A 113719-nucleotide genomic window follows, 5' to 3' on the forward strand; every position below is an offset into this window, starting at 1 on the left:
CTGCCGCCGAGGTGGGCCTGCTCGGCACCGTCTACCTGTTCGGACAGATCGCGGGTGCTCTCATTTTCGGGCGTCTCTCCGACAAACTCGGTCGCAAAAAGCTCTTCATCTTGACTCTGGTGATCTACCTTGTCGCTAGCGGAGTTGCGGGCCTGTCGCCGAACATGTGGTTCCTGCTCGTCTTCCGCTTCTTCGCCGGTATGGGCATCGGCGGCGAGTACGCGGCCATCAACTCGGCGATCGACGAGCTGATCCCGTCGAAGTACCGGGGCCGCGTCGACATCGCGATCAACGGCACCTACTGGGGTGGTGCAGCCCTCGGCTCGGCCGCCAACCTGTTCCTGCTCAACCCCGACATCTTCACCGAGAACATCGGCTGGCGTATCGGATTCTTCATCGGCCCGGTGCTCGGGCTCGCGATCATCTACCTGCGTCGGCACATTCCAGAGAGCCCACGCTGGCTGATGACCCACGGGCGCGAGGAGGAGGCCGAGGCGACGGTCGACGACATAGAGAAGCGCGTGAAGTCGCAGGGGGGCGAGATCGATCCGGTCGACGAGAGCAAGGCGATCACGGTCACGAAGACCGAGAGAGTGCCGTTCAGAACGATCCTGCACGTGCTCTTCAAGCTCTATCCGAAGCGCACCCTGGTCGGCGCCACGATGATGGTCACCCAGTCGTTCCTCTACAACGCCATCTTCTTCACCTATGCGTTGGTTCTGCAGAACTTCTACGGAACCTCTCCGTCGTCGACGCAGTACTTCTTCTTTCCGTTCGCCATCGGCAATCTGCTCGGCCCGCTCCTGCTCGGACACCTCTTCGATGTCTGGGGCCGACGCAAGATGATCTTCCTCACGTACGGTGTCTCGGCGGCCGTGCTCGCGGCATCCGCTGTGTTGTTCAGCATGGACGTGCTGAACGCGACGACCCAGACCATCTTCTGGTGCGTGTCGTTCTTCTTCGCGTCGGCCGGCGCATCCAGCGCATATCTCACGGTCAGCGAGACCTTCCCACTCGAGATCCGCAGCCAGGCGATCTCGTACTTCTTCGCGCTCGGCCAGATCGCCGGCTCGGTCGCCCCGCTTCTCTACGGAATTCTGATCGGAGACGGAACCGACCGCGGCCCCCTCACCTTCGGTTACTTCCTGGGGGCCGCGATCATGCTCGTGGGCGGGTTGATCGCCCTGATCTTCGGGGTGGATGCCGAACGCAAGTCGCTCGAGACCGTCACGAGTCCGCTGTCGGCCGTGAAGAAATAGCGATCAGTACCGACTAGTTCTGGCTGGGCAGTGCCCAGTGCCCCTTCGGCACATAGGTGAACTCGAAGTAGTCGGTCCGGTACGAGCCAAGTTTGACCAACGAAATAATGAAGTCGACCAGTGCGCCGACTCCGAAAAGCCCGGCAGTCAGGAGGTAGAGGATGCCGAGGCCGATCTGGCCGCGCATGAACCGGTGAACTCCGATCCCGCTGAAAAAGAAGGTCAGCAGAATGTATGCGACCTTGCTGATGCGTCGGGTCGGCTGCGCCGCGAGGGGCGCCGTCACATTGACGGTGACATTGGCCGGTGTCGGGCGGGAAGTGTCGGACATTGAGTGTTCCTCTCGGTGGGCCACATACCCGTGGTCGGGCTGCATGCTCAGATGGTGCATCGTGAGCCTAGGGCACCTCAGGACTTACACAGGCGTCCGAGTCAAGGCGGCACTCCCCCCAGTGCGAGGGTCAGGTGTCATGACTCGGCGACGGAATTCTCATTGGCGATCAAAACGACCGCTGAGGAGCGTCGGAGCCTAGGCGAGCCAATGCTGCGGACGCCTGAGGGAGGGCGGTAAGACGGTTGTGGCGTCGCCCTGCGCGGCATCGACCTGTGGTTGTGTGAGAAACAGAGTCTCCGATAGGTCTGCTGCCTGGAGCCGTGCGTCGCGCAGATCTGCACCGAGCATGTCGACGCCCGCGAGGTCGCCGTGGCGAAGATCCGCGGCGATGAGGTACGCGCCGCGCAGATCGGCGCCGCACAGGCGAACCGATCGTAGGTCGCGACCGACCAGGTCTGCCGACGGGTGCAGATCGCTCGTGTGCTCGGCAGCGGCATAACCGCCGCGCGCCTCTTCACTCACCTCGATCAAGGTGCGCCGCACTTCTGAGCGAACACGTTCGACATCAGATGCGAGGATCTCTGGAACGCCGCCGTCGAGGATGCGCAGAATGCTGCCTCGGAGCTGCTCAACCGGCTCGGAAAGCTCCGAATCGGTGGTTCGCTCGGCCGCTTCGACCAGATACCAGAGCATCTCGTGCAGCTGCCTGACCACGGCGAATGTCCTGAACATGTCTGCGCTGGAATCGGGGCGTTCTTTCCAGCTTGTTCCGCCGAACAGGGTGTGAGAGACGTATTGGCCTGCGCCGAAGCAGTCGAATACGGTGCAGCCGCGAAAACCTCGTCGCCGCAAGGAATCGTGGATGGAGCAGGAGAACGCGTCGGTGAGATTCGAGCAGGGGGTGCCTGCCGGCTTATCGATAGGGAAATCGGCGGATCGTTGAAATCCAAAGGCTGTGCAGCACAGTGCGAAGCAGTCAGCGCAGTTCGCTCGCAGGGCCGCGCGGCCGTCGACAGGTACGTCGGAAGAATCGATGGAGGTCATCAGTGAAAGGTCTTTCTGGGGTGATTTCGGAAAGTGGCCGGGGTGCGGGGAACTCCGAAAGGAGCTCCCTCTGCGGCGCACGAAATCACCGCCCCTCGAGCGAGGAGCGAACGGGTGTCGCTGAAGGGCCTCTGGGTCACAGAGAGAAAGAAGGTTTCACTGACATCAGGGTAGCGCTGTGGCTGGTCAACCGTGGCGGCTGAGCAGGTCGAGCACGTCGTCGAAGCGACCCTCTCTCTCGGCGAATCGCAGGAAGCCGACGCGACTCACGAGAATCTCGCGCGCATCCGGCTGCGAAGCGAGGATCGACATGGTCTCGTCGAGGAACTCGTCGACGGGCATCGCGTTGGGATCGTCTTCTTGGCCCATCAGGCTCGTTGCGACCGCGGGCGGCGCGAGCTCGAGAACCTGGATGCTCGTGTCGGCCAGCTGCACGCGCAGGCTCTGCGAGAACGAATGGATGGCGGCCTTGGTCGCGCTGTAGCTGGGCGTGGCCGGCAGCGGCACGAAGGCGAGGCCGGAGGAGACGGTCATGATCGTGGCTGACGGGCGGGACGCCAGGTGCGGCACGAGGGCCGCGATGAGTCGGATCGGGCCGAGCAGGTTGGTTGCGATGGTGCGTTCGGCAGTCTCAAGGAAGTCGGCCGTGTGCAGATCTTCGGGCTCCATGATTCCGGCCATCAGAATCACGGTGTCGAGTCCGGGGTGCTCGGCGACGACCTGCTGCGTTGCCCGCTCGATGGAGGAGGCGTCGGCCGTGTCGATCTGCACTGCGCCGATTCCGGGGTTCTCCTCGACGATCCGGTCGAGGAGTTCCGTGCGGCGACCGCCGATGATCACGTGGTTGCCGGCAGCCTGAAAACGCAGCGCCAGGCCGAGCCCGAGCCCTGACGTGGCGCCGGGAATGAAAATGGTGTTTCCGGTGATGTTCATGGCTCGACTCAACACCGAACGCGGGCGGCGCAGAAGGGAGCGGTTGTCCATGGATTGTCAGTCCCTTGTTGCCACGGGGGTGTACCGCCACCATGGACACATGGACAGACCCGCACTCGCCGACTTTTTGAGGCGTCGCCGCGAGGCCCTGAAGCCGCGCGACGTCGGGCTGCTCGATGGATCACGTCGTCGAACTCCCGGCCTCAAGCGCGAGGAGGTCGCCCTGCTCGTGGGCATGTCGACCGACTACTACTCGAGGCTCGAGCAGCAGCGAGGCCCGCAGCCGTCGGAGCAGATGGTGGCCGCGATCGCCCGCGGGCTGCGACTGACTCCCGACGAGCGCGACCATCTGTTCCGGCTCACTGGGCACAACGCACCCCGTCGCGCTCTCGCGACGAAACACGTCTCGCCCGCGCTGATGCGGGTGCTCGATCGACTCGACGACACCCCGGCCCTCGTTCTCTCAGACCTCGCAGAGACTCTGGCGCAGAACGCGATGGCGACAGCATTGCTCGGCGACGAGACGCGGTTCAGCGGCCTGGCCGCAAGCGCGGTATACCGCTGGTTCACCGACCCCGAGGCGCGCGGCCGGTATCCCGAGCGCGACCACGAGCACCAGAGCCGCATCCAAGTCGCCGCGCTACGCGCATCCGTCTCGGCCTCGGGCGATTCCGAGCACGGCCGGGCGATCGTCTCCGAGCTGCTGGCGACAAGCGAGGAGTTCGCGGCGATCTGGGAGCTGCACGAGGTGCGCAATCGCTTCGACGATCACAAGACGCTGGTGCACCCGGAAATCGGCGAGATCGAGGTGGACTGCCAGGCGCTGTTCACCGAGAATCTGTCGCAGACACTGCTCGTGCTCACGGCGTCACCCGGAACCGAGGCTGCCGAGAAGCTGGCGCTCCTCCGGGTGGTGGGTAACCAGACCTTCGCCTAGCCTGGATGTATGGCCGCACGTTGTGGCCGCCGGACGAGGGCGCAGTACCCGGAACGCGACAAGACTGACCACCACTAAGGAGTGGAACAGTCATGTCTTGGATCGTCCTCGTCATCTCCGGAATCCTCGAAGCCGTGTGGGCCACAGCCCTCGGCAAGTCAGAGGGATTCACGCGGCTCTGGCCGAGCGTCATATTCGTCGGCGCGCTCGTCTTGAGCATGGCCGGCCTGGCGTATTCGATGCGCGACATCCCCGTGGGCACGTCGTATGCCGTGTGGGTCGGAATCGGCGCCGCCCTGACTGTGGGGTATGCGATGTTTTTCGGGGGAGAGGGAGTCTCTGTGGTGAAGCTGCTTCTCGTGCTCGGCATCGTGTCCTGCGTCGTCGGACTGAAGGTGCTGCACTGACGTCGATGGACCCGGCTACGCCGGCTCCTTGCTCAGCAAATACCGAGCGCGTTCAACGGCGATCACACCGCCAACGAGTACCCCACCGAGCCACAGCCATGATGCGAAGCTGGAGTCAGCGTTGACGACGTGGAGAATCGTCGCCGCGGCTGATGTCGGCCCCACGACGAGAAACGCTGCCCGATGACTCGATGTCCACGTCTGAGCGGTTCTGCTGACCCACGGCAGGTTATATCCGACGCGGCGCCAGCGCCTACCGACGCCGAGGGCAGCCAGGCTGATCACCGCGAACGTGACCAGGTAGGCGACGAGGAAGGGTGTCCCGGTCATGATCACTCCCCGAAGTTGTTCGGCCGATATCTGAGCCTACGGCAGGGTCCAGGCGCCGGCGCGAGTCGCATGCCCGCGTTCGACTGTTCGCACGTGCGGCAGTCTTGACTTATGCGCGACCATACCTTGAGGGTGAGAGCCGGGACCACCGGTGACGTGGATGCGGCACAATCCTTGATGGGCAGCGCACGTCGGTGGCTGCATGAACAGTCGATCGATCAGTGGCAGGATCGCGTTCCCGATTCGACGTTCGAGAAGGATGCCGAACGGGGACACTTTTTCGTCGTTGAAAGACATGGTGCTGTTATCGCCATGGTTACTGTGGCCGATGAGGACGATGAAACGTGGCCAGCGGACGACGTTCCCGCCTCGTACGTACATCGCCTCGCGGTCGATTCAACTCACCGCGGGGACAACCTCGGTGGCAGGTTGCTCAGCTGGGTGGAGGTGCGTGCGCAGGAAGCGGGCAAGCAGGTAGTGCGGCTTGACTGCGCAGCGGACAATCCGGGACTGCGACGATTCTACGAAGCACGCGGGTTCTCCCACGTCGGGGACTCCTCCGTTAGCGACCCGACTGGCGCACGCTCGCTGAAGATCAGCCTGTACGAGAAGCGGTTGGACGCTTAAGTTCCTTTGTCGCGACGCTCACCAGGGGCCGGTCGTCACCCACACGGCGACAACCGACAGCGCGGCGATGAAGACCCACGAACCGAGGCCCACGATCAAGGCCTTCCAGCCAGTGCGCGCCAGCTCGGCGAACCGGATGCCCGTGCCGAGCGCGAACAGGGCGGTAGCGAGAAGGGCCGTCTGTAGAACGTCGGCCACCTCGAGCGCCCCGGTGGGCAACGGAACGAGCGTGCGCACCAGAACCGCGGCGAGGAACCCGAGCACGAACAGGGGCACGATCGGGGGGCGCTTCGCCGGGCCTTCGTCGACGGCCGAGCCGGAAGAGAGCGGGGCGCGGCGACGCTCGACGGCGCCTACGATCGCCACCATCGGCGCGAGAGTGAGAACCCGAGTGAGCTTGACGACCACGGCGGCTGCCAGGGCCACTGGCCCGGCGATCTGGGCGGTGGCCACGACCTGGCCCACGTCGTGCACGCTGAGCCCGACCCAGGTTCCGAACTCCGTGGCGTCGAAGCCGAGGGGAATGCGGGCGAGTGGCAGCAGCACGATCGCTAGGGTGCCGCACAGAGTGACCAAGGCGACGGGAGTAGCGCTCTCCGAGTCTTTCGCACGTGTGACCGCACTCATCGCGCCCACTGCGGATGCGCCGCAGATCGAGAATCCCGCGGCGATGAGCAGCGGCTGGTAGCCGGGCAGGCCGAGCATCCGGCCGAGAAGAAGAGTGACGCCGAACGTGAGGATGACCACGAGAACGATGGCGATGATGGTGACCAGGCCGAGCCCGGCGATGTCGACGAGGCTCAGCTTGAGCCCGAGAAGCACGATGCCGATGCGCAGCAGGCGCCGGGCCGACAGCGAGAGCCCCGCCTTCAGCGGCCCGTCGAGCAGGGGGCGCAGCGCCGGAATCTGGGCGACGACCATGCCGAGGGCCACCGAGATCGTGAGCAGGGGGAGCGCGGGAAATGCGAGGTGCACCAAGAACGCGATTCCGGCGGCACCGGCGGCGACGAGCATGCCCGGTAGCCAGGCACGAGACGTTGACCGCGTCATCGCCAGGTCGGCAGCCAGTAGTGCAGAGAGAGCAGCCAGCCTGGGATCGATTGGGCTGTCCACACGGGATAGAAGAACGCCGTGACCGCCGAGCAGATGACCAGGAACGCGATGACCGCGCGCACGCCGCCCACCCGCATCCATCGGGGGTCTGTGCGTTTACCCAGCGCCAGGCCGATCACGAAGACCAGCCCGAGAATCAGATACGGCTCGAAGGCGATTGTGTAGAACTGGTAGATCGTGCGGTTCACGTAGAGCAGCCACGGCAGGTAACCGGCGACCATGCCCATGAGAATGAACCCGACGACCCACTCGCGTTTGCGGATCAAGCGGTAGACGAGATAGAGCAGCGCCGCGGTGCCCGCCCACCAGATGATGGGGTTGGCGATCGAGGTGATGTTCTCGTAGCAGGTGTCTGCCCCGCAGCTGCCCTGACCGTTGTCGAGGGTTTTGATGTACATCTGGGTGGGGCGAATGAGGAACAGCCACGAGAACGGGTTGGCCTGATAGGGGTGCGGTGTGTGCTCGTTGACGTGGTAGTTGTAGACCGCGGCTTCGAGGTGCCAGAAGTTCTGCGCCCAGTTCGGAACCCAGGCCAGAAGGCCCGTCCAGTGCTCGCCCGAGGTCTGCACCCACTGCCGGTACATTCCGCCCGAGGTGAGGAACCAGCCCGACCAGGTCGACAGGTAGACGACGATCGCGATCGGAACGGTGAGCAGGAAAGTGACCGGCCCCTGCTTGAGGATCGCCCCTGCCGCCCACATCCGCAGTCCTGCACGGCGACGAGCCAACGCATCCACAACGACGAGGTAGACGGCGAACGCGGCGAGAAAGTAGAGCCCAGACCACTTGACGCTCGACGACAGACCGAACAGGATGCCTGCGGCCAGCACCCACGGACGCCACCAGAGCGCGGGTCCCCACCGAGCAACCCGGCCGTGTTTCTCGGCCGACATGAGCTTCGCGTCGAGCCGCCTCGCATGCCATTCGCGATCCATCAGAACGGCGCCGACTCCGGCTAGGGCGATGAGCGCGAAGATGCCGTCGAGCAGCGCGACCCGGCTCATGACGATGGCGTGGCCGTCGATTGCGATGAGGAAACCCGCGACCGTGGCGAGGAAGGTGGAGCGGAACAGCTTCTTGGCAACGAGCGTGGTGAGAAGAACGAGGAGGATTCCGCAGACGGCGACCGAGATGCGCCAACCGACGCTCGAATCGGCGCCGAAGACGGCCAGGCCGAGCGCGATCACCCACTTGCCGAGGGGCGGATGAACGGCGAATGAGCCCTGCTGCAGGAACCCGTCTGTGTCGCCCGCGTTGAACGCCTCGTCGGCGTCGGCCGGCCACGTCGACTCGTAGCCGTTGCGCAGAGTCGTGTAGGCGTCTTTGACATAGAACGTCTCGTCGAACACCAGCGAGTGCGGATGCCCGAGGTTGACCAGACGCAGGATGGCGGCGAGCAGGGTGACGGCGATCGGGCCGCCCCACGCCCAGAGGCGCTGTCGGCCTGGCGTGGACAGCATGCGACCCCACCACTCGTCGAGTCGAGATCCGATCGGCTCAGGCTGCGCAGCCGCCTGCACGTGGGTCTGCGCCGCGAGCGTCTCGTCGACGTCGATCGGGGTGCGGGGCTCGGTCACCTGCACAATCGTAGGTGCCGCCGCCGACGCGGCCCAATCACGCATTGGGGACGCCGGGCTCGCGAAAGACCCAGAAGCGCATCCCGAGGTAGATTCCGGTCGCGACGACGACGATGGCGCCCAACTGCACGACGAGCGCATTCCACCCGATCAGCTCGACGAAGACAGCCAGGATCGTGACGTTCAGGGCGTAACCGGCGAGGTTGACTGCGACGAACCGCAGCACCGAACGTCGGGCGCTGCCAGAGTGCCGAAAGGTGAAGGACCGATTGGCCAGATAACTGACGACCATGCCGGTCGCGTACGTGATCGTGGCCGCGCCGATAGATGGCATTCCCGCCACGGTCAGGGCCACGAAGATGCCGTACGACAGCAGATTGTTCAGGCCTCCGATCGCGCCGAAGCGGAGTACGGGGCTGTGCCAGAGGGTATTCACGAGGGAGCGTACGTCTGTTTTCGTCATCCGCACCCTCCTCTCACCGCCGACCGATGCTACCCGACCGGGGTGCGAGGCCCCGCCGGTCGATACGCTGAGGCAATGATCATCCTCGCGGGCACGCCCATCGGCAATCTGAAGGATGCGTCGGTGCGGCTCGTCGAGACGCTCGAGGCCTGCGAGCTCATCGCCGCCGAAGACACCCGCGTCGCTATCAAGCTGCTGCGCGCCCTCAACCTCGAGAACCGACCGCGCCTCGTAGCCCTGCACGACCACAACGAGAGGGAGAAGGCGGCGGAGCTGGTGGAGTTCGCCCGCACAGCCGACCTCGTCGTGATGAGCGACGCCGGCATGCCGACCGTCTCCGATCCTGGCTTCCACCTCGTGGCCGCCGCCGTCGCCGCGGGTGTGGAGGTCACCGCGATCCCCGGGCCCTCGGCAGTGCTCATGGCGCTCGCGGTGTCGGGCCTGCCCACCGATCGCTTCACCTTCGAGGGCTTTCTGCCGCGCAAGCAGGGCGAGAGACTGCAGGTTCTGGGTGCGCTGGCGCGCGAACCTCGCACCATGGTGTTCTTCGAATCGCCCAATCGCATCGCCGCGTCTCTCGCTGACATCGCCACAGCCCTCGGCGCGGACCGCCGCGTGGCCGTTGCGCGGGAGCTTACGAAAATGTACGAGCAGGTGAAACGCGGCACGGCATCCGAATTGCTCGAATGGGCCGAGGCCGGGGTGAAGGGCGAGATCGTGATCGTCGTGGCCGGCGCCGAGCCGCTGGAGGTCGACCTGGCCACCGGGGTGACGCAGGTGCTCGAGCTGGTCGCCGACGGCACGAGGTTGAAAGACGCGTCGGCGGCGATCGCCGAGGCCACTGGGCTGTCGCGGCGAGACCTCTATGAAGCAGCGCTTGCGCAGCGCACGGGGCGTACGCCCGCGAACGAGCAGGCGCAGCTGCCGCTGCTCTAGGCCGTAACAGGGGAAGCGTGGGTGAGCCGCGCCTTTATGATGGGGAGCATGTCCGACGGCTCCTCGTTTTATATCACCACGCCTATTTTCTATGTGAACGACGTGCCCCACATCGGGCACGCCTACACAGAGGTGGCCGCCGACGTGCTCGCGCGCTGGCACCGCCAGGCGGGTGACGACACATGGTTCCTCACCGGAACCGACGAGCACGGTCAGAAGATCCTGCGCACGGCTACCGCCAACGGTGTCACGCCCAAGCAGTGGGCCGACCGCCTCGTCGAGAGCGCCTGGCAGCCCCTGCTCAAGACGATCGACATCTCGAACGACGACTTCATCCGCACGACAGATGAGCGCCACGAGGTCAACGTGCAGCTGTTCCTGCAGCGCCTCTTCGACGCCGGGTACATCTACACCGGAGAGTACGAGGGCTACTACTGCGTGGGCTGCGAGGAGTACAAGGCCGACAGCGACCTCGTCGACGGCACGGGTGAGTACGAGGGCCAGAAGGTCTGCGCGATCCACTCGAAGCCTGTCGAACTGCTCAAGGAGCGCAACTACTTCTTCAAGATGAGCGAGTTCAGCCAGCGGCTGCTCGACCTCTATGAAGAGAACCCGAATTTCATCCAGCCCGAGAGCGTGCGCAACGAGATCGTCTCGTTCGTTCGTCGGGGACTGACCGACCTGTCGATCTCGCGGCAGACGTTCGACTGGGGTGTCAAAGTTCCGTGGGACGAGTCCCACGTCGTCTACGTGTGGTTCGACGCGCTGCTCAACTACATCACCGCGGCCGGCTACGGCTATGACGACGAAGCCTTCGCGAGCCGCTGGCCCGCGACCCACATCGTCGGAAAAGACATCGCCCGCTTCCACGCCGTGATCTGGCCCGCGATGCTCATGGCCGCCGGGCTCGAGGTTCCGAAGCAGGTCTTCGGCCACGGCTGGCTGCTCGTCGGCGGCGAGAAGATGTCGAAGTCGAAGCTCACGGGCATCGCCCCGAATCAGATCACCGACACGTTCGGCTCCGACGCGTTCCGCTACTACTTCATGCGCGCCATCAACTTCGGTCAAGACGGCTCGTTCAGCTGGGAGGACCTGTCGGCCCGCTACCAGGCCGAGCTCGCCAACGGCTTCGGCAACCTCGCGTCTCGCGTGATCGCCATGGTCACCCGCTACTTCGACGGCGTCATTCCCGACGCGGGGGTTCTGGATGCGCCAGACCAGGCGATCCGCGACACCGAGGTGCGGGTGACGGCCGCCGCCGACGCGGCCATCTCGCGACTCGCCATCCACGAGGCCATCGCACAGGTCTGGCAGCTCGTCGACGAGCTGAACGGCTACATCACCCTGCAGGAGCCGTGGGCACTCTCGAAAGACCCGGCGAACCGCGAGCGGCTCGGCACCGTGCTGAACACGGCAGTGCGTGGAATCGGAACTCTCGCGGTTCTGCTCTCGCCCGTGCTTCCCGTGGCCACGAGCAAGCTCTGGACCGCCTTGAACGGAGCGGGCGCGGTCTCCGACCAGCCCATCCGGTCGGCGTTCGACTGGGCCGGAGGAACCACGGTCTCGGCACTCGAGCCGCTGTTCCCGCGCATCGAGACGAGCGAGACCGACGGGTCGGCTGCGTAGTCGTGCCTACTGACCACAGCTATCCGCCGCTGCCCGAGCCCCTCGTGGTGGGCGTCTACGACAATCACACGCACCTCGATCCGCCGCCGTCGAAGGGCTCAGGGGATGAAAACGAGGGGCCCGAGCGCGAGGTGCTCGACTATCTCGAGCAGCTCGACCGGGCGTCGAGTGTCGGCGTACGCGGGGTGGTGCAGGTCGGCGGCGATGTCGAGTCGAGCATCTGGGCGGCCGAGCAGGCCGCGCGCGAGCCGCGCATGCTGGCGGCCGTGGCCATCCACCCGAACGAGGCGCCGCGCTACGACGAGGCGGGTCAGCTCGATGAGGCCCTCGCCGTGATCGCGGAGCTGGCCACTCGCCCGCGGGTGCGAGCCATCGGAGAGACTGGACTCGACTTCTTCCGCACGCCGCAAGAGGGACGTGCTGCCCAGTTCAGGTCGTTCGAGGCGCATATCGAGATCGCCAAGGCGAACGGGCTCGCCCTCCAGATCCACGACCGCGACGCGCACGACGACGTCATCGAGACCCTCCTGCGGGTGGGGGCGCCGGAGCGCACGGTCTTCCACTGCTACTCGGGTGATGGCGCGATGGCTCGCATCTGTGCCGACAACGGCTGGTACATGTCGTTCGCCGGAACCGTGACGTTCAAAAACGCCGAGAACCTGCGCGACGCCCTCGAGATCGCTCCACGCCAGCTGCTGCTCGTCGAGACGGATGCGCCGTTCTTGACACCGACGCCGTTGCGCGGGCGGCCGAACGCTCCGTATCTGCTGCCGCACACGCTGCGTTTTATGGCGTCGCACCTCGGCACCGATGTGTCGATGCTCGCGGCTCAGATCACGTCGAACACCGAGCTCGTCTACGGCACCTGGGATTCAGAGCCGGTGACCGCCGAATGAGCGATCCTGGCGAGAGCAAGCTCCTCGGCCCCGCGGAGATCCGCGACCTGGCGGAACTGCTCGATCTGACACCCACGAAGAAGCTCGGTCAGAACTTCGTGATCGACGGCAACACCGTGCGCAGAATCGTGCGCGTGGCCGGAGTGCAGCCGGGCGAGACGGTCGTCGAGGTCGGACCTGGCCTCGGCTCGCTGACCCTGGGCATCCTCGAGACCGGAGCCTCGGTTGTCGCCGTCGAGATCGATAAGAGGCTCGCCGCCCAGCTGCCAGACACGGTTCGCGCGCTGCAGCCGAATGCCACACTGACGGTCGTGCGTGACGATGCCATGAGCATCCAGAGCCTGCCTGACGCGCCCGTGCGGCTCGTCGCGAATCTGCCCTACAACGTTTCCGTCCCCGTGCTGCTGCACTTTCTCGAGCATTTTCCATCGATCCAGTCGGGCGTCGTGATGGTTCAAGCCGAGGTCGGGCATCGGCTCGCCGCCGTTCCGGGATCGAAGATCTATGGCAGCCCGAGCGTGAAAGCGGCCTGGTACGGCGACTGGAAGACGAGCGGCAATGTGAGCCGCCAGGTGTTCTGGCCCGTGCCGAATGTCGACTCCGTACTCGTGTCGTTCCAGCGCCACGAGACCCTTCCCGACACCGAAGAAGTGCGCGTGCGTACCTTCGAGGTCGTCGACGCGGCGTTTCAACAGCGCCGCAAAATGCTGCGGCAGTCGCTCATTCCGGTCTTCGGTGACACGCAGCAGGCACAAGAGGTGCTCGAGCGCGCGGGTGTGGAGCCCACGATGCGCGGCGAAGCGCTGACGATGACCGACTTCCACCGGATCGGACGAGCCGCTCTCGGAGCCTGAGTGCACTGATCCCGAAGGAGACCCACGCATGGTTGCAGCATCCTCGAGCGATATTCGCCACATCATCGTCGACACCGACACCGGAATCGACGATGCACTCGCGCTGCTCTACCTGGCCGGCCGCGATGATGCGGAGATCTCGGCGATCACGAGCGTCTACGGAAACACCCCGGTCGAAGACGCGGTAGCGAACATCGCCCGGGTGCTGAAAATCGCTGGCCTCGAAGACACCCTCGTTGCGAAGGGCGCCGCTGGGCCAATCAACGCTGAGCCGCGGATCGCCGGTCATGTGCACGGACATGACGGTCTGGGGGATATCTACAGCGAGAAGCTCGTGCCACGCAATCTGTCGCCCCTGTCGTCGGCCGAACTGCTCGTCGAGCTGGCGCGGTCACGCCCCGGCTACTACGACCTGCTGCCGATCGGACCGCTCACGAACGTGGGACTCGCCCTCGAGATCGAGCCCCAGCTGCTCACGATGTTCCGCTCGACGGTGATCATGGGCGGCTCGGGGCCGTTCCCGCCGCTCGGCACCGTACAGATGGTCGACGCGAACATTCAGAACGACGCGATCGCTGCGGCGCGCGTCTTCGCTGCACCACGCACCGGTCTCGTGATGGTGGGTGTGAACGTGACCGCTGGCACGATCGTCGATGAGGCGGCCGTGCAGTCGCTGCACCGTGCCGGTACGGAGTGGGGCACGTTCTCGGCCGCCATCCTCGAGGCGTACATGGACTTCTATCAGTTCTCGTGGGGGCGCAGGGTGTCGCCCGCGCACGATGGACTAGCTGCCGCTCTGCTCGTTCAGCCCGAGTGGATCACCTCGTCGGTTAAGGGGCCCGTGAACATCACCACCGACGGCTTCGCCACCCGGGCACATCTCGTGCGCACCGACGAAGGCCTGCCTGTGAGCTGGCCGATCACGCCGGCACCTGACACGCAGGTCGTACTCGATGTCGACAGGCAGGCGTTCCTCGCAGACTTCGTCTCGGTGCTGGCAGGACTCGGCCGCGCATAGCCTGCGGTCGGATCGCCCCTCCGGTTGCATATAGGTTGATTGCATGGTCACTCAGAGGGCGCTGTCGACAGTGCACGTTCGGGCGCCGGGAAAGATCAACGTCTTCCTGAAGGTCGGGGCGGTGATGGATGATGGGTACCACGACGTGGCCACGGCCTATCAGGCCGTCTCGCTCTATGAAAACGTGCGCGCCACGATCTCCGACGACTTCTCTGTCTCGTTCGGAGGCAGCATCGACTGCTCGGGTCTCGAGGTGGACGGCACCAACCTCGCCATTCGTGCGGCACGTATGCTGGCGCGCAAGGCGGGTTACCGGGGTGGTGTGCACCTCGACATCGAGAAGAATGTGCCCATCGCCGGCGGTATGGGCGGCGGCTCCGCCGATGCGGCCGCGACTCTCGTGGCGTGCGACACGCTGTGGGGAACAGATCTGGGCCGCGACGAGCTCCTGGGCCTCGCCTCCCGCCTCGGAGCCGATGTTCCGTTCGCTCTCACCGGTGGAACAGCCATCGGCACAGGGCGCGGAGACCAGCTGAGCCCCGCTCTCGCCAAGGGGTCATTCCAGTGGGTTCTAGTGCTCGCCGACTTCGGATCGAGCACACCCGAGGTGTATCGCGAGCTCGATCGGCACCGCGATCGTCACGCCCAAGACATCTTTCCCGCGCAGACTCAGCCCACGGTCGACACCACCGTCTTGCAGGCACTGCGCTCGGGAGATTCGCTTGTGCTCGCCGACGCTCTCTACAACGACCTGCAAGCCCCCGCATTGCATCTGAACCCGGCGCTCACGGGCATCCTCGAACTCGGTGAAGCCAACGGTGCGCTCGCAGGAATAGTGTCGGGATCGGGCCCGACGGTCGCGTTTCTCGCAGAGAACCTCGACACGGCCCTCGAACTGCAGATCGCACTGAGTGCCGCCCGGCACCGAGTCGTGCGCGTCACCGGGCCTGTTCACGGCGCGCGCGTCGTATCGGACTAGACGTCGTGAGCACATCCACGGTTCTTTTTGCTCCAGGAGCGGGAGGAGACCCTGCTCGCTATTCCGTTCTCATCGATGCCATCCGCGACGCAGGTTTTTATGTCGTCGCCCCGCAGAGCGAACGCTTCGACCCGCGAACTGTCAGCACAGCGCAGTTGCAGGCGCGGGTAGGCGAGCTGCATCACGCTCTCGCAACGGAAGGCGACATCGAGTCTGGGGTGAGCGTCGTCGGACACTCGGTCGGCGCTTGGGCTGCGCTCTGCCTGGCAGGCGCCCAGCCGTGGGGCAAGGACGGCCAGCCCATCACAGTAGAAGCGAACGCGCGTGTGACCAGACTCGTGCTGTTAGCACCTACCGTCGGATGGTTCGCGGCCCCCGGCGCGCTCGATCACGTTCAGGCTCCGATGCATGTTCACGTCGGAGCGGCAGATACTGTCACACCGCCGGGCACAGCTTCGATACTTCGCTCAGCACCCGCCGAAATCACTATCGACGATTACGCGAACGTGGGTCACTACGACTTCATGAGCACGTTGCCGCCTCACATTTCGCCTACGCCAGGTCTCGATCATGCGGGCTTCCTCCGCGATCTGGCTCACACAATCACTGCGCAGCTGCGATGACTGAGGTCTACGACGCGGGGTAGCTGCTCAGCTCGAGGATGTCATGCCCTGCGAGAGCGGCTCGGCCTCCGAGGTCGTCGAGTGCGATGACCACGCCGATACCCGCCACGATCCAGCCGGCGCGCTCGGCGAGTTTCACGACGGCCGCCAGCGTGCCCCCGGTTGCAAGCAGGTCGTCGAGAATCACGACACGCGATCCTCGCGGCAGAACGTTCGGCTGCACCTCGAGAGTGGCCGTGCCGTATTCGAGCGCGTAGTCCTCGCTCAGCAGTTCGCCGGGAAGCTTGCCCGCCTTGCGCACCGAGACCATCCCCACGTTGCGCGCGTACGCCATGGCCGCGGCGATGCCGAACCCGCGTGCCTCGATGCCGAGCACCGCATCCACCGTGCCCCAATCGTGCGAGGCGAACGCGTCGACGACCGAGGCGAATGCCTCTCCGTTCGCGTACACGCTGGTCACGTCGCGGAACAGGATGCCCTCGCTCGGGAAATCCTGCACCGTGATCAGATGGGCATCGATGAGTTCGGCAGTCGTTTGAGCTGGCATACCTTCACGCTACCGGCGCTCAGACCCGCCGCATGACGAGGTGCACAGGCGAGGAGCGATAAGTTTGAGCGATGATCGACTCCTCACCCCTCGGCGACGACGCGCTCGCGCTGCTGCGCGACCTCATCCGCAGCGCGTGCGTGAACGACGGAACCTACGCGTCCGGTCAGGAAATTCGGAACACCGACGTCTTGAGGCGATTCTTCGAGGGTGTCGACGTGGATCCCGTCGTCGTCGAATCGGCGCCCGGTCGAGCGACGCTCGTCGTGCGCATCCCCGGCACCGACCCGCAGGCGCCGTCTCTCGCGCTGGTCGGGCACATCGACGTCGTGCCCGTGATGCACGGAGGCTGGAGCCATGACCCGTTCGCCGCAGACATCGTGGGCGACGAACTCTACGGTCGCGGCACCCTCGACATGCTCTATCTGACGGCCGCCTATGCGGTGGCCACGAGAGCTGCCGCATCCAAAGGTCGCGCTCTGCGTGGCGACCTCATATTCGTGGCGGTCGCCGACGAAGAGGGCGGCAGCCGTCTCGGCATCGAATGGCTCATGCAGCACCACCCCGAACTCATCGATGCCGACTACGTGCTTACCGAATCGGGCGGCGTCCCTGTCGGCGGCTCAGCGGGCGCGCCGCACTCCGTGACCGTGACCGTGGGGGAGAAGGGGCTGGCCCGACGACGACTGCTGATCCGCGGGATCCCCGGACACGGTTCTGCGCCGTGGGGCTCGTCGAATGCCGGTGTGATCGCGGCCGAGGCGGTGACCCGGCTCACGCGGTTCGCGCCCCGTGCCGTCATCGGCGACTACTGGCCGCGCTACGTCGAGGCTCTCGACCTCGACCCCGATGTGTCGAGGCGACTCACCTCCGTGGCAGAGATCCTGGGGGCGCTTCCGGCGCTCGGTGAACTCGCGGGCTACGCTCACGCGACGACACACACGACCATCTCGCCCAACGTGATCCGAGCGGGCGACGCGATCAACGTCATCCCGGGCGAGGCCAGTATCGACCTCGACATCAGGCAGCTGCCCGGGGTATCTCCCGAGGCCGTCGACGCGTACGTCATGGCCGCGCTCGGCGACCTGATGCAACACATCGAGATCGTGGATGTCGTCGGTGCGTCGTTCAGCCCGGCCAACGTCTCGCCGATGGATACGCCGCTCTTCGACGTGCTCGCCGAGGTCATCGACGAGGCGTATCCGGGGGCCGTGCCGCTGCCGATCATCGCGGCGGGAGGATCGGACGCCCGGTTCTATCGTGCTAAGGGCCGACAGGCCTATGGCTTCTCGGTGCTGTCGCGGCGATGGGACTACGGGCGCTTCCGTCACCTCATCCACGGCAACGACGAGCACATCGACCTCGAATCGGTCACGCTCACCGCTCGTGCCTTGGATTCGGTCGTGAGGCGTTTTCTGGGCTGACCGGCAGGACGGCCCTCGGATCGCGGGTAACCTCGACAGGTGGCCCATCTACTGGGAGCGGAATCGCTCCATCTCGAATATCCGACGCGCGTCATCTTCGACTCCGTGACCATCGGTCTCAACGAAGGCGACCGCGTGGGAATCGTCGGTCGCAACGGAGACGGCAAGTCGACCCTGCTCAGGCTGCTGGCGGGTCGCATCGAACCCGACGGCGGTCGCGTGACGCGCCGCAACGGAGTCACCCTCGCGATGCTCGACCAGTCCGACGACCTCGACGGCGACCTCACCGTGAAAGAGACGATCGTCGGCGATATCGACGAGCACGTCTGGGCCGGCGATCCGATCATCCGCGACGTGATCTCGGGCCTTGCCTCGGACATCCCGTGGGATGTGCTCGTCTCGAGCCTGTCGGGAGGCCAGCGCCGACGCATCGCGCTGGCGAAGCTGCTCATCGGCGACCACGACGTGATCTTCCTCGACGAGCCCACCAACCACCTCGACGTCGAGGGCATCGCCTGGCTCGCACAGCACCTGCGCAAGCGCTGGGCCACGAACTCCGGCGGGCTCATGGTCGTGACACACGACCGGTGGTTCCTCGACGAGATCTGCACGGCGACCTGGGAGGTGCACGATCGTCTGATCGAGCCCTTCGAGGGCGGCTACGCGGCCTACATCCTTCAGCGCGTCGAGCGCGATCGCATGGCGGCCACGAGCGAAGCCAAGCGCCAGAATCTCATGAAGAAAGAGCTGGCCTGGCTGCGCCGCGGTGCCCCGGCCCGCACGGCCAAGCCGAAGTTCCGCATCGACGCGGCCAACGCGCTGATCGAAGACGAGCCGCCCGTGCGCGACAAGGTCTCGCTCGCGGCGATGGCCATGCAGCGCCTCGGCAAAGACGTGGTCGACCTCGAGAACATCTCGGTCGAATACGACAACGGCAAGAAGGTTCTGAAAGACGTGACCTGGCGCATCGCGCCCGGCGAGCGCACCGGAATCCTGGGCGTCAACGGAGCCGGCAAGAGCACCCTGCTCAGCCTGGTCTCGGGAACCCTGCTGCCGACATCCGGCAAGGTCAAGCGCGGCAAGACCATTCGGGTGGCTACGCTCACGCAGCAGCTCTTCGAGCTCGAAGACATCTGGAACGACCGGGTCAGCGAGGTGATCGGTCGGCAGAAGAGCTCCTACGTCTCAGGCGGAAAAGAAATGACTCCCGGGCAGCTGCTCGAGCGGGTCGGCTTCACGAGTGCCCAGCTCTCGACCCCGGTGAAAGACCTCTCGGGTGGCCAGAAGCGACGGCTGCAGCTGCTGCTCATCATTCTCGATGAGCCGAATGTGCTGATCCTCGACGAGCCCACCAACGACCTCGACACCGACATGCTGGCGGCTATCGAAGATCTGCTCGACTCCTACGCGGGAACGCTGCTTGTCGTGAGTCACGACCGGTACCTGCTCGAGCGCGTCACCGACAACCAGTACGCCGTGATGAACGGCGGTTTCACGCACCTTCCCCGCGGCGTCGAGCAGTACCTCGAACTGCGTCTGGCGCAGCAGAAAGAGCAGGCGCGCATCGCCGCCGGAGGTTCTGCTGACGCGCCCGCCAAGAAGACCGGGCTTCAGGGCGCCGAGCTGCGGAACGCTCAGAAGGAGCTGGCCGCGGCCGGCCGCAAGATGGAGAAGCTGAGTACGCAGATCGCAGAAATGGACCTTGCGTTCGCCAAGCACGATCAGAGCGATTACGCCGGACTCGGTGAGATGCAGCAGAAAGTTCAGGCGCTGCGCGACCAGATGGACGCGGTCGAACTGCGCTGGCTCGAGCTGACGGAACTTCTCGAGGGCTGATCACTCGTAGGATTGTAGTCGTGTCTAAAGTCTTGAGCAGTCTTCCGGTCGGCGAGCGAGTCGGCATTGCATTCTCCGGCGGTCTCGATACCTCCGTCGCCGTCGCCTGGATGCGCGAGAAGGGTGCGGTTCCCTGCACCTACACCGCCGACATCGGGCAGTACGACGAGCCCGAGATCGACAAGGTGCCCGCCAGGGCTCTGGAGTACGGCGCCGAGATCGCGCGCATCGTCGACGCGAAGGCCGCACTGGTCGAGGAGGGCCTCGTGGCCCTCGCCTGTGGCGCGTTCCACATCCGCTCCGGCGGCAAGACCTACTTCAACACCACGCCGCTCGGCCGCGTCGCCACGGGCACGCTGCTCGTGCGCGCCATGAAGGAAGACGGCGTCGACATCTGGGGCGACGGCTCCACCTACAAGGGCAACGACATCGAGCGGTTCTACCGCTACGGCCTGCTGGCCAACCCGCGCCTGCGCATCTACAAGCCCTGGCTCGACTCGCAGTTCGTCGGCGAACTCGGTGGCCGCAAAGAGATGAGCGAGTGGCTCGTCGCCCGCGGCTTCCCCTACCGTGACTCGGCCGAGAAGGCCTACAGCACCGACGCCAACATCTGGGGCGCCACCCACGAGGCCAAAAAGCTCGAAGAGTTGAGCGCCGGCATCGAGATCGTCGAGCCCATCATGGGCGTCGCGTTCTGGCGCGACGATGTCGAGATCGCCTCCGAGGTCGTCACCGTGCGCTTCGAGGCGGGTCGCCCGGTCGCCATCAACGGCGTCGAGTTCTCTGACCCCGTCGCCCTCGTTCTCGAGGCGAACGCCATCGGTGGGCGCCACGGTCTCGGAATGAGCGACCAGATCGAGAACCGCATCATCGAGGCGAAGAGCCGCGGCATCTACGAGGCGCCGGGCATGGCGCTGCTGCACATCGCCTACGAGCGACTGCTCAACGCGGTGCACAACGAAGACACCATCGCGAACTACCACTCCGAGGGCCGCCGTCTCGGTCGCCTTATGTACGAGGGCCGCTGGCTCGACCCGCAGTCGCTCATGCTGCGCGAATCCATCGTGCGCTGGGTCGGCTCGGCCGTCACCGGCGAAGTCACGGTGCGCCTGCGTCGCGGAGACGACTACACGATCCTCGACACCACCGGCCCCAGCCTCAGCTACCACCCCGACAAGCTGTCGATGGAGCGCGTGGGCGACGCCGCATTCGGCCCCGACGACCGCATCGGGCAGCTCACCATGCGCAACCTCGACATCGCGGATTCGCGTGCGCGCCTCGAGCAGTACGCTGCGGCGGGTCTCGTCGGCGGCGCTACGGCCGAACTGGTCGGTCAGCTCGAACAGGGCGAGTCGAGTGAGATCTTCGACGCGGCCGAGGAATCGGTCGGCGACGAGGCGCTCGAGCGAGCAACAGACCTCGCCTCGGAGGGCGCGGCGTTCGACTCAGGAACCGACTAACTCGAGCGCGTGCTCGCTTCCCGCGAGTCGGACTTGCCGCCGAGAATCGCCAGGACTTCCTCAAAGTTTTCAAGCGCGCGGATTCCGACCTGCTCAGCTGCCTGAGTGCGCAGGGCGTCGAATGTGCGGGCGCCGATCGTCATCATTTCGCGTCCTCGAGCGGTGACGAGAAGTCGTTTGCGGCGAGCGTCGCCGGGGTCGTCCTGTCGGTCGAGGTAGTGGAGCTCTTCCAGGGCGGCGATGGTCTTTGCGGCCGCCTGCCTGGACACGCCCAGGCTTCTGCCGAGCTCGGAAGCGCTTTGAGCTCCATCATCGATGGCTTCCAGCGCGAATGCGTGGGTGGCCGTCACGCCCGGGTGCCCCTCGCGATCGAGTTCTGCCACGACCACGTCGACCATTGCGTCGAAAGTGCCCAGAAGAAGCCCGGCCAATTTCGCCCCAGATGATGTGTTCACAGTTCCAACTTATCCGTCTCGTGCTCTATTGACAACCAGGTTGTCAACTCAATAACATGTCAACCATGTTGTCAATTCGACGCATTTTTCGAAAGAAGGATTCCGATGAGCACATCTCCTACTCCTGCATCGATTGCGGGCATCGATCATCACTACGTCGACGTCAACGGCACCACGTTGCATTACGTCTCTGCTGGCGATGAGGGCTCTCCGATCCTGCTCGTCCACGGCTTCCCGGAGTCGTGGTGGGCTTTCCACAAGGTCATCCCGCTCCTGGCGGCTACGCATCGGGTCTTCGCCGTCGATCTGCGCGGTTTCGGCGACTCGGCTGTGGCGGCCGACGGGTTCACCAGTGCGACTGCTGCTGACGACCTCCACCAGCTCATCGCAGCACTGGGAGTCGGTCCCGTGCATCTCGCCGCACAGGACATCTCTGGTGGAGCCGCGTTTCGACTGGCCGCCATGCACCCCGACGACATCGTGAGTTTCACGGCGACCGAAATGGGATTGGCCGGCTTCGGTCTCGAGGGTCTTGCCGACGTCACACACGGCGGCTCATGGCACATCGGCGTTCTCGCGTCGCCGGGAATCGCAGAGATGCTTTTCGCCGGTCGCGAGGAACAGATCCTCGGTAGCTGGGCATTCCCCGCAATGACAGCCGTCGTCGATTCGATCACGAGCTATGATGTTGCGGAATTCGTGCGTACGTACGCGCGCGGAGGGGGTTGGCGTGGAGCGATCGGCCTGTATCAGTCGATGCTCGGCGAGGGTGGCGCCGTAAAAGCACTCGCCGAGTCCAGCCCGATCACGGTGCCCGCGCTGGCGATCGGGGGCTTCGGGGGGCCGTTCACCGCTGGGACCCTCAGCCACGTCGTGTCCGGCGAGGTGCAATCAGTTCAGCTCGACGGGGTCGGCCACTACGTCGCCCTGGAAGCCCCATCCGCCTTCGCCGACGCCATCCTCGCATTCACAGGCCGGGTCGACGCCTCCTAGCCACATTGCCTCAGGCCTTCCCTGTCCGGTTGTGCGAGAGCAGCCACGGCTCAGGGCGTGAGCGCGAACACCGTTTCGCAGCCCAGCGATTCGACGCTCGACGACGTGCCGTCGACGGGGAGTGCCGCCGCACACACCCGCACGAGGCCCTGCGCGGCGACCTCGGTTCCTCCGTTGAAACCGTGATCGAAGCCCGCTAGCGAATCGACCGTCAGGGCGCCGCGCGTCGTCGCGCCGGCCTGCAGTGTCGTCGCCTGGATGCGGCCCGCCGCATCCGTCACCGTGATTCGCACTGAGTTGGATGCCCGCAGCGAGCTCGGGTCGATCGCCCAGCCCTTGGCCACGATGCGGCCGCGCACGACCGAGACGTCGTCGAGTGCGCCCTGGGTGATCGAGCCGCGCGTCGGATCGCCGAACCACTCGGAATAGAACTTCCAGAAGTTCAGATTGCCGAAAGCGCCGCAGGGCGCGTCTGCATCGCCGGCGATGGCGGCCGCGTTGGGTTGGTAGGGCGTGTAGTAGTAGAGCGCCGCCGTCGCGATGTTCTTGAGCGTCACGTCGGCGCTGCCGCAGGATGCGTCGGGGTTGTAGGCGATCGGGCTCGGCTGGCCGATCGGTCGGCTCGTGAAGAACTCGGTCGTTCCGGGCGGGTTGGAATAGCGCTTGAGCTGCCAGGCAGCCCAGTACAGCTGGTTGTAGAAGCCCGAGTACTCCACGTCGCACGCTGCCGTGTCGGGGCACGCATAGCCCGTGGCGAATGAGAAGTCGCCGGCTGTCGGGGCGGGGTTGCGCACCAGGGACTGCTCCTTCTGTAACAGAACGAGCAGTGCCTTCTGGCTGATGCCGCAGGCGAGGCCGACTTTGGCGATGATCTCGGCACCCGTCTCCGACTCGCGACCGCCGTAGGCGCCGCACACATCGTCGCCCTCGCGCGTCACGGTCTTCTGGGTGTAGTCGGCCAGGCAGACCACACCTGGGGAGCACTCGGCAACCTGCTCGTCGAGAAACTCCTGCACCTCGTCGGCGTCGAGTGCGCCGCCGTCGTAGAAGAGTTCGTCGGAGATGATGAATCCGGGGTCGAAAACCGTGTCAGCCACGACCGTCACGGCGGTCGGGGCGATGGATGCGGCATCCGCCCGCGCGCTGGCCGGGTTCGTCGGGCCGGCCGCGGTCGTAACGAGGCCAAGACCGACGAGGGCCGCCGTGAGCACGACGAAACGACGAGAGATAAGACGAACCACCTAATCGAAGTCGACGCTGAGTTTGCGGAGCAGAGCGGCGATGCGCTCCTGGTCTGATGTGCTGAGTCGGCTGAGCAGCTCGCCCTCTGCGGTGACCAGCGCGGTTATCGCTCCGTCGACGCGGTCGCGACCCTCGTCGGTCATCGAGACGAGAATGCCCCGGCCGTCGTGCGGATCGGTGCGGCGCTCTACCAGGCCGCGCCGCGACATCCGATCGATGCGGTTGGTCATGGTGCCGGAGGAGACGAGTGTCTGTTCGAGCAGGGCTTTGGGGCTGAGCTGATGCGGCTCACCCGCTCGCCGGAGGGCGGAGAGTACGTCGAATTCCCACGACTCGAGCTCACTGGTGGCGAAGGCCGTGCGGCGCGTGCGTTCGAGGTGCCTCGACAATCGCCAGACTCGTGAGAGCACCTTGAGTGGAGCGAAGTCGAGATCGGGTCGCTCGCGCTCCCACGCGTCGACGATTCCGTCGACGGAATCTCGAGGAGTCGCATCGGGCACGCATCCATTATGTGGGGCGGGGGCCGTTATATGGGGCAGGGGCCGTCGGCAGGCTCCGTGTCTGGCAGAATTGGGGAATGCGTGTTTCACGGAGCGCGCGGTCCGCCTTGGTGTAATGGCAGCACGACAGCCTTTGGAGCTGTTAGGTCTAGGTTCGAGTCCTGGAGGCGGAGCCTTTGCTGTCCCGGTATATCTGCGATCAGAAGAGTACGAAGTGGAGATCGGTGTGGACGACGTCGTGCAGTGGTTGAGTGAGAACTGGGGATGGGTAGCGGCGATCGTCGTCGGCATCCTGGTCGTGGCGGCGGCGTTGAATCTCCTTCCCGACGCCCGCATCCCGACCAGCCCTGACTTTCCGACGAGCGGCGATGAAGCGCGCGATCTGGCGGTCGGAGCGATTCAGATCGTCACCTCGGAGGGCAAATGGAATGATCCGGAGTCCCACACCATCCGAGACTCCAAGGGTCTGCGCTCGAGGCTTGTATCGATGTGGGGGCTCACCGATCGCGAGAGCTGGCTCGAGACTCTCGAGGAGCTGCCGCAGCGTCGCACCGACTCGCTGCGCGATTCTCTGCTCGAGCTCAGAGCGGAGTTGGCGCGCACCAGCGGCCGGAGACCCTCTCAGCGCGAGTGGCTCGCTGCTGCCAAAGAGCGCGGAGCGTCGGGTCGCGACGTCAAGTCCGTGATCAATGCCGTGACCGAGATCGAGAAGAGCCTGAAGAAGAGCGCCTTGCGCACCGTTGTTCTTCCCGCGGGTGCGACCATCGAATCGGTGCGCGGATACGCGCAGGGGCAGCAGATCGCACTCGCGACCTGGGGCGTCGCGCTGGGCTTTGCGACGCGCGAAGACATTCGACCGGTCCTCCGTCAGGTCAGCGCTGAGGCTCGACGTGACTTCGGCTCCTGGGAGGAGTTCGGTCGCAGCTATCTGCTCGGTCGCGTTATGCGGCTGGTCGAGCAGGGCATGCCGGTCGAGAAGGCGATCGAGAAGAACGACGACGGAATCCGCGCCTACGGGCAGCTTTTCGACGCGAAGCGCGGCAACAGCGGGCCATGGAGCACCCTGCCCTGGTGATGCGCTCGTGGAGTCGCTTCATTCGGAGCCAGGGGCTCTCGGGAAGCGGCTTCCTGGCATTTGTCGGCGGGGCGGTCTTCGCGGCAGCTGTCGTGGCGGTGGCCTGGGTGGTCGTACCGCTTCTCCTTCCGTCGCAGGAGCTGCTGATTCGCGCCATCGGAGTGCCGCTTCTTCTCGCCGGACTTGTTCTGTCTCTCGCCCTGACGCTGAGGTCGATGCGCCGAGGCGTGCTTCTGCAATCGTGGGCGCGGCATCGCGGCCTGGGTTATGTGCATCAACATCGAGCGACGAGGAACAGCCCGTGGTCAGGCGCCCCGTTTCCGCGCACAGGAGGATACGTCGTTCGACACCATCTGATCGGCGACGGGTTCGAGAGCGCACGATTCCGCTCTGTTCCCGACGGGAGGGGGTACCACTCGGCCGGACTCGTCGATTCGTTCACTTTCGTGCGCTTCGACCTGCCGACCTTCGTTCCGCATCTCGTCGTCACCGGCAATCGGCGGTCCGTCCTCCGAGCTGCCGGACTGGCGATAGGGAGCGGGCGGAAGCTGGGCGGCAGTATCGAGTTCGATTCGGTCTTCACGCTGCATTGCCCGGCCGACTATGAGCGCGATGCTCTCTACATCTTCACGCCCGACCTGCTGGCGCTGTTGATCGACCACGCTCCGGGATGCGACCTCGAACTCGTCGACAACAGCGCCTATCTGTACTTTTCGCGTGAGCCGAAGATCTGGAACGAGCGTGTGGCCGACGATCTCCTGGCAGTCGTCGATCGCCTGCGCCGCAAGCTGGAGAGGCAGACCCGGAGCTATGCAGACGGCACCCGAGAGAGGGAGGTGGGTGCGGGCGCATCCTCTTCTTCCGCCTCCGCCGCCGCCTCCGGCGTTTCTCTCGGGGGTCTTCGGCTCGCGAGCAAGACGAGCACACGCGGTCGGGCCGTCGCGCTCGCCGTATGGATGCCGGGGTTCGCGGTGATAGCGGTCGTCGTGGCCCAGGCTCTCGGGTGGATCTCGTTGTAGTGCGCCGGTGGGCCTGTCGTCATGGTGAGGCCCCCTTTCCTGTCTCCTCCCTGTGATTCCGGTGCGATATCCCCCAGTCGGGGGTCATCTTGCGGCGCCCGATCTACCATCAGACGATCGTCTAATACCCGACGTGCGTGTTAAACGCATCGCACTCGTCACAGGAAGAAGATGCCTTGGAGATCTCTCGTCGGACCGCCCTGATCGGACTCGCCGCCGCCGCGCCGCTCGTCATGACGATGATGGAGCCGGAGATGGCGAGCGCAGCCACGACTCAACCGGATTCGCCCACGGGCGTGCTTGCCGTGCAGCAGTGGCTGAACGCGACATTCGGCGGCAAGGACGGGTGGGTCGCCGTCGCCGAGGACGGTGTCGCCGGTCAGGCCACTCTGGCGGGCCTGGTGCAGGGGCTGCAGGATCTGCTTGGGATCTCGCCGCTCGTGACAACGTTCGGACCCACGACGCTGCAGAAACTGGAGCAGCACGGCGACGTCGGCGGCGAGACCGGCGCCGACGCTCAGACGTGGTGTCGGCTCGTGCAGGGCGCGCTCATCTGCAGGGGGTTCTCCAGCGTCGCGCTCTCGGGTGGCTGGGACGAAGCGACACAGCAGGCCGTCGATGGCCTGAGGCAGGCGCTCGGCTCGGCGACGAGCGGAGCGACCGTGTCGCCGAATCTGGCGAGGGCGCTGCTCACCGTCTCCGCGATCTCCGTCGATGAGGATGGCCGAGACGACATCGTGGCTGTGCAGCGGTGGCTGAACGCTCAGTACGCGGAGCTCGCGGGAGCCACCTACTGCTCGACGAGCGGACTCTATGACACGAGCACGCGGACCTCGATCGTTCGTGCTGTGCATCTGGGCACAGGGCAAGATCCGGCGGGCGCAGATGGCGTATACGGGCCGGCGACTGCCCGTGCGTTGAAGAACACGGCGTCGAGCGTTGTGGCCGTGGGCTCACAGGGGTCATGGGTGCGGCTGGTGAAAGGCCTGCTCATTCTCGGCGGCTCCCGAGTTCCGTTCGATGACACCTTCTCCGCGAGTGATGCCGCTGTTCTCGTATCGTTCCAGCAGTTCCAGGCGCTGTCACCCGAGGATCAAACGGGGGTGTGTTGTTTCCCGACATGGGCCGCTCTGCTCGTGAGCTACGGAGACGCGGACCGTGTGGTGCCCGGCGCCGATCTGGCGCACAGGCTCGACGCTGGTGGGGCTCAGGCGCTCGCGGCAGCGGGTTACTCGACCATCGGGCGCTACCTGACGAACTCTTCAGCAAGCGGTGCGCTCGACAAAAAGATCACCATCGACGAGGTGTCGGCGATCTCCGGTGCTCAGCTTCGACTCTGGCCCATCTTCGAAGAGGGGGGAGACGACCTCTCGTGGTTCAGTCGAGCCCAGGGCGCCCTCGATGCGCACAGCGCGGTGGAGGCTGCCCGTGCACTGGGTGTGCCGAAGCAGACCACGATCTACTTCGCGGTCGATCTCGACGTGACGGCCGACGAGATCGCCTCGTCGGTCAGACCGTATTTCGAGGGCGTGGCGCAGGGTCTGAGCGACAGCGGCGATACGTACAAGGCCGGCGTCTACGGATCTCGGCTGGTGTGTTCTCGCATCAGCGGGGCGGGGCTCGCCCATTTCTCGTTCGTCGCCGGCATGTCGTCGGGCTGGGTCGGCAATGAGACCGAGCCGCTGCCCGAGAACTGGGCGTTCAATCAGATCCAGGGTCGACAGGTCACCTCGGCGGGCCAGGCCTTCGACATCGACGCCAATGTGCTGTCGGGACGAGACGGCGGCATCGGTCCCGAGGAGTGGGACCGCGTCGGATGAGCGCAGGAGGTGCGATGATCGAGCATGGCCGACCGACTGATGCTGCTCGACACCGCCTCGCTCTACTTTCGCGCGTTCTACGGCGTGCCCGATTCGATCAAGAGAAGTGACGGCACGCCGGTCAACGCGATCCGCGGTTTGCTCGACATGATCGCCCGGCTCACAACAGAGTTCGAGGCCACGCACCTCATCGCGTGCTGGGACGACGACTGGCGCCCCGGGTGGCGGGTCGATCTGCTTCCGAGCTACAAGGCTCAGCGGGTCGCCGAGACCGCCCCGAACGGTTCCGACATCGAAGAGGTGCCGGATGGCCTGACGGCGCAGATCCCGCTCATTCGCGAGGTTCTCGACCTGGCCGGAATTGCCATCGTCGGTGCGCCGGACCACGAAGCCGACGACGTGATCGGAACCTATGCCAGTCGAGCCGATCACGCTGTCGACGTCGTCACCGGAGACCGCGATCTGTTCCAGCTGGTCGATGACGCCCACGACGTGCGGGTGATCTATACGGCGCGCGGCATGAAGAACCTCGAACTCGTCACCGACGAGGTGATCGTGAGCAAGTACCGAGTGCTGCCCAGCCAGTACGTCGACTACGCCACGCTGCGCGGCGACGCCTCCGATGGCCTGCCCGGGGTGGCAGGAGTCGGCGAGAAGACCGCGGCGACGCTGCTCGGCGAATACGGCTCGCTCGAGAACGTGCGCGATGCAGCGACGGATGCCGACAGCGCGTTGAGTGCGTCGGTGCGGTCGAAACTCACGGCGGCGAGCGACTACCTCGACGTGGCACCGATGGTCGTGAGAGTCGCTCGCGACCTCGATCTGCCGACGCCCGCAGACGCGGGCGCGCGTCTGTCTCCCGTCACGGGTGACAAGCGCGCCCAGCTCGAGAGTCTCTCGAAAGAGTGGAATCTGGGCGGCTCGGTCACGCGACTCCTCGCTGCCCTCGACACCTACGCCTGAGGCGTCAGAGTGTGACGACGAACTTCGTCGCCGATGCTCCCCGCCGTAGTGCGTCGAGAGCGGGCTGGATGCTCTCGAGCCCTGATCCGACGACCTCGGCGCGAGGCGTGGCCGCAAAGCTGCCCTCGGCCAGCGCGCGCGGGAGGAACTCGCCCCACAGCATCGGGCCGACCTCGTTGTTCATCAGCGAGCTTCCCCAGACGAATCGGGCGCGAATGCCGTGGCGAAGGCAGCGCAGCTGGAGCAGTCCCATGCGAGAAGCCATCGCCGCGCCGAAGCGCGCGAGAGAGAACCAGGCTCGGGGGCGCCGTGGGAGAGTGCTCATCGAGACTGACGGACTGGCGAGGGTCACGCGCGTGCATCCAGATGCCGCGGCGATGGCCACGGACGGTTCTGCGGATCCCGTTCCGATGGCGAACACTCCCGCGAGCCGCCGGCCCTTCAGCAATGACACGATCTCGCGCACGGCCGACGGGCTGCGGTAGTCGATGACCTGCTGAGCGCCGAGCGCACGCATCCGGTCGTGGTTCTGCGGCGAGGCAGTGGCCAGCACCGAGTAGCCGGCCGCGACGGCGAGTTGGATCGCGTTGCTGCCGACGCTCGTCGATCCGCCCCACACGACGACCCACTCGTCGTGGTCATGCGTCCCGGGGTGTGCCGTGGGATGCCGCAGGCCCAGCTGATCGGCCTGAAACAGGGCGGATGCGGCCGTCGAGACCGCGAGGGGCAGCACGACGGCGTTCTCGAATGGCAGGTCGTCGGGAATCGGCGACGCCAGGTCGGCGCGCACGACCGAGAACAGCTGGAAGCCGCCCTCTGCGGCGTGGTTGCGGTTCTTCTCCATGCCCACGGCGTAGGCGATCACCCGATCGCCCACCGCGATGCCGGTGACACCCGGGCCGACCTCGACGACCTCTCCCGCCACGTCTTCGCCCAGGATCGCGGGGTGCGGAAGCCACGAGTACATGAGGCCGCCGGTCGACTGCTTGACCTCGTCGAGCGGGTTGACGGCCACGACACGATTGCGGATGACCAGTTCTCCGGCAGAAGCCGGAGTGTAGGGCGCATCGCCGACGGTCAGATCGGCGTAGGGAGCGGAGAGCCAGGCGGCTGAATTGGTGGGCATGGGGACGACCTCGCGATTTCGATAAGTGATGACATTCAGTGACATCACCATACACGCGATGGCAGAGCGTGTCATCACCTACACTGGGTACATGGCTCGATGGCAACCGGATGCGCGTGAGCGGCTCGAGCGCGCCGCGTTCGATTTGTTCGTCGAGCAGGGTTTCGCCTCGACGACCGTGCCCCAGATAGCGGCCCGGGCTGGCCTGTCGACCCGAACGTTCTTTCGCCACTTCGCAGACAAGCGCGACGCCCTCTTCGCCGACGAGCACGCGGTGCCCGATCAGGCGGGCCGGATCGTCGCCGAGGCGCCGGATGGAATCACGCCGCTGCAGATCGTCGCGAGTGGCTTCGACGCCGTGGCCGCTGCGCAGTTCTCTCGTGAGAAGAGCTACTACATCGCACGCCACCAGATCATCCAGTCCGACGACGGCTTGCGTGAAAGGCAGCTGCACACCCAGGCCGCGCTGGTCGAGGCTCTTCGGAGTGGATTCGTGCAGCGTGGGAGCGATCCGGTCGATGCGCTCCTGGCGGCGCATCTCACGGCCACCGTCTTCAGCGTCTCGATCGGTCGTTGGTTGAGTGCAGAGAGCACGGAGCCGCTCGCCACTCTGCTTCGCGACACATTCGATCGGATGCTGCGCACCGCAGCGTCGTGAGCTCGTTCACTCCGACGCCGGATGTCCACCTATTCGTCGGGAGAGCTCCCGTGCGTACCGCCTCGTCTGCTCGGCCAACTCATTCCAGTCGGCGGGGTCTCGGGATGCTCGGTCGAACGTCACCGCTATCGCCGCGGCCGGCCATCCCGCATGGTCGATGACCGAGACAGCGATCGACGCGATGCCGGGAGTGATCGTCTCGTCTTCGATCGCGAAACCCCGGGCACGGGTCTCGGTCAGCACACGCCGCAACTGCGCGTAGCTGCGCGGGCCGCGCACATCGCCGCGCCTGGCGAAAGCCTTCTCGTCGGGAAAGAGTGCCCGCACCTGGGCCGCCGGCATAGAGGCGAGCATGGCGAGGCCGCTCGCCGTGAGATGCGCGGGCAGGCGCACGCCCACGTCGCTGACGAGGGCTGGGCGTCGGGGAGCGCGTTCCTCGATCAGGTAGAGCACGTCGCGCCCGTGCGGCACGGCAAGGTGCGCGCTCTCGGCGATCCGATCGACGAGCAGCGCCAGCACAGGGTGTCCCAGTCTGGCCAAGGGCTCCTGTCTGGCGAAGCCCGAGCCCAGCTCGAACGCCGCGATCCCGAGTCCGTAACGCCGGGTCTCGGCGACATGCAGAACGAATCCGGCATCCACCAGCACGCCCAGCAGCTTGTAGACCGACGAGCGGGGGAGTGACAGGTTCGACGCCAGAGTCGCTGCGGGAACGGGCCTGCTCTGCGCGGCCAGGTAGCTGAGAATGCGCAGCGTGGCGCTGGCGGCGGGAACTCCCGGCTCGATGGTCATACTCAACTGTCTCGTATATGAGACAGTTTTGCTCGATTAGGTCCTCGCGCGAAGGGTCGCCTGCGGTCGACTTGCCTCATGACCACACAGCTTCTGACAGAACAGCCGATCTCGACCGTCGTGCGAGTGGGCACCGGGGCAATCGGTATCGAAGACGTCGTGGCCGTGGCCCGCCGCGGCGCCCATGTTGAGATCGTCGACGATGCCCGAGCCGCCGTCGATGCGAGTCGCGCCATCATCGACGCCCTGGCCGTCGACGTCGCACCGCACTACGGAATCTCGACAGGCTTCGGCGCACTCGCCTCGACGTTCATCGCCGGCGAGCAACGCGCGCAACTGCAGCGCAGCCTCGTTCGATCCCACGCGGCTGGCTCCGGCCCGGAGGTGGAGCGCGAGGTGATTCGGAGTCTGATGCTGCTGCGCATCTCGACGCTGCTCACGGGGCGCACCGGAATCCGTCTCGCGACCGTCGAGAGCTACGTCGCGATGCTGAACGCCGGCATCACTCCGATCGTGCGCGAGTACGGCTCGCTCGGCTGCTCCGGCGATCTGGCGCCCCTCGCGCACTGTGCTCTCGCGTTGATGGGGGAGGGCGAGGTACGCGATGCCCGGGGTGTGGCGATGTCCGCCGCCGATGCCCTCGACGCGGCGGGGATCGAGCCCGTTGTGCTCGCCGAGAAGGAGGGACTCGCGCTGATCAACGGCACAGACGGAATGCTCGGTCAGTTGAGCCTCGCCATCGACGATCTGAGGATGCTGCTGACCAGCGCGGACATCGCCGCGGCGATGAGCGTCGAGGCGCTGCTCGGCACCGATGCGGTGTTCGCCGCCGATCTGCAGGCCTTGAGGCCGCAACATGGTCAGGCGTTGTCGGCGTCGAATCTGCGCGCAATGCTCGCCGGCTCGCCCATCGTCGAGAGTCACCGGCCCTCGACGCACACGGTCGTGCAGGACGCCTACTCGTTGCGATGCTCACCCCAGGTGCACGGCGCTGCCCGTGACACGGTCGACCATGCCGCCCTGGTGGCCGGTCGAGAGCTCGCCTCGGCCGTCGACAACCCGGTCGTCACCGTCGACGGTCGTGTCGAGTCGAACGGCAACTTCCACGGGGCGCCCGTGGCCTACGTGCTCGACTTTCTCGCCATCGTCGTCGCCGACGTGGCGAGCATGTCGGAGCGCCGTACCGACCGCATGCTCGATCCGGCTCGAAGCCACGGACTGCCCGCGTTCCTCGCCCACGACGCGGGAGTCGACAGCGGACTCATGATCGCGCAGTACACGGCGGCGGGCATCGTCTCCGAGCTGAAACGCCTCGCGGTGCCCTCATCGGTGGATTCGATACCCTCGTCGGCGATGCAGGAGGACCACGTCTCGATGGGCTGGGCGGGTGCACGTAAGCTGCGCACCGCGATCGACGGGCTGAGCCGCGTTGTCGCCATCGAGGTCATGACGGCGTCGCGAGCGCTCGATCTGCGCGCGCCGCTGGTGCCCGGCGCGGGCTCCGCTGCCGTGCTCGACCTTGTGCGCAGCGAGGTCGAGGGCCCGGGGCCGGATCGCTTTCTGTCGCCCGAGATCGAGGCCGTCGCATCCTTCGTTCGACGCGGCGCCGTGCGTGATGCGGCCGAGTCGCGGCTCGGCCCGTTGAACTGAGCCGGCGCTCTACTGCACGGCCGCCGTGAGGCGGGCGACCGTATCGAGAGCCTGCGCCACGGCCGGGCGGGAGATCCACTGCTCGAGCGTGATCTCGCGAGACTTCTCGCGGTAGCCGTCTTCGATATCGCGCAGCTGCTCGACGAACGAGGCACTGCGCACCATCAGAGAGACCTCGAAGTTGAGACTGAACGAGCGCATGTCCATATTGCTCGAGCCCACGACGGCAACGTCGTTGTCGACAGTGAAGTGCTTCGAGTGCAGCACGGTCGGCTCCTGATACAGGAAGATGCGCACGCCTGAGCGCAGAAGAGTCTCGTAGTAGGAACGCTGAGCGTGGTACACCACGTACTGATCCGCCACGGCGCAGGCGAAGAGCTGCACGTCGACGCCCCGTTCGGCGGCGGTGGTGATGGCGTAGAGCATCGAATCGTCGGGCACGAAATAGGGGCTCGCGATGATCAGGCGCTCCTGTGCGCCATAGACGAGGGCATTGAAGAGACGCAGGTTGTTCTCTCCGTCGAATCCCGGACCACTCGGGACCACCTGGCACTCGATGCTGTCGGGTGAGACCGATGGCAGTGCGCGTGAATCGTCGGTCTCGACGATGTCGCCCGTCTCGCTGTACCAGTCGGTCACGAACAGCGCGTCCAGACCCAGTGCGGCCGGGCCTTCGAGTCGCACCATCAGGTCTTTCCACTTGAGGCCACGCCGGATGTTGCCGCGCTTGTTGTAGCTGGCGTCGATCATGTTCTGCGATCCCGTGAACGCGATGTGGCCGTCGACGACCACGATCTTGCGGTGATTCCGCAGATCCGGTCGACGCCAGTTTCCCTGCCAGGGGCGGAACGGCAGCATCTCCTCGAACGGGATGCCGCTCTCGCGAAGCCACGCGCGCGTCGAGCGTCCGCGCGGATTGCGCATGGTGGCCCAGTGGTCGTAGAGCACTCGCACGGTGACACCGCGCTCGTGCGCCGATTTCAAGGCATCGAAGAAGGCGCTGGTCGTGTCGTCGCGCCCGAGAATATAGAACTCGACGTGCACGTACTGGGTGGCGGATGCGACGGCGTCGGTCATCGCCCGGATCGACGCCTCGTAGTCGGGCAGCAGGGTGGCCGTGTTGCCTGCGATGAGGGGCATCGCGCCCAGTGTGCGGTTGAGGTGCACCAGCGATCCGAACCAGGCGGGCTCGGTGATCGTTGTCTCGGCGCTATCGAACGGGCCGGCTGCGTCGAGGATGAACGCGTTGACCTCACGCTGTTTGTCTCGTCGATCTTTCGGTAGGCGTGAGCTGCCGAGCAGCACGTAGAGGAGGCTGCCGGGGATGGGGGAGATGAAGATCGCCAGGAGCCAGGCCATGGCCGAACTCGGTCGTCGATTGCGAGGAACCGTGACGACGGCGCCGATGCGGATCAGGATGTCGACCACCAGGATGATGGTCGGAAACACCTTGAGGATCGAGCGCCAGGTCGTTCTGGCCATCAGGCGGCCGGCAGGGTACGGAGCAGACGCTCGGTCGCGGTGACCATGTGTGTGCGCATCGCCGCGGCGGCGGCCTCGGGATCGCGCGAGAGCAGGGCCTTGTGCACGGCGGCGTGCTCGTCGTAGGCCTGCTCGGCGTCACCCGAATCGTGCAGCCCGCGCTCGACCCAGATGCGCAGCAGTGATCGTATGCTCTGCAGCAGAGTCACCAGCACCGAGTTGTCGACACCTCGTGCGATCTCGAGGTGGAACTTGAGATCGGCCTCGATGAAGCGGGTGTTGTTGTCTCCCGCCTCTTTCATGGCGGCGAGGTGCTGGCCCAGGCGTTTCAATGCATCATCGGGCATGCGTTGCGCGGCGAGCTGCGTGGCGAAGACCTCGAGAGCTCCCCGCACCTCGATCAGCTCACGGGTGCGGGGCTCTCCGAGCATGAGTCCCCAGCTGAGCGTCTCGGGAAGCAGCTCCGAGGCCGAGCCACGAAGATAGGTGCCGCTGCCGGGGCGCACGTCGACGATGCCCAGGATTTCGAGGGCGGCCAATGCCTCGCGCACGGCAGATCTGCCAATTCCCAGTGCGGTTGCCAGCTGTCGCTCGGGCGGGAGCCGGGCACCGGGCGCGATGTCGCCGCCCATGAACAGATCGAGCAGGCGCTTGGCCACCGCCGAGACGGCTGTGCCGCTGGCGACAGAACTCAACGACGCGCTGATCTCATCTGTTGCGGGTCGATCGGGAAATGCGGGCACAGGCCCAGATTAGCAATGTGTCGGCGCGGGGTTTGGGTGGGGGAACCTCGCCGACACGACAAAGCCCCGCCGCCCGACCCTGATGGGCGAGGTGACGGGGCGCTGTCGTGCGTTACTAGGCGGTGGGCGCCTCGGCATGCTTCGGGCCAGCGGCTCCATGGGCTTCGGCCGGCTGCTTGCGCTGCAGAGACGCGCCCTCGACGTCGACATCGGGCAGGATACGGTCGAGCCACTTCGGCAGCCACCAGGCCGACTTGCCGAGCAGATGCATCACAGCCGGGATGATCAGGAGCCGCACGATGAAGGCGTCGACCAGCACACCGAGGGCGAGGCCGAGGCCGATCGACTGGATCATGACCGAGTTGGAGAAGACGAAGCCTCCGAACACGCTGATCATGATGAGCGCGGCGGCAATCACGACCGTGCGCCCGGCGTGAACGCCACGCTGAACCGCCAGTCTGGCCGGTGTGCCGTGCGCATACGACTCGCGCATGCCGCTCACCAGGAACAGCTGATAGTCCATCGCGAGCCCGAACAACACCCCGACCACGAGGATCGGAAGGAAGCTGAGGATCGGCCCCGGATCGTGCACCCCGAAGACGGGTCCCAGCCACCCCCACTGGAAGACGGCGGTGATGCCGCCGAACGCCGCGAACAGAGACAGCACGAATCCTGCCGTCGCCGTGATCGGCACGAGAATCGATCTGAACACGAGAATCAGGATGATAAGCGAGAGTCCCACAACGACCGTCAGGTAGAGCGGAAGGGCATCGGCGAGCTTCTCGCTCACGTCGATGTTGCCCGAGGCGTTGCCGGCGACGCCGAGCTCTGCCACGCCGTCGATGGTGAGACCGCGAAGGTCTCGCACCAGCTGCTCGGTGGACTCGCTGGTGGGCCCCTCTTTCGGAATCACCTGGAACGCCAGCAGCAGGTCGTCGTCGCTGGCACCGATCGGCGCCACGGCGACGACGTCGTTCTCTGCCTTCAGCAGGGTGCCGATGCGCACCTGCTCGCTCACGAGGTCGTCGTCTGTGATCGCCTTGTCGAGATCGGCCACGACGATCAGCGGTCCGTTGACGCCGGCGCCGAACTTGTCGTCGATCAGTTTGTAGGCCTTGTACGCGCTGGAGTCGACCGGTTCGGAGGAGCCGGCGGGCAGGCCGAGACGCATCGAGAGCGCGGGCAGTGCCACAACGAGCAGCACGGCGATTCCGGCCACGACGGTGATCGCGGCACGCAGGGTGTTCATCGGCTTGTTCGGAACCCGAGCCTGGTGATCGCTGTGGCCGACCTTGGCGCGGGCCTTCTTGTTGAGGATGCGCATGCCGGCCAGCCGCAGGAAGGCGGGAGTCAGGGTGATCGCGATCAGGATGGCGACGAAGACGCAGACCGCGCCGACGGTGCCCATGAGTCCCAGGAAGGGGATTCCTGTGAGATTGAGAGCGAGCAAAGCGATCAGCACGGTCGAGCCCGCGAAGACCACGGCGTTGCCGGAGGTTCCATTGGCCAGGCCGATGGATTCCTGCACTTCGAGGCCCGAGCGCAATTGGGTTCGGTGCCGGTTGAGGATGAACAGCGAGTAGTCGATTCCGACCGCCAGACCCAGCATCACGCCCAGCACGGGCGTGATCGAGAGCATGGTGACGGTGCCCGACAGTGCGAGCGATACAAGCACGCCCACGCCCACGCCGATGATCGCGTTGATCAGCGGCAGGCTCGCGCCGATCAGCGTGCCCAGCATCACGAACAGCACGATGCCGGCGAAGATGACACCGGCGATCTCGCCCGGGCCGAGAACCTCGGGGATGGTGGCCGCGATGTCGTTGGACACCTCGACGGAGACGCCGTCGATCTTGGCGTCGTTCATCGTGTCGACTACGGCCTCTTTTGCCTCGGACGGAACGAGGTTGAGCGACTTGTCGAACTGCACGGTGCCGACCGCGGTGGTGCCGTCTGATGAGACCTGCCGAATATTGGCCGACAGATCGAGAAGCTGCGAGCCGTCTTCGAGCGTCTTGCTCTGCTTCTCGAGATCGGCCCGGTTCGAGTCGAGCGTCGCCTGCTGCGATGCGATCTGGGCGTTGCCGGCATCGATCTGAGCCTGCTGCGCGTCGAGCTGCGCCTTAGCGGCGTCGAGCTGGCCGGCCGCCTCGGCCTGAGCACGTGCGGCGTCGAGCTGCTGCTGCCCTGTCGCCGCCTGTGCCTTGGCGGCGTCGAGCTGCTGCTGGCCCGTGTCGAGCTGCGCCGTGCCGGCGGTGATCTTCTGACGCCCATCGACGACCTGCTGAGCGGAGCCGTCGATCTTCGCCTGTGTGTCGAAGGGGTTCGTCGTCGCCTTGACGTCTTTGAGCTTGGTCGCGTCGCTCAGAAGCGTGCCGATCGCCGTCTTCTGCGCATCGGTGAACGCCGAGTCGTCGGTCGTCGTGAAGACGACCGTTCCCCGCCCACCGCTGGCGGCGGGGAACTTCTCCGAGAGTTCGTCGCTCACCTTCTGTGTCGCGGTTCCCGGGATGCTCACGGCCGAGGTGAGCGTGCCCCCGAATATCGCGAAGGCAGCGCCGGCCAGGCCGAGGATCACCACCCACGCAACGATGACGAGCCACGCTCGTCGTGCGGAGAACCGACCGAGTCGGTAGAGAAGGGATGCCATGTTTCTCAGCTTCTTTCTGAAATGAGCGGGTGACGGGGGCGGGGTCTCACGTCGCATCGTTGGGAAGAGAGAGGGGATCGGGTGACGGAACTCAGCTCGGCGTGGAGAAGCCGTCGCCCACGATTCGAATCAAGCGGTCGAGCAGACTGTCCCAGAGGCGTCGGGAACTCTCATCGAGAGTTCCCCCTGACTGGACCATCCAGTGTCGAGCGACCACGGCGATGCCATTCATCAGTGTGCTCACCAGGATCGCGACCTCGAACTCGTCGACTCCACTGCGCCGAGTGAGTTCGTCTGTGAGATCTTCGGATGACCGCATGAACACGCTGTCTGCGTTCTGCTTGCGCGCGTCGTCGCCGTCGAGAAGTCCGAAGAAATACAAGACGAGGCTGGGCAGATCCATAGCCCGGATCGCCGCGGTGATTTCGTCGAAGAGATGCACGCGGCTGCCGTGGCTCGATGGCGTGACGCCGGCGACGGCCAGAAATTCATCGACTGCACGGTTGAGCGTGCGCGTGCAGGTGGTCATGATCACGTCGTCGAGCGACGAGAAGTGGTTGAAGACGGTGCGCCGGGCTATGTCGGCGCGATCGGCGAGTTCGTCGACACTGAATCGAGCCCTGCCTCTGTCGAGGATCAGCGCGTCTGCCGCGTCGAGAATCGCCTCACGGTGTCGCGCCTTCAACTCGGCGCGGCGATCCATCGCGGTCGGTTCGGTACTCACGGTCGTTACACTACGTGCAACGACGCACTCAGTGCAACGGGATGCGTATGGTTGCGTCGAACTCTCAGCAAGCTCCCGTGACGGGGCGCGCTTGCATGGAGCATTGATCAGGCGATATGGTTGCCAAATTGGTCAACCGGTTGTTAGCAGGAGTGTTCTGCTGAGAAAGCGGCCTAGCCGAAATTGACATGACAAAGGAGTTATCAATGACAACGGCCAGCGCCGAGACGCCCGTCTCCGCAATCGAGAAGTCGACGATCAAGAAGGTCGCATGGCGACTCGTTCCCTTCGTCGCTTTTATGTTCTTCATCAATTACCTCGACCGATCCGCCATCGGATTCGCTGCGCCGAACGGCATGAACGACGACCTCGCACTCACGGTGACCCAGGTCGGCTTCGCCTCGGGAGTCTTCTTCATCGGCTACATCCTGCTCGAGGTGCCCTCCAACCTCGCGCTCGCCCGCTTCGGAGCGCGCCGCTGGCTGTCTCGCATCATGGTCACCTGGGGAATCGTCGCGGTTCTCTTCACCTGGGTCGGCAACTTCGAGCAACTGGCCATCCTGCGCTTCGTTCTGGGTGTGGCCGAGGCCGGATTCTTCCCCGGAGCCATCCTGTTCCTCAGCCTGTGGGTGCCCGCACGGCACCGCGGCAAGATCCTCGCACTCTTCTATTTAGCTCAGCCCCTCACCACGGTGATCGGTGCACCCCTGGCCGGCCTGCTCATCGGCGCGCACGGGCTCTTCGGGCTCGAGGGGTGGCGAGTGATGTTCCTCGGTGTCGGATTCCCCGCGATCATCGTCGGTGTCATCGCCTGGTTCTACCTGAAAGACAAGCCCAGCGACGCGAAGTGGCTCACAAAAGAAGAGCAGGTCTGGCTCACCGAAGAGCTCGCCGCTGAGAAGACCAAGACCGAGTCTCTCAATGCGATCACCGGTGGCAAGCAGCGCGGCGGCTTCATGCAGGCCTTCACGAGCGGACGCGTCTGGGTGCTCGCCTTCATCTACTTCGGATTCATCTACGGCCTCTACACGCTGGCCTTCTTCCTGCCGACGATCATCAACGGATTCCAGGAGCTCTACGGCACCGAGTACAACGTCTTCGAGAAGGGCCTCATCACGGCGGTTCCCTACATTCCCGCGGCGATCGCCCTGTGGCTGTGGACAAGAGACGTCTCGAAGCGCGGACTCAAGACGTGGCACATCGCGGGCCCGGCAGTCGTGGGCGCCCTCACCATTCCTCTGGCCCTGTTCGCCGGATCTCCTGTTGCGACGATCGCGGTGATCGCGATCACGGCCATGGCCATCTTCGCTGTGCTCCCCAACTTCTGGACGCTGCCCACCCAGTTCCTCACCGGCGTCGCGGCGGCGGCGGGTGTCGCGCTGATAAACACCGTCGGTAACCTCGCCGGATTCGGCGCGCCGTACATCACGGGTGCCGTGGCCGACATGACAAAGGACTCCGCGGGAGAACCGCAGTACTTCCTTCCGATGGCGATCGTGGGCTTCTTCCTGCTGCTCTCCGCGGTGCTGATGGTCGTGCTCTCGCATCGGGGCAAGAAGGACGGTTCCTTCAACCCCGATGCGAAAGCGCCGGCGATCGTCCACTGACCGTCGTGTCGATCCCGAAAACCTCAGGAGTTCTCAGATGACCCGCCTCTTCAACGATCCGACAGAATTCGCCGACGAGATGATCGACGGTTTCGTTTCCGCCAATGCCCAGCAGGTTCGTCGTGTCGCCGGCGGTGTGGTGCGCAGCACTCGCACCCCTGACGGCACCGTCGCACTCGTCATCGGCGGCGGGTCTGGTCACTACCCGGCTTTCGGCGGCATCGTCGGGCAGGGCCTCGCTCACGGCGCGGCCATGGGCAATCTGTTCGCGTCGCCGTCGGCTCAGCAGGTCGAGTCGGTGGCGACCGCCGCGAATCGCGGGGGAGGCGTGCTGCTCAGCTATGGCAACTATGCCGGTGATGTGCTGCACTTCACCCAGGCCGAGCAGAAACTGAACGCGGCGGGCATCCCGACGCGCACTGTTGTCGTCACCGACGACATCTCGTCTGCTCCTGTTGCAGAGAAGCACAAGAGACGCGGCATCGCCGGCGACTTCACCGTCTTCAAGGCGGCGGCTGCCGCCGCGGAAGAGGGCTACACGCTCGACGAGGTCGTGCGAGTCGCTGAGCTCGCGAACGAACGCACGCGCTCTGTCGGAGTCGCCTTCTCCGGGTGCACACTGCCCGGCGCCGACGAGCCCCTCTTCTCTGTTCCCGAGGGTCGTATGGCCGTCGGCATGGGAATCCATGGCGAACCGGGAATCGACGAGACCGATGTGCCGACGGCCGACGAACTCGCGAGCCTTCTCGTCGACTCGCTCCTCGCCGAGCTGCCAGACGGCATCCACTCGCCCGAAGGGCATCGCGTCGGCGTGATCCTCAACGGCTTGGGATCGGTGAAGTACGAGGAGCTGTTCGTGGTCTATCGCCACGTCGCCGCCCTGCTTCAGAACGCGGGCCTCGAGGTCGTCGACCCCGAGGTCGGCGAACTGGTCACGAGCTTCGACATGGCCGGAGTCTCGCTCACGCTCTTCTGGCTCGACGACGAACTCGAACGCTTCTGGCGGGCCCCGGCCGACACTCCGGCCTACCGCAAGGGATCCGTGGGCGCGGTGCAGCAGCTCGACCCGAGCGAGGTGCAGGAGGCCGAGGCGGTCGTGATTCCCGAGGCCGATGAGGCGTCGCAGCACGCCGCTGCTGTCGTTCTTCGAGCGATCGATGCGATCGCGACGGTCGTGGATGACAACGCCGACGAACTCGGCCGCATCGACGCGGTCGCCGGCGACGGTGATCACGGCATCGGGATGCAGCGGGGTGCGCGAGCGGCGCGCGTCGCTGCGTCAGAGGCGCTTGCGCTGGGCGCGGGCGCGAAGACTCTTCTCGAGATGTCTGCGAGCGCGTGGGCGAACAAGGCCGGCGGCACATCGGGCGCTCTCTGGGGTGTCGCGCTGTCGGCGGTGGGCGAGGCGCTCGGAGACGAGGATGCGCCTTCCGCAGCCGCGGTATCGGCGGGAATCACGGGAGCCGTCGACGGCATCATGTCGTTCGGCAAGGCCGAGGTCGGTGACAAGACGATGGTCGACGCACTCGTGCCCTTCCGCGACACTCTCGCCCGAGAGGTCGACGGGGGAGCCGCCCTGGCGGATGCTTGGAAGAGGGCGGCCGACGCAGCGACGCAGGCTGCGGCGGCGACGGCCGATCTGCTACCGCGCATGGGCCGAGCTCGCCCACACGCGGAGAAGAGTCTCGGCACGGTAGACGCAGGCGCCTACTCGTTCGGCCTCATCGTGCAAGCCATCGCCGCCACACTCGTCGGCAAGACCGTCTAGCTGAACTCACTGAAGGAGAGAAATGACTGACAAGCTCCGCATCGTCATCGGGTGCGATGACGCAGGATTCGATTACAAGGAGATCCTGAAGAAGGATCTCGAGGCGAGCGATCTCGTCGAGAGCGTCACCGACATCGGTGTCGATTCGGCCGGACACACCGCCTACCCCAAGATCGGCGTCGCTGCGGGTGAGCTGGTCGCTGCCGGCGAGGCAGACCGCGCACTCCTCTTCTGCGGAACGGGGATCGGCGTCGCTATGGCGGCCGGCAAGGTGGCGGGAATCCGCGCATCCGTCGCCCACGACAGTTTCTCGGTCGAGCGACTGATTCTGAGCAACAACGCCCAGGTGCTCACCATGGGCCAGCGCGTCATCGGAATCGAGCTCGCCCGCCGCCTCGTGCGCGAGTGGCTGACGTACCGCTTCGATGAATCGAGCGCCAGCGCCGAGAAGGTCGCGGTTCTCTCGGAGTACGAGGCAACGGGCTCCTGCTGATGACCACCCCCACCCTCGTCGGCGTCAGCCTGAAGATGTACTTCGGGCACGCGCAGACGCTCGACTGGATCGCGAAGGTCGGTGATCTCGCGCGCCGACACCCCGCCGTGCAGAACGGCTCTGTCGAGGTCTTCGTCATTCCCGGATTCGTGTCGCTCGCCGCCAGCGTCGACGTACTCGACGACACACCCGTGGTCGTCGGCGCACAAGACCTGGCGGCGGCCGATGCGGGCGCTTTCACCGGCGAGGTCAGCGGGGTCGAGCTGTTCGAGGTCGGCGCACGGATGGTCGAAGTGGGCCATGCAGAGCGCCGCGCGCTCTTCGGCGAGACAGACGAGGTGGTGGCGGCAAAGACGTCGGCAGCGCTGCGCAATGGCCTCGCTCCGGTGCTGTGCGTCGGCGAGAAGACGCGTACCTCTCCCGAGGACGCCGCCGCGGAGTGCCTGCGCCAGCTCGACTCGGCGCTCGACGGTGCTCCCGCGGGCCGCGTGATCGTCGCCTACGAGCCGGTCTGGGCGATAGGCGCTGCCGAGCCGGCCGAACCGGCATACGTCCGTGCCGTCTGCGCCCGCCTGCGCACCGCCGTGGCCGACCGCCCCGACAGCGCCGTCATCTACGGCGGCAGCGCTGGCCCAGGCCTGCTCGTGGAGCTCGGTGACGACGTCGACGGCATCTTCCTCGGCAGGTTCGCCCACGACACGGATGCGTTGGGGCGCGTTCTCGACGAAGCGGCGGCCCGGCGATGATCGGCCTCGGTTCGTACGCCTTCTTCTGGCAGCATTCGGAGCTGGCGGCTCAGCGCCTCGACGCATTCGACATGATTCGCCGCACGGCCGAGCTGAACGTCGAACTCTTTCAGTTCTGCGACTACGCGCCGATCGAAGACCTGGGCGACGACGACCTCGCGCGGCTCGCCGACCTCGCACGTGAGAACGGCATCACGCTCGAACTCGGCACGAAAGGTGTCCAAGCCGAGCATCTCGAGAAGTATCTCGATCTTGCGGCCGTGCTCGGAGCATCCGTCGTGCGCAGCATGCTGTACTCACCGACCTCGCGGCCCACACTGACCGAGGCCGATGCGCAGCTGCGCCAGGCCCTTGTCGCATACGGGGACGCGGGCGTCGACCTTGCCCTCGAGACCTACGAGCAGGTCTCGTCGACCGAACTCGTGTCTCTGGTCGAAAGCATCGGTCATTCCCGACTCGGAATATGCCTCGACCCGGCCAACAGCGTGGCGTCGCTCGAGAACCCGCGCGACGTGATCGACCGCACGGCGCCCTACGTCAAGAACATCCACGTCAAGGACTTCGCCTTCACCCGCCGCGGCGGCTGGGTGGGGTTCACCCTCGAGGGCGCGCCCCTGGGCACGGGCCTCCTCGACTACGACTACCTGCTCGAGACCGTTCGTCCGAACGAGCGCGGCATCAACCAGGTGATCGAACACTGGCTTCCCCTGGCCGACACCATCGACGAGACGGTTCGGCTCGAGAACGACTGGAACGACCACAACCTCGCATATCTAAGGAGCAAGAATGTCTACTGACAACCTCACCATCGCCGTCATCGGCGCCGGCGGCAAGATGGGCATGCGTGTGTCCAACAACCTCGTCAAGACCGACTACACCGTCTACTACAGCGAAGTCTCGCCCGCGGGCCAAGAGCGCGTCACCGCGACCGGCCGGGTTCTCACCGACACTCCCGCGGCTGTGAAGGATGCCGATGTCGTCGTGCTCGCCGTGCCCGATCTCGCCCTCAAGGCGGTCTCGGCCGATGTCGTTCCGCAGATGAAGAGCGGAGCGGTCGTTCTGACACTCGACCCGGCCGCTGCGTACGCCGGACTGCTGACGCGTCGCGACGACGTCATCGAAGCCGTCACCCACCCGTGCCACCCGTCGATCTTCGTCGAGCGTCACACGCCAGAGGAGTACGCCGACACTTTCGGCGGAATCGCTGCACTGCAGGATGCGATCGCCGCGATCGAGAGTGACGACGAGACGAAGAAGGCCCAGGTCGAGCAGGTCGTGCGTGCAATCTTCGCCCCGGTCGGCGACGTGCACTGGACGACGGTCAAGCAGCTCGCCCAGCTGGAGCCCACACTGGTCGAGACCATCGCGTGCATGATCGGCGCGCTGCTCAAGGAGTCGCTCGACGAGGCCGTCAACACGATGGGTGTTCCCGAGCCTGCCGCGCGCGCGATCCTTCTCGGCCACACGCAGGTCGCCCTGGCGAACACGCTCAAGGGTGACAACCCCTTCAGCGACGCCTGCCTCATCGCGATGGACTACGGCCGCGGCGCCATCATCAAGGAGGACTGGAAGAAGGTCTTCTCCGACGAGGAACTCGACAAGAACCTCGCCAAGATGCTGCACCTCGACAAGATCGAGCGCTAGCCAGCAGTGAACGGGCGACGACTCCTTTCGGGGTCGTCGCCCGTTTCTCTTTGTTAGGCTTGCCTAACTTGCTGTCGAAGTTAGGTCGTTTCGTGTCTGTATCCGCTCCCGCTCCCTCGCCCACCCCCGGCGCCCGCAGGCCTCGTGCGCAGATCGCGCTCACCGTTTTGCGCTCCGAGGAGCTGACGCCGCACCTCGTTCGCGTCGTTCTCGGCGGCCCGGGTTTCGACGAGTTCGAGAGCAATGACAAGACCGACAAGTACGTCAAGATCTTGTTCACCGACTCCGACGGGCACGACGTGACCCGCACTTATACGGTGCGCGAGGTGAATGCCGCCGAGAAATCGATCTCGATCGATTTCGTCGTGCACGGCGACGAGGGTCTCGCCGGCCCATGGGCGGCTGCCGCCAAGTCGGGCGACACGGCGATCATCTCCGGCCCGGGCGGAGGCTACGCGCCAGACGCGTCGGCCGACTGGCATCTGCTCGTCGGCGACGAGTCGGCCCTTCCCGCTATCGCGTCGGCGTTGGATACTCTTCCTGCGACCGCGCGGGGAGTCGCCTTCATCGAGACCTACTCCGACGCCGATGTTCTCGACCTGCACGCGCCCGCGGGCGTCGACGTTCGCTGGCTGCTGCGCGGCCAGCGCCGCGCGGGGGAGGCGACGCTCCTCGCCGAAGCCGTGTCGCAGCATCCCTGGGACGAAGGACGCGTTCACGTCTTCGCCCACGGGGAGCGCGGCGCCATGAAGCAGCTGCGTGACGTGTTCAAGCAACGCGGAGTCACGCGCGCGCAACTCTCGCTGTCGGGCTACTGGGCTTTCGGCCGCACAGAAGACAGGTTCCAGGCAGAGAAGCGCGAGCCTGTGGGGGTGATCGAGCCCGTCTCTGATTGACAGTGCGTGACGATCGGCACACGGGCGTGCAGAATGAACTCATGACCCACGCCTCGCGCCGACCGCGATTCGCCCTTCTTGCGCTGACGGTGGTGCTGGGCCTCACAGCCTGTGTTGCCGCACCGGCTCCCGCGCCGACCGTCACGGTCACGCAGAGCGCTCCCGCCGTCACGGTGACGCCGACACCCACGCCGACTCCCACACCCACGCCGACTCCTGCCGCCGAGCCTGAGCCGGCGCCCGTGCCGTCGCCGCCTGCGCCGCCTGTGCCGCCGAACGCCATGGGTGGGCAGACCGACGGAGGAAACACCGCGACGACGCCGCTGGTCAGCGATTCGGGATCGCAACCGTTCGCCACAGGCTCCGTCATTGCTCTCAGCGACTACGAGTTCAGCTACACGGTGGCCAACCAAGACCAGGTGCTTGCCATCGCGTCGCGGTTCAATCTTCAGGTCGACGACGTGGTCAGGGTGAACTTCCGTTGTTCGGATTACCTCGAGGTGCAGCCCGGTGACGTGCTCGATATTCGCTGGCCTCTCGACTCGGAGCAGGTCGGCGGCTGCTGACGCGAGCGGTGCGATGGCGTCTCGCTGATCCGCCGTCGAGTCGACCGCCTCATCGGGTTGGTCGAGTAGGCCGCCCGCCCTCATCGCGTTGGTCGAGTAGGCCGCCCGCCCTCATCGCGCTGGTCGAGTAGGCCGCCCGCCCTCATCGCGTTGGTCGAGTAGGCCGCCCGCCTCATCGCGCTGGTCGAGTAGGCCGCCCGCGGCCGTATCGAGACCACCCGCCAACCGCTGCTGTCTACTCCTCCACAGGACCCTTGTTTCACCATCTATCCACAGGCGAATCACCTGATGAGCAATAGAATGCGTGATTTGGGTCGGTGTCGGTGGCTGCTGTTTGACTTCTCGTATGACAGTCCCCATCCCTTCCCTTGAGCCCGACCCGTATGTGGTCGCACTCGAGGAGGTCGCCGCCCTCGATCAGCAGATAGCAGTGCTGTCTGCGGCCAGGGCCGAACGCGTCACCGACGCGAGAAACCACCTGCACCGGCAAGCACCGTCCGACAGGTCCACCGGTGGTCCCGTGTGGTCGAGAGCCCGGGTCGAACGGGTCGAGCTCGTCACCGAACTCGCCAGGCTCACCCGCCGCACCGAATACAAGACGGCGACCCTCGTCGACACGAGTACTGCCCTGGTCACCTCGCTTCCAGCCACCCTGGCAGCCGTCGCCGCCGGGGTCGTGTCATGGGAGCATGCCGAGGTCATCGCCAAACACGCCGACGGTCTCGACGGTCAGGCGCTGGTCGCCTACGACACCCGGCTCGCCGCGCTGGCCGGGGAGGTGAATCCGAAGCAACTCGACCGCACAGCACGAGCACAGGTCGAACTATCTCAACCCTCCACGGCAGTCGAACGAGCAGAGAAAGCAGCGGCGACCCGGCGTATCTATGTTGATCCGGCAGCGGATGGCATGGCGTACCTGACCCTGTTCGCGCCGGCACCCGAGATCCACGCCATCACCGACCGTGCCACCCGCCTGGCCGCAGGGCTTCGGGCTTCGGGTGATCCGCGGAGTATGGGTCATCTGAAGCTCGATGTCCTCACCGATCTGCTGCTCAACGGCGAAACGTCGATTCCTGGTGCGAACCGCGGGATCCGGGGACGGGTTCATGTGATGGTCCCCGCGATGACACTGCTCGGGGTTGGGCAGGAAGCGGCGATCCTTCGCGGGTATGGGCCGATCGACCCGGCCACCGCCGCACAGTTGACCGCGGAGGCGACGTCGTGGAGGCGAATTCTCACCGACCCGATCACGGGCCGCATCCTGACCACCGAGCCCCGCGACTACCGGCCCACCGCACAGATGATCGACCACGCCCGGTTGGTGCACCCGACATGCGTGTTCCCGGGCTGCACCGTCCCATCGGAACAGGCCGACATCGACCACACCGAAGACCACGCCTACGGCGGCAACACGATTCCCGAGAACCTCGCACCCCTCAGCCAGCGCCACCACAAGGTGAAACACCACACGAGGTGGCAGATCACCCAAAACGGAGACGACACCCTGACGGCCACGTCACCCGCCGGCTACCAATACACCATCCGGCCGGAAGGCAGGATGCAACCCGCACCACAAGCGCTTATCAACGCGACTGCAACTGTGGCGACGACAGAGACGGAGAACGATCTCGCCGACTGCCCCTTCTAGCTCTCATGGCTGTCGCTGAGACAAGGTGAAGCGGGCCGATTAGTGCTGCAGCGGAGCGATATTGCGGGAGTGGTCTCGCGCGCAATCACGCGATCTTGCGACAACACAGCGACGCGACGCGTCACCGATTCTCGCGAGAGAGGTTGAGCATCTCGCCCGTGAAGGCTTGCGCGTCTTCCGGGTTGGGAGAGCGCCTCGGGTTGAGGTAGAACAGATCGTCGAGGGCGATGCCGAAGCGCTCGGCCACTGCAGCGAGAGTGTCACCCTGCGCGACCGTGTAGGCGATCGGCTTGTTATCGCTGTCGAGGCTCACGGTGCCCATGGCTCCCGTCGTCGCGCCCGAGTCCGCGACGGAGAGGCCAGGGCGCAGGTCAGGAGTGTCCCACGTCAGTGTCGCGTGCGAGACGATCGGAATGGGGCAGGACTTGTCTACTGCGCCGCCCGACGCTGCGCGGGTTACGACTACTTCTCGAATGAAAGAGAGGTCGCCCTGCCCAATGCCGTCGCTGCCGCCGATCGGAAAGACCAGTTGGGCCGCGGGGTCGTGGCCCGCATCCGCCTGCCCGAGCCCGAAGCGCCAGTCGGAGTCGAGACAACGTTCCTCAGGCGACAGCGCATCGGCGGTGAGCGTGAATTGCACGGCGGCGGAGTCTGACACGACGAGGTCGTCGACCACGAGTTCGAAGATGCCCGCGTCGTTCACCCGGACGACAACCGAGCCCATCACATCTCCCGAGCCGACGAAGCTGCCGGATGCCGCAGTCGTCCCGGGTGCGAGCACGGGGCGTGCGTCGTCCGCAGCGGAGCCGTTCTGGGAGCCACTCGCCGACGGGCCCGGCGTGGGCGCGCCCGCGTCTGCCGAGCATCCGGCCAGAAGCAGAATGCCGAGCGCCATGGCCAGAGGCCCCAATCCTCGCGTCATAGCGCAAGTATGCCGTGCGCAGCAGTTCCCCGCTGCCGGTATCGTTGAGGCGACGCAAACCGCACCGCGGCCGACGACGGACGCCGTGCCGCAGCCAGAAACCGGAGCAGAGCATTGACCGATTCCCACCTGGCCATCGTGATCCTGGCGGCAGGCCAGGGCACGCGCATGAAGTCCACCACTCCCAAACTGCTGCACACCCTCGCGGGTATCCCCATCGTGAGCCACGTGCTCGCGACGGCGCGTGAGATGGATGCCGCGTACACGGTCGCCGTCGTGCGTCACGAACGCGACCAGCTCGCCGAGGTCATCGACGAGCAGCTACCCGGAGGCATGATCGTCGATCAAGACGAGATCCCGGGAACGGGGCGCGCGGTCGAACAGGCCGTCGCGGCACTTCCGGCCGACTTCACCGGCGAGGTTCTCGTCGTCAACGGCGACGTGCCCCTGCTCGATGCGGCCACGCTCACCGCGCTCATCGAATCGCACCGCGCCGGCGCATCGTCCGCCACGCTCCTCTCGGCGTTCCTCGACGACGCCACGGGCTACGGGCGTATCGTGCGCGATGCCGACGGCCGGCTCGAGCGTATCGTCGAGCACCGCGACGCGTCCGAATCCGAACTCGCGATCGCCGAGATCAACGCGGGCGTCTACCTGTTCGGCCTCTCTGAACTGCGTGACACGCTCGCCTCGCTCAACACGCAGAACTCGCAGGGAGAGAAGTACCTGACCGATGTGGTCGGCCTGCTGCGCGAGGCGGGTTCCGAGGTCGCTGCCGTTCCCGTCTCCGAGCCCTGGCTCGTCGAGGGCATCAACGACCGAGCTCAGCTCAGCGTCGCGGCCGCCAAGCTCAACGCGTTGATCGTGCGCGGATGGCAGCTCGCGGGCGTCACCGTGCACGACCCCGCTACAACCTGGATCGATCTCAAGGCAACTATCGCCAATGATGTCGAGATTCTCCCCGGAACGCAGATCCGCGGCGCGACGGTTATCGCGACCGGCGCCACGATCGGTCCCGACACGACGCTCGTCGACTGCGAGATCGGCGAGGGCGCCGAAGTCAAAAGAACGGATGCGACCCTGTCGGTCATCGGTTCCGGTGCCAGCGTCGGCCCCTTCGCGTATCTGCGCCCCAACACGATCCTCGAGGCCGGAGGCAAGATCGGCACGTTCGTCGAGACGAAGAACTCCACGATCGGAGCGGGCAGCAAGGTGCCGCACCTCTCGTACATCGGCGACACCACGGTCGGGGTCGCATCCAACGTCGGAGCCGGCACCATCACGGCCAACTACGACGGCGTCAACAAGAACAAGACGATCGTGGGTTCGCACGTGCGCACCGGATCGCACAACGTGTTCGTCGCCCCCGTTAGAATTGGCGACGGAGCTTATACGGGCGCCGGAACGGTCGTCCGCAAGGACGTGCCCGCCGGAGCCCTGGCTATCAACGTCGCTCCGCAGCGAAACCTCGAAGGCTGGGTCGCAACCAACCGACCGGGAACCGCCGCGGCGACCGCCGCTGAAGACCATGCATCTGAACAACGCGCGCCTGAACAGAGTGGAGACTAATTTGTCGGACATCACCTCCACCGGGGAGAAGCGCCTTCTGGTCGCATCCGGTCGCGCACACCCGCAGCTGGCCATCGATGTCGCGGCGGCGCTCGGTACCGATCTGCTCCCCACCGATGCCCGCACGTTCGCCAACGGCGAGCTCTACGTGCGTTACGACGACAGCGTCCGGGGCGCCGACGTCTTCGTCATCCAGTCTCACAGCGCACCGATCAACGAGTGGCTCATGGAGCAGCTCATCATGGTCGACGCCCTGAAGCGTGCGTCGGCCAAACGCATCACCGTGGTCGCGCCGTTTTATCCGTATGCACGCCAAGACAAGAAGGGCCGTGGACGCGAACCGATCTCGGCCCGCCTGGTCGCAGACCTCTTCAAGGCCGCCGGCGCAGACCGGATCATGTCGGTCGACCTGCACGCCGCACAGATCCAGGGCTTCTTCGACGGCCCCGTAGACCACCTGTTCGCGATGCCGGTGCTTCTCGCGCACATGCGCACCGCTCTCGACCCGTCGATGCTCACCGTCGTGTCTCCTGACATGGGCCGCGTGCGTGTGGCCGACATCTGGAGCGACAAGCTCGGTGTGCCGCTCGCCATCATCCACAAGCGTCGCGACCCCCTCGTTCCCAACCAGGTTTCGGTGCACGAGATCGTGGGAGATGTCAGCGGTCGGGTCTGCCTGCTGGTCGACGACCTGATCGATACCGGTCGGACGATCGTCGCGGCATCCGAAGCGCTGAAGAAGGCGGGTGCCCTGAGCGTCGTCGTCGCGGCCACCCACGCTGTGTTCTCCGACCCGGCCTCCGAGATTCTTCAGTCCGACTTCATCGATTCGGTGGTGGTCACCGACACGTTGCCGCTGCCGGTCGAGAAGCGATTCGACAAGCTCACGATCCTGCCGATCGCACCGCTCATCGCGCGGGCCATCCACGAGGTCTTCGAAGACGGCTCCGTGACGAGCATGTTCGACGGGGATGCCTGATCACTTTTCGAGCGTAGGCTCGTAGGCATGGACTACATTCCCGCCGCCGGCACCATCACCATGTTCTCCACCACCTGGTGCGGCTACTGCTCACGGCTCAAGACTCAGCTCGACAAGCAGGGCATCGGCTACACCGAGGTCAACATCGAAGAGGTCGACGGAACCGCCGAGCTGGTCGCGTCGCTGAACGGCGGAAACCAGACTGTTCCGACCGTGATCTTCCCCGACGGCACGAGCGCCACCAATCCCTCAGCCCGCGAGGTCGTCACGCGCCTGGGCTAGCGAGTCTGGGCTAGCTAGGCTCGCCGGGCTCAGGTCTGGTGGGAATCGAGGGGAAGAGTCCGAGCGGTGCGACATTGCGGTCGCCGCCGTAGGCACCCACGGTGTAGCACTGCCATCCGAGACCTCCGTCTCCGAAGAGTTCGAAGTGCGCTGACGAGCCTTGCGTCGACGGATCTTGGTAGGGGGCGATGATCGCGCAGGCGCGCTCTGCCGTGGCGTGGCTGAAGCTCGCCGTGGTGAGGATTCCTGGCAGCACGAGACAGATGAGTCCGACGACCACGACGATGCGCATCGCGCGGCGCATGCGCACACTTCGAAGGGAACGCTCGCCGTGTGGAACGTAGCCCGAGAGCTCTGGTTCGTCTGAGTATGAGGACATCTGCGCTCTAGTCTCTCATCCGGTGCATTGAGCTGCGGATCCGGGTTGTAAACACTTCATTACCGCACTGATTCCGTCGCCATCGGTGAGTTATGCTCTGGATATCGGAGGACACCAGAAGTGACAATTCATGCAGACATCGTCTTCGAGAACGGCTCTGTCTTCGATGGCAGTCGACTGCTCCCCACATCGACGCGGGTAGCGATCTCGGGCACGAGCATCATCGCAGTGGGTTCGGATGTAGACGGTGTGGTCGGCGTCGGCACCCGCAGGGTCGACCTCGAGGGCGGCCTCCTTCTACCCGGCTTCACCGACGCCCATATCCACCCCATCGAGGGTGGTCTCGAGCGCATGCGCTGTGACCTGTCCCCGGCGTCGACGCGAGACGAATACCTCTCCATCATCCGTGCATACGCCGAGGCCAATCCCGACCTGCCTTGGATTCTGGGCGGGGGATGGCAGCTCGCGGCGTTCCCCGGGGGCGTGCCGCAGGCATCCGATCTCGATGCCGTCGTCGGCGCACGGCCTGTATTCCTCGCGAACCGTGACCACCACGGCGCCTGGGTGTCGACTCGGGCTCTCGAGCTCGCAGGGATCGACAGGAACACCCCAGACCCGGTGGACGGCCGTATCGAGAGGAACGCCGACGGTTCACCGAGTGGAGTGCTGCAGGAGGGCGCCCGGCTGCTGGTCTCGCGGCTCGTCCCCGATGACACCGACGACGACAATTATTCGGCGCTCCTCGCGGCACAGGGCTATCTGCATTCGGTCGGAGTCACCGGCTGGCAAGACGCCATCGTCGGCGACTACGGAAACCACAGTGACACGGGAGACGTCTATCTGCGTGCGGCGAAGAACGGCGATCTCACAGCCCGTGTCGTGGCCGCCCTGTGGTGGGACCGCAACCGAGGCTCGGAGCAGATTCCCGAACTCGTTGCGCGACGCGAGCAGCTCGCGCACGAACGCTTCGCCGCGTCGAGCATCAAGATCATGCAGGACGGCATTCCCGAGAACCAGACGGCGGCGATGATCGATCCCTATGTCGTGCCCACCGGGTGTCGATGCGGCGCAGGCGGACTCGGGTCGGGGTTGTCCTTCGTCGACCCCGCTGTGCTCGGCGACTACGTTGCTTCTCTCGACGCGCTCGCCTTCCAGATTCACTTTCACGCGATCGGCGATCGCGCGGTGCGCGAGGCTTTGGATGCTTTTGCCGAGGCGCAGAGGCGCAATGGGCCGAGTGCGAACAGGCATCACATCGCCCACGTGCAGGTGGTGCATCCACACGACATCTCCCGTTTCGCCGAGCTCGACGTGACCGCGAATCTGCAGACGCTGTGGGCGAGTTTCGAGCCGCAGATGGTCGAGTTGAACCTGCCGGTGCTGGGAGAAGAGCGGTCGGCGTGGCAATATCCCTTCGCCGATCTGGCGAACGCGGGGTCACGCCTCGCCTCCGGCAGCGACTGGCCTGTGACGACGCCCGACCCCTGGGCGGCGATACATGTCGCGGTCAACCGCACGCTTCCGCCGGGAGATGCCGACTATACCTCGAAGGCTTTCTACCCTGCCCAGTCGCTCACCCTCGAGCAGGCACTCGCGTCGTACACCTCAGGTTCCGCCCGCATCAACGGCCACGACTCGGCCGGCCGCATTGCGGAAGGATTCGATGCCGACCTGGTCGTCGTCGATCGCGACCCCTTCGTCTCGCCGACCGAACTCATCTCAGAGACCCGCACCCGCGAGACCTGGGTGCGGGGCCGTCAGGTCTTCTGATGACACGAATTCGCTCTTACGCTTCTTGACCCCGCATCACCATCATTGACATCACCACACCGAATGAGGCTCCAATGAAATCGATCAGACTCGTCCCCGTCGCTCTGCTGGCCAGCGCGGCCCTCCTGCTCACGGGGTGCGTCAACAACGAACCCACCGCGCCCGCGTCGAGCGGCACAGCCCCGGCCGTCGCGAAGGACGATGCCGCGGCGAAACTCCTTCCCAAAGACATCGCGTCGGCCGGCAAGCTCGTGATCGGCACCGACGCGACCTACGCCCCGAACGAGTTCAAGGATGCCGATGGCAATCCGACGGGCTGGGAGATCGAACTCGCCGACGCGATGGCGGCCAAGCTCGGACTGACGACCGACTATCAGATCGCCAAGTTCGACAACATCATTCCGTCAATCACAGGTGGAAAGTACAACCTCGGGCTGTCGTCGTTCTTCGATACGAAAGAACGCCAGCAGCAGGTCGACATGATCGACTACTACACCGCGGGAATCCAGTGGGCTTCGCTGGCCGACAAGAAGATCGACCCCGAGAACGCCTGCGGCATCAAGCTCGCCGTGCAGAACGGCACGACGGAGGCGCTCGACGATGGTCCCGCCAAGTCGGCGGCGTGTGTTGCGGCGGGCAAGGATCCGATCGACCTGCTCGGCTACGACACGCAGGATGACGCGACCGCAGCCGTCAGCCTCGGACGAGCCGACGCGATGTCCGCAGACTCTCCTGTGACGCAGTACGCGGTCGCACAGTCCGACGGCAAGCTCGTGACCTCGGGCGAGGTCTACTCGGTGTTCCTCTACGGCATGCCGATCGCCAAGGACTCGGGGCTTGGCGAGGCTCTTCAGGCCGCACTGCAGTCGTTGATGGATGACGGAACGTACACGGACATCCTCACCAAGTGGGGCGTCGAGCAGGGCGCGATCGACAAGATCGATATCAACGGCGCCACGGAGTAACTCGAATGGAGACCACAGGATCCTCGGGCCAGCCGGAGCGGATCGTCGCGATCCCGCTCCGGCATCCGGTTCGCAACGTCGTCGCCGTCGTCATCATCCTCATCGTCGTGCTGTTCGTCGTCGATGCGGCGTTCTTCCGCCCGGCGTACGACTGGCCGGCGGTGGGCAAGTACATCTTCGACGTGCGCGTCTCGCAGGCGGCGCTCGTCACCATCGAGCTGACCGTGTTGGCGATGGTGGGAGCGATCGTGCTCGGCACTCTCCTCGCCGTGATGAGGCTCTCGCCCAACCCGGTGTTGAAGTCGGTGGCCTGGGCCTACCTGTGGATCTTCCGCGGCACCCCCGTCTACGTGCAGCTGGTCTTCTGGGGCCTGCTCGCCACGATCTACAAGACCATCTCGGTCGGGGTGCCCTTCAGCTCGGACGTGCTGTTCAGCTGGACCACGCAGGATGCGATCAGCGTGTTCTGGCTCGCAGTCATCGGTCTTGCACTCAACGAGGCCGCTTATATGGCCGAGATCGTGCGAGCGGGAATGCTCTCGGTCGACCCCGGGCAGAGCGAGGCATCGACTGCTCTCGGCATGTCATGGTCGCAGACGATGCGTCGCATCATCATTCCGCAGTCGATGCGGGTGATCATTCCGCCCACCGGCAACGAGGTGATCTCGATGCTGAAGACGACCTCCCTCGTCACGGCGGTGCCCTTGTCGACCGACCTCTATACGCGCACGCGGGATATCTCGGCCGAAACGTTCAATCCCATTCCGCTGCTCATCGTGGCGTCGATCTGGTATCTGTTCTTCACGTCGCTGCTCATGATCGGCCAGTACTTTCTCGAGCGCCGCTTCGCCCGCGGGTCGAGGTTCGTCGATGTGGGGCCGGGAGCGGACAATCCGACGGTGCTCGTCGGCGCGACGCCGACGGCTCCGATCGCCGCGCAACCGGGCACCTCGACGGAAGGCCGATCCTCATGACCGAACCCCTCGCATCCATCCCCATGGTGATCGCCGACCGCGTCGTGAAGTCGTTCGGCTCGCACACCGTCTTGAAAGACATCTCGTTGACCGTGAACCGCGGCGAGGTGGTGTGCGTCATCGGGCCGTCCGGCTCGGGCAAGTCCACGTTCTTACGCTGCATCAACCACCTCGAGAAGCTCGACGGAGGCCGGCTCACGGTCGACGGCGAACTGATCGGGTATCGCCAGCGCGGTGACAAGATCTACGAACTCAAGCCCAAGGAAGCGGCGGCACAGCGCAAGGACATCGGCATGGTGTTCCAGCGCTTCAACCTGTTTCCGCATCTCACCGTTCTCGAGAACATCATGGAGGCACCGCTGCAGGTGAAGCGTCAGAGCCGTGCCGCGGCGTCTGCGCGTGCCCTCGAGCTGCTCGCCCGGGTCGGGCTTGCCGAGAAGGCGAAGGCCTACCCGGCGTCGCTGTCGGGCGGACAGCAGCAGCGCGTCGCGATCGCCCGGGCCCTGGCCATGGACCCGAAGCTGATGCTCTTCGATGAGCCCACGTCTGCGCTCGACCCCGAACTCGTGGGTGAGGTTCTCGACGTGATGAAGCAGCTCGCCAGAGACGGCATGACGATGATCGTGGTGACGCACGAGATGGGCTTCGCCAGAGAGGTCGCCGACTCGCTTGTCTTTATGGACGGCGGGGTCGTAGTCGAGCGAGGCGAGCCTCGCGAGGTGCTCACGAACCCTCAACAGGATCGCACGAAGGCATTCCTCTCGAAGGTGCTGTAGACGAAAAAAGCCCCGTGCCCGCTGAACAGCAGGCACGGGGCTTTTCGCGTCGTCTAGTGCGAGGAGCCCTCGGATTCGATCTCGGTGCGGTCGCCAGACCAGAGGGTGTGGAACGTGCCCTCTTTGTCGATGCGCTTGTAGGTGTGCGCTCCGAAGAAGTCGCGCTGTCCCTGCACGATGGATGCCGGCAGACGGTCTGCGCGCAGGCCGTCGTAGTAGGCGAGCGACGACGAGAACGCCGGCGTCGGGATTCCTGCCTGCACGGCGCTCACGACGACACGACGCCAGGCGTCCTGCGTTCCGGCGATGGCCTCGGTGAAGTACGGCGCGGTGACCAGGGCGACGAGGCCGGGGTTCTCGGCGTACGCCTCGGTGATGCGGTTGAGGAAGCGGGCGCGGATGATGCAGCCGCCGCGCCAGATCTTGGCGATCTCGCCCTTCTTGATGTCCCAGCCGTAGTGCTCTGCGCCGGCGACGATGGCGTCGAAGCCCTGCGAGTACGCGATGATCTTCGACGCGTAGAGCGCTTTGCGCACGTCTTCGATGAACGCGGCGGGGTCGTCGACGGCCACGGTCTCGCTCGGGCCGGGCAGGCTGCTGGATGCGGCGCGCTGGGCGGGCTTGGACGACAGCGCCCGGGCGAAGACGGCCTCGGCGATGCCCGAGACGGGAATGCCGAGGTCGAGCGCGGTCTGCACGGTCCAGACGCCTGTGCCCTTCGATCCGGCCTGGTCGAGGATCACATCGACGAGGGGGCGGCCGGTCTCGGCATCGACCTGACGCAGAACCTCGGCCGTGATCTCGATGAGGTAGCTCTCGAGCTCGCCGGTGTTCCACTCGGCGAAGACATCGGCGATCTGAGCGGGGGAGTAGCCGGTGCCGCGACGGATCAGATCGTATGCCTCGGCGATGAGCTGCATGTCGGCGTATTCGATGCCGTTGTGGATCATCTTGACGAAGTGGCCGGCGCCGTCGGTGCCCACGTGGGTGACGCAGGGCTCGCCCTCGGCGACCGCGGCGATCGAGGCGAGGATGGGGCCGAGCGTCTCGTACGCCTCGGCCGAACCGCCGGGCATGATGCTGGGGCCGTTGAGAGCGCCCTCCTCGCCGCCCGAGATTCCGGCGCCGACGAAGTTGAGGCCGCGCTCGCGCGCCGCCTTCTCGCGTCGGATGGTGTCGGTGAACAGCGCGTTGCCGCCGTCGACGATGATGTCGCCCTCTTCGAAGAGGTCGGACAGCTGACTGATCACCGCATCGGTGCCCTTGCCGGCCTGCACCATGATGATCGCGGTACGGGGCTTCTGCAGTGAAGCCACGAACTCCTCGATCGTCTTCGAAGCGACGAACTCGGCCTCGGGGTGCTCGCTGGTGAGAAGGTCGGTGCGCTCGGGCGAGCGGTTGTACACGGCTACCGTGTTTCCCTCGCGGCTGGCGAGGTTGCGGGCGAGATTCGAGCCCATCACGGCGAGGCCGACCACGCCGATGTTGGCGGTGGCCGTCGAACTTGAAGTGTCTGACACTGTCTGGTCTCCTAGGTGTTGTTCCGTCGTCTACAGCGTAGCTAACGGGGTTGTTCGGGGTCTCGTATATAGCGGTGAATGACGGCGAGGTCGTCGTCGCCGAGACCCGCCGCGACCAGGCCGTCGAACTGTCCGCGCAGCGCATCCAAAATCGGGGCGGCGGTGGCCGTCTCGACGGCCGCGGCGTGGGCGAAAGACAGGTCTTTGACCATGTAACGGGCGGCGCCCGTGGGGGAGTAGTCGCGCTCTACGAGCCTGTCCTTCTTGGTCTCGAGGACACGACTGCCGGCGTATCCGCCCTGCAAGAGCGTCAGCAGGGCGTCGAGGTCGAGACCGGAGCGCTCGGCGATGACGCTGGCCTCGCTGATCGCTGCCATCGTGGCGGCGACGATGAGCTGGTTGCAGGCCTTGGCGATATCGCCGGAGCCCAGAGGGCCGAGATGCACCGGCGTGCCGCAAGCCGACAGAAGGGGCAGGGCGATGTTGACGTCGGCCTCTGTGCCACCCACCATGATCGACAAGGTGCCCGCAGCGGCACCCTCCGTCCCTCCCGACACGGGCGCGTCGACGATGCGCATTCGGCCCTCCGTCTGCTGCCGTAACCGGTCGTCCGTCGCGCGGATGCCTGTGGGCGAGACCGACGAGCAGACGACGACCACACAGGTGGCCGGAGTCTCGGCCATGCCGCGATCTCCGAAAAGGAGTTCGTCGACCTGAGGAAGGTCGGGGACCATAAGAACGACGACGTCGCTTGCCTCGGCCACGTCGGCCGGGGTGTCGACCCAGGATGCGCCTGCCGACAGAACGGCGGCGGCTCGGTCGCGAGAGCGAGCCGTGACCGAGAGAGAGTGTGGGAACGCGGCGAGGAGATTCAGCGCCATGGGGGTTCCCATATTGCCGAGACCGATCATGCCGATCGAAAGTCGTTCGTCGGAGGATGCTGTATGCGCCATTGACATGTGAACAGCATATAGAACACTGTTCACAGTAGTGAATAGCTGGATAGACTGAAGCTCAGACAAGTTTACGGATTTCTAAGGACCTTTGACGTGACCCGAGAAGACCATCGACTCCGCGTTGTGGCGGCGACCCCGATCAGTGAAGAGCTCATCGAGATGGTCGTCGCGCGCGAGCCCCGTATCGATTTCATCCGCGACCAGGAGCTTCTGCCTCCCATGCGCTTCCCCGGCGACCACTCAGGAGATCCCTCTTTCGAACGCGCTCCGGAACAGCAGGAGCGCTTCGAAGCTCTGATCGACAGTGCCGAGGTGTTGTACGGCCTGCCAGACGAATCGGCGACCGCACTCAAGCGAGCTGCCGACGCGAACCCGGATCTTCGTTGGGTTCAGGGCATGCCCGCGGGTGTGGGAGGTCAAGTGAAGAAGGCCGGCCTGACCGCCGATCAGCTCGAACGTGTGGCCGTGACCTCGTCGGCCGGCGTGCATGTCGGGCCGCTCGCCGAGTTCGCCGTCTTCGGTCTTCTCGCGGGTGCCAAGACTCTCCCGCGGTTGCAAGAACAGCAGCGCGAGCACCGCTGGACCGACCGGTGGAACATGAAGCACCTGGGTCAGCAGACGATTCTCGTCGTGGGGCTCGGCAGTATTGGTCGCGAGACCGCTCGAAAACTGAAGGCGATGGGGGCGAAGGTCATCGGAACCAGTCGGCACGCGACGCCCGTGGAGCACGTCGACGAGGTCGTGCATCCCGACAGTCTCGCCGAGGTTGTGGCACGCGTCGACGGGATCGTCGTCACGCTCCCAGGAACGTCTGCGACCGAGAAGATGATCGATGCCCGTGTGCTCGCGAACGTCGTTCCCGGTACCACTCTCGTGAACGTGGGCCGCGGCACCGTCATCGACGAAGAGGCCCTCGTCGCCGCTCTCGCCGATGGGCGAGTCGGCTTCGCGGCGCTGGATGTGTTCGCGTCCGAGCCGCTGTCAGAAGACAGCCCGCTCTGGGATTCGCCTCACGTGCTGGTGAGCCCGCACACCGCTGCGGTCAACTCTGAAGAGGACCGACTTATTGCCGAACTCTTCGCAGAGAACGCGCGGCGTTATCTCGACGGCGAAGATCTGATCAATCGGGTTGATACGGTCGAGTTCTACTAGCCGACGGGCCGCGAGTCCGAGTCGAAGGGGAGACGATGGCCGTTCCAGACACCGAGGCCGACAAGGCTGCGCTCGCTCCGGCGGTCGTGAAGGCCGTCAAGATCCTCGATCTTCTCGCGGAGACGCCGGGGCGCGCCCGTGCCTTGAGTGACATTGCACGTGAGCTGGGCATCGCGAAGTCCTCCACGTCCAATCTGTGCGCCTCCCTCGAGGAGGGCGGACTGGTGCGTCGCACGGAGAGTGGCTTTCTTCTGGGTAGGCGCGCTGTCGAGCTCGGCAGCGCGTATCTCGCCGGGTTCGATCAGATCCGCGAGTTCTATCGCATCTGCGAGGAGTCTGAGGTGCTGCGCTCTCAGCTCGTGCAGATCGCGATGCTCGACGGGGCGCGGGTCCTGTATCTGGCCGTGTACGAGGGGCGCGAGAGGTTTCCCCTCTCGGCCAGCGTGGGCGATCGCTATCCGGCATCCGCGACCGCCGTGGGCACCGCTCTGCTCGCCGAGCTCGATCCGCAGCGCATCGAGGCACTCTTCAGGGAGCCCAGCCACCTCGTGACCCTCACGAATCGATCGACCGCCGACCTCGAGTCGTTGCAGGCGAAGCTCGAAGAGACGCGAACGCGCGGATACGCGATAGACGACGGTGAAGTGCACCTCAGTGTGCTCGGACTCGCCGTTCTCATCCCGTCGAGCCGGGTGGGCGAACCCTCGTTCAGCATCGGGGCGTCTCTCGTGCATCCGGGAGACACCCAGGAGCAGCGCGATGACGTTCTCGATGCTCTGCGTGTGGCCGCCGATGAATTGACGCGTCCTCTGCTTGTCGCGTGATGGTCGCGGATAAAGTGAGCGCAAAGTAATTCGTTCACAATGTTGAACTCTGTTCAGCGGAGTGTTAGCGTCGGTCTCGGCGGGCAAAGCAGCCCGCTGAGGTCGACGCCTCGAAATCAACGGTGACTTCTCGTAGAGCACCGCGTGAGGTGTCTCCGAGCGAGGGGAACAACCGTGACTACACACGATCAAGCGACACCGGCCAGGGCATCCGACGATCCCGACTACGCTGCGAATCTTCGTCGAGCAACGCTCGCCTCCAGCGTGGGAAGCGCGCTCGAGTACTACGACTTCGCTCTCTATGGGCTGGCCTCGGCGCTCATCTTCTCCAAGGTCTTCTTCAGCGGTCTCGATCCCGCGGTGGGTGTCGTGGCGAGCATGGCCACGTTCGGAGTCGCCTTTATCGCGCGCCCGCTCGGCGGTATCTTCTTCGGAACCATCGGAGACCGTCTCGGTCGCAAGTGGGTTCTTCTCGTCACGATCGCTCTGATGGGCGGAGCGTCGACGCTCGTCGGCGTTCTGCCGAGCTACGAGCAGGTCGGCATCTGGGCTCCCATCCTCCTCGTCTTCATGCGTTTGCTGCAGGGATTCGGGGCCGGTGCCGAGCAGGCCGGTGCGACCGTGCTCATGGCCGAGTACGCGCCCGTTCGTCGTCGAGGCTTTTTCGCTGCTCTGCCCTTCATCGGCATCCAGGCCGGAACTCTTCTCGCGGCCGGCGTCTTCGTCTATCTCGGTACGCTGCCGACCGAAGTGCTTCTGTCGGGCGTCTGGCGCATCCCATTCCTGGCCTCGATCGTTCTCATCGGGGTCGCCCTGTTCATCAGGCTCCGGCTGCGCGAGAGCCCGACGTTCGTGCAACTCGAGAAGCAGGAACAGGTCGCCGACAGCCCGCTGAAAGAGATCTTCACGAGTTCCTTCCCCTCTGTTCTGCGCGGCATCGGTCTCCGGATGGCGGAGAACGGTGGCTCGTACCTCTTCAACACGCTCGCCGTGAGCTATGTGGTCGGCACCATCGGAATCGGCGCGTGGATCGGGCCGCTGGCCGTCGCGGTCGGCTCTCTGGTGGGCATGATCTCGGTGCCCTTCGCCGGGCACCTGTCCGACCGGTTCGGACGGCTCCCGGTCTACCGATTCGGGGCAGCGTTCCTGCTCGTGCTCGCTTTCCCGGGCTGGTGGCTGCTGTCGCTCGGCAACCCCGTCATCGTGATCATCGTGATCGCCGTCGCCATCGGCTTCGGTGTCAACACGATGCTCGGCGCGCAGTGCGCGATGTTGCCGGAGCTCTTCGGCAACCGTCACCGCTACATCGGTGTAGCCACCTCACGTGAGTTGAGTGCCGTGCTGGCCGGAGGCCTTGCCCCCGTTCTCGGCGCATGGTTCATCGCCATCACAGGTGGAGCATGGTTGCCGCTCGCGATCTACGTCTTCGTACTTGCGGCCATCACCCTCGGCACCACGTTCATCACTCCTGAGACGCGTGGACGAGACCTGACGCGGCTGCAGGACGCCGTGCTCGACAGCGATGAAGACGTGCGCACCCGTCCCACCGCCATGGTCTCGAAGAAGGAACACCTTGCTCGGTCCTCTTTCGTAGGGGGATCCCGATGACCGATCTATTCGATCTCACCGGCCGTACTGCCCTCGTCACTGGCTCGAGCCGAGGAATCGGCCTCACCCTCGCCCGAGGTCTGGCGACCGCTGGCGCGCGCGTCGTGCTGCACGGTCGCGATCAGGCCACGCTCGACGCGGCCCGCGAAGACGTTCTGGCCTCGTCGGATGTCGAGGTCTTCACCGCCACGTTCGACGTCACGGATCGCGACGCGGTCGACTCCGGCGTGACTCGTATCGAGTCGGAATTCGGCGACATCGACATCCTCGTCAACAACGCGGGAATCCAACGCCGGGCGCCGTTCACCGAATTCGCCGTCGACGACTGGAACGATCTGATCGCGACCAATCTGTCGAGCGCGTTTTTCGTCGGACAGCGGGTCGCACGCGGCATGGTGCGTCGAGGCTCGGGCAAGATCGTGAACATCGGCTCGGTGCAGTCTCAGCTCGGGCGGCCAGGTATCGCTGCCTACGCGGCGACCAAGGGTGGCATCGCCATGCTGACCAAGGGGATGTGCGCCGATCTCGGACCGAGCGGAGTGCAGGTCAACGCGCTCGCGCCCGGGTACTTCGCGACCGAGCTCACCAAGGCGCTCGTCGACGATGCGGTCTTCAGCGAGTGGGTCAGAACACGCACCCCGGCCGGTCGCTGGGGCGACACACAGGATCTGGTGGGCACGCTCGTGTTCCTCTCATCGCGTGCATCGGACTTCGTCAACGGGCAGATCGTCTACGTCGACGGTGGAATGACCGCGGTCGTCTGACCCATGGGCTGGTTTTCACCTCTTACTCGCACTCTCTGAAAGGCACCGCTATGCGCATCGCTCGACTTGAGACATCCCATGGCCCGAGCCACGCCGTGGCCGACGCTACCGGCTGGCGGCACATTGCCGACCCCTTCGCCGATGAGCTCGTGTTCACGGGCGGATCGACGGCGTTTGACGACGCCGTTCTGCTCGCACCCGTCGATCCTCGCGTGCTACTCGGGATCGCGCAGAACAAGGGCAACAACGACCACGTGCTGCCCATTCAGGCCTGGTACAAATCACCCCACACGGTGACCGGCCAGAACGCGACCATCGAGATCGTGCGCGGAGTAGGCCAGGTCAATATCGAGGGCGAGCTGGCCGTGGTGATCGGTCGGCACGCGTCAAAGCTCACTCCAGAGAATGCTCTCGACGCGGTGCTCGGCTACACGATCGCGAACGACGTGACCAACGTCGATCAGGTTCCGATCGATGAGAAGAACTTTCAGAGCAAGAGCGGCCCGAGCTATACACCGCTCGGCCCGTGGATCGAGACCGAGATCGCCGATCCCGAATCCGTGCCCACCGAGGTCGCCATCAACGATGTCGTGCTCGCCGAATCGGGCTCATTCAATCTCGGCTCGACGGTGGTCGAGACTCTCGTCTACGTCACGTCGTGGCTTGACCTCGAGGCCGGCGACGTCGTGATGACGGGAGCCCCTCGGACCTTTCTTCCCGTCGAGCCCGGTGATCGGGTCGACATCCGCCTCGAGGGAATCGGAACCCTCAGCAGCACGATCGTCTAGGAGACGCGCCCGATGAATTCCAGCAGTGAAGCACCCTCGGTCGATGTCTCCGTCGGCGTCGTGGCCCACGCGAAAGACGATCTGCGCGTCGAGAACATCGCCGTGCCTGTGGCCCGTTCCGACCAGGCGATCATCGACGTGGCCTACGGGGGAATCTGCGGTTCCGACCTTCACTACTGGTTGCACGGAGCTGCTGGCGAGTCGATCCTGAAGCGGCCCATGCTCCTGGGGCACGAGGTGGTGGGCACGGTGCGGGTCGCGGCCGCCGACGGCTCGGGACCCGCGGCCGGCACCCGCGTGGCGGTGCATCCGGCCACGCCCGGAGCGGGCGACGGCTCTCGCTATCCCGAGGATCGGCCCAATCTGTCACCCGGATGCACCTACCTCGGCAGCGCCGCCAGGGACCCGCACACCGATGGAGCTTTCGCGTCTCGTGTCGCGCTTGACGCACGGATGCTTCGCGCACTTCCCGAGGGACTGTCGTTGCGCGACGCGGCGCTCGTCGAGCCGGCCAGTGTGGCCTGGCACGCGGTCTCCCGAGCGGGCGACGTGCGGGGCAAGCGAGTTCTCGTGATCGGAAGCGGTCCGATCGGAACGCTGATTGTCTCCGTGCTGAAGCGCGCCGGAGCCGCCGAGATCATCGCGACCGACATGTTCGAAGGACCGCTCGCCATCGCGTCGGCAGTCGGAGCCGATAGGACGATCCTGGCGACTGATGCTGCAGCCATCGCCGCGGTCGATGCGGACATCGCGCTCGAATCGTCGGGCAGCCACCGCGGCCTCGCCTCGGCCATGCGTGGAGTGACGCGCGGCGGCCGAGTCGTGATGGTCGGGCTCCTGCCATCGGGCGAACAGCCCGCCCTCATCTCTCTCGCCATCACTCGTGAACTCGAGCTCGTCGGGTCGTTCCGATTCAACGACGAGATCGATGACGTGATCGCCGCGCTCGCGGACGGTTCGCTGCGGGTGGGCCCCGTCGTCACCCATGAGTTCGGCGTCGACGAGGCGTTGCAGGCGTTCGCGGTGGCGAAAGATTCCGCGGCGTCAGGAAAGGTGCTGCTGCGGTTCTGAGCGCACGAGGTCGGCCCGGTCGGGCGCGCGCTGCAGACGTCTGCTCTGCGGAACGACATAGTCGTTGGTCTCCGGCAGCACAGAGCGCAGATAGCGCTGATTCGTGCCGCTGACGCTCAGGCCGTCGCCTCCGTATTGCTCGCAGCAGATGACGCCCTGAAATCCACACGAGAGTGCGATGTCGAGAGCCTCTCGGTAGCTGATCACACCGCCCTCGAGTGTCGAGGGCACGGCGGTGTATCTGCCCGAGCTCCTGTCCTCGTCACGCTGGTAGTTCTTCACATGCCAGTAGTTCGCGTAGGGGAGAGTGCGCTCGAGAACGTCGCGCCAGTCGTCGATCGCACGGTGCAGCCTCAACAGGTTGCCCGTATCCGGATTCAGCCCGACAGAGTCGAGCCCGATGTCTTCGACGAGGTGCACCGCAGAATCTGCCGTGCCCAGGTAGGTGTCCTCGTACATCTCGAGGCTCAGGAGGACTCCGACCTCCTGTGCGTGACGCCCCAGCTCTCGCAGACGGGTCACCGCGCGCGCCCACATGTCAGGATCGCCCACCGGGTCTTGGTGGCCCGTGACAGTCCAGAACCAGAGCTGTTCCTTCTGTTCGGCGGTGAGTTCCTGATGCAGACCGACCGACACGACGCCCGCGCCGATCGACGCTGCCGCATCGATGGCCCGGTGGCTGTAGTCGAGGTTCTCGTCGCCGCGGCTCGCATGAAGCACGCTTCGGCGGATGAGCGAGATGGCCGGAGTCGAGAGGCCCTCCGACCTCGCCGCCTCCGCGAACGCGCTGAGCCGGGCCGGCAGCAAATCGGCAGCACGCACCCATACGTCGGTGAGATCGACACTGCGGAACCCCGCCCGAGCGACCTGGTGGAAGGCCGCAGCCCACCTGTCGGGCGTGGCATCCTGCGCCTTCGTGCCGTCTCTCGCGACGGAGGAGAACTGGAGTAGGGCGACGGCGATCGGCCAGGTATCGGCGCTATAGGGCATGACGGGCCCCTTTCATTCGAGGTGCGTAGGGCGGTGACGCTGGAAGCGGTGGTGCGGGGCGGATGCGCTGATGGCGCATCCACCCCGGCTCGGTGCGGCTACTTGCCCCACATCTTCGTGAACACGTCGCGGTAGCCGCTATCGGGATCGAAGACGTCGCCGCTCGGCACGTTCTTCACCGTGATGAGGCCGGGCGCCGGAACGAAGGTCGACGGATCGGTGCCGGCGAATGCGCGGTTGGTCTCGTCGATCAGCTGCCAGGCCTCGAGAACGAGCGGCTCGGCGACGGTCGCCGACTGGTAGTCGACGTTCCGGATGCGCTGGAACTCGGCGGGGTCGCCGTCTCCCGCGGCGACGGACTGCGGTGAGCCGGCAGGGTCCTTGCCGGCTGCCCTCAGCGCCTGCTGGGCTCCGCCGAAGTAGTTGCCGTTGATCGCGAGCAGATACGTCAGCTTGTCACCCTGCTCTTGGAGGAGATTCGAGATCAGCCCTGGCATGCGCTGGCTCGCCTCGGCGATGGGCGAATCGTTGTAGCTCAGCACGGAGCATCCCGAACAGGCCTCGATGTACGCCTTCATCGCGTCGGCCTTCTTGACGGCGATGCCGTACTGTCCATCGGTGAAGATGGCGACCCCGGCCTTGCCGTCGGAGTCTGCCACCGCGTAGGCGGCCGCGAGTTGAGACACCTGCAGTGGGTCGGTGCTCACGTTTGTGAACAGCCCGTTGCCCGGACCCGTGTCCGCGCCGGCATGCCAACCGAGGACCGGGATCCCTGCTTCCGTCGCCTGCTTGATCGAGCTGGCAGACTCCGTCGGGTCTGAGCCGCCCAAGATGATCGCGTCGGACTTCGCCGCGATCGCCTGATTCATCGCCGTGGTGCGGCCCTGGGCGGATGCCTTGCCATCGTAGACGTCGACGGTCCAGCCCATGACGGCCGCGGCTTCCTGCAGGCCGGTGGCCACGGCGTTCACGCCGCCGTTCGTCAGGTCGCTTCCCACATATGCGATCTTGGCGCCGGGCTTCTGGGCTGTGGGTCCGTCGGTCGACGGCGTGAAGCCCGTGGCTGCACTGAGACTGTCAGCGACGAGTTTCTTGGAGGCTTCGACGATGTCGCCCTCGGGGATGATCGAGGAGAAGTCCTCGGCAGCGGCGGACGCGGCACCTGTTCCGCCCGTCTTTTCCGCCACACTGCCGCTGGAGCACGCGGAGACGCCGATGAGGACTGCGACGGTGAGGCTCGCCAGGGCGGCCCGGCCGACCGTTCTAGGGATGGTCATGGCTCATTTCTCTTCTCTGTTGGTGAAGGACACGGCGTCGTCGCCGTGCGGTTCTTCGGGGGTTTCGGCGGGTGGAGCGACGATCGGAGCGTCGGCGCGGGAGGCGCGGCGCCGGCTTGCGAGCGAGGCGATGGTGATGGCGGCGACCAGGGTGAGTCCGTTGAAGAGGGGCTCGAGGAAGAACTGGCCGGGGATGAGCTGCTGCAGGCCCGAGATGCCGATCGTGGCGATGACGACACCGAGAATCGTTCCGAGCGCGTTGACGCGGCCCGGCTTGATAGTCGTCGAACCGAGGAAGGCGGCAGTCAGGGCGGGCAGAAGGTATTCCGGGCCGATATTGGCCTGAGCGACACCCGCCTGCTTCGATGCGAGCAGCACGCCGGCCACGGCGGTCAGCACACCGGAGGCAACCATGGCGGAGACGACATAGCGACGGCGGTTGACGCCGGTGAGTTCCGCCGCCCGGGGGTTCGCTCCCACGGCATAGAGGTATCGCCCGGCGGGGAGGAATTCGAGCACGAGCCACAGCAGGAGGGCAAGGACGAGGGCGATGACGAAGGGGCCGGGAACAGGGCCGAGCGACCAGGTCGAGAGCGCGTCGAACGCGCTCGCCCGCACGCCGGCGTTGTCGGTCACCTGGCGCCCTCCGGTCGTCCAATAGGTGATCGCGAAGATGACCTGGCCGGTGGCGAGTGTCGCGATGAACGCGTCGACCTGGGCGAGTTCCACCAGAAGGGCATTGAACAGCCCCACGAGGGCGCCTCCGAGCAGACTGAGAACGATCACCAGCCGGTAGTCCATGCCGGCGATCTGCCATTGCAGGGCCATCACCTGCCAGAGTCCGACTCCATAGCCGATAGACAGATCGATCTTGCCGGCCACCATGGGGATGGTCACGGCGATCGCGAGGATCAGCAGCGTCGACTGACTCGACGCGAGCAGCTGGAAGTTCAGCAGCGTAGCGAACGTGTCCGGCCGGGCGATCGCGAAAATCACGAAGAGTACCCCGGTCAGCACGACCATGCCGTAGACGGTCGTGAGCTTGCGGTACCAGGGAGCGGATTTCGGCGGCTCCAGTGCCGTCGATTTCAGCGATGTGTTCATTGTCATGATGCGCTCCCTTCGAGCACGGTGGTCTGTCTGTCGAGGTCGGATGCGGCCGCGATCAGGTTTGCAATGGTGAGGTCTGCACCCGTGATCTCGGCGACGACCTTGCCTCTGCCGAAGACGATTGCGCGGTGGGCGATGGCGGTGACCTCCTCCATATCGGTCGAGACCACCACGGCCGCGGTGCCTTCTCTGGCGGCGTCGCGCAGGAGGGCGTAGATATCGGCTTTTGCTCCCACGTCGACGCCCATCGTCGGCTCTTCGAGCACCACGGCCTTGCGGCCTACGCCGAACCAGCGGGCGAGGATGACCTTCTGCTGATTTCCTCCGGAGAAGGTGTCGAGCGGTAGTTCCGGGTCGGATGGGCGCACGCCGAAATCATCGATGTAGCGGCGAGCCGCTATCTTCTCTGCCCGGGCTCCGCGGAACTGCCAGAACCGCCTGCCCCACACCGCCGGATTCAAGAAGAGATTCTCGCGCGCCGACAGGCCGGCTCCCACGGCCTCGCTCTCTCTGTTCGACGTTGCGAAGCCGACGCCCGCTTCGACGGCGACGCGGGGATTCTTGGGTTCGAACGCTGCTCCGTCGAGTTCGAGCGAGCCCGCACGCACTCTGGCGTCTCCGGCTATGGCGCGGCCTATCTGCTCATGGCCTGCCCCGCGGAGTCCGCAGAGTGCGACGACTTCGCCGCGGTGCACATCGAGAGAGACGGGTCCGACGTTGCCGACCGCCACCTGGTCGAGACGCAGTCGCACTTCGCTCTGTGGTGCGTCGAAGGTGGGGTTGACCGTGTTGCGTCCCACGATGAGATCGACCAGTTCACGGTGACTGAGCGACGCAACCACTCGATCGCCGACGACCTGACCGCTGCGCATCACCACCGTGCGTGTCGAGATCTGATAGATCTCGTCGAGCCTGTGCGATACATAGATCATTCCGACGCCCGAGTCCCTGAGCCTTCTGAGCACGGAGAAGAGACGCTCCACGTCTTCGGCGGGGAGCGAGGCAGTGGGCTCGTCGAGTACGAGGAGCTTCGGTTTGGTGACGAGGCCGCGCGCTATGGCGAGGAGGCTGCGCTCGGTGCGCGGCAGATCGAAGATCCTGGCATTCGGGTCGATTCCTCCGCCGACGAGCTCGAGTACCTCGCTCGCTCGCCTCATCACCGCCGCGTGGTCTATGAACCCCAGCCGTTTCGGGTAGCCGAGCACCTGTGCGATGTTCTCGGCCACCGTCATCCATTCGATGAGGCCCAGGTTCTGATGGATGAAGGAGATACTGCGGCGGGTCTGGCCGCTTGCGAGGTCGGCACCGGCGAGAGTCATGGTTCCGCTGTCGGGCTTGTAGACGCCCGCGAGCATCTTGATGACCGTCGACTTTCCGGCACCGTTCTCTCCGAGCAGCGAGACGACCTCGCCCTGGTGCACATCGAAACTCACACTCTGAGCGGCGTGGGTGGCGAAGAACGACTTGTCGAGATTCCTGACTTCGAGCAGAGGAATCATGGGTACTCCCGTTCGGGTTGAGGGTGGGATCTTGATGTTTTCGGCATGGCTGAAGAGCCCCGATGTCGCGGGCTGAGACGTCGGGTGAGAAAGGAGCGGGGCTGCGCGGGTTCTAGGTCGCGGCTCCGGCGAGCTGCCTCGACAGCTTGCGCAGGTCGAGGATCAACCGGTCACGCAGCTCGGGGGTGGCGCGGTACGACAGGAGTGTCGAACTCACCGCCGTGGGTTGGCGTAGCCCTGTGATGGCGACACCGAAGCACGTCACCCCGGTCGTGTTCTGCTGATCATCGATCGAGTATCCGCGTACCCGGATGGCGGCGAGGTCCCGGCGCAACTCGTCGACGGTGCGGAAGGAGTGATTGGTGAGACGCGGCATCTCGGTGACGTGTTCGAGGCGTGCGTTCATCTCTTCTTCTGGAAGGGACGCGAGCATCGCTTTGCCTAGTCCCGTCACCACGGCCGGCAGCCGGTGACCGATGTCTGTGGCCAGGCGCACCGGCTGGTTTCCGTTGTGCCGCGCCAGGTAGAGCACGTCCAATCCGTCGAGAACAGCGATCAGCGCGGTCTCCTCTCGGAGCGTCGGGAGCATATTTGCGAGCCGGCGAAACTCCGAGACGAGATCGGTCGACGACAGCACCGACTGGCCCAGCTCAAGCACCTTGTAACCGAGAACCCAGCCGCGCGAGAGCTGCCTGGCCATACCCGCCGCTTGAAGTGTCGTCATCAGATTCGAGATCGATGACTTGGCCATCCCCGTAACCCTGGCGATTTCGGAGAGAGTAACCGGGCCCTTGTTGTGTGCCATGAGATCGAGGACGCGCACGGCTCGCATCACAGCGGGAACCGGAGTGGATGATTCCCGAGCTTGAGTGATATCGATGAGTGCCATTCTCACGCCTCCTGCGGTCGTGCGGGCGTCGTTGACGCGGCATCTCTGGTCGACGTCGCGATGGAGTAGAGGCTCGTGCTCGCCGTGATGAAGAGGGTCGTGCCGTCGGGGCCGCCGAAGCACAGATTCGAGACGACTTCGGGCACCGCGATGTGACCCAGGCTTCTGCCATCGGGGGAGTAGACGCTCACGCCTGACGCGGTCGAGGTCCAGACGTTGCCCTCGATGTCGACGCGGAAGCCATCAGAGATGCCGTCGCCGATGACGGCGAAGATACGGCCGTTCTTGCATCGGGTGCCGTCGACGTCGTAGGCGCGGATGTGATGATTGCCGCCGTCGGTTCGCAGTGCCGCAGACGTGTCTGAGACGTAGAGAATCGACCCATCGGGCGAGAAGGCCAGTCCGTTCGGCTCCTCGACGTCGATGACGACCGGTCGCGTGTCGCCGGTGTCGACATCGTGCCGGAAAACGAAGTTGTCGCCATACTCTCGCTCGCCGGGGTGGCCTTCGATCGACACGACGATGCCGTAGGGCGGGTCGGAGAACCAGATGCTGCCGTCTGCGGCCACGACGACGTCGTTGGGGGAGTTCAGACGCACGCCGTTGTACGAGTCGACGATCGGTGTCACGACACCATCTCTGTCGCGCTCGATTCTCCTGCGCCCATGAGAACACTGAATGACCGACCCGTCGTGATCGAGTGTGCGCCCGTTCGTGAACTCGACATCGCTGGCGTAGACGGAGACAGACCTGTTGACCGCGGAGTACTCCAGAATCCGGTTGCCGGGGATATCGCTCCACCGAACGGACTGTGTTGACGGCATCCATACCGGGCCTTCAGACCAGGTCGCACCCGTCGCGAGTACCGCGAGTTCCGCTCCCGTGGGGATCAATCCACTGAGACCGGATGTCTCGGGGGAACGAGCGTCCATGGTCACCTCCGTTGGTTGATAGCAACTACAGCACCACTGGAGTCGACGCGCAATATTCTGTTCGAAATACCGAACGCTGTTTATTCCTCTGAATTGCGTGACGGCGAGTCCTCGGCGCTCGCGCTCTGCGCTTCCGCAACGAGCTCGTCCAGTACGAGGCCCACGGCACGGCGAGCTGCTCTATCAGGCCGCATCAGAACCTCGATATGTCGGCCTGCTCTCAGATCGGTGAGGGGGAGCAGCGCGTATCGACCGGGCGACCGCTCGAGCGAGGTGTTGCGCGGCAGCAGCGCGACGCCGTGACCTGCCGCCACGAGTTTCTCGGCGAGCGGCAGATGCGTCGTGCGGTGCACGACCCTGGCGGCCGTGCCGGCCTGGGCCGACATCGCCTGGAGAACACGGTCGAGCGGAAAGTCGATGGGCACCCCGATCCAGTTCTCGCCGATCACATCAGCGGGTGAGACTCGCGATCGTGTCGCGAGGTGGTGATCGAGCGGCAGGGCCACGTCGAGCGGCTCCCTCAAGAGGGGCACGACACTCAGGCGCTCGCGGTCGGGTGGCAGCACGTCGTCGGAGCGATGAGCGACCACGACATCGAAGTCGCTCGTCAGAGCGGCGAAGTCGTCTTGCGAGACGTCGCGGTCCGAGATCTCCAGCGCGATACCGGAGTGTGCGCGCATTCGGGTGAGGAGCCCGGGCACGAGAAGCTCCGCCGCCGAGTAGAAGATCGCCATTCGCACGGTTCCGGATGCGCCGCCCTGGAATGCGCTCCAGGTCGCCTCGGCCTCGGCGATGGCCGTCGCCACTCGCACGGAGCTCTCGGCCAGCGCATGGCCGGCATCGGTGAGACGCACGCCGCGGCCAACCCGTTCGACGAGCACCGTGCCCATCTGGCGTTGCAGAGTTCGCAACTGCTGCGACACCGCGCTCGGGGTCTTGCCCAGGGCATAGGCCACCTCGGTGACGCTGCCGCGTTCGGCAAGCTCTCGAAGCAGGGCGAGCTGATTCACATCCATGAAGTCAGGCTACAAAGTAGATACCTTCTGATGCAATTGTCCTTCACTGACAACTAGGCCACCATGGGGCATATGTCCCCTCGCGATCGACTTCTTGCCGTACTCGTGGCCGTGTGCTGGGGGCTCAACTTTCCCGCCACCGCGCTCGCCCTCGATCACTTCCCTCCCTTCTTTCTCGTGGCTTTCAGATTCGCGTTGATCGCCATCCCGACGGTGCTGTTCGTGCCTCGACCGGAGATCAAGCTGCGCTGGCTGCTCGGCGCAGGTCTCGGCATCGGCCTGCTCCAATTCGCGTTCCTCTACGCGGGCATGGCCGCCGGGATGCCGAGCGGACTCGCCTCGCTCGTGCTGCAGGCATCCGCCCCGTTCACCGTGCTGATCGCGGGAATCTGGCTGCGCGAGCGGATCACCCAGCGGCAGGCGATCGGCATCGCCGTCGCCGTGCTCGGACTAGCGGCGATCGCGGTGCACAGGGCTCAGGTGGCCGCGTTGCTCCCCGTCATCCTCACCCTGTGCGGCGCGCTCGGCTGGGCGATCGGCAACGTCTCGACGCGCAAGGCCGAGGCCCCGAACCCGTTCCGCCTCACGCTGTGGATGTCGGTGGTGCCGCCGGTTCCGATGCTCGCGCTCGCGTTGCTGGCCGAGGGTCCGCAGCGCATCGGCGACAGTCTCGGAACGATGTTCACTCTCGACGCGCTGCCAGCTGTATTCGGGCTGCTCTACATCGTGCTCATCGCCACGCTCGTCGGCTACGGAATCTGGGGCGGCCTTCTGAAGCGCAACCCCTCGAGTGTGGTCGCACCCTTCTCTATGCTCGTTCCCGTCGTGGGCGTGCTCGCATCGTGGCTGGCGTTCGGAGAGGTCATCGACACCGTCGAATTGATCGCCGGGGTGTTCGTGGTGGGCGGCGTTCTGTTCGCCAGCACGCGCCGTAGACGGGTGGCGGTGCCGGCCACAGCCTGAAAGGATCGCTGCATGTCTCAGCGAATCTTCTCCGCATCCGACTTCCAAGAACCTTCTGTCCGTGGGTCGCGATCCGGAGGAGGGTCGGTCGTTGCCCGGGTGGTCAGCTCGCTGATCGGGCTGATCCTCACTGTGCCCGCGCTGCTGATGGTGATCGCGGGCGGAGGCCGGGCTTACCAGCAGATCCTCCAGGAGGCTCGCACCGACGCCGACATCGGCGCGATTCTCCTCGCCGTCGCCGGGTTGGTGCTCCTCATCGTGGTCGTGCTGTCCGGCCTGCTCTCGGCAGCCGGGCCGCTGGTCGGCGGAGTCATCGTGACCGCGGCCGGTCTGGCCTTCCTTCTCGACCCGAGCCTTGTCGAGCAGGCGTCGCGGGCGCTGCCGGGGTTCGGGCGCACCGGCGTGATAACGCTCAGCCTCTGGTGTCAGTCCGGCCTCCTCCTCGCCGTGGGCGTCACGTTGCTCGCATCGGCGCTGGCCCGTGTCATCGCCTCACGCTCGGGTGCTGCTCGCTCCCGCGGCGTGCGTGCCGTCGTGTCGATCATCGTGGCCGTCGTCGCGACGATGGGAGGGCTCGCCTTGCTCGTGGTCGGATCGACCGCACTGCTGCGGTCGGCAGGGTCGTACGGCGCTCGTTCGCTCGATACCCCTTCGCTGCTGATTCTTCTGGGCGGATGTCTCGTTCTGGGCGGAGTGGCACTCACCGCGGCCTGGAGTTCGGTCGGCACGGCGATCATTGGCACGATCGTGCTGCTCGCCGGCCTGGCGGGGTTCCTCCCGGCTGTGTCGACCGCCGCATTTCGCGCTGTCGCGCCGTTGTCCTCGGATGCCGCGGGAGGGGCATCCAGTGTCTTGACGATCGGCTTCGTCGCCGCAATCGGCGTGACGTTGATCGGTGTGGCGGCATCCTGTGCCCGAGCGCGGCGAGCGGTGCGCTGACCCGCCGTGTACACTGGCCACTGAACTTCGGCGAGGGATGCCGTTCGGCGTGCGGCCAAGGCGCCCGAAAGCATCCGTTATCGACGCGGTGGATGAGGCACGCAAGAACTGGGTCTTTCCTCTCGCAATACGCGGTCGAGTTGAATCATTGACACTAACGATGCGGGCCTCGTGGCTCGCCAAGGAGCATTCTCATGGCTGACAAAAAAGAAGCCCAGAACGACAACAGCGTTGTAGCCGAGGTTCGCACCTCGTTCGGCAAGGGCGCTGCCCGCAAGATCCGCGCCGTCGGCAAGATCCCCGCCGTTCTCTACGGTCACGGCACCGAGCCCGTGCACATCACGCTGCCCGGCCACCAGGTCGCGCTGATCCTGCGCAAGGCGAACGCCGTTCTCGACCTCGACATCGAGGGCACCGAGCAGGCCGCCCTGGTCAAGGACGTCCAGAAGGACCCCGTTCTGCAGATCATCGAGCACATCGACCTCATCGTCCTACGCAAGGGTGAAAAGGTCCAGGTCGAGGTTCCGATCCACGTCGAAGGTGAGTCGTTCGCCGGCACGCTGGCGTCGCTCGACGAGAACACGCTGCTCGTCGAGGTGCTGGCCATCAGCATCCCGGAGCGCATCGTCGTGAACATCGAGGGCGCCGTCGAGGGCACCCAGATCCTCGCCAAGGACGTCGTGCTGCCCGAGGGCGCCACGCTCGTCAGCGACCCGGAGCTGCTCGTCATCAACGTCACCGTTCCTGAAGAGGCCGACCTCGGCGACTCGCTGAGCGCGGGCGACGAGGCCACCGGTTCGCCCGAGGCTGCCGAGTAACACCTCTTTACACGCTACGTGAGGCACGAAACTGTCTGACAACGTCTGGCTCGTAGCCGGGCTCGGGAATCCCGGGCCCGGCTACGCTGGCAATAGGCACAATGTGGGCCAGATGGTCCTCGCCGAACTGGCCGCGCGAATCGGCGCGAAGTTCGGCAAACACAAAACGAACTCCACGGTCGCCGAGGGGTTTCTGCGCCCGGGCGGGCCGAAGCTGATTCTGGCCAAGCCCAATTCGTTCATGAACAACTCGGGTGGCCCGGTCTCGCAGCTTCTGAACTTCTACAGTCTCGAGCCATCGAGGCTCATCGTTGTGCACGACGAGCTCGACATTCCGTTCGACACTCTCCGGCTGAAGTCGGGGGGCGGTCCGGGCGGTCACAACGGCATCAGAGACATCATCAGCGCCGCCGGAACACCCGACTTCATCCGCGTGCGGGTCGGCGTGGGTCGCCCGCCCGGTCGAATGGATGCGGCCGACTTCGTGCTGCGCGACTTCTCGGCCGCCGAGCGTCAGGCTCTGCCCAATCTCCTCGTGGATGCCGCTGACGCCGTCGAGAAGATCGCCGACGACGGGCTGACGGCCGCCCAGCAGCACTTTCATTCAATCAATTGACGCACTCACCTGCTTGACGCCAGACGTCAGCCGACGTTGCTGAAGATCTCTGGAGCAGAGGCGAAGGTCACGGCGTAGAACACGACGAACGAGATCACCGGTGTGGCGACGGCGAGGGCCATGGCGACGATTCCGAATGCTCTGCCGCGTTTTGTGATCGTGGCGATGAGGCCCTGCACGAGGGCCCACAGACCGAGAAGCGATCCGGCGACGAAGAAGACGGTGCTCAGCACTCCGAACGCGGCGATGCCGGGGTCGTCGCTGGTGATGACCGTCTGGTCGATGACGCCTCCGGCGGTGATCGCCTTGCCCGCGATAGGCGCGAAGGCGAGGCCGCCGACGACGGAGAGCACGACGGCGAAGAGAAGAACGACAAGGCCGGCGACGAACGCCACCACTCCGAGCGTCTTCGGCTTCGCCGGGGGAGCGTTGTGGAAGACGGCGGACGTCGGAGTGAAGGTCGAGGCGGCGAAAGGCTGAGCTTCTGCGGCCGGGTGCTGCGGTCGCGCGTCGGTGGGCGAGGCCTCGACAGGAGGAGTCTGCGAAGCGGGCGCGTACTCGCCGTAGCGGGGTCGTGGGCGGTCGTCGCGAGCGGGCTCGGATGGTTCGATGGGGGGAACGTTCGACACGGGAGTCCTCAGAACGGTTCGGGCAGAGTGAGTCCTAAGGAACTCTACCGGCGCCAGGGGCGCCTGTCGGTGGGCCCGCGTAAGCTTGCACGGTGATCCTCCAGGGCTTGACTCACGCGCTTTCGCGCGCCTCCACGTTCGACAACGCTCTCGCGTATGCTGCGCGCGATGTCGACTTCTCCCTGACCGAAGGCCTTCGTGCGCCGCTGCTCGCAGGTCTCCTCGAGCAGCGCGGGGCTAATGGTCTGCCGCAGGCGTTGCTCGTGGTCACGGCCACCGGGCGCGAGTCCGAGATGCTCAGAGGAACCCTGGCCTCGATGACTCCCGAGGCCGAGATCGTCGAGTTTCCCGCGTGGGAGACGCTGCCGCATGAGCGGCTCAGTCCTAGCGCCGAGATCGTCGGCAAACGAATAGACGCGCTGCGTCGTCTCTCGACCTGGAGCAGTGAGAAGCCTCTCGTCGTCGTCGCATCGGTGCGCGCCGCGCTGCAGCCTCTCGCCGACAACCTCGCCGATCTCGAACCCATCCATCTCGTCACGGGCGCACGCGGGCATGACCTCTCGAGGTTGTCGCTCGACCTGGTGAACCTGGCCTACTCACGCGTCGATATGGTCACCCGCCGGGGCGAGTACGCGGTGCGCGGCGGCATCCTCGATGTCTTCCCTCCCATCGCCGAGCACCCCTACCGCGTCGACTTCTTCGGCGACGAGGTCGAAAGCATCCGCGCCTTCTCCGTGGCCGACCAGCGGTCTCTCGACACTCCCGTCGAGTCGGTCGATCTTCCGCCCAGCCGTGAGCTCCTGCTCTCCGACGCCGTGCGCCAGCGTGCCAGAGAGATGCAGCACGAGTTTCCGAGCATTGCCGGTCTGCTCGCCAAGATCGCCGAGGGAATCCCGGTCGAGGGCATGGAATCGCTTGCGCCGGCCCTCCTCGACAGGCTGGTCACTGTCGCGCACTACCTGCCGAAGGGCTCGGCCATCGCCGTGCTCTCGCCCGAGAAGGTCGCCAGCCGTGCCGTGAGCCTCGCCGAAACGAACCGGGAGTTCCTTGCGGCAGCGTGGACGGCAGCGACGGCCGGGGCCGAAGCTCCGATCGACCTGACGAGCGGTGAGTTCATCACTCTCAATGAGTTGCGGGCCGCCGCCGGCGCCGACCGCGCCTGGTGGACGCTCTCGACGTTCCAATCTGCCCCGGGAGCCGCCGACGGACTGATCGAGGTTCTGCCGGAGCATCGTGACATCGAAGAGCACCTCACGGTGCGCATCGAAGCAGACCCGGTGCCCAGCTTCCAGGGCAACGTCGACGGCGCGATCGAGCATGTGCGGGGCCTCGTGGCCGACGGGTGGACGGTCGCGGTCGTCGCTCAGGGGGCAGGTCTCGTCGAGCGAGCTGCCGATGTGCTGGCCGAGAACGAGATCGCAGCCCGTGTCGTCGAGCTGTTCTCGGCAGATGCCGAGCCCGGCATCGCCTACCTCCTCAAGGCCACGGTCGACCACGGCTTCCAACTGCCGGAGATCAAGCTCGCGCTCATCGCCGAGTCCGAGTTCTACGGTCGAACCGTCGGCTACGACTCCCGTCAGGTCAAGAAGCTGGCGTCGCGTCGACGCAATGTCGTCGACCCGCTGCAGCTCAAGCAGGGCGATTACGTCGTGCACACCACCCACGGCATCGGCAAGTTCATCGAGCTGACTCAGCGTGAGGTCAAGTCGGGTGGCCGCAACCCCATCAAGACCACACGCGAATACCTCGTCATCGAGTACGCGCCGTCGAAGCGGGGATATCCCGGCGACAAGCTCTATGTGCCCACAGACCAGCTCGACCTGCTCTCGCGCTATGTAGGCGGCGAGGCCCCCGGGCTCTCGAAAATGGGCGGCAGCGACTGGTCTGCGGCAAAGGGCAAGGCTCGCAAGGCCGTGCGCGACATCGCGGTCGAACTCGTGAAGCTGTACTCGGCACGCATGGCGTCGAAGGGGCACGCATTCGGCCCTGATACCCCGTGGCAGCGCGAGCTCGAAGAGGCGTTCCCGTTCGCCGAGACTCCTGATCAGCTCACCGTCATCGACGAGGTGAAGGCCGACATGGAACGTCCCATTCCGATGGACAGGCTCCTGTCGGGCGACGTCGGGTTCGGAAAGACCGAGGTTGCCGTGCGGGCGGCATTCAAAGCTGTGCAAGATGGCAAGCAGGTCGCCGTTCTTGTTCCGACGACCCTTCTCGTGCGTCAGCACCTCGAGACGTTTCAAGAGCGCTTCGCCGGCTTCCCGGTGCATCTTCGCCCTCTGAGCCGATTCCAGACAGAGAAGGAATCGAAGGAGACGATCGCCGGCATGAAAGATGGCACGGTCGACGTGGTGATCGCGACGCACCGGTTGCTGTCAGAGAACATCGGCTTCAAAGACCTCGGTCTGATGATCATCGACGAGGAGCAGCGCTTCGGGGTGGAGCACAAAGATGCCCTGAAGAAGCTCAAGACGAACGTCGACATCCTGTCGATGAGCGCCACGCCCATTCCGCGCACGCTCGAGATGGCGGTCACCGGCATCCGCGAGATGTCGACGCTCGCCACTCCACCCGAAGACCGGCATCCGATCCTCACCTTCGTCGGTCCGTACTCCGACAAGCAGGTCGGAGCGGCGATCAGGCGCGAGCTGCTGCGCGAAGGCCAGGTGTTCTTCGTGCACAATCGTGTCTCGAGCATCAACAAGGTCGCGGCCCAGCTGGCAGAGCTCGTTCCCGAGGCGCGCATCGGTGTTGCCCACGGCCAGCTCGGCGAGCACCAGCTCGAACAGGTGATCGTCGATTTCTGGGAGCGCAAGTTCGACGTGTTGGTGTCTACCACGATCATCGAGACCGGACTCGACATCGCCAACGCCAACACCCTCATCGTCGACCGTGCCGACAAGTACGGCCTCAGCCAGCTGCATCAGCTGCGCGGGCGCGTGGGCCGCGGGCGCGAGCGTGCCTACGCCTATCTGCTCTACGACGAGCACAAGCCGCTCACCGATCTCGCGAACGACCGACTCACCACTCTGGCGGCCAACAACGAGCTCGGCTCGGGCATCCAGGTCGCCCTCAAAGACCTCGAGATCAGAGGTGCCGGAAACCTTCTCGGCGGAGAGCAATCGGGCCATATCGCGGGCGTCGGCTTCGACCTCTACCTGCGCATGATCGGCGAGGCCGTATCGACGTTCCGCGGAGACGTCGCAGAGGGCCAGACCGAACTGCGACTCGAACTCCCGGTCGATGCGCACATCCCCGACGACTACGTCGACAGCGAGCGGTTGCGCCTCGAGGCCTATCAGAAGCTGTCGACGGCGAGTTCTCCCACGTCGAACGATGAGCAGATCGACCTCGTCATCGAGGAACTCACCGACCGTTATGGGCAACCGCCCGAACAGGTCGCCAATCTCGTGGCCGTGTCGCGGCTGCGTCGCCAGGCTCAGAAGTCCGGGCTCGGCGAGGTCGTCACCATGGGCTCGAATCTGCGTCTCGCGCCCGCCGACCTTCCCGACTCCATTCAGGTGCGCATGCGCCGCATGTACCCCGACGCCAAATACTTCGCACAGGCGGGGGCCGTCTCCATTCCACTGCCCGTCGTCGACGGAGCAGTCCTCGAAGACGCTGCCCTCATCGAGTGGACGAAGAGCGTGCTCACCGCGCTCTTCCCTGCACCGGCGGCGGCAGAGAGCGAGAAGCAGTCATGACCTACCCCAAACTCGACGAGCTCGTGCGCACCGTAGCCCGGCTGCGCGGCCCGGGCGGCTGCGCGTGGGATGCGGAGCAGACGCACGAGTCACTCGTGCAGTACCTCGTCGAAGAGAGCTACGAGCTGATCGAAGCGCTCGAGGCCGGGACCCGTGACGACATCATCGAAGAGCTGGGAGATGTTCTCTACCAGGTGCTGTTCCACGCCGATCTGGCCGCGCACACTCCCGGCGAGGAGTTCGACATCGAGGTCGTCGCCGAGCGCATGACGGCCAAGATGATCGGCCGGCATCCGCATGTCTTCGGCGACCCCGTCGCCCACACGGCCGACGATGTCGTCGCCGTCTGGGACGAGCTGAAGGCCGTGGAGAAGCCGGGGCGTACCAGCGTGCTCGACGGCATCCCGCAGGGTATGCCTGCGCTGGCTCTGGCCGACAAGGTCATCGGCCGGGCCCAGAAGATCGGCGTGCTCGACAAGGATGCGATCGCGGCAATACCGATGCAGACCGAAGACGAGCTCGGCGGGCTGCTCCTGGCGATCGTCGCGTCGGCCAAGGCTCAGGGTCTCGACGCGGAGCGCGCCCTCAGATCGACCCTGCGCGATCTGCAGGGCGAGATCCGCCACGCAGAGATACCCGCCGGTGGTCAATAGAATCGAACAATGGCTTCTGCAGTAACCCCTCCCCGTGGCATGCGCGACTTCCTCCCCGGCGAGAAGGCCAAGAGGGAGCATGCGCTTGGTGTGATCCGACGCAGCTACTCGGCGCACGGTTTCGACGAGATCGAGACGCCGGTGATGGAAGACATCCAACGTCTCCACTCCGGGCTCGGCGGAGACAACGAGAAGCTGTCGTTCAGCGTGCTGAAACGAGGCATCGATCAGGCGCAGCTCGAATCCGCAGCCTCGACCGACGACGCGCAGACACTCGCCGATCTCGGCTTGCGCTTCGACCTGACCGTGCCTCTCGCCCGGTTCTACGCGACTCACCGAGCCGAGCTTCCGGGGGTCTTCCGCAGCATCCAGATCGCACCGGTCTGGCGCGCGGAGCGCCCACAGAAGGGTCGCTACCGCCAGTTCATGCAGTGCGACATCGACATCATCGGTGATGCGTCGTCGCTTGCGGAGATCGAGCTGATCTCGGCCACACTCGCGACGCTCGACGCTCTGGGACTCCAGGGCTGCACGGTGCGCATCAACGACCGACGCCTGCTCATCGGCATGCTCGAGCTCTTCGGCTTCCCGGCTGATCAGCACGAATTCGTCCTCATCGTCATCGACAAGATCGACAAGATCGGCACCGCCGGCGTCGTCGCCGAACTGCGCACCAAGACTCCTCAGCTGGCCGAGGCGACCGATGCGCTCGAGGCGTTCTTCGACAGCCCGAACGTTGGAACGGCGCAGGCGTTCGGGCGCGATTCCATCGCGCGAGCGCTGCCCGACGGCATCGACCCCGATGCGATCGCCCAGCTCTCGTCTATCGGCGACGCGCTGGATGCCGGCCGCATTCGCTTCGATCCGTTCCTGGTTCGGGGCATGGGCTACTACACGGGCACCATCTTCGAGATCGCCCACCCCGACTTCGCCTTCTCTCTCGGCGGCGGCGGTCGGTACGACGGCATGATCGGACGGTTCCTCGGAACAGACGTTCCCGCGGTCGGGTTCTCCATCGGCTTCGAGCGCATCGTCGACCTGGTCGATCTGCCAGACGAGCAGGCGCCCGACTCTGTCGTCGTGCTGCACGATGCCGCAGCATCTGCGGTGCTGTTGCAGTCGTTGAAGACCCAGCTGATCGCATCCGGATCACGGGTGCGGCTCGAGCGTAAAGCCAAGAATGCCAAACTTCAGCTCGAGCGACTCAGCGCTGCGGGCTTCGCGCGTGTGGCGTCGGTGCAGCCCGGCGTGCAGGGCGCCGCAGACCTGACCTTCCGGCCCCTGGGGCACTAGAGCATAGCCGGGCTATACAATGAATCAAGTGAACAGCGAACTCAGCACCATTCTCGGCGACCTCGTATCGGTCACCCACCGTCTCACCCGCCTCGCTGCGCAGGCCACCGGCGATTCCACGTCACCTGCCACGTGGCGCACGCTCAGCGTGCTCACCTCTTTCGGCCCCATGAGGCTCGGCGAACTCGCCAAGCACAGTCGGGTCAGTCAGCCCACCATGACCAAGATCGTCGCGAACCTCAACGAGCTCGAGTGGATCAAGCGCATCGCAGACAGCACTGATGCGCGCGCATGGCAGATCGCCGTCGCGCCCAAGGGCCAGCGCGCGCTGGCCGACTGGCGCGATCGGCTCGGCTCCACGTTGGAGCCCCTCTTCGACGAACTCGATCCCGACGACGTCGCCGTGCTCCAGCGCACGGTCGACCTTCTCGAGTGCAGCATCGCGGTGCGCAGCGAGGTCGTCGCCGCCTGATCTTCATCCAGACGAAAAGCAACGGCCCTCGGAGAAATCCGGGGGTCGTTGTGGGTTGTCAACTAGTTTGCTATGGTTGACGCAAGTCAACTTTCTCCTCATCGACGAGCGGTGAGGAGTTTTCTTTTTGGGGAGCACTCTTTGTCCACTCTTTCCACCGCCGAATCCCAACCCGGCGCCACCGTGCCGGCTCGGTCGGCAATGACCCCGCGACAGACGCTGCAGGCCCTCTCGGGCCTTCTGTTGGGCATGTTCGTCGCTCTTCTGGCTTCGACGGTCGTGTCGAGTTCGTTGCCGAAGATCATCGGCGATCTCAAGGGCAATCAGGCCGCCTTCACCTGGGTGGTCACCGCGACGCTTCTCGCCACGACAGTGTCGACGCCGATCTGGGGCAAACTCGCCGACCTCACGAACCGCAAGCTGCTCATTCAGATCTCCCTCGTCATCTTCACGCTCGGATCGATCCTTGCGGGCTTCTCGCAAGACACGGGAACGCTGATCCTCTTCCGCGTACTTCAGGGGCTGGGCGCTGGCGGCTTGACCGCCCTCGTTCAGGTTGTGATGGCCGACATCATCAGCCCCCGGGAGCGCGGAAAGTACATGGGGCTCCTCGGTGCGGTCATGGCCGTCGCGACTGTCGGGGGACCGCTTGTGGGCGGCATCGTCACGGATTCGATCGGATGGCGCTGGAACTTCTACATCGCTGTTCCCTTCGCGGTGGCCGCGATCATCGTGCTGCAGCTCACTCTTAAGCTGCCGAAGGTGCGCAAGAAGGTGACCATCGACTACCTGGGCGCCGTGCTGATCGCCGCCGGTGTCTCCCTGCTGCTCATCTGGGTCACGCTCGCGGGCAACAACTTCGAGTGGAACTCGTGGCAGACCTACCTCATGGTCGGCGGCAGCGTCGTGCTGCTCGGTGCCGCCGTGTGGGTCGAGCTCACCGTGAAGGAGCCCATCATTCCAATGACGCTCTTCAAGAACCGCACGTTCACTCTCGCTGTCGTCGCCAGCATCTCCGTGGGCGTCGCCATGTTCGGCACCAGTGTCTTTCTCGGCCAGTACATGCAGTTGGCCCGTGGCGCCACCCCGACCGAGTCCGGGCTCCTGACGATCCCCATGATCGGAGGCGTGCTCGTCTCCTCGACCGTCATCGGACAGCTGATCAGCCGCACTGGTACCTGGAAGCGCTACATGGTCGTCGGATCGATCCTTCTCACCATCGGTGTCTCGCTGATGTCGACCCTGCGCTACGACACGAGTTACGTTCTCGTCGCCGTCTTCATGTTCATCATGGGTTCCGGCGTGGGAATGGTCATGCAGAACCTCGTGCTCGTCGTGCAGAACTCCGTAGACCCGCGCCAGCTCGGCGTGGCGAGCGCCTCGGTCGCGTTCTTCCGCAGCCTGGGCGGCACGATCGGCGTCTCTGTCATGGGTGCGGTCCTCGGCACCCAGGTCGCTCAATTCGTGAAGGATGGCCTGACGGGCCTCGGTGCGGCCGGCGCGCAGGCGGCGCAGGGCCTGAGCGGGGGAGCGATTCCAGATGTCAGCTCCCTTCCGGCTCCCGTTCGAGTGATCGTCGAGTCGGCATACGGCCACGCGATCGGAGACGTCTTCATGCTGGCCATTCCGCTGGCCATCGTCACCGTGATCGCCATCGCGTTCCTGCCGGCCAAGCCGCTGGGAACCAAGACGGCTCTCGAGCAGATGTCGGATACCCCCGCTGACACGATCGTCGCTGTGAGCGCCGACGAGGTCGCCGCGACGCCTCGCACAGGCTCGATGCCCGCCGTGAACGCCCGGTAACCTAATGCCTGTGACAGAACCTACAAACGTCGAGCAGGAGCTGCTGCTCGGCATCGAGGCCGGTATCGCCCAGCTTTTCCGCTCCGGAAAGTCGGCGCTGCGGGACTACTCGAACGGCTTCCACCCCGAGCTGCAGCCCACCGGTTTCAATATTCTGCGCATGATCTTCACGTGTGCCCCTGCTCAGGCGAGCACGATCATCCAACAGACCGGGCTCGACAAGAGCGCCGTGAGCAGGCAGATCAAGGTGCTGCGCGACCTCGGTCTCGTCGACACCGAGCCCGATCCGCGCGACGGCCGCTCGAGCTTTCTGGTTCCGACGCCGTTGGCTGAAGAACGCATGGAAGTCCTGCGTCAGCGGGTGAAGAGCGACTATCGCGACAGGCTAGGGGAGTGGAGCGCTGATGAACTGTCGACGTTCTCTGCGCTCCTCGAGCGTTTCAACGCGAGTGACCCGCGCGCCTAACTCAGCCACGCGCATCCGGCGGTCGTTAGACTTGCGAGCGGACAGCGGAAGGCGCTCTCCATGCAAACCACCTTGCTCTGATAGAGGAGAAACACCAGTGGCATTGATCGAAGCTGTAGGCGCTCGCGAGATTCTTGATTCACGGGGAAACCCGACCGTCGAGGTAGAGGTGCTGCTCGAAGACGGCATCGTCTCGCGCGCGGCCGTTCCCTCGGGAGCCTCCACCGGTGCATTCGAAGCGTATGAACTGCGCGACGGAGACAAGAGCCGCTACCTGGGCAAGGGCGTGCAGAAGGCTGTCGCCGCCGTCATCGACGAGCTCGGCCCGGCCATCGAGGGTCTCGACGCCACCGACCAGCGCCTCATCGACGCAGAACTGATCAAGGTCGACGGCACCGAGAACAAGAAGCGCGTCGGCGCCAACGCGATCCTCGGCGTCTCGCTCGCCGTGGCCAAAGCCGCTGCAGACTCGGCTGACCTTCCCCTGTTCCGCTACGTCGGCGGCCCGAATGCGCACACCCTGCCCGTTCCGCTGCTCAACATCATCAACGGTGGATCGCACGCCGACAATGACATCGACGTGCAGGAGTTCATGATCGTCCCGCTCGGCGCGGAGTCGTTCTCCGAAGCGCTGCGCTGGGGCGTCGAGACCTACCACTCGCTCAAGTCGCTGCTTCACTCGAAGGGCCTCTCGACCGGCCTCGGTGACGAGGGCGGCTTCGCCCCCAACCTGTCTAGCAATCGCGAGGCGCTCGACCTCATTGCGCAGGCTATTCAGAACGCCGGCTTCACGCTCGGCAGCGACATCGCGCTCGCCACCGACGTTGCCGCGAGCGAGTTCTACAAAGACGGCTCGTACCACTTCGAGGGCAAGCAGCTCTCGGCACTCGAGCTCACGGCGTACTTCGCGGACCTGGCCGCGAACTACCCGCTCGTGTCGATCGAGGACCCGCTGCAGGAAGACGACTGGGAGGGCTACCAGCACTTCACCGCCGAACTCGGCTCTAAGCTGCAGATCGTCGGAGACGACCTGTTCGTCACCAACCCGGCACGCCTCCAGAAGGGCCTCGACCTCGGCGCTGGCAACTCGATTCTGGTGAAGGTCAACCAGATCGGCACGCTGACGGAGACGCTCGACGCCGTGAGCCTGGCACAGCGCCACGGCTACACCGCGATTCTGTCGCACCGCTCGGGCGAGACCGAAGACACCACCATCGCCGACCTCGCGGTCGCGACGGACTCCGGCCAGATCAAGACCGGAGCGCCTGCCCGCAGCGAGCGCGTCGCTAAGTACAATCAGCTTCTGAGGATCGAAGAAGAGCTGGGTGACGCTGCGTTCTACGCGGGTCGCACGGCCTTCCCCCGCTTCAAGGGCTAAGACCAACACCGAACGAAAGGCGCTCGATGCGCAAGCCGACACTGGGCGTGCCCCTCGGGGCCGCTTCGTCGGATGACGCGCCGAAGCCTCGGAATGCGCGTGCCCCCCGGGGTGCGCGCATTCCGCGTTCTCGCGGCGCGTCATCTCAGAGGTACAGCTTCCGGGTCTCCGGGCTGACCTTCGTGATCCTCGGTGTGCTGGTGGTCTTCGTGGTCGTCCTCGCGCCAGGATTGCGGCTCTACATCGAGCAGCGGCAGCAGCTCGCTTCACTGCAGCAGGCCGTGATCGACAAGCAGACAGAGAACACCCAGCTCGATTCACAGGTCGCTCGGTGGAGCGACCCGGCCTACATCAAGGCGCAAGCCAGAGACAGGCTGTACTTCGTGATGCCCGGCGAGACCAGCTTTCTGGTGATCGATGACCAGGCGCCCACGGCGCCGGCCGACAACGCCCCCGTGACCACCGGCATCCAGAACACCAAGGTCGACTGGCTCGGCGCCATCTTCTCCTCCGGAGTCAATGCCGGCCTCAGTACCCAGACGCCCGAAGAACTTCAGAAATCCGGAACCATCCAGTGACGACACCCCCGTTCGACCCGCCCTCCGAGAAAGACGTCGCGACCGTCTCAGCACAGCTCGGACGCCCGGCGCGCAACGTCATCGGCATCGCCGCGCGCTGCGTCTGCGGTGCGCCGACCGTGGTCGCGACCAAGCCCAGACTCGAAGACGGAACCCCGTTTCCGACTCTGTACTACCTGAGTCACCCCGCCGCCACGGCCGCCATGTCGGCTCTCGAGGCGACCCAGGTGATGGCCGAGTTCCAGGAGCTGCTGCCGAACGACGACTCTCTGCGCCAGCAGTATGAGTCGGCGCATAAGACCTACATTTCCGACCGGGAGGGTATCGAGGTCGTCCCCGAACTCGCGGGGGTCTCGGCCGGCGGCATGCCCGTGCGGGTGAAGTGTCTTCATGCCCTCGCTGGGCACGCACTCGCAGCCGGCCCCGGGGTGAATCCCATCGGCGATCTCGCGCTCGAGCGCGGGCGTTGGTCGCCTTTCGTGTGCGAGTGCATCGACTACGAGGCCACCGCGTGACCGGGCGCCGTCGCACTCCGCGCCTTCGGGTCGTGGCGGTCTCGGCGGCGCTCGCCACGGGCATCCTCGTTGCCGCACCCGTCGGGCCGGTGCAGACGGCGCAGGCCGACACGGTGCGCAATGCCGAATACTGGCTGGCCGACTATGGTGTGCAGGCAGCGTGGAACACCACCCGCGGTGCCGGTGTGACCGTCGCGGTGATCGACACGGGGGTCGACGGATCCGTGGCCGACCTCGCGGGCGTGGTCTCCGGGGGAACAGACGTCTCCGGTGTGGGCTCGCCCAACGGCCAGACGCCGGTCGGCGACGAGAACCAGCACGGCACGATGGTGGGCTCGCTTATCGCCGGCCGCGGCACCGGACCGAACGACGGCGTCATCGGAGTCGCCCCGGAAGCGTCGCTTCTCTCGATAAGCGTGGCCCTGGGCGCCGGTGTCGTCGGAACCGACGACCAGATCGCCAACGCGGTGCGCTGGGCGGTCGACAACGGCGCCGATGTCATCAACATGTCGCTCACCCGCAACAGCCTCGACTGGCCGACGAGCTGGGACGACGCGTTTCTCTACGCAGCCGAACACGATGTGGTGGTGGTGGCCGCTGCGGGCAACCGCGGAAGCGGCACGACTGAGGTCGGGGCGCCCGCCACGATTCCCGGAGTACTGACCGTCGCAGGCGTCGACCGCAACGGCGATGCCAGCTTCGACGCGTCGAGCCAGGGCATCACGATCGCCGTCGCAGCGCCCAGCGAACAGTTGGTCGGAGTAGTTCCCGGTGGCGGCTATGTGAGGTGGGCGGGAACGAGCGGAGCCACGCCGATCGTGTCTGGACTCGTCGCGCTCGTTCGCGCGGCGCATCCCGACCTCGACGTGGCCGGCGTGATCAATCGCATCGTGAGCACTGCAACTCCCAAGGGCGAGCCTGTTCCCGGGCCCATCTACGGCCACGGACTCATCAACGCCGAGGCCGCGGTCACGGCAGACGTTCCCTCGGTCACCGCGAATCCGATGGGATCGCTCAAAGACTGGGTCGCCACATACAGGCCGTCGCCGGATGCCTCGGGTGCGGGCCCGAAGCCGATCGCGGCCCCCGAGAACGGCGACCCGGCGAAGACGGCGCAACCAAAAGCATCCTGGTGGCCGAGCGTTGCTAAACTGACCATGAACGGAATTCCCATCGCAGTGATCTCCGTGTTCCTGATGCTCTTCGCGATGATCGTCACAGCAGCAGTGGTGCATGTTCGGCGCGTGCGGCGCAGGGAGTAGATTAACTACAACACCTTCCCCCTAGGAGAGCTTTCACTGTGCCCAGAATCTTGATCGTCGGCGGCGGCTACGCCGGTTTCTACACCGCATGGAAACTCGAAAAGTGGCTCCGGCCCGGCGAAGCAGAGGTCACCGTCGTCGACCCGCTTCCCTACATGACCTACCAGCCCTTCCTCCCTGAGGTTGCCGCAGGCTCCATCGAGCCCCGTCACGCGATCGTGCCGCTGCGCCGTCACCTCAAGAAGACCGCCATCGTCGCAGCGAAGGTCACCGGAATCGACCACGCGTCGAAGACCGCGACCATCACGCCCAACATCGGCGAGCCGTACGAGTTCGCCTACGACCAGATCGTCGTCACCGCCGGCTCTGTGTCGCGCACGTTCCCGATCCCGGGTGTTGCCGACGAGGCCATCGGCCTCAAGACCATCGAAGAGGCCGTCGCGATCCGCGACCGCATCCTCACCAACATGGACAAGGCGGCCCGCCTGCCCATCGGTCCCGAGCGCGACCGACTGCTGACGGTCGTCGTCGTCGGTGGCGGTTTCGCAGGTATCGAGATCTTCGCCGAGCTGCGCTCGTTCGTGAGCGGCCTTCTGAAGCAGTACCCCGAGATCAAGTTCGAAGACACGCACTTCCACCTCATCGAGGCCATGGGGCGCATCATGCCCGAGGTCTCGCTGCCCACCAGCCTCTGGGTCATCAAGAACCTGGCCGAGCGCGGCGCCCAGATTCACCTCGACACGCAGCTCAAGTCGGCTGTCGGGGGAGTCATCGAACTCTCGACGGGTGAGAGCTTCGAGTCGGACACCATCATCTGGACCGCCGGCGTCATGGCGAGCCCGATGCTGAAGGGCACCGACCTTCCCATCGAAGAGCGCGGACGCCTTCAGGTCCGCCCCGACCTCCGCGTCGGCACCGCCGACGAGATCGTCGCCGACGCCTGGGGTGCCGGTGACGTTTCAGCGGTTCCCGACCTCTCGGGTGGTGGTGTCGGCGGCTTCTGCGTGCCCAACGCCCAGCACGCCGTTCGTCAGGGTCGCCTGATGGCCAAGAACATCGTCGCCGCTCTGCGTGGCGAGGCGCTCGTCGAGTACAACCACAAGAACGCCGGAGCCGTCGCAGGCCTCGGCATCGGAGTGGGCGCATTCCAGTCGGGCAAGATCGCCATCAAGGGCCTCCCCGCCTGGTTCATGCACCGCGGTTACCACGGTCTCGCCATGCCCACGTGGGAGCGCAAGATCCGCGTCATCGGCAACTGGGTCTTCAACTTCGTTCTCGGTCGCGACATCGCTTCGCTCGAGGCCCGGGTCACCCCGCGTGCGGCGTTCGAGGCATTCGCGTCGCGCCCGCGCCCGGCCGCTGAGGCGCCTGCTGAGCCGGCAGCTGCTGCAAAGAAGCCGGCGGCCAAGCGTGCACCGGCCAAGAAGACCGCTGAGAAGAGCCTGCCCTCGCCCGAGGGTGCTCCGATCGTGGTCGGCGGCGGAGACCCGGTCGACACCAAGTAGTCGTCTTACCTCGAAGCGCCCCTTCCTTCACAGGGAGAGGGCGCTTCGTGCGTTAACGAGACGTCTTGTCGGGGTCGTTCATCGATTCCGCATGCATGGTCTTGCCTCGGGCGATCACCTCGTCGTTGTCGGTGAGAATTCCGACCGTCTCGGTGAGCCGGCCCGCGATGCCCTTGGCGGCATCCGCCGGAGGCTTCTCGTCTTCGGCGTCGGGAATGTCGTCTGCCGACAGATCGTAGGTGCGCAGCGTGTCGTCGTCTGTTCCGGGATGTTCGGCGAACGCCACGCAGAGACGCGCGACCTCCTCGGCGTGCGCGTGCATGACCGAGTGTGCGGAATCCGGCATCTCCCAGCTGCGCGAGTGGGGAAGGAGGCGACCGACGCGCGTGACCCAGTCTCGGGGCGCAACCGCGTCGTGCTCTCCGCGAATCACCAGGGTGTTGGCCCGAACCAGAGGAAGCCGGGTTTCGAGGGGAAAGCTCATCATGCGCGGCAGCACGCGAAAGAACCATCGGAAACCGCAGAGCAGATATGAGCTGACCGCCAGGAACTTGACCCGCCCCGGTTCGTGCCAGGCGGATTGCAGAAAGCGCACGGCCTGCACAGCGATGCGCCGTTCGGACGCGTTGACCACGGGGCCGATCAGCACCAGGGTCGTGATCTCGGGACGACGCGAAGCCAGGTCGCTCACGATCTGGGTGCCCATGGAGTGGCCGACGACGATCGGATCGACGAGCCCGAACTCATCGATGACCCGGCCCACGAGATCGGCATAACCTCGGATGCTCAGGGCCGAACGCGGATGCGGAACGCCCGCGAATCCCGGCAGATCGAGCGCGTGTACGGGGCCGAATCGATTGAGGTTCGGTGCCAGACGCTCGAAGTAGTTGCTCGACACCCCGATGCCCGGAACGAGGACGAACGGTCGATCGCCGATCTTGCCGATCGTGCTGACGCGCACATAGAGATCGCCGTCGTAGACCCGGTCGACGGTGACCTCGGTCGAGGAATTCGTCTGGGGTTCAGAACGGCGCGACGCACTCATTTTTAGAGGCTACTAAGGACTGATCGATAGAGTGCTGGAAGTGTGTGCAAGGGAGAAACGATGATCACAGGGCAGGAGCGGGAGTTCCGGCGGCGACTCGACGCGGAGTTTCCCCGGCTCGAGTCGTTGTTCACCCGCATCTACGGTGACTCACCTGCGGTAGCCGAGCATCTCGAATCCCTCGTTCGTGAGCTGACAGAGTCGTGGCAGGCGCGACCGGCCGATCTGCGACTGCTCGACGAGAAGCGCGAGGCCGAGCCTGATTGGTTCTTGTCGAATCGCTCGCTCGGCGGCGTCTGCTACGTCGATCTGTATGCCGGCGATTTCTCGGGAATCCGCGATCGCATCCCGTACTTCGTGGAGCTCGGTCTCACCTACCTGCACCTGATGCCGCTGTTCCTCGCGCCGAGCGAGAACTCCGACGGGGGCTACGCGGTGTCGAGCTATCGCCAGGTGAATCCGTCGCTCGGAACGATGCAGCAGCTCACCGAACTCGCAGCCGAGCTTCGCTCGCACGGAATCTCGCTGGTGATCGACTTCATTTTCAATCACACCTCGAACGAGCACGAGTGGGCGCAGAAGGCCCTCGCCCGAGACCCTGAGTTCGAGAACTTCTACTGGATCTTTCCCGATCGCGAGATGCCCGACGCCTACGAAGAGACCGTGCGCGAGATCTTTCCCGACGACCACCCCGGGTCGTTTGTGCAACTCGACGACGGGCGCTGGGTCTGGGCGACCTTCCATTCGTTCCAGTGGGATCTGAACTATTCGAATCCCGCGGTCTTCCGGGCCATGGCGGGGGAGCTGCTCTTTCTGGCCAACGCGGGCGTCGACGTGGTGCGCATGGATGCCGTGGCTTTCATCTGGAAGAGGCTCGGCACCACAAGCGAGAATCTGCCCGAGGCGCATCTGCTGCTGCAGGCCTTCAATGCGGTCTGCCGCATCGCGGCGCCGTCATTGCTGTTCAAGTCGGAGGCGATTGTGCACCCCGACGAGGTCGCTCAGTACATCTCGCCTGACGAGTGCCAGCTGAGCTACAACCCGCTGCAGATGGCGTTGATCTGGAACTCTCTGGCGACCCGAGAGGTGGGTCTGCTGTCGCAGGCCCTCGAGCGCCGTCACGCCATCGCGCCGGGCACCGCGTGGGTCAACTACGTGCGCAGTCACGACGACATCGGCTGGACCTTCGCCGACGAGGATGCCCGTGAGTTGGGCATCGACGGTTTCGACCACCGCCGTTTTCTCAATGCGTTCTACGTCAACCGTTTTGCCGGCAGCTTTTCGCGCGGCGTCGCTTTTCAGGAGAACCCGAAGACCGGAGATGCGCGTGTGTCGGGCACGACAGCATCCCTCGCCGGCCTGGAAGCGGGCGACCCCGAGGCCGTCTATCGCATCGTGCTGGCGCACTCGATCATTCTGAGCACGGGGGGAATCCCGCTCCTCTACCTCGGAGACGAAGTGGGGCAGACGAATGACTACGGTCAGCTCGACGTTCCCGGCCAGGCAGACGACAGCCGTTGGGTCGGGCGGCCGCGCTACCCGGCCTCGCGCTACGCCTCACGGTTGGATGCGACGACGGATGCCGGGGGCATCTACCTGAGGCTGCGTCACCTGATCGCCGTGCGGCAGGCAACATCGGAGTTCGCCGGGGGAGACCTCGTTCCCTTCGGCACGAACAACCCTCATGTACTGGGCTATCAGCGCTTGGGCACGCACTACGGAGTGCCGTCGACGGTCGTGGTGCTCGCGAACTTCGCGGACACTCCGCAGACAGTGACACAAGAGACGCTGGCAGGCTTGCCGCCGACAGCCGACGACCTGGTCACGGCCAGCACGGTCGACCTGTGGACCGATCTGGTGCTGGAGCCGCACCAGTTCCTCTGGCTGCGCATCTGACACTAGCGCCGCCTGCGCCGGTCGAGTAGCTCGCGCGAGGAACAACCCCTGCGCCGGTCGAGTAGCTCGCGCGAGGAACAACCCCTGCGCCGGTCGAGTAGCGAGGAACGAGCGTATCGAGACCACAACACCTGAAGCTTCGGTAGTCTCGATGATGCCTGGGCCCCCATAGCCCAATCGGCAGAGGCAGACGACTTAAAATCGTTTCAGTCAGGGTTCGAGTCCCTGTGGGGGTACGAGTCTTAGCTGTGATTATTGGGAGCTCGACATGAACGTCACGCTGGTAGATGAACGAGATATAGATATCGAACTCCCCTTGCCGACCTTTCGGGTCGCAGTTTGGGAGACGGAATTCAGCGTGGGCAGCTATAACGTTGTGGGCGCGTCGATACGGGACGTACTCGCGTATGCCGATCAGCAGGGAAAAGACGCCTTCAAGGTCGAGGTGTTTGCTCTCATGACGACGCCCGCCGGGCAACGAGTTCGCATTCTTCTCGACGCCTCGGATGCGCCTGCGGAGTAATTCGAAGCGACGCCCCGTTTATGCGGCCACGGCACTGGAAAGAGCACCCGACAAGAGACAGACTGAACGGTATGTGCGGGCGATTCGCGATGGACAAGGAGACCGACGATCTCATTCAAGAGTTCGTCGCGCAGGGCGGAGACTTTCGAGACTGGGCGCCGTCGTGGAACATCGCGCCTACAGACACCATCCCGGTCTTGCTCGACTCCGCGAAAGATGACGGCGGTGATGTGCGGCGTCTCGAGCCTGCCCGGTGGTCGCTGGTGCCGTCGTACTCGAAAGAGGTGAAGCTGAAATACCCGACGTTCAACGCCCGGGCTGAAGGGCTTGCGTCGAAGGCGACGTGGCGTGGTCCACTGAAGTCACACCGGGCGATCATTCCCGCAACCGGATACTACGAGTGGAAGACCGAGAGGACTCGGAAGACCCCGCACTTCATCCACTTGCCCGGCGAGATGATCGGCATGGCCGGCCTGTATTCGTGGTGGCCTGACCACTCGAAGAACGAAGACGATGACGACTTCTGGACACTCACCGCGACAATCCTCACGTCAGATGCCGTCGACCAGCTGATCGGCATTCATGACCGGAATCCTGTACCGCTACCACGTGACCTATGGGACTGGTGGCTTGATCCCACTATCGCCGGTGATCAGGCGATGGTCGACGCCGCCGTGAAGGCTGCCCTCCCCGTCGCCTCCGAGCTCGAAGCCTATGAAGTGGGGCCAGTGCGGGGCGACGGTCCTGAGCTGATCATGCCTGTGTAAGAGCCAGCCCCCACTTTGTGGGCTATCAGACGCAACACGACTACGACATGCTGTTCGTGCGGCACCCGTTACGGCTGCCGAACAGCGTCATTCCTCGATCCATAAGGACCTCAGTGCAGCGTCGCACTTTTCTTTCGCTGATCGCCGCAAGCGGTGCGATCGTGGGTCTCGACGCGTGCACGGCCGCGGTGCCGCGAAGCGCGCCTGTCGGAGTACTGGCCCCATCGGCACCCGCCTCGAAAGCGGCGGCGCCGGTGCAGACAGTACCGCCGATATCTTCTCCCATGCACAGGCTGCCGGTGATCGAGAAGGTTCCGATTCCGGCCGGCGTGATGACGGGTCTGCCGGGCAACCAGAACCTGCTGGCCTGGACAGTCGATGACGGTTCCAACAGCGAGGTGATTCGGTTGTACGCCGAGTTCGCCAAGAGCACGGGCACCCGGTTGACCTTCTTCCTGAACGGTTCTTATTCGGGCTGGACCGACAACGCGGATCTTCTCAGGCCTCTGGTGCAGTCCGGTCAGATCCAGCTCGGCAATCACACCTGGTCGCATGCCGATCTCACTTCACTCTCCGACGCGGCAGCCATCGCGGAACTGCAGCGAAACCACGATTTCATCGTCGGGACCTACGGCGTCGATCCGCGGCCGTACTACCGACCGCCTTACGGGTTCCGCTCTGCTCGAACCGACCAGCTCGCGGCGTCGATCGGGTACACCACGCCTGTGCTCTGGTACGGCACGCTCTCGGATTCAGGACTGATCACGGAGCAGCAGGTCACAGACTTCGCCGCGCAGTGGTTTTTGCCCGAGCACATCGTCATCGGGCATCTCAACTTCTTGCCGGTGACGAACGTGTTCCCGGCTCTCAGCGACCTCATCGCGGCTCGCGGGTTGGCGACCGTCACCCTCGACGATGTGTTCGCTCGCTAAGAGACGCTCGAGTCCATCCGGAGGTTCCCGATCTCCTCGCGAGTGGGGGGATTGGCGCCGGGGCGTGAGACCGTGATGGCGGCGCACCGCACGGCGTATTCGCCAATGCTCTTGAGCAGTGCCGCATCGAATGCCTGGCCGTTTCGCAGTGCGTCTGAATCGACACCTTCGTCGAGCAGCTCGGCGATGTAGTCGATCAGAGCACTCATGAACGAATCGCCCGCGCCGATGGTGTCTGCAACTGCGACGGCGACACCGGGAGCTGTCACCCGCAGCGAGCGGGTGGCCAGAAGCGCGCCAGCGCTGCCCAGCGTCACAGTCACGAGGCCGACGCCGAAACCCAGGATGCGCTCGATCGCGGCCTCGAGATCGAGTTCTGGATACAGCCACTCGGCGTCTTCGTCGCTGAGCTTCACAACGGCAGCGAGTGCCGCGATCCGCTCGAACCGAGCGAGTGCCGCTCCGTGATCGGTCACGATGCTCGGCCGCATGTTCGGGTCGAAGAAGACGAGCGGCCGGTGCTCGGAATCGACGAGTTGTGTCAGCAGGGAGACGACAGTGCTGCCGCCAGGCTCGAGAAATGCTCCGATCGATCCGACGTGCACGAGTTGCGACCCGGCGAGAATCGGGTCGTCGATATTGAGGCCGCATGGGAGCGACCAGTGAAGGTCGAAGACGTACTCCGCGGATCCATCGGGCTTGAGATACGCGGTCGCCGTCGAACTGGGCTCGTCGCGAACGGAGCCGAAGGCGAGCGTCACACCGGCGTCGTGAAGGTGCTCGGCGATCGAGGTGCCACGGGCGTCGTTGCCGATGTGCGTCACGAGAGCGACGGGCCTGTTCAGACGTGCAAGGCCGAGCGCGATGTTCATCGGCGATCCGCCGGGATGCTCCGTGTTGGGTGCTCCGTCGGAGCCCACGATCACGTCGACGAGGGATTCACCGATTGCGGTGACTGCGGTGAGCGGGTTCGACACGGAAAGCCTTTCAGGACAGGGAAATGGCTCTGCCTGCCCGGAAGCAGCAGGCAGAGCCATCAAACGCAAGTGATCAGCTCGAAAGCGGCTGCAGCCAGGTTAGCTGCGAACCGTCTTCGACGATCAGGGGAACGAGCCGTTCGTTGAAGACACGACCGTACGGTGCAGTGATGTGCGCCGTGAACGCGTCGTCATCGAGGTAGACCTCGTAGACGAAGAACCGCGAGGGCTCCGTGCTCACTCGATAGGGAGCGAACTCGATGCATCCGGGCTCGCGCCTCACCTCGTCGGCCAGCCCTGCCAGAAGCTCGGCGACCGTCTCCTCGCATCCGGGTAGCGCTGTGAACTCGGCGTACAGCACCTTCGGGCCGGGGGCGACGACGCTCACGCGGTGGCCGCACCCGTCATGATCGCGACGGCGTCGGTCATCGAGTGCGACTGCGGCGTGATGGTCGCCGCTCGCTTTCCGAGGCGCTGAATGTGGATGCGATCGGCCACGTCGAATACGTGCGGCATGTTGTGACTGATCAGGATGACGGGCACGCCGCGGTCGCGCAGATTGCGGATGAGCTCGAGGACCTGGTTCGACTCGCGCACACCGAGGGCTGCCGTCGGCTCGTCCAAGACCACGACCTTCGACCCGAACGCCGCCGATCGGGCGACGGCGACTGCCTGCCGCTGTCCTCCAGAGAGGTTCTCGACCGGCACGGTGACGTCTTGGAGTGTGGAGATACCGAGCTTCGTCAGCTCCTCCTTCGCTTCGCGCCGCATTCCGGCGGTATCGAGCATGCGGAAGACCGATCCCAGAATTCCCTTCTTGCGCTTCTCTCGGCCGAGGTAGAGATTCGACGCCACATCGAGGGCAGGAGAGACGGCGAGGTTCTGGTAGACGGTCTCGATGCCGGCCACACGGGCATCTTGCGGCCGCTTGAACGAGACCCGCTTGCCATCGAGGAAGATCTCGCCCTCGTCAGGGATCTCGGCTCCGGTGAGGCACTTGATGAGCGTCGACTTTCCGGCTCCGTTGTCACCGATGATGGCGAGCACTTCGCCCGGGTAGAGCTCGAGGCTCACTCCGTCGAGGCCAACGACGCGGCCGTACGTCTTGACGAGCCGACGGGCCTGAAGGACGGGCGTGCGGGTCTCGGCCTCGGGAACGACCTTGTCTGTGATGGTCACTTGCGTACCTTTCGAATCCACTGGTCGACGCCGACCGCGACGATGATGAGAATGCCCACGGCGAGCGTCTGGTAGAGCACGTCGAGTCCGGCGAGCGAGAGACCGTTGCGGAAGACTCCCACGATGAGGGCACCGAGCAGCGTTCCCCAGATGGTGCCTCGACCACCGAACAGGCTCGTTCCACCGATCACGACAGCCGTGATCGAGTCGAGGTTGAGGTCGGCTCCCGCGTTGGGGCTGGCCGCGTTGCTGCGGCCGATCTGAATCCACGCGCCGATGGCCAGGATGGCGCCGGCGGCGATGTAGACACTGACGAGCACGCGGTTGACGCTGATTCCGGCGAGACGCGCGGCTTCTTTGTCGTCACCCACTGCGTAGACGTGACGTCCCCACGCCGTCTTGCCCAGAATGAAGGCGACGACGATGTAGAGCGCGAGCATGATGATCACGCCGAAGCTGACCCGCACCCCGAAGAGGTCGAAGGTCTGACCTGTCGACGGCAGCAGTGACGGCATGTCGGAGCCACGAACGGTGGAACCGGCCGAGTAGAGCAGGGTCAGGGCGACGAAGATGTTCAGTGTGCCCAGGGTCACGATGAACGGAGGCAGTCTGAGCTTGGTTACGAGCAGACCGTTGAACAGTCCCGCGGCGACGGCGACCAGGATGCCGATCAGGAGAGCGAGGAAGGCGGGAACGCCGTTCTGCGTCGCGGTCTGCGCCATCACCATCGATGCGAGCACCATCACAGCGCCGACCGAGAGGTCGATTCCCGCGGTGAGAATGATCAGCGTCTGAGCCACAGCGAGGGTTCCGACGACGGCGACCTGCTGCGTGATCAGCGAGAGATTGGCGGGGGCGAGAAACCGGTCGTTCAGGATGCCGAAGACGATGACGGCGAGGACGAGTACCACGGCCGGGCTGACGGCCGGGTAGCGGTGCAGAACGCCTCGCACACGATCGATGGGCGTGCGACGGTCGAGAAACTCAGATGCGAGAGCGAGTGAAGACGTCGGTGGGTTGGTCACCGGATTGGGGGAAGTCACGAGGGCCTTTCTGGGGGGAGGTGAAGCAAAGGGGTGCCGGGGGTGGAGAGCTCCACCCCCGGCCGTCGGGCTACTTGCCCCAGCAGATGTCGGTCGCGGCGGCGGCCGTGATGCTGTCGAGTCCATCGACAGGCTTCTCCGTGACCAGCGCCGAGCCGGTGTCGAAGAAGTCGAGTCCTGCGGTGGTCGACGGCTTGGTGCCGTCTGCGGCGAGCTTGGCGATGGCTTCGACACCGAGCTCGGCCATCTTCACCGGGTACTGCTGCGCGGTGGCTCCGATGACGCCGTCGGCTACGTTCTTGACGCCGGCGCAGCCGCCGTCAATCGAGACGAGCAGCACGTCCTTCTCCTTGCCCGCGGCCTGGAGTGCCTGGTATGCGCCGTAGGCAGCCGGTTCGTTGATCGTGTAGACCACGTTGATGTCGGAGTTCTTCGACAGCAGGGTCTCCATCGCGGTACGTCCGCCGTCCTCGGCTCCGTCGGTCGCCTCGTTGCCGACGATTTCGTAGTCGCCTCCGCTGTACTTGCCGGTCTTGGCCTCATCGCCGTTCTTCTGGGCATCGGCGGTGTCGATCCCCATTCCGGTCAGGAAGCCCTGGTCGCGGTTGTAGTCGACCGAGACGACCTTGTCGTTGAAGAGGTCGAGCATGGCGATCGTGGCCTTCTTGCCGCCGAGCTGAGCCGCGGTCCACTTGCCGATCGACTCTCCTGCCTTGAAGTTGTCGGTGGCGAAGGTGATGTCGACGGCATCGGCCGGGTCGGGGGCCGTGTCGAGGGCGATCACGTAGAGGCCCGCGTCGCGCGCCTTCTGGATAGCGTCGACGACCGAGGGGCCGTTGGGCGTGATGAGAATGCCCTTGTCTCCCTTGGAGATCGCGTTCTCGATCGCCTGGATCTGAGTGTCCTCGTCACCGTCTTCCTTGCCGGCCGCCAGCGTCAGCTTGACGCCTGCCTTGTCGGCGGCGGCCTTCGCGCCATCCTCCATGGCGACGAAGAAGGGATTCGTCGTGGTCTTGACGATGAGGGTGACGCCGGCGTCGCCGCCGCTGCCGGCCGAGTCGGTGCTGCTGGATGCGCCGCCGCTCGAGCAGGCGGCGAGCCCCACGGATGCGACGAGCGCGATGGTGCCAAGGCCGGCAAGCCGGGCGATGGGCGATTTGCGTGTGTTCATGGAGTCCTCATTGGCTCAGGGGGCGATCTGCCCGACAACGATGTCAGGTATAGGTATAGGCGCCCTCGATCGCTAGAGTCAAGTTAATCCTCGAAGAAGAAGAGCAGTTATGACATCGTTATCAGATCCAAGGCGCAACGAAGCCCTTCGTCGCCGTCCCACCATGAAGAATGTCGCCGATCTGGCGGGGGTGGGGGTCAAGACCGTGTCGCGTGTCATCAACCGTGAGCCTCACGTATCGGAGGAGACCATCGCTCGGGTGCGAAGGGCCGCCGAGCAATTGCAGTATCAGCCCGACATGCAGGCGGGAAATCTGAGGCGGGCGGATCGCAGGACAGACACTCTCGGACTGCTGGTCGGAAGTGTGGCGAACCCCTTCTCCGCCGCCGTCCATCGCGCTGTCGAAGACATCGCCCTGGAGCGCCATGTAGCAGTGTTCGCTTCGAGTCTCGACGAAGACCCGGAGCGCGAGCTCTCGTCTGTGAACGCATTTCTCCGCAGAAGAGTCGACGGCTTGATATTGACGACGATCCAGCCGAGTCAGGCCTACCTCGGTGCTCAACTCGATCGGGGCATTCCGATCGTGTTCGTCGACCGTCGGCCGAACGGTATCGAGGCAGACGCCGTGATCACCGAGAATGCCGAAGGGGCGACGGGCGCGGTCGAGCATCTACTCGCCTTGGGCCACCGGCGCATCGCCTATCTGGGCGACGATGAGAAGATCTTCACCGCCCGCGAGCGCAAGCGCGGCTATCTCGATACGCTTCGGCGTCACGGGGTCGCTCCGGAGGACCGACTCATCGTGGACAATCTCGACGACGAAGCGAAGGCATCCGACGCCGTCGCCCGGCTGCTCGCGCTCGACGACCCTCCCACGGCAATCTTCAGTGCCCAGAATCTCATCACGCTCGGAGTCATCACCTCGTTGAGGTCGGCGGGGGCATCGACACGGGTTGCCCTGGTCGGCTTCGACGATGTGCCTATGGCTGCCATGCTCGAACCGGCGATCACCGTGGTGGCGCAAGATCCGGCATCCATCGGAGAGATCGCGGCTCGACGGGTATTCGATCGACTCGACGGTCTCGATGAACCGGCGCGCGACTTCATCGTTCCGACCCGGCTCATCGTGCGGGGCTCTGGAGAGATTCGCCCGTTCTGAACGCACGAGAGCCGTCTCGGATCACTCCTTGAATTGTTCGGTGGACATTCCGTAACATCGCTCGCGATCGATGACATCGATGTCATATCGACAACGCGCAGCGAAGGGCGTCCCGTGGAACATCACGAAGAACAGCAACAGCAACCTCGAAGGCGGGCCGGATCGGCCACGCGAATCGTGGCCGCAGCCGGAGCATTTCTGCTTCTCACGGCCGGAGTATCAGGCGTCGCCTCAACAGCGGCAGCTCAACCCATCGCGGCGTCTCCGGCGGCGCTCGTCGGTGCAGCGGCAGTGTCAGACGCGGCTCCTCCGGCCGAGCCGTATCGCCCCTACCTCGGGTACAGCCCCGAGAAGAATTGGATGAACGATCCCAACGGTCTCGTCTACTACGAGGGCGTCTATCACCTCTTCTATCAGTACAACCCCTTCGGCACGACCTGGGGCAACATGAGCTGGGGCCACGCCACGAGCACCGACCTCGTGCACTGGTCCGAGCAGCCCCTCGCCATTCCTCAAGACGCCGACGCCGATATCTTCTCTGGCTCCATCGTCGTCGACCACGACAACACGTCCGGTTTCGGAACAGCCGAGAACCCGCCGCTGGTCGCCATATACACCCTCGCCTACAAGACGGGCAAACAGGCTCAGGCTCTGGCCTACAGCACCGATGCGGGCGCGACCTGGACGAAGTACTCCGGCAATCCGGTACTGGATCGCGACTCGAACAACTTCAGAGACCCGCACGTGTTCTGGTACGACGGCGGCTCAGCGGAGAACTCCTACTGGGTCGTGGCGACGGTCGAGGCGACGGAGCATCGGGTGCTGCTCTACCGCTCCGACAATCTGATCGACTGGAGTTACCTCAGCGACTTCGGGCCGGCGAATGCCACAGCAGGCATCTGGGAGTGCCCCGACCTCTTCCCGCTCGCCGTCGACGGAGACCCCGCCAACACGAAGTGGGTGATGGTGGTGAACCTCAATCCCGGCGCCGTGTCCGGTGGCTCGGGCGGCCAGTACTTCGTGGGCGACTTCGACGGCACCACGTTCACCTCGGAGTCGACTCAGCCGACAGACGGGGGTGGAAGCGGCGACCTGTTCGCAGGATTCGACGACGGCACATACTCGGGTTGGACCGTTGCCAACGAGCCGGGAAACTGGAAGAACGGTCCCTTCGGAGATCAACCCGCCGCCGGCGCTATCGATGGACAGCAGGCGATCGTGGGGCAGGTCGGTCCTGGACTCATCAACGGCTACAACGACGGTGATTGGCCGATCGGAAGCATCTCGTCACCGGATTTCACCCTCACGAAGGACTACGTCAACTTTCTCGTCGGGGGCGGCAAACATCCACATGTGGACGGCGGTCAGCTGGGCAATGAGCCGCCCGGGGGCAGTGAACTGCTCTTCGACGGCTTCGAGTATCCGGGCACCGAGAGCATCGTCGATCACGGCTGGAGTGTCGCAGGGGACTTCGTCGCAGCGAGCAACCCGTCCACCTCCAACGGCGACTACTCGATCGGAGCGAAACGCCTCAACACCTGGGAGGGAGGGCCGAAGGGAGACGACAACATCGGAACGCTCACCTCGGGCCTCTTCACTATCGATAAGCCGTTCGTCAGCATGCTCGTCGGGGGAGGAAAGCGCGACGCGTCGAGCGGCCAAGTCCTGCAGGCCGAGTTGCTCATCGATGGCACGGTCGTCGATTCTGCTTCGGGCGAGAACGACGGAGCCATGAATTGGAAGAGCTGGGACGTCAGTGCATACCAGGGCAAACAGGCTCAGATCCGTGTGAATGATCAAGCAACCGGGGGATGGGGCCACCTCACACTCGACGAGGTCGTGCTGGCCGACAGCCCTGCGCTCGTGCGAAGCAGCGAGACCACGGTCAACCTCGTGGTCGATGGCCAGGTCGCCCGCAGCACGACGGGCAACGACAGCGAGACCCTCGACTGGGCCGCGTGGGATGTCTCCGATCTAATTGGAAAGTCGGCGCATATCTCGGTCGTCGACAACAACCGCAATGGATGGGGCCACATTCTCGCCGACCAGTTCATGTTCTCCGACGAGGCAGCCGCGCCCCGCATCGAGTCGTATGACTGGCTCGACTGGGGTCGCGATTTCTATGCGGGAGTCACATACGACAACGCTCCCGATGGCAAGCGCATCATGATCGGCTGGATGAACAACTGGGAGTACGCGAACGACATCCCGACCGGTCAATGGAGGAGCGCAATGGCTCTGCCACGCGAGCTGTCTCTGAAGACCATCGACGGACGGCCCAAGCTCGTCTCCGAGGTCACTCCGCAGGTCGACGGGCTGTCGAAGCCGTTCGCCGCGGTGACCGTTCCCGCCGGCGCCGTCGCCGAGGGTGAGACCGCTCTGCCGGTCGACGGCGTGGGCGCCGTCTACCGAGTGGATGCCGTGCTGAAGCCGGGCACCGCGTCGAGCTTCGGTCTTGCCCTGCGCACGTCGAGTGACGGCGCGCAGTCCACGCCGTTGACCTACGACACCGCATCCGGATCGTTGAGTCTGGACCGTCGCACCTCGGGCGACGTCTCGTTCAACCCCACGTTCTCGTCTGTCGAGACGGCACCCGTGGCGTTGGATGGCGATGGCCGCCTGCGGCTCGAGGTCTACGTCGACAACGCGAGCGTGCAGGCATTCGCGCAGGGCGGTTCGACGACGATCACCGATCAGGTGTTCCCCGATCCGTCTTCGACGGGCATCTCGCTCGTGTCGACCAGGGGATCGGCCGAGATCGAGAGCCTGACGATCACGCCGCTGTACGGCGGAATGTACGATCCGCAGCCGGTGCTCGCAGTGCCCGGTGCTCCGACCTCGGTCGCGGCGACGTCGGCTGAGCCGGGGGTCGCGACTGTGACCTGGGCAGCGCCGGAGGATGACGGCGGATCGCCGGTCACGTCGTATGTCGTGCGCTCGGCCGCCGCGGATGCGCGGGCAGCGGGCTCCGTGTGCGAGGTCGCAGCAGGCGAATGCCGCGTCACGGGGCTGGCGCCGGGTTCGGCCGCGAGCTTCACGGTGGCGGCTCGCAACCTGGTCGGAGAGGGTGCGAGCTCGGCTCCGGTCGACGTGCGGATCGCCGCCGCAGTCGGATCACCGACGACGCCACCGTCGACTGACCAGCCGTCCGTGCCTGCCAACGATTCGCGAGGCGGACTCGCCGCTACCGGTCTCTCCGTCGGATTCGCCGGAGCGCTGGCGGCGCTGCTGCTCTCAGCCGGGGCTGCGACGTTCTGGGTCAGAAAGCGCGCTCGTCGCAGCCGAGTCACGAGCTGAGCAGGCGTGTGCCGCACACTCGATGTGCGGCACACGCTTTGCCCTCGCCCGAGGCGGCAGTACCCTCGGAGCGTGTCGACGACGACGCGGCATCATGTTCGGAGGCTCCTATGGGCAAACTGATCTATTCGATGATCACCTCTCTCGACGGCTACGCCATCGATGCCGACGGCGGGTTCGACTTCATGGAGGTCGGTGAAGAAGAGCACGATTTCTTCGGCGAGCAGCTGCGATCAGTGGGCACATTCCTCTACGGCCGTCGCATGTACGAGACGATGCTCTTCTGGGAGACCGCGCATCTGCTCGAGCACGCGCCTCCGTTCATCGTCGATTTCGCTCGCGTCTGGCAGGCCGCCGACAAGGTCGTCTATTCGACGACGCTGCAGCAGGTCGCCAGCGAGCGGACGCGCATCGAACGCTCATTCGATGTCGACGCGATTCGGCGGCTCAAGGCGGCCTCCGACAGAGACATCACCATCGACGGTCCGCACATCGCGGCCCATGCTCTTCGAGCGGGCCTCATCGACGAATATCAGCCGGTTCTCGGGCCCAAGACCGTTGGTGGCGGCACGCCCTTCTTCCCTGTCGGCATCCACCTCGATCTCACTCTGCTCGACGAGCGCCGGCTCGCGGCCGGAGGCCTCTGGCTCCGCTACGTTCCCGCGGCCAGAGCGCACGACGACTGAAGTCGATCGATCACGCGGCGACCTCGGGTCGCACGGCCACCCATATTGCACGACCGGATGCGACGGCGATCGTCGAGCGGCCGGCCCCCAGCTTCATGATGACCTCGTCGACGGCGGCGAGATCGTCGCTCGTGAGGCCGTCGCCGAGCATGGCTCGATTGAAGGTCAGCTGCACTTCGAGGTACCGGGTGCCCTCGAGTGTGTCTGTCGACGCCGTCAGGCTTGCGTCTCGCCGACGTATCGGGGCGAAGCCCGCGGAGGTGAGAGCATCCGTCCAGTCTGCGGTGATCGGGTAGCCGCGTGCAGAGAGTGTGCGCTCGAGGCGGTCTCCGAGTCGGGCGCGGCCGGTGCCCAGGTCTGCGGGGTCGTAGCTCGTCTCGCCCGTCATCTCGACGACGACGAGAACACCCCCGGGGCGTAGCGCATCGAACACCTGGCGAAGAAAGAGTCCAGGGTCGCCGACGTGGTGCACCGAGAGAGCCGCCCAGGCCAGATCGATGTCCTGCGGCAGCTCGGCGACCCAATCGCCGTCGAGATCAGCCAGGTGTGTCTGCACCCTGCCCGCCACGCCCGCCGCGTCGGCCGCACCGCGCAGGCGGTCGAGCATGCCGACGGAGGCGTCGATGCTGTGGATTCGGGCGTGGCCGAAGCGGGTTGCGAGCGCAAGCGTTCCGGTTCCGGTGCCGGCCCCGAGATCGACGATCGCACGGGGCTCTGTCGTGAGTGCCTGCGACGCGTCATCCATGGCCTGAGACAGCACCGATGCGCCGAGCAGCGCGTCGAGATCGAGCAGTTCCTCGAGTTCGGCATCGTGTGCGTGCGAAGAGTGCGTCATAAGACAAGGCTACGTGAATTATCCGATTCGACATATGCTCTTGCGTATGACGCAAGAGATGATCGACGATGTGGTGCGCCAGCGCATCCGAAGCCTTCGCCTGTCGCTGGGCTGGACTCTCGACACCCTCTCGAGCCGGTGCTACCTCTCACCATCGACGCTGAGTCGCATCGAGACCGGCCACCGTCGCATCGCCCTCGACCAGCTTGTGCCGATCGCCCAGGCGCTCGGCACGACCCTCGACCAACTGGTCGAACCGGAGGGCGACGACGACGTGGTGATCAGGCCCGAGCCCGAGACGGGGGTCGGATCGACGATCTGGCTCTTGTCGCGCGAGCGTGATCGCAGGGGCGTGATGATCGCCAAGATGCGCATCACGGCGGAGCGCGAGAAGACAGACCAGCAGGTGCACCCCGGCTACGAGTGGTTCACCGTTCTTCACGGCGTGCTCACTCTGCGCCTCGGTGAGCGGACAATCCTCGTGCGCGAGGGTCAGGCGGCCGAGTTCTCGACGATGACACCGCACGCCCTCGAAGCGAACGACGGGCCCGTCGAGCTGCTCACGATCTTCGACCACGACGGAGAGCGTGCTCACCTACCCGGTCATCGACCCGCGAAGCGGCAGTCCTGAGCGCGGCTTCCGAGGCGGCGCGGTGGCCGGGGCGAGGGCCAACAGTACGAGCACGAGACCGATCACGCCGAGTCCTGCCCACCCCAAGACCGTCAACCGTTCACCCACGATGATCACGGCGAGCAGAGTCGCGACGGCGGGCTCGGCGATCGTGATCGTGGTGGCTGTGCTCGCCGATACACGGGTCAGGCCGATTCCGAAGAGCACGTAGCCGAGGAACATCGGAACGAGGGCCATATAGGCTGCAACGGCGAACGCCTGTGATGATGCGATCAGGGGCGCTCCCGTGATCACGAGAACGGGGAGCAGTAACAGGCCTCCGAGCCCGAAGACGGCGCCCATCGAGGCGCCGCGGCTCACCCCGTCCTCCATCAGCCGGCGTGCCACCCACGAGTAGAGGGCGTAGGTCGCGCCCGCGAGCAGTCCGAGCAGAATGCCCGAGACGGTTCCGGCAGCCGAGGCTGCAGGGCCGTCGAGTTTCGCGACGCACAGCATGACGCTGCCGATCACGCCCGACCCGGCCGCGAGCATCCACCAGCGACTCAGAGTGCGGCGGTCGATCACGCGCTCGAGGAGGCCCGACGCCAGGGGCGCAGAGGCGAGCGAGACGACGGAGCCGACTGCGACTCCGGCGAGATGCATCGAGGTGTAGAAGGCGAGCGGGTAGATCGCCACCGAGACAGCGCCGAGAATCACCATGCCGAGTCTCGCGCGGAGGGCGGCGCGCGCCGCGTGGAGACAGGGCAGGGCTATGGCAGCCTGCAACAGACCGCCTATGCCCAGAGCGGCGGAGCCGATCGCCAGTGGTCCGACGGTGGGGGCAAGAGTCGCGGCGGTACCCGTTGTGCCCCACAGCACCGAGGTCACAAGGATCGCGACCACACCGACGAGGCGTGGCTCGGTCACACCGCGCCCTTCATGCTGCCGAGCCCGAAACGCGCATCGACACCGGGGCTGAATAGCACCGAGTCGGGAGGAGCGTCTACGATGCCGGGAATGCCGGCGGCGGCGCAGAGCTCATCATGCAGCGTGGTGACCTTCGCCGGGTGCAGCACCCAGGGCTCATGCTCGTTCGGCAGCCACAGGGTGCGACCGATCCGTTCTTGAAACAGTCCCCAACGGGCGGTCAAGAACAGCGACAACTCGTCGTCGACCGTGCGCGTCTCGTCGACCGACACGTCGAGGCGGAATCGCGGTTCAAGCGAGCCGGGGCGCAGAGCTCGTCGACGAGATGCATACTGCCACCCGTTGGAGCTCTGGCGCTGGTCGGTGCGTGACCACACATACGGGAGCCCGAAGAGGGCGCGGGCGGCGAGCACGGCGGGCAGGCTGGACGCTTCGAGCGAGCGGAAGACGACGCCCCGGCGGCCGGAGGCGTCGACGCCGTAGAGCCGAACGTTGACCTCGGTGAACGAGCCCCACCGCGATGTAGGTGGCAAAGGCCCGATGCGGGCATCGCCCAAACGAAAGGCGATGAGCCCGACCCAGGCCGAGCCGTCGAAGAGATCGGGCACGACTCCTGGAGGAAGAAGTGGTGCGACGACCTCCGGGGCGATACGCCAGTGCACGAATGAGACCTGGCGCCATTCCTGCGCGGCGACGACGCCTCCGCGAAGCGGGGGAGCAGTGCGCGAGAGATCCACGGCTAGGCGGCTTTCTCGAGACTGATGTCGTCTTCTGAGCGCAGTCTCACCCATCCGGTTCGAGGCGAGCCGTCGGCTCTGCCGGCGAGCACGGGCCCCATGACATCCGCGCCCACGAGATCTCCGAAGTCGAGGCCCGTCAGACTCTCGATATCTTCGACGGGAACCTGGTAGCTGAGGTAGGGCCCGAGGGGCGGCGGTCCGCCGTCGATGAGAGCCTGCGCACTGGAGTCGTCGAGGTCGATGTCGGTCAATTGAGACGACTGATCGAGCACGAAACCGGCGGAACGGAGAGCGGAAGTGCCGGTCGCGGCCGAGGTCCAGACCGCTACCTTCCAGAAGGCCTGCGGGATGCCCACTCCGCGGTACAGGGGATCGTTCAGCGCGAGAACGGGGGAGGTGAAGACGCTGATTCGATTCCGATTCGCCTGTGCATACGAGAGCACGTGGTCTTCCAGACCGAGCCACAATTCCTTCGACTGGTTGAAGTCATTGGCCTGCGGGGCGGCATTGGGGTAGGCGAAAGTATCGAAATTCGCCTGCATCGCCGTGGCGCGATCTCCCCACACGGGATCTCTGCGCCGCACCAGATGTCCGCGGTCGAGGTCGTTACGAGCGTAGACAGACTCTCCGGTCTGCTCGCTCTCGGGAACTCTGGCGTCGAGGTGCCAGTCGTCGCCGCGTTCCAGGTCATAGAGCGAGCCGCCGTCGATGTTCACTCCCGTTGACAGCGCGAGCCGTCTCACCGGGTCGAGAAGCACGGTGAAGTGCGTGTAGCTCAGCTCGCGAACGGGGGTTCCTGCCGACGGTGCGGGCAGAGCAACCGGCACCGCGAGGAAGTCCGATCGGTATCCTGCGCGCTCGGCGATCGTGGAATCCATGGGCCCAGTCAACCACCTGCGCACCTCCGAAACGGCAGCTCTTTCGACCATCGTCGGAATTCGTCGGGCAGGGTGTCCGCGGCGCGTTCCGAGGTCTACCGTGAGCGTCATGCACGATGATGCTGATTCTGCTCGTTCTCGCGCCGCGCTGAGTGATCTGCTCGCATCGTGGACATCGATTCCCGCCTTCCTCTGTGACCGACTCTTCACCGTCGTGGTGTCGAACGCGGCCGCATCCGCGTTGAGTCAGGGCTTCACCGAGGGCACCAACCTGGCGCGCTTCGCCTTTCTCGGCCCCGACGTCAACCGAGATCACGCCAGTTGGCAAGAGGCCTCAGCGCAGATGGCGGCACTGCTTCGCGAATCGCTCGACGACCACGAGCCCGACAGGGACTTTCACACGATCATCGGAGAGCTCTCGGTGCACAGTCGAGAGTTCTCGGTCGCGTGGGCCGACGAATCGCGCCGGGCGACGAGCAGGGGCGTCGTGCACTTCGACCACACACCGGCCGGTCGGATCACCTGCGCGTATTACATGCTCACTGTGCCGGACAGCGAGGACGATGTGCTGTTCATCTGGCAGCCCGTCGACGATGTCTCTCGGGCGCGCCTGGACGAGCTCATCGAGTCACGAATCGTTTCGGACTCGGACTGATCTCAGATCACAGTGCGAAATCGATGGGCGATTCCCGATGGGCGTGCCACAGGCGCTCCAGCTTGAGCGCGAGGTGGAGACTGCTGCGGGCCGATCCGTCGTGAAGGGCGTCGCGAACGACCTCGGGAGCTTTGTCGAGTCGGTAGTAGAGAGTCGTTCGGTGAATGTGGAGTCGTGCACAGGCGTCTGCAATGCGGCCGGCCACGTCGAGGTAGACCTCCACCGTCTCTCGGTAGATCGAGTTCACGGGTTCGAGCAGCACATCGGCGGCGGGTGAGATGTCTCGCACACGAACAGATCCGGGTGCGATTCGGCTCAGCATGATCCAGGAGCCGAGCTGGTTGTGCCATCCCATGTCGCCGAGCTCTGGCAGAGCGGCGAGGATGCCGGCAGCGCGGTGCGCGCGCTCGGCCACGGGGGCGAGGTCGTAGTCGGACTGCTCGATGAGGGCCGCGCCGATTCCGAGCACCCGCAGCTCGAATCGGCGTGCGAGCTCGCGGATCCGCTCGTCGAATGTCGTCGCCTCGGGGCGGGCGCGCGTGACGAAGTAGAGGCATCCGGATTTTTCGCGCACGAAGACAGCCTCCGCGCGCGACGATGCGGCGATGCGGCCGGCCAGCGCCCGTGCTCGCTCGGCGCCGGCGTTCGGATCGACGATGACGGCCCACACAGACGAATGGAATCCCGGGTCGATTCGGTGATGGGCCACGGCGGTGCCGAAGGCCTCGCGACGTCTGCCCGAATCATCGTCGAGCAGTCGGGAGTGGCCGATACGGTCTTCTGTCAGATGGTAGAGACTCATGGTTGAATGCAGCCCTCTGTCGCTCGAGCGGGTGATGACCGCGAGTCTATGAGCGGCGCGGGGCTGCCCACCTGGCCGTGTCAGTACCACCCAGCACTGATCTCAGTACCACCCCGTGCCCATGTCCTTTTGTGCACCATGATCGGCCCGAAGCCCCCTCACGCATCGATGGTGAACGCGCTCACAATGAGAGCGGTTGCAATCAGAGCACCGGGGTGGGGGACGAACGCCATGAGTGTGTCATCGAGTCCGTTGGGGCAGTTTCTCCGAGCGCGCCGCGAACTCGTGCAACCCGAAGACGTCGGACTGCCACGAGAAGCCGCCCGCCGAGTGCCGGGGTTGCGCCGAGAAGAGGTCGCGGCGCGCGCGGATATCAGTCCCGAGTATTACCTGCGCATAGAACAGGGGCGTGACAGGCGCCCCTCGGAGCAGGTCGTGCGTTCTCTCGCAAGGGCGCTGCTCCTCGATGACAACGGCTTGAGCTACCTCTCGCGGCTCGCACGACCGCGACCCTACCTCCGAGCGGTGCGCGCATCCACCGGGGTGAGTGACAGCGTGACCCGCCTTCTTGAGCGATGGAAGCAGACGCCGGCCGCTGTCACCGACGCCAATCTCGACGTGCTCGCCTCGAATACCATGGCTCGTCTGATCGCGCCGGGCGTGCTTGTGCCCGGCACGAATCTGCTCGAGGCGGCGTATGACGAGCTCACGATGACGACACTCATGCACGACGCGACGGGCCACGATCAGGGCGACGAGCAGATGATCCGTGAGTACATCGCTGCGCTGCGCTTCAACGGCGACCCTCACGATGCTCGACTTCAGGATGTCGTGGGTCGGCTTTCGACGAGGCACCTCTCGTTTCGGCGCATCTGGGCCGAGTACGACGCGAAACCACTGAGTGCCGGGGTGAGCACGATGCTCATCGAGCCCTTCGGTACGGTATCGCTCACGTGGCAGACCCTGGGCATCCCCCTGTCGCCGGGGCAGTTTCTCACGACGTACATGGCCGAGCCCGGATCCCGTGCTGCGGCTGTCCTCGACACGCTCTCGAGCTCAGCCTCGTCAGGCGGTGAGTCCCCGATGCGTCGACTGGAATCGGCGTTGGTACTCGGAGGGCGTGATCGTGAAGCGCGCGACGAACGAGCGTCGTAGCGCCACCGGGGTGGCGTAGCCCGAACGCGCCGCGGCATCGGCTACCGAGGCTCCGGAGTCCAGGAAGGAGACCGCGAGGTCGAGCCGCATCGACGTCACATACTCCATGGGTGACATACCGACCTCGTCGCGCATCACCCGGGTCAGATGCCGCGTACTCACGTTCGCGACCGACGCGAGAGAACCGACCGTGTATGGCCGGGATGGATCCTCGCTGATGTGGTCGGTGATGACCGTGATCACGGGAGTGCGTGGGGGAGGTCCCTGCAGCGCCGCGGAGAACTGCGACTGATTGCCGGAGCGCTTCATGTACACGAGCAGCAGTTGCGCTACCGAGCGGGCCACCTCGGGACCGTAGTCGAGTTCGAGCAGGCAGAGCGCGAGGTCGATTCCCGCGGCGACGCCAGCCGACGTGAAGACGTCTCCATCGTTCACGAAGATGGCCTCGGGTTGAACATCGACCTCGGGGTACGTCTCCGCGAGCAGAGACGTGAACTTCCAGTGCGTCGTCGCCGACTTTCCGGCCAGCAGGCCCGTGGCAGCGAGGCCGAACGCTCCGGTGCAGATGCCGGCGATCCGAGTGGATCGCGAGGCGAGCTCTGCGATCGATTCGAGCAGCAGGGGGTCGGCGAACACTGTTGCCGCCTTCTCTGTTCCGGGAACGATGAGGGTGTCGAGACGCCCCGCTTCCGCCACCGACGTCTGAACGCCCACCTGGATACCCATCGACGTCATCACGGGCTCGCCAGACCGTGAGATCGTGACGATCTCATAGCCGGTAGAGCGCTGATTGGCTTCGAAGAACACCTCGGCGGGCCCGGCGAAGTCGAGCATCTTGACGTCGTCGAACAGCAGGATGCCGATGCGAGGCAGTCGTGGGGCGCGGGGTGGCCGTATGGCTGGCATGGTGTCCTGACGTCTACGCGCGCTGCGGTTCTGGAGCGCTGGCTCTATTAAAGCGTAGTCTAATCAGACATTTGTTGGTTAGATCGCTATGCGGTACCCGCGCTTGATCACCGTCGACACGATTCCGGGTACCGGAAGCGACTGTCTCAGTCTGCTGATCGCCACGTCTGTCGCATGGTCATCTTGCATGTCGGGCTGCGCCGTCATGAGTTCTGCGCGTGACAGGACGGCACCCTCGGCACTCAGCAGCGCCCGAAACAGCGCGAGAGACAGCGGCGCGAGCACAGCCTCAGCGTCGCCGATGCGAACCAGTCTTCCGCGCAACTCGATTTCGCCGTGCCTGGTCGAGAGACGCTGGATTCGGTTCTCTTCGAGATGCTCGCAGACGAGCCGGATGAGCGCGCCCATGCGATACCGCGGTGGGATGATCGCTTCGATCCCTGCGGCCAC

General features: G+C 65.3%; 110 protein-coding genes, 2 tRNA genes and 1 riboswitch (2 of these 113 only partly in view). Of the genes, 70 read left to right on the forward strand and 42 right to left on the reverse strand.

Features of this window, described 5'->3' with window-relative positions; all coding sequences use genetic code 11:
- Positions 1-1259, forward strand: the 3' portion of a protein-coding gene (locus tag B9Y86_RS12375; RefSeq protein ID WP_244894748.1) for an MFS transporter. Its footprint begins 190 nt before the window's first position; the window shows 1259 of its 1449 coding nt (coding positions 191-1449); the start codon falls outside the window, past its left edge; its stop codon occupies positions 1257-1259.
- 13 nt (positions 1260-1272) lie between these two features.
- On the opposite strand, the gene B9Y86_RS12380 is transcribed toward B9Y86_RS12375, so the two are convergent.
- The 3 genes from B9Y86_RS12380 to B9Y86_RS12390 form a co-directional block, all read right to left on the reverse strand.
- Complete coding sequence (locus B9Y86_RS12380) at positions 1273-1590, reverse strand: TM2 domain-containing protein (RefSeq protein ID WP_176223352.1); 318 nt, start codon at positions 1588-1590, stop codon at positions 1273-1275.
- 198 nt (positions 1591-1788) lie between these two features.
- Positions 1789-2325, reverse strand: coding sequence for a pentapeptide repeat-containing protein (locus B9Y86_RS17875; RefSeq protein ID WP_342351722.1), 537 nt, complete (start codon positions 2323-2325; stop codon positions 1789-1791).
- A gap of 498 nt (positions 2326-2823) precedes the next feature.
- Positions 2824-3570 carry an SDR family oxidoreductase gene (locus tag B9Y86_RS12390; RefSeq protein WP_085486494.1) on the reverse strand — a complete coding sequence of 249 codons (747 nt, stop codon included), beginning with the start codon at positions 3568-3570 and terminating at the stop codon, positions 2824-2826.
- 100 nt (positions 3571-3670) lie between these two features.
- Here B9Y86_RS12390 and B9Y86_RS12395 point away from each other — a divergent pair, with 100 nt between their 5' ends.
- Positions 3671-4507 (forward strand): helix-turn-helix transcriptional regulator, encoded by an 837-nt coding sequence (locus tag B9Y86_RS12395; RefSeq protein WP_085486496.1) that lies wholly within the window; start codon positions 3671-3673, stop codon positions 4505-4507.
- Between the two features lie 7 nt (positions 4508-4514).
- A riboswitch (guanidine-III (ykkC-III) riboswitch) is annotated at positions 4515-4580 on the forward strand.
- 19 nt (positions 4581-4599) lie between these two features.
- Positions 4600-4914: a DMT family transporter gene (locus B9Y86_RS12400; protein WP_085486498.1), complete on the forward strand. Its 315-nt coding sequence runs from the start codon at positions 4600-4602 to the stop codon at positions 4912-4914.
- 15 nt (positions 4915-4929) lie between these two features.
- On the opposite strand, the gene B9Y86_RS12405 is transcribed toward B9Y86_RS12400, so the two are convergent.
- On the reverse strand, positions 4930-5244 hold the full coding sequence (locus tag B9Y86_RS12405) for a hypothetical protein (RefSeq protein WP_139824883.1): 315 nt from the start codon (positions 5242-5244) through the stop codon (positions 4930-4932).
- A gap of 111 nt (positions 5245-5355) precedes the next feature.
- Between B9Y86_RS12405 and B9Y86_RS12410 the strand changes: the two genes are divergently transcribed.
- Positions 5356-5871: a GNAT family N-acetyltransferase gene (locus B9Y86_RS12410; protein WP_085486502.1), complete on the forward strand. Its 516-nt coding sequence runs from the start codon at positions 5356-5358 to the stop codon at positions 5869-5871.
- An 18-nt stretch (positions 5872-5889) separates the two neighbouring features.
- Here the strand turns inward: B9Y86_RS12410 and B9Y86_RS12415 are convergent, their stop codons facing one another.
- From B9Y86_RS12415 to B9Y86_RS12425, 3 genes are read right to left on the reverse strand one after another with little or no spacing between them, the layout of a single operon-like run.
- Complete coding sequence (locus B9Y86_RS12415; protein ID WP_085486504.1) at positions 5890-6921, reverse strand: YeiH family protein; 1032 nt, start codon at positions 6919-6921, stop codon at positions 5890-5892.
- A complete protein-coding gene (locus B9Y86_RS12420; protein ID WP_244894749.1) occupies positions 6918-8561 on the reverse strand; it encodes a dolichyl-phosphate-mannose--protein mannosyltransferase in 1644 nt (547 codons plus the stop codon). The genes B9Y86_RS12415 and B9Y86_RS12420 overlap by 4 nt, the downstream gene beginning before the upstream one ends.
- Positions 8562-8598: 37 nt before the next feature.
- A complete protein-coding gene (locus B9Y86_RS12425; RefSeq protein WP_085486508.1) occupies positions 8599-9024 on the reverse strand; it encodes a GtrA family protein in 426 nt (141 codons plus the stop codon).
- A gap of 75 nt (positions 9025-9099) precedes the next feature.
- Here B9Y86_RS12425 and rsmI point away from each other — a divergent pair, with 75 nt between their 5' ends.
- The 7 genes from rsmI to B9Y86_RS12460 are packed head-to-tail and all read left to right on the forward strand — an operon-like array spanning position 9100 to position 15956.
- The gene (rsmI, locus tag B9Y86_RS12430) at positions 9100-9960 is read left to right on the forward strand and encodes a 16S rRNA (cytidine(1402)-2'-O)-methyltransferase (protein ID WP_085486510.1); all 861 of its coding nucleotides are present in this window, start codon (positions 9100-9102) and stop codon (positions 9958-9960) included.
- Positions 9961-10008: 48 nt separating this feature from the next.
- Positions 10009-11586 (forward strand): methionine--tRNA ligase, encoded by a 1578-nt coding sequence (metG, locus tag B9Y86_RS12435; protein ID WP_085486512.1) that lies wholly within the window; start codon positions 10009-10011, stop codon positions 11584-11586.
- Positions 11587-11588: 2 nt separating this feature from the next.
- Positions 11589-12482, forward strand: coding sequence for a TatD family hydrolase (locus tag B9Y86_RS12440; RefSeq protein ID WP_085486514.1), 894 nt, complete (start codon positions 11589-11591; stop codon positions 12480-12482).
- Positions 12479-13336, forward strand: coding sequence for a 16S rRNA (adenine(1518)-N(6)/adenine(1519)-N(6))-dimethyltransferase RsmA (rsmA, locus tag B9Y86_RS12445; RefSeq protein ID WP_085486516.1), 858 nt, complete (start codon positions 12479-12481; stop codon positions 13334-13336). The genes B9Y86_RS12440 and rsmA overlap by 4 nt, the downstream gene beginning before the upstream one ends.
- Before the next feature lie 28 nt (positions 13337-13364).
- Positions 13365-14354 carry a nucleoside hydrolase gene (locus B9Y86_RS12450; RefSeq protein WP_085486517.1) on the forward strand — a complete coding sequence of 330 codons (990 nt, stop codon included), beginning with the start codon at positions 13365-13367 and terminating at the stop codon, positions 14352-14354.
- A 43-nt stretch (positions 14355-14397) separates the two neighbouring features.
- Positions 14398-15333, forward strand: a complete 936-nt coding sequence (locus B9Y86_RS12455; RefSeq protein ID WP_085486519.1) for a 4-(cytidine 5'-diphospho)-2-C-methyl-D-erythritol kinase — start codon at positions 14398-14400, stop codon at positions 15331-15333.
- 5 nt (positions 15334-15338) lie between these two features.
- On the forward strand, positions 15339-15956 hold the full coding sequence (locus tag B9Y86_RS12460) for an alpha/beta hydrolase (RefSeq protein WP_085486521.1): 618 nt from the start codon (positions 15339-15341) through the stop codon (positions 15954-15956).
- 7 nt (positions 15957-15963) lie between these two features.
- On the opposite strand, the gene B9Y86_RS12465 is transcribed toward B9Y86_RS12460, so the two are convergent.
- Positions 15964-16503, reverse strand: a complete 540-nt coding sequence (locus tag B9Y86_RS12465; RefSeq protein ID WP_085486523.1) for an adenine phosphoribosyltransferase — start codon at positions 16501-16503, stop codon at positions 15964-15966.
- Between the two features lie 71 nt (positions 16504-16574).
- On the opposite strand from B9Y86_RS12465, the gene B9Y86_RS12470 reads away from it, so the two are divergent.
- Genes B9Y86_RS12470 through argG form a run of 3 tightly spaced genes read left to right on the forward strand, consistent with a single transcriptional unit; the run spans position 16575 to position 21223 of the window.
- Positions 16575-17927, forward strand: a complete 1353-nt coding sequence (locus B9Y86_RS12470; protein ID WP_085486525.1) for a M20/M25/M40 family metallo-hydrolase — start codon at positions 16575-16577, stop codon at positions 17925-17927.
- 39 nt (positions 17928-17966) lie between these two features.
- Positions 17967-19763 (forward strand): ABC-F family ATP-binding cassette domain-containing protein, encoded by a 1797-nt coding sequence (locus B9Y86_RS12475; protein ID WP_085486527.1) that lies wholly within the window; start codon positions 17967-17969, stop codon positions 19761-19763.
- A gap of 20 nt (positions 19764-19783) precedes the next feature.
- On the forward strand, positions 19784-21223 hold the full coding sequence (gene argG / locus B9Y86_RS12480) for an argininosuccinate synthase (RefSeq protein WP_085486529.1): 1440 nt from the start codon (positions 19784-19786) through the stop codon (positions 21221-21223).
- Here argG and B9Y86_RS12485 read toward each other — a convergent pair.
- Positions 21220-21621: a MarR family winged helix-turn-helix transcriptional regulator gene (locus tag B9Y86_RS12485; protein ID WP_085486531.1), complete on the reverse strand. Its 402-nt coding sequence runs from the start codon at positions 21619-21621 to the stop codon at positions 21220-21222. The genes argG and B9Y86_RS12485 overlap by 4 nt on opposite strands.
- Positions 21622-21783: 162 nt before the next feature.
- On the opposite strand from B9Y86_RS12485, the gene B9Y86_RS12490 reads away from it, so the two are divergent.
- Positions 21784-22671, forward strand: a complete 888-nt coding sequence (locus B9Y86_RS12490) for an alpha/beta fold hydrolase (protein WP_085486533.1) — start codon at positions 21784-21786, stop codon at positions 22669-22671.
- Between the two features lie 50 nt (positions 22672-22721).
- On the opposite strand, the gene B9Y86_RS12495 is transcribed toward B9Y86_RS12490, so the two are convergent.
- Together B9Y86_RS12495 and B9Y86_RS12500 are read right to left on the reverse strand one after the other, a co-directional pair.
- Positions 22722-23912, reverse strand: coding sequence for a hypothetical protein (locus B9Y86_RS12495; protein WP_085486535.1), 1191 nt, complete (start codon positions 23910-23912; stop codon positions 22722-22724).
- Complete coding sequence (locus B9Y86_RS12500; RefSeq protein ID WP_085486537.1) at positions 23913-24413, reverse strand: MarR family winged helix-turn-helix transcriptional regulator; 501 nt, start codon at positions 24411-24413, stop codon at positions 23913-23915.
- A 101-nt stretch (positions 24414-24514) separates the two neighbouring features.
- Here B9Y86_RS12500 and B9Y86_RS12505 point away from each other — a divergent pair.
- The 5 genes from B9Y86_RS12505 to B9Y86_RS12525 all read left to right on the forward strand — a co-directional run bounded on the left by B9Y86_RS12505 (position 24515) and on the right by B9Y86_RS12525 (position 29290).
- A tRNA-Gln gene (locus B9Y86_RS12505) sits at positions 24515-24586 on the forward strand.
- Between the two features lie 41 nt (positions 24587-24627).
- On the forward strand, positions 24628-25488 hold the full coding sequence (locus B9Y86_RS12510) for a DUF1266 domain-containing protein (protein ID WP_085486539.1): 861 nt from the start codon (positions 24628-24630) through the stop codon (positions 25486-25488).
- Positions 25467-26507, forward strand: coding sequence for a hypothetical protein (locus tag B9Y86_RS12515; protein ID WP_085486541.1), 1041 nt, complete (start codon positions 25467-25469; stop codon positions 26505-26507). The genes B9Y86_RS12510 and B9Y86_RS12515 overlap by 22 nt, the downstream gene beginning before the upstream one ends.
- 176 nt (positions 26508-26683) lie before the next feature.
- Positions 26684-28327 (forward strand): glycoside hydrolase domain-containing protein, encoded by a 1644-nt coding sequence (locus tag B9Y86_RS12520; RefSeq protein ID WP_085486542.1) that lies wholly within the window; start codon positions 26684-26686, stop codon positions 28325-28327.
- A gap of 24 nt (positions 28328-28351) precedes the next feature.
- Entirely contained in the window at positions 28352-29290 is a 939-nt protein-coding gene (locus B9Y86_RS12525; protein ID WP_085486544.1) for a 5'-3' exonuclease, read from the forward strand.
- A 4-nt stretch (positions 29291-29294) separates the two neighbouring features.
- On the opposite strand, the gene B9Y86_RS12530 is transcribed toward B9Y86_RS12525, so the two are convergent.
- Entirely contained in the window at positions 29295-30416 is a 1122-nt protein-coding gene (locus B9Y86_RS12530) for a zinc-binding alcohol dehydrogenase family protein (RefSeq protein ID WP_085486546.1), read from the reverse strand.
- 91 nt (positions 30417-30507) lie between these two features.
- Between B9Y86_RS12530 and B9Y86_RS12535 the strand changes: the two genes are divergently transcribed.
- A complete protein-coding gene (locus B9Y86_RS12535) occupies positions 30508-31074 on the forward strand; it encodes a TetR/AcrR family transcriptional regulator (RefSeq protein ID WP_085486935.1) in 567 nt (188 codons plus the stop codon).
- A 6-nt stretch (positions 31075-31080) separates the two neighbouring features.
- On the opposite strand, the gene B9Y86_RS12540 is transcribed toward B9Y86_RS12535, so the two are convergent.
- A complete protein-coding gene (locus tag B9Y86_RS12540) occupies positions 31081-31863 on the reverse strand; it encodes an IclR family transcriptional regulator (protein WP_085486548.1) in 783 nt (260 codons plus the stop codon).
- 78 nt (positions 31864-31941) lie between these two features.
- Between B9Y86_RS12540 and hutH the strand changes: the two genes are divergently transcribed.
- Positions 31942-33513 (forward strand): histidine ammonia-lyase, encoded by a 1572-nt coding sequence (gene hutH / locus B9Y86_RS12545; protein WP_085486550.1) that lies wholly within the window; start codon positions 31942-31944, stop codon positions 33511-33513.
- Between the two features lie 9 nt (positions 33514-33522).
- On the opposite strand, the gene cls is transcribed toward hutH, so the two are convergent.
- The 4 genes from cls to B9Y86_RS12565 form a co-directional block, all read right to left on the reverse strand.
- Entirely contained in the window at positions 33523-34995 is a 1473-nt protein-coding gene (gene cls / locus B9Y86_RS12550) for a cardiolipin synthase (protein WP_085486552.1), read from the reverse strand.
- The gene (locus B9Y86_RS12555) at positions 34995-35738 is read right to left on the reverse strand and encodes a FadR/GntR family transcriptional regulator (RefSeq protein WP_085486553.1); all 744 of its coding nucleotides are present in this window, start codon (positions 35736-35738) and stop codon (positions 34995-34997) included. The genes cls and B9Y86_RS12555 overlap by 1 nt, the downstream gene beginning before the upstream one ends.
- Before the next feature lie 115 nt (positions 35739-35853).
- Positions 35854-38388, reverse strand: a complete 2535-nt coding sequence (locus B9Y86_RS12560) for an MMPL family transporter (protein WP_085486554.1) — start codon at positions 38386-38388, stop codon at positions 35854-35856.
- Between the two features lie 91 nt (positions 38389-38479).
- Positions 38480-39112, reverse strand: a complete 633-nt coding sequence (locus B9Y86_RS12565; RefSeq protein ID WP_139824884.1) for a TetR/AcrR family transcriptional regulator — start codon at positions 39110-39112, stop codon at positions 38480-38482.
- Between the two features lie 206 nt (positions 39113-39318).
- Here B9Y86_RS12565 and B9Y86_RS12570 point away from each other — a divergent pair, with 206 nt between their 5' ends.
- From B9Y86_RS12570 to B9Y86_RS12615, 9 genes are all read left to right on the forward strand, one after another.
- Entirely contained in the window at positions 39319-40719 is a 1401-nt protein-coding gene (locus B9Y86_RS12570) for an MFS transporter (protein WP_085486558.1), read from the forward strand.
- Positions 40720-40756: 37 nt separating this feature from the next.
- Positions 40757-42487, forward strand: a complete 1731-nt coding sequence (locus tag B9Y86_RS12575) for a dihydroxyacetone kinase family protein (RefSeq protein ID WP_085486560.1) — start codon at positions 40757-40759, stop codon at positions 42485-42487.
- Between the two features lie 22 nt (positions 42488-42509).
- The gene (locus tag B9Y86_RS12580; RefSeq protein WP_085486562.1) at positions 42510-42980 is read left to right on the forward strand and encodes a ribose-5-phosphate isomerase; all 471 of its coding nucleotides are present in this window, start codon (positions 42510-42512) and stop codon (positions 42978-42980) included.
- Positions 42980-43726 carry a triose-phosphate isomerase family protein gene (locus tag B9Y86_RS12585; protein WP_085486564.1) on the forward strand — a complete coding sequence of 249 codons (747 nt, stop codon included), beginning with the start codon at positions 42980-42982 and terminating at the stop codon, positions 43724-43726. Before B9Y86_RS12580 ends, B9Y86_RS12585 begins: the two co-directional genes overlap by 1 nt.
- Complete coding sequence (locus B9Y86_RS12590) at positions 43723-44523, forward strand: sugar phosphate isomerase/epimerase family protein (protein WP_085486566.1); 801 nt, start codon at positions 43723-43725, stop codon at positions 44521-44523. Before B9Y86_RS12585 ends, B9Y86_RS12590 begins: the two co-directional genes overlap by 4 nt.
- Entirely contained in the window at positions 44513-45370 is an 858-nt protein-coding gene (locus B9Y86_RS12595) for a phosphogluconate dehydrogenase C-terminal domain-containing protein (protein WP_085486568.1), read from the forward strand. Before B9Y86_RS12590 ends, B9Y86_RS12595 begins: the two co-directional genes overlap by 11 nt.
- Positions 45371-45462: 92 nt before the next feature.
- On the forward strand, positions 45463-46266 hold the full coding sequence (locus B9Y86_RS12600; RefSeq protein ID WP_085486570.1) for a siderophore-interacting protein: 804 nt from the start codon (positions 45463-45465) through the stop codon (positions 46264-46266).
- A gap of 41 nt (positions 46267-46307) precedes the next feature.
- Complete coding sequence (locus B9Y86_RS17575) at positions 46308-46832, forward strand: hypothetical protein (protein WP_176223353.1); 525 nt, start codon at positions 46308-46310, stop codon at positions 46830-46832.
- A 346-nt stretch (positions 46833-47178) separates the two neighbouring features.
- On the forward strand, positions 47179-48480 hold the full coding sequence (locus B9Y86_RS12615; protein ID WP_085486577.1) for an HNH endonuclease signature motif containing protein: 1302 nt from the start codon (positions 47179-47181) through the stop codon (positions 48478-48480).
- A gap of 121 nt (positions 48481-48601) precedes the next feature.
- On the opposite strand, the gene B9Y86_RS12620 is transcribed toward B9Y86_RS12615, so the two are convergent.
- Positions 48602-49402, reverse strand: coding sequence for a LysM peptidoglycan-binding domain-containing protein (locus tag B9Y86_RS12620; protein WP_139824885.1), 801 nt, complete (start codon positions 49400-49402; stop codon positions 48602-48604).
- Positions 49403-49516: 114 nt separating this feature from the next.
- Between B9Y86_RS12620 and glmU the strand changes: the two genes are divergently transcribed.
- From glmU to B9Y86_RS12635, 3 genes are read left to right on the forward strand one after another with little or no spacing between them, the layout of a single operon-like run.
- Positions 49517-50971: a bifunctional UDP-N-acetylglucosamine diphosphorylase/glucosamine-1-phosphate N-acetyltransferase GlmU gene (glmU, locus tag B9Y86_RS12625; RefSeq protein ID WP_085486581.1), complete on the forward strand. Its 1455-nt coding sequence runs from the start codon at positions 49517-49519 to the stop codon at positions 50969-50971.
- 1 nt (position 50972) lies between these two features.
- Entirely contained in the window at positions 50973-51950 is a 978-nt protein-coding gene (locus tag B9Y86_RS12630; RefSeq protein WP_085486583.1) for a ribose-phosphate diphosphokinase, read from the forward strand.
- Between the two features lie 27 nt (positions 51951-51977).
- Positions 51978-52232 carry a mycoredoxin gene (locus tag B9Y86_RS12635; RefSeq protein ID WP_085486585.1) on the forward strand — a complete coding sequence of 85 codons (255 nt, stop codon included), beginning with the start codon at positions 51978-51980 and terminating at the stop codon, positions 52230-52232.
- A gap of 10 nt (positions 52233-52242) precedes the next feature.
- Here B9Y86_RS12635 and B9Y86_RS12640 read toward each other — a convergent pair whose 3' ends face one another.
- A complete protein-coding gene (locus tag B9Y86_RS12640) occupies positions 52243-52611 on the reverse strand; it encodes a hypothetical protein (protein WP_085486587.1) in 369 nt (122 codons plus the stop codon).
- A 120-nt stretch (positions 52612-52731) separates the two neighbouring features.
- On the opposite strand from B9Y86_RS12640, the gene B9Y86_RS12645 reads away from it, so the two are divergent.
- From B9Y86_RS12645 to B9Y86_RS12660, 4 genes are all read left to right on the forward strand, one after another.
- Positions 52732-54381: an amidohydrolase gene (locus B9Y86_RS12645; RefSeq protein ID WP_085486589.1), complete on the forward strand. Its 1650-nt coding sequence runs from the start codon at positions 52732-52734 to the stop codon at positions 54379-54381.
- Positions 54382-54455: 74 nt separating this feature from the next.
- Entirely contained in the window at positions 54456-55346 is an 891-nt protein-coding gene (locus B9Y86_RS12650) for an ABC transporter substrate-binding protein (protein ID WP_085486591.1), read from the forward strand.
- Between the two features lie 5 nt (positions 55347-55351).
- Positions 55352-56320 carry an amino acid ABC transporter permease gene (locus tag B9Y86_RS12655; RefSeq protein WP_085486593.1) on the forward strand — a complete coding sequence of 323 codons (969 nt, stop codon included), beginning with the start codon at positions 55352-55354 and terminating at the stop codon, positions 56318-56320.
- Positions 56317-57096, forward strand: a complete 780-nt coding sequence (locus tag B9Y86_RS12660; protein WP_085486595.1) for an amino acid ABC transporter ATP-binding protein — start codon at positions 56317-56319, stop codon at positions 57094-57096. The genes B9Y86_RS12655 and B9Y86_RS12660 overlap by 4 nt, the downstream gene beginning before the upstream one ends.
- Before the next feature lie 53 nt (positions 57097-57149).
- Here the strand turns inward: B9Y86_RS12660 and gndA are convergent, their stop codons facing one another.
- Together gndA and B9Y86_RS12670 are read right to left on the reverse strand one after the other, a co-directional pair.
- Entirely contained in the window at positions 57150-58616 is a 1467-nt protein-coding gene (gene gndA, locus B9Y86_RS12665) for an NADP-dependent phosphogluconate dehydrogenase (protein ID WP_085486597.1), read from the reverse strand.
- A gap of 41 nt (positions 58617-58657) precedes the next feature.
- Positions 58658-59575 carry an NAD(P)-dependent oxidoreductase gene (locus tag B9Y86_RS12670; RefSeq protein ID WP_228515489.1) on the reverse strand — a complete coding sequence of 306 codons (918 nt, stop codon included), beginning with the start codon at positions 59573-59575 and terminating at the stop codon, positions 58658-58660.
- A 90-nt stretch (positions 59576-59665) separates the two neighbouring features.
- Between B9Y86_RS12670 and B9Y86_RS12675 the strand changes: the two genes are divergently transcribed.
- The 6 genes from B9Y86_RS12675 to B9Y86_RS12700 all read left to right on the forward strand — a co-directional run bounded on the left by B9Y86_RS12675 (position 59666) and on the right by B9Y86_RS12700 (position 65779).
- Complete coding sequence (locus tag B9Y86_RS12675; protein WP_244894750.1) at positions 59666-60724, forward strand: D-2-hydroxyacid dehydrogenase; 1059 nt, start codon at positions 59666-59668, stop codon at positions 60722-60724.
- Between the two features lie 35 nt (positions 60725-60759).
- On the forward strand, positions 60760-61548 hold the full coding sequence (locus B9Y86_RS12680) for an IclR family transcriptional regulator (RefSeq protein ID WP_085486601.1): 789 nt from the start codon (positions 60760-60762) through the stop codon (positions 61546-61548).
- Positions 61549-61722: 174 nt separating this feature from the next.
- Positions 61723-63156 carry an MFS transporter gene (locus B9Y86_RS12685; RefSeq protein WP_085486603.1) on the forward strand — a complete coding sequence of 478 codons (1434 nt, stop codon included), beginning with the start codon at positions 61723-61725 and terminating at the stop codon, positions 63154-63156.
- Positions 63153-63920, forward strand: coding sequence for an SDR family oxidoreductase (locus tag B9Y86_RS12690; protein WP_085486605.1), 768 nt, complete (start codon positions 63153-63155; stop codon positions 63918-63920). Before B9Y86_RS12685 ends, B9Y86_RS12690 begins: the two co-directional genes overlap by 4 nt.
- 50 nt (positions 63921-63970) lie before the next feature.
- The gene (locus B9Y86_RS12695) at positions 63971-64708 is read left to right on the forward strand and encodes a fumarylacetoacetate hydrolase family protein (protein ID WP_085486607.1); all 738 of its coding nucleotides are present in this window, start codon (positions 63971-63973) and stop codon (positions 64706-64708) included.
- 12 nt (positions 64709-64720) lie between these two features.
- A complete protein-coding gene (locus B9Y86_RS12700; RefSeq protein WP_085486609.1) occupies positions 64721-65779 on the forward strand; it encodes an L-idonate 5-dehydrogenase in 1059 nt (352 codons plus the stop codon).
- On the opposite strand, the gene B9Y86_RS12705 is transcribed toward B9Y86_RS12700, so the two are convergent.
- The 7 genes from B9Y86_RS12705 to B9Y86_RS12735 all read right to left on the reverse strand — a co-directional run bounded on the left by B9Y86_RS12705 (position 65753) and on the right by B9Y86_RS12735 (position 73492).
- Positions 65753-66769, reverse strand: coding sequence for a sugar phosphate isomerase/epimerase family protein (locus B9Y86_RS12705; RefSeq protein ID WP_085486611.1), 1017 nt, complete (start codon positions 66767-66769; stop codon positions 65753-65755). The genes B9Y86_RS12700 and B9Y86_RS12705 overlap by 27 nt on opposite strands.
- Positions 66770-66867: 98 nt before the next feature.
- Positions 66868-68046: a substrate-binding domain-containing protein gene (locus B9Y86_RS12710; RefSeq protein ID WP_085486613.1), complete on the reverse strand. Its 1179-nt coding sequence runs from the start codon at positions 68044-68046 to the stop codon at positions 66868-66870.
- Between the two features lie 3 nt (positions 68047-68049).
- Entirely contained in the window at positions 68050-69156 is a 1107-nt protein-coding gene (locus B9Y86_RS12715) for an ABC transporter permease (RefSeq protein ID WP_217809207.1), read from the reverse strand.
- Positions 69153-70655 carry a sugar ABC transporter ATP-binding protein gene (locus B9Y86_RS12720; RefSeq protein ID WP_085486617.1) on the reverse strand — a complete coding sequence of 501 codons (1503 nt, stop codon included), beginning with the start codon at positions 70653-70655 and terminating at the stop codon, positions 69153-69155. The genes B9Y86_RS12715 and B9Y86_RS12720 overlap by 4 nt, the downstream gene beginning before the upstream one ends.
- A gap of 112 nt (positions 70656-70767) precedes the next feature.
- Complete coding sequence (locus B9Y86_RS12725) at positions 70768-71544, reverse strand: IclR family transcriptional regulator (protein ID WP_085486619.1); 777 nt, start codon at positions 71542-71544, stop codon at positions 70768-70770.
- A gap of 2 nt (positions 71545-71546) precedes the next feature.
- Entirely contained in the window at positions 71547-72476 is a 930-nt protein-coding gene (locus B9Y86_RS12730; RefSeq protein ID WP_085486621.1) for an SMP-30/gluconolactonase/LRE family protein, read from the reverse strand.
- An 80-nt stretch (positions 72477-72556) separates the two neighbouring features.
- Complete coding sequence (locus tag B9Y86_RS12735; protein WP_085486623.1) at positions 72557-73492, reverse strand: LysR family transcriptional regulator; 936 nt, start codon at positions 73490-73492, stop codon at positions 72557-72559.
- 72 nt (positions 73493-73564) lie between these two features.
- Here B9Y86_RS12735 and B9Y86_RS12740 point away from each other — a divergent pair, with 72 nt between their 5' ends.
- The 4 genes from B9Y86_RS12740 (at position 73565) to pth (ending at position 76828) form a co-directional block, all read left to right on the forward strand.
- Positions 73565-74455, forward strand: a complete 891-nt coding sequence (locus B9Y86_RS12740) for an EamA family transporter (protein ID WP_085486625.1) — start codon at positions 73565-73567, stop codon at positions 74453-74455.
- A gap of 12 nt (positions 74456-74467) precedes the next feature.
- Positions 74468-75394: a hypothetical protein gene (locus B9Y86_RS12745; protein WP_139824886.1), complete on the forward strand. Its 927-nt coding sequence runs from the start codon at positions 74468-74470 to the stop codon at positions 75392-75394.
- A gap of 194 nt (positions 75395-75588) precedes the next feature.
- Complete coding sequence (locus tag B9Y86_RS12750; protein WP_085486629.1) at positions 75589-76212, forward strand: 50S ribosomal protein L25/general stress protein Ctc; 624 nt, start codon at positions 75589-75591, stop codon at positions 76210-76212.
- A gap of 31 nt (positions 76213-76243) precedes the next feature.
- The gene (gene pth, locus B9Y86_RS12755) at positions 76244-76828 is read left to right on the forward strand and encodes an aminoacyl-tRNA hydrolase (protein ID WP_085486631.1); all 585 of its coding nucleotides are present in this window, start codon (positions 76244-76246) and stop codon (positions 76826-76828) included.
- A 26-nt stretch (positions 76829-76854) separates the two neighbouring features.
- On the opposite strand, the gene B9Y86_RS12760 is transcribed toward pth, so the two are convergent.
- On the reverse strand, positions 76855-77457 hold the full coding sequence (locus B9Y86_RS12760; RefSeq protein ID WP_085486633.1) for a DUF6264 family protein: 603 nt from the start codon (positions 77455-77457) through the stop codon (positions 76855-76857).
- A 92-nt stretch (positions 77458-77549) separates the two neighbouring features.
- On the opposite strand from B9Y86_RS12760, the gene mfd reads away from it, so the two are divergent.
- From mfd to B9Y86_RS12815, 11 genes are all read left to right on the forward strand, one after another.
- A complete protein-coding gene (gene mfd, locus B9Y86_RS12765; protein ID WP_085486635.1) occupies positions 77550-81161 on the forward strand; it encodes a transcription-repair coupling factor in 3612 nt (1203 codons plus the stop codon).
- Complete coding sequence (locus tag B9Y86_RS12770; RefSeq protein ID WP_085486939.1) at positions 81158-81814, forward strand: nucleoside triphosphate pyrophosphohydrolase; 657 nt, start codon at positions 81158-81160, stop codon at positions 81812-81814. Before mfd ends, B9Y86_RS12770 begins: the two co-directional genes overlap by 4 nt.
- Positions 81815-81823: 9 nt before the next feature.
- A complete protein-coding gene (gene hisS, locus B9Y86_RS12775; RefSeq protein WP_085486637.1) occupies positions 81824-83107 on the forward strand; it encodes a histidine--tRNA ligase in 1284 nt (427 codons plus the stop codon).
- A gap of 19 nt (positions 83108-83126) precedes the next feature.
- Positions 83127-83579: a MarR family winged helix-turn-helix transcriptional regulator gene (locus B9Y86_RS12780; RefSeq protein WP_085486639.1), complete on the forward strand. Its 453-nt coding sequence runs from the start codon at positions 83127-83129 to the stop codon at positions 83577-83579.
- A 201-nt stretch (positions 83580-83780) separates the two neighbouring features.
- Positions 83781-85382 (forward strand): MDR family MFS transporter, encoded by a 1602-nt coding sequence (locus B9Y86_RS12785; RefSeq protein WP_085486641.1) that lies wholly within the window; start codon positions 83781-83783, stop codon positions 85380-85382.
- A 10-nt stretch (positions 85383-85392) separates the two neighbouring features.
- Entirely contained in the window at positions 85393-85848 is a 456-nt protein-coding gene (locus tag B9Y86_RS12790) for a MarR family winged helix-turn-helix transcriptional regulator (RefSeq protein ID WP_176223354.1), read from the forward strand.
- Positions 85849-85945: 97 nt separating this feature from the next.
- Entirely contained in the window at positions 85946-87226 is a 1281-nt protein-coding gene (eno, locus tag B9Y86_RS12795; protein WP_085486645.1) for a phosphopyruvate hydratase, read from the forward strand.
- A gap of 26 nt (positions 87227-87252) precedes the next feature.
- Complete coding sequence (locus B9Y86_RS12800; RefSeq protein ID WP_085486647.1) at positions 87253-87804, forward strand: FtsB family cell division protein; 552 nt, start codon at positions 87253-87255, stop codon at positions 87802-87804.
- Positions 87801-88319 carry a DUF501 domain-containing protein gene (locus B9Y86_RS12805; RefSeq protein ID WP_085486649.1) on the forward strand — a complete coding sequence of 173 codons (519 nt, stop codon included), beginning with the start codon at positions 87801-87803 and terminating at the stop codon, positions 88317-88319. Before B9Y86_RS12800 ends, B9Y86_RS12805 begins: the two co-directional genes overlap by 4 nt.
- Entirely contained in the window at positions 88316-89581 is a 1266-nt protein-coding gene (locus B9Y86_RS12810; protein WP_085486651.1) for a S8 family peptidase, read from the forward strand. The genes B9Y86_RS12805 and B9Y86_RS12810 overlap by 4 nt, the downstream gene beginning before the upstream one ends.
- Before the next feature lie 38 nt (positions 89582-89619).
- On the forward strand, positions 89620-91086 hold the full coding sequence (locus tag B9Y86_RS12815; protein ID WP_085486653.1) for an NAD(P)/FAD-dependent oxidoreductase: 1467 nt from the start codon (positions 89620-89622) through the stop codon (positions 91084-91086).
- Between the two features lie 52 nt (positions 91087-91138).
- Here the strand turns inward: B9Y86_RS12815 and B9Y86_RS12820 are convergent, their stop codons facing one another.
- Positions 91139-92131: an alpha/beta fold hydrolase gene (locus tag B9Y86_RS12820; protein WP_085486655.1), complete on the reverse strand. Its 993-nt coding sequence runs from the start codon at positions 92129-92131 to the stop codon at positions 91139-91141.
- 60 nt (positions 92132-92191) lie between these two features.
- Here B9Y86_RS12820 and B9Y86_RS12825 point away from each other — a divergent pair, with 60 nt between their 5' ends.
- From B9Y86_RS12825 to B9Y86_RS12845, 5 genes are all read left to right on the forward strand, one after another.
- Positions 92192-94027, forward strand: a complete 1836-nt coding sequence (locus B9Y86_RS12825; protein WP_085486657.1) for an alpha-amylase family protein — start codon at positions 92192-92194, stop codon at positions 94025-94027.
- A gap of 162 nt (positions 94028-94189) precedes the next feature.
- A tRNA-Leu gene (locus B9Y86_RS12830) sits at positions 94190-94263 on the forward strand.
- A 32-nt stretch (positions 94264-94295) separates the two neighbouring features.
- Positions 94296-94550, forward strand: coding sequence for a hypothetical protein (locus tag B9Y86_RS12835; protein WP_085486659.1), 255 nt, complete (start codon positions 94296-94298; stop codon positions 94548-94550).
- 71 nt (positions 94551-94621) lie between these two features.
- A complete protein-coding gene (locus B9Y86_RS12840; protein WP_085486662.1) occupies positions 94622-95317 on the forward strand; it encodes an SOS response-associated peptidase in 696 nt (231 codons plus the stop codon).
- Between the two features lie 113 nt (positions 95318-95430).
- On the forward strand, positions 95431-96249 hold the full coding sequence (locus tag B9Y86_RS12845; protein ID WP_085486664.1) for a polysaccharide deacetylase family protein: 819 nt from the start codon (positions 95431-95433) through the stop codon (positions 96247-96249).
- Here the strand turns inward: B9Y86_RS12845 and B9Y86_RS12850 are convergent.
- The 5 genes from B9Y86_RS12850 to B9Y86_RS12870 form a co-directional block, all read right to left on the reverse strand.
- Positions 96246-97226: a carbohydrate kinase family protein gene (locus B9Y86_RS12850; RefSeq protein WP_244894752.1), complete on the reverse strand. Its 981-nt coding sequence runs from the start codon at positions 97224-97226 to the stop codon at positions 96246-96248. The genes B9Y86_RS12845 and B9Y86_RS12850 overlap by 4 nt on opposite strands.
- Positions 97227-97299: 73 nt before the next feature.
- Positions 97300-97614: a putative quinol monooxygenase gene (locus tag B9Y86_RS12855; RefSeq protein ID WP_176223355.1), complete on the reverse strand. Its 315-nt coding sequence runs from the start codon at positions 97612-97614 to the stop codon at positions 97300-97302.
- Entirely contained in the window at positions 97611-98405 is a 795-nt protein-coding gene (locus B9Y86_RS12860; protein ID WP_085486668.1) for an ATP-binding cassette domain-containing protein, read from the reverse strand. Before B9Y86_RS12860 ends, B9Y86_RS12855 begins: the two co-directional genes overlap by 4 nt.
- Positions 98402-99448 carry an ABC transporter permease gene (locus B9Y86_RS12865; RefSeq protein ID WP_139824887.1) on the reverse strand — a complete coding sequence of 349 codons (1047 nt, stop codon included), beginning with the start codon at positions 99446-99448 and terminating at the stop codon, positions 98402-98404. Before B9Y86_RS12865 ends, B9Y86_RS12860 begins: the two co-directional genes overlap by 4 nt.
- A gap of 70 nt (positions 99449-99518) precedes the next feature.
- A complete protein-coding gene (locus B9Y86_RS12870; RefSeq protein WP_085486672.1) occupies positions 99519-100619 on the reverse strand; it encodes a substrate-binding domain-containing protein in 1101 nt (366 codons plus the stop codon).
- 109 nt (positions 100620-100728) lie between these two features.
- Between B9Y86_RS12870 and B9Y86_RS12875 the strand changes: the two genes are divergently transcribed.
- From B9Y86_RS12875 to B9Y86_RS12885, 3 genes are all read left to right on the forward strand, one after another.
- A complete protein-coding gene (locus B9Y86_RS12875) occupies positions 100729-101778 on the forward strand; it encodes a LacI family DNA-binding transcriptional regulator (RefSeq protein WP_085486674.1) in 1050 nt (349 codons plus the stop codon).
- A 114-nt stretch (positions 101779-101892) separates the two neighbouring features.
- Positions 101893-105075, forward strand: a complete 3183-nt coding sequence (locus B9Y86_RS12880; RefSeq protein WP_176223356.1) for a GH32 C-terminal domain-containing protein — start codon at positions 101893-101895, stop codon at positions 105073-105075.
- 110 nt (positions 105076-105185) lie between these two features.
- Complete coding sequence (locus B9Y86_RS12885; RefSeq protein ID WP_085486676.1) at positions 105186-105761, forward strand: dihydrofolate reductase family protein; 576 nt, start codon at positions 105186-105188, stop codon at positions 105759-105761.
- A gap of 10 nt (positions 105762-105771) precedes the next feature.
- Here the strand turns inward: B9Y86_RS12885 and B9Y86_RS12890 are convergent, their stop codons facing one another.
- Complete coding sequence (locus B9Y86_RS12890) at positions 105772-106596, reverse strand: class I SAM-dependent methyltransferase (RefSeq protein ID WP_085486678.1); 825 nt, start codon at positions 106594-106596, stop codon at positions 105772-105774.
- Positions 106597-106642: 46 nt separating this feature from the next.
- Here B9Y86_RS12890 and B9Y86_RS12895 point away from each other — a divergent pair, with 46 nt between their 5' ends.
- Complete coding sequence (locus tag B9Y86_RS12895) at positions 106643-107227, forward strand: helix-turn-helix domain-containing protein (RefSeq protein WP_085486680.1); 585 nt, start codon at positions 106643-106645, stop codon at positions 107225-107227.
- Here the strand turns inward: B9Y86_RS12895 and B9Y86_RS12900 are convergent.
- Genes B9Y86_RS12900 through B9Y86_RS12910 form a run of 3 tightly spaced genes read right to left on the reverse strand, consistent with a single transcriptional unit; the run spans position 107192 to position 109751 of the window.
- On the reverse strand, positions 107192-108133 hold the full coding sequence (locus B9Y86_RS12900; RefSeq protein WP_085486682.1) for an EamA family transporter: 942 nt from the start codon (positions 108131-108133) through the stop codon (positions 107192-107194). The genes B9Y86_RS12895 and B9Y86_RS12900 overlap by 36 nt on opposite strands.
- Positions 108130-108870 carry a YqjF family protein gene (locus tag B9Y86_RS12905; protein ID WP_244894753.1) on the reverse strand — a complete coding sequence of 247 codons (741 nt, stop codon included), beginning with the start codon at positions 108868-108870 and terminating at the stop codon, positions 108130-108132. The genes B9Y86_RS12900 and B9Y86_RS12905 overlap by 4 nt, the downstream gene beginning before the upstream one ends.
- Before the next feature lie 2 nt (positions 108871-108872).
- Positions 108873-109751 (reverse strand): DNA/RNA non-specific endonuclease, encoded by an 879-nt coding sequence (locus tag B9Y86_RS12910; RefSeq protein WP_085486686.1) that lies wholly within the window; start codon positions 109749-109751, stop codon positions 108873-108875.
- 109 nt (positions 109752-109860) lie between these two features.
- Between B9Y86_RS12910 and B9Y86_RS12915 the strand changes: the two genes are divergently transcribed.
- Positions 109861-110406, forward strand: a complete 546-nt coding sequence (locus B9Y86_RS12915) for an MmyB family transcriptional regulator (RefSeq protein ID WP_139824888.1) — start codon at positions 109861-109863, stop codon at positions 110404-110406.
- Between the two features lie 7 nt (positions 110407-110413).
- Here B9Y86_RS12915 and B9Y86_RS12920 read toward each other — a convergent pair whose 3' ends face one another.
- Complete coding sequence (locus B9Y86_RS12920) at positions 110414-111208, reverse strand: helix-turn-helix domain-containing protein (protein ID WP_085486690.1); 795 nt, start codon at positions 111206-111208, stop codon at positions 110414-110416.
- 231 nt (positions 111209-111439) lie between these two features.
- Between B9Y86_RS12920 and B9Y86_RS12925 the strand changes: the two genes are divergently transcribed.
- Positions 111440-112363: a helix-turn-helix transcriptional regulator gene (locus B9Y86_RS12925; protein WP_176223357.1), complete on the forward strand. Its 924-nt coding sequence runs from the start codon at positions 111440-111442 to the stop codon at positions 112361-112363.
- Here the strand turns inward: B9Y86_RS12925 and B9Y86_RS12930 are convergent.
- Positions 112274-113269, reverse strand: a complete 996-nt coding sequence (locus B9Y86_RS12930; RefSeq protein ID WP_085486694.1) for a GlxA family transcriptional regulator — start codon at positions 113267-113269, stop codon at positions 112274-112276. The two genes, B9Y86_RS12925 and B9Y86_RS12930, sit on opposite strands and share 90 nt — an antisense overlap.
- Positions 113270-113347: 78 nt before the next feature.
- Positions 113348-113719, reverse strand: the 3' portion of a protein-coding gene (locus B9Y86_RS12935; protein WP_085486696.1) for a uroporphyrinogen-III synthase. It continues 762 nt past the right edge of the window; only the last 372 of its 1134 coding nucleotides appear in the window; its start codon lies beyond the right edge, outside the window; it ends in the stop codon at positions 113348-113350.

This window comes from Agreia pratensis (genome assembly GCF_900177685.1).
Taxonomy (GTDB): Bacteria; Actinomycetota; Actinomycetes; order Actinomycetales; family Microbacteriaceae; genus Agreia; species Agreia pratensis.

What these genes read in the sequence shown, in the direction of transcription:
- hisS (WP_085486637.1), top strand. Translation starts at nt 81,824, where the DNA reads ATGGCTTCTGCAGTAACCCCTCCCCGTGGCATGCGCGACTTCCTCCCC.
- B9Y86_RS12465 (WP_085486523.1), bottom strand. Translation starts at nt 16,503, where the DNA reads ATGCCAGCTCAAACGACTGCCGAACTCATCGATGCCCATCTGATCACG.
- B9Y86_RS12870 (WP_085486672.1), bottom strand. Translation starts at nt 100,619, where the DNA reads ATGAACACACGCAAATCGCCCATCGCCCGGCTTGCCGGCCTTGGCACC.
- B9Y86_RS12885 (WP_085486676.1), top strand. Translation starts at nt 105,186, where the DNA reads ATGGGCAAACTGATCTATTCGATGATCACCTCTCTCGACGGCTACGCC.
- B9Y86_RS12570 (WP_085486558.1), top strand. Translation starts at nt 39,319, where the DNA reads ATGACAACGGCCAGCGCCGAGACGCCCGTCTCCGCAATCGAGAAGTCG.
- B9Y86_RS12835 (WP_085486659.1), top strand. Translation starts at nt 94,296, where the DNA reads ATGAACGTCACGCTGGTAGATGAACGAGATATAGATATCGAACTCCCC.
- B9Y86_RS12540 (WP_085486548.1), bottom strand. Translation starts at nt 31,863, where the DNA reads ATGACCATCGAGCCGGGAGTTCCCGCCGCCAGCGCCACGCTGCGCATT.
- cls (WP_085486552.1), bottom strand. Translation starts at nt 34,995, where the DNA reads ATGGCCAGAACGACCTGGCGCTCGATCCTCAAGGTGTTTCCGACCATC.
- B9Y86_RS12725 (WP_085486619.1), bottom strand. Translation starts at nt 71,544, where the DNA reads ATGGCACTCATCGATATCACTCAAGCTCGGGAATCATCCACTCCGGTT.
- B9Y86_RS12380 (WP_176223352.1), bottom strand. Translation starts at nt 1,590, where the DNA reads ATGTCCGACACTTCCCGCCCGACACCGGCCAATGTCACCGTCAATGTG.
- B9Y86_RS12670 (WP_228515489.1), bottom strand. Translation starts at nt 59,575, where the DNA reads ATGTCAATGGCGCATACAGCATCCTCCGACGAACGACTTTCGATCGGC.
- B9Y86_RS12595 (WP_085486568.1), top strand. Translation starts at nt 44,513, where the DNA reads ATGTCTACTGACAACCTCACCATCGCCGTCATCGGCGCCGGCGGCAAG.
- B9Y86_RS12655 (WP_085486593.1), top strand. Translation starts at nt 55,352, where the DNA reads ATGGAGACCACAGGATCCTCGGGCCAGCCGGAGCGGATCGTCGCGATC.
- B9Y86_RS12690 (WP_085486605.1), top strand. Translation starts at nt 63,153, where the DNA reads ATGACCGATCTATTCGATCTCACCGGCCGTACTGCCCTCGTCACTGGC.
- metG (WP_085486512.1), top strand. Translation starts at nt 10,009, where the DNA reads ATGTCCGACGGCTCCTCGTTTTATATCACCACGCCTATTTTCTATGTG.
- B9Y86_RS12410 (WP_085486502.1), top strand. Translation starts at nt 5,356, where the DNA reads ATGCGCGACCATACCTTGAGGGTGAGAGCCGGGACCACCGGTGACGTG.
- B9Y86_RS17875 (WP_342351722.1), bottom strand. Translation starts at nt 2,325, where the DNA reads ATGTTCAGGACATTCGCCGTGGTCAGGCAGCTGCACGAGATGCTCTGG.
- B9Y86_RS12840 (WP_085486662.1), top strand. Translation starts at nt 94,622, where the DNA reads ATGTGCGGGCGATTCGCGATGGACAAGGAGACCGACGATCTCATTCAA.
- B9Y86_RS12660 (WP_085486595.1), top strand. Translation starts at nt 56,317, where the DNA reads ATGACCGAACCCCTCGCATCCATCCCCATGGTGATCGCCGACCGCGTC.
- B9Y86_RS12470 (WP_085486525.1), top strand. Translation starts at nt 16,575, where the DNA reads ATGATCGACTCCTCACCCCTCGGCGACGACGCGCTCGCGCTGCTGCGC.
- B9Y86_RS12780 (WP_085486639.1), top strand. Translation starts at nt 83,127, where the DNA reads ATGAATCAAGTGAACAGCGAACTCAGCACCATTCTCGGCGACCTCGTA.
- B9Y86_RS12875 (WP_085486674.1), top strand. Translation starts at nt 100,729, where the DNA reads ATGACATCGTTATCAGATCCAAGGCGCAACGAAGCCCTTCGTCGCCGT.
- B9Y86_RS12580 (WP_085486562.1), top strand. Translation starts at nt 42,510, where the DNA reads ATGACTGACAAGCTCCGCATCGTCATCGGGTGCGATGACGCAGGATTC.
- B9Y86_RS12800 (WP_085486647.1), top strand. Translation starts at nt 87,253, where the DNA reads ATGCGCAAGCCGACACTGGGCGTGCCCCTCGGGGCCGCTTCGTCGGAT.
- B9Y86_RS12705 (WP_085486611.1), bottom strand. Translation starts at nt 66,769, where the DNA reads ATGCCCTATAGCGCCGATACCTGGCCGATCGCCGTCGCCCTACTCCAG.
- B9Y86_RS12895 (WP_085486680.1), top strand. Translation starts at nt 106,643, where the DNA reads ATGACGCAAGAGATGATCGACGATGTGGTGCGCCAGCGCATCCGAAGC.
- B9Y86_RS12700 (WP_085486609.1), top strand. Translation starts at nt 64,721, where the DNA reads ATGAATTCCAGCAGTGAAGCACCCTCGGTCGATGTCTCCGTCGGCGTC.
- B9Y86_RS12535 (WP_085486935.1), top strand. Translation starts at nt 30,508, where the DNA reads ATGGCTCGATGGCAACCGGATGCGCGTGAGCGGCTCGAGCGCGCCGCG.
- B9Y86_RS12920 (WP_085486690.1), bottom strand. Translation starts at nt 111,208, where the DNA reads ATGAGTCTCTACCATCTGACAGAAGACCGTATCGGCCACTCCCGACTG.
- B9Y86_RS12925 (WP_176223357.1), top strand. Translation starts at nt 111,440, where the DNA reads ATGAGTGTGTCATCGAGTCCGTTGGGGCAGTTTCTCCGAGCGCGCCGC.
- B9Y86_RS12890 (WP_085486678.1), bottom strand. Translation starts at nt 106,596, where the DNA reads ATGACGCACTCTTCGCACGCACACGATGCCGAACTCGAGGAACTGCTC.
- B9Y86_RS12640 (WP_085486587.1), bottom strand. Translation starts at nt 52,611, where the DNA reads ATGTCCTCATACTCAGACGAACCAGAGCTCTCGGGCTACGTTCCACAC.
- B9Y86_RS12930 (WP_085486694.1), bottom strand. Translation starts at nt 113,269, where the DNA reads ATGCCAGCCATACGGCCACCCCGCGCCCCACGACTGCCTCGCATCGGC.
- hutH (WP_085486550.1), top strand. Translation starts at nt 31,942, where the DNA reads ATGACCACACAGCTTCTGACAGAACAGCCGATCTCGACCGTCGTGCGA.
- B9Y86_RS12745 (WP_139824886.1), top strand. Translation starts at nt 74,468, where the DNA reads ATGTCTCAGCGAATCTTCTCCGCATCCGACTTCCAAGAACCTTCTGTC.
- B9Y86_RS12515 (WP_085486541.1), top strand. Translation starts at nt 25,467, where the DNA reads ATGGAGCACCCTGCCCTGGTGATGCGCTCGTGGAGTCGCTTCATTCGG.
- B9Y86_RS12910 (WP_085486686.1), bottom strand. Translation starts at nt 109,751, where the DNA reads ATGGATTCCACGATCGCCGAGCGCGCAGGATACCGATCGGACTTCCTC.
- B9Y86_RS12680 (WP_085486601.1), top strand. Translation starts at nt 60,760, where the DNA reads ATGGCCGTTCCAGACACCGAGGCCGACAAGGCTGCGCTCGCTCCGGCG.
- rsmA (WP_085486516.1), top strand. Translation starts at nt 12,479, where the DNA reads ATGAGCGATCCTGGCGAGAGCAAGCTCCTCGGCCCCGCGGAGATCCGC.
- B9Y86_RS12530 (WP_085486546.1), bottom strand. Translation starts at nt 30,416, where the DNA reads ATGCCCACCAATTCAGCCGCCTGGCTCTCCGCTCCCTACGCCGATCTG.
- B9Y86_RS12710 (WP_085486613.1), bottom strand. Translation starts at nt 68,046, where the DNA reads ATGACCATCCCTAGAACGGTCGGCCGGGCCGCCCTGGCGAGCCTCACC.
- B9Y86_RS12455 (WP_085486519.1), top strand. Translation starts at nt 14,398, where the DNA reads ATGGTCACTCAGAGGGCGCTGTCGACAGTGCACGTTCGGGCGCCGGGA.
- B9Y86_RS12525 (WP_085486544.1), top strand. Translation starts at nt 28,352, where the DNA reads ATGGCCGACCGACTGATGCTGCTCGACACCGCCTCGCTCTACTTTCGC.
- B9Y86_RS12400 (WP_085486498.1), top strand. Translation starts at nt 4,600, where the DNA reads ATGTCTTGGATCGTCCTCGTCATCTCCGGAATCCTCGAAGCCGTGTGG.
- B9Y86_RS12560 (WP_085486554.1), bottom strand. Translation starts at nt 38,388, where the DNA reads ATGGCATCCCTTCTCTACCGACTCGGTCGGTTCTCCGCACGACGAGCG.
- B9Y86_RS12405 (WP_139824883.1), bottom strand. Translation starts at nt 5,244, where the DNA reads ATGACCGGGACACCCTTCCTCGTCGCCTACCTGGTCACGTTCGCGGTG.
- B9Y86_RS12450 (WP_085486517.1), top strand. Translation starts at nt 13,365, where the DNA reads ATGGTTGCAGCATCCTCGAGCGATATTCGCCACATCATCGTCGACACC.
- B9Y86_RS12650 (WP_085486591.1), top strand. Translation starts at nt 54,456, where the DNA reads ATGAAATCGATCAGACTCGTCCCCGTCGCTCTGCTGGCCAGCGCGGCC.
- B9Y86_RS12635 (WP_085486585.1), top strand. Translation starts at nt 51,978, where the DNA reads ATGGACTACATTCCCGCCGCCGGCACCATCACCATGTTCTCCACCACC.
- B9Y86_RS12730 (WP_085486621.1), bottom strand. Translation starts at nt 72,476, where the DNA reads ATGGACGCTCGTTCCCCCGAGACATCCGGTCTCAGTGGATTGATCCCC.
- B9Y86_RS12615 (WP_085486577.1), top strand. Translation starts at nt 47,179, where the DNA reads ATGACAGTCCCCATCCCTTCCCTTGAGCCCGACCCGTATGTGGTCGCA.
- B9Y86_RS12750 (WP_085486629.1), top strand. Translation starts at nt 75,589, where the DNA reads ATGGCTGACAAAAAAGAAGCCCAGAACGACAACAGCGTTGTAGCCGAG.
- B9Y86_RS12785 (WP_085486641.1), top strand. Translation starts at nt 83,781, where the DNA reads ATGACCCCGCGACAGACGCTGCAGGCCCTCTCGGGCCTTCTGTTGGGC.
- B9Y86_RS12770 (WP_085486939.1), top strand. Translation starts at nt 81,158, where the DNA reads ATGACCTACCCCAAACTCGACGAGCTCGTGCGCACCGTAGCCCGGCTG.
- B9Y86_RS12715 (WP_217809207.1), bottom strand. Translation starts at nt 69,156, where the DNA reads ATGACAATGAACACATCGCTGAAATCGACGGCACTGGAGCCGCCGAAA.
- B9Y86_RS12575 (WP_085486560.1), top strand. Translation starts at nt 40,757, where the DNA reads ATGACCCGCCTCTTCAACGATCCGACAGAATTCGCCGACGAGATGATC.
- B9Y86_RS12590 (WP_085486566.1), top strand. Translation starts at nt 43,723, where the DNA reads ATGATCGGCCTCGGTTCGTACGCCTTCTTCTGGCAGCATTCGGAGCTG.
- B9Y86_RS12395 (WP_085486496.1), top strand. Translation starts at nt 3,671, where the DNA reads ATGGACAGACCCGCACTCGCCGACTTTTTGAGGCGTCGCCGCGAGGCC.
- B9Y86_RS12695 (WP_085486607.1), top strand. Translation starts at nt 63,971, where the DNA reads ATGCGCATCGCTCGACTTGAGACATCCCATGGCCCGAGCCACGCCGTG.
- B9Y86_RS12915 (WP_139824888.1), top strand. Translation starts at nt 109,861, where the DNA reads ATGCACGATGATGCTGATTCTGCTCGTTCTCGCGCCGCGCTGAGTGAT.
- B9Y86_RS12390 (WP_085486494.1), bottom strand. Translation starts at nt 3,570, where the DNA reads ATGAACATCACCGGAAACACCATTTTCATTCCCGGCGCCACGTCAGGG.
- B9Y86_RS12620 (WP_139824885.1), bottom strand. Translation starts at nt 49,402, where the DNA reads ATGACGCGAGGATTGGGGCCTCTGGCCATGGCGCTCGGCATTCTGCTT.
- B9Y86_RS12585 (WP_085486564.1), top strand. Translation starts at nt 42,980, where the DNA reads ATGACCACCCCCACCCTCGTCGGCGTCAGCCTGAAGATGTACTTCGGG.
- B9Y86_RS12735 (WP_085486623.1), bottom strand. Translation starts at nt 73,492, where the DNA reads ATGGATGTGAATCAGCTCGCCCTGCTTCGAGAGCTTGCCGAACGCGGC.
- B9Y86_RS12415 (WP_085486504.1), bottom strand. Translation starts at nt 6,921, where the DNA reads ATGACGCGGTCAACGTCTCGTGCCTGGCTACCGGGCATGCTCGTCGCC.
- B9Y86_RS17575 (WP_176223353.1), top strand. Translation starts at nt 46,308, where the DNA reads ATGACCCACGCCTCGCGCCGACCGCGATTCGCCCTTCTTGCGCTGACG.
- B9Y86_RS12485 (WP_085486531.1), bottom strand. Translation starts at nt 21,621, where the DNA reads ATGGTCGACGTGGTCGTGGCAGAACTCGATCGCGAGGGGCACCCGGGC.
- B9Y86_RS12825 (WP_085486657.1), top strand. Translation starts at nt 92,192, where the DNA reads ATGATCACAGGGCAGGAGCGGGAGTTCCGGCGGCGACTCGACGCGGAG.
- B9Y86_RS12720 (WP_085486617.1), bottom strand. Translation starts at nt 70,655, where the DNA reads ATGATTCCTCTGCTCGAAGTCAGGAATCTCGACAAGTCGTTCTTCGCC.
- B9Y86_RS12820 (WP_085486655.1), bottom strand. Translation starts at nt 92,131, where the DNA reads ATGAGTGCGTCGCGCCGTTCTGAACCCCAGACGAATTCCTCGACCGAG.
- rsmI (WP_085486510.1), top strand. Translation starts at nt 9,100, where the DNA reads ATGATCATCCTCGCGGGCACGCCCATCGGCAATCTGAAGGATGCGTCG.
- B9Y86_RS12740 (WP_085486625.1), top strand. Translation starts at nt 73,565, where the DNA reads ATGTCCCCTCGCGATCGACTTCTTGCCGTACTCGTGGCCGTGTGCTGG.
- B9Y86_RS12425 (WP_085486508.1), bottom strand. Translation starts at nt 9,024, where the DNA reads ATGACGAAAACAGACGTACGCTCCCTCGTGAATACCCTCTGGCACAGC.
- B9Y86_RS12490 (WP_085486533.1), top strand. Translation starts at nt 21,784, where the DNA reads ATGAGCACATCTCCTACTCCTGCATCGATTGCGGGCATCGATCATCAC.